The 114,423-nt window shown below is 63.4% G+C and carries 113 protein-coding genes, 5 tRNA genes and 1 riboswitch (1 of these 119 cut by a window edge); of the genes, 43 read left to right on the forward strand and 75 right to left on the reverse strand.

The window, feature by feature from the left end:
* Positions 1–20: 20 nt before the first annotated feature.
* Positions 21–161, reverse strand: coding sequence for a hypothetical protein (locus tag ACT01B_RS15760; protein ID WP_445144179.1), 141 nt, complete (start codon positions 159–161; stop codon positions 21–23).
* Positions 162–327: 166 nt separating this feature from the next.
* A riboswitch (Fluoride riboswitch) is annotated at positions 328–430 on the forward strand.
* Between the two features lie 337 nt (positions 431–767).
* Here ACT01B_RS15760 and crcB point away from each other — a divergent pair.
* From crcB to ACT01B_RS15810, 10 genes are all read left to right on the forward strand, one after another.
* Entirely contained in the window at positions 768–1,154 is a 387-nt protein-coding gene (crcB, locus tag ACT01B_RS15765; protein WP_445144180.1) for a fluoride efflux transporter CrcB, read from the forward strand.
* An 8-nt stretch (positions 1,155–1,162) separates the two neighbouring features.
* Positions 1,163–1,501 (forward strand): DUF190 domain-containing protein, encoded by a 339-nt coding sequence (locus tag ACT01B_RS15770; RefSeq protein ID WP_445144181.1) that lies wholly within the window; start codon positions 1,163–1,165, stop codon positions 1,499–1,501.
* Positions 1,502–1,576: 75 nt separating this feature from the next.
* A complete protein-coding gene (gene cfa, locus ACT01B_RS15775) occupies positions 1,577–2,710 on the forward strand; it encodes a cyclopropane fatty acyl phospholipid synthase (protein WP_445144182.1) in 1,134 nt (377 codons plus the stop codon).
* Positions 2,711–2,818: 108 nt separating this feature from the next.
* A complete protein-coding gene (locus tag ACT01B_RS15780; RefSeq protein WP_445144183.1) occupies positions 2,819–3,688 on the forward strand; it encodes a TraB/GumN family protein in 870 nt (289 codons plus the stop codon).
* A 100-nt stretch (positions 3,689–3,788) separates the two neighbouring features.
* Complete coding sequence (parC, locus tag ACT01B_RS15785; RefSeq protein WP_445144184.1) at positions 3,789–6,029, forward strand: DNA topoisomerase IV subunit A; 2,241 nt, start codon at positions 3,789–3,791, stop codon at positions 6,027–6,029.
* 100 nt (positions 6,030–6,129) lie between these two features.
* Positions 6,130–6,636: a hypothetical protein gene (locus tag ACT01B_RS15790; protein WP_445144185.1), complete on the forward strand. Its 507-nt coding sequence runs from the start codon at positions 6,130–6,132 to the stop codon at positions 6,634–6,636.
* 253 nt (positions 6,637–6,889) lie between these two features.
* Complete coding sequence (locus ACT01B_RS15795) at positions 6,890–7,729, forward strand: alpha/beta hydrolase (protein ID WP_445144186.1); 840 nt, start codon at positions 6,890–6,892, stop codon at positions 7,727–7,729.
* Positions 7,730–7,739: 10 nt separating this feature from the next.
* Entirely contained in the window at positions 7,740–8,102 is a 363-nt protein-coding gene (locus tag ACT01B_RS15800) for an EamA family transporter (RefSeq protein ID WP_445144187.1), read from the forward strand.
* Positions 8,103–8,106: 4 nt separating this feature from the next.
* Positions 8,107–8,538 carry a DMT family transporter gene (locus tag ACT01B_RS15805; RefSeq protein ID WP_445144188.1) on the forward strand — a complete coding sequence of 144 codons (432 nt, stop codon included), beginning with the start codon at positions 8,107–8,109 and terminating at the stop codon, positions 8,536–8,538.
* A gap of 1 nt (position 8,539) precedes the next feature.
* Entirely contained in the window at positions 8,540–9,745 is a 1,206-nt protein-coding gene (locus ACT01B_RS15810; RefSeq protein ID WP_445144189.1) for a DegT/DnrJ/EryC1/StrS family aminotransferase, read from the forward strand.
* A 4-nt stretch (positions 9,746–9,749) separates the two neighbouring features.
* Here the strand turns inward: ACT01B_RS15810 and ACT01B_RS15815 are convergent, their stop codons facing one another.
* From ACT01B_RS15815 to ACT01B_RS15825, 3 genes are all read right to left on the reverse strand, one after another.
* On the reverse strand, positions 9,750–10,577 hold the full coding sequence (locus ACT01B_RS15815) for a CPBP family intramembrane glutamic endopeptidase (protein ID WP_445144190.1): 828 nt from the start codon (positions 10,575–10,577) through the stop codon (positions 9,750–9,752).
* Between the two features lie 101 nt (positions 10,578–10,678).
* On the reverse strand, positions 10,679–11,554 hold the full coding sequence (locus ACT01B_RS15820; RefSeq protein WP_445144191.1) for an arginase family protein: 876 nt from the start codon (positions 11,552–11,554) through the stop codon (positions 10,679–10,681).
* Positions 11,541–12,599 (reverse strand): GNAT family N-acetyltransferase, encoded by a 1,059-nt coding sequence (locus tag ACT01B_RS15825; protein WP_445144192.1) that lies wholly within the window; start codon positions 12,597–12,599, stop codon positions 11,541–11,543. Before ACT01B_RS15825 ends, ACT01B_RS15820 begins: the two co-directional genes overlap by 14 nt.
* A gap of 223 nt (positions 12,600–12,822) precedes the next feature.
* Here ACT01B_RS15825 and ACT01B_RS15830 point away from each other — a divergent pair, with 223 nt between their 5' ends.
* Positions 12,823–13,077, forward strand: a complete 255-nt coding sequence (locus tag ACT01B_RS15830) for an acyl carrier protein (RefSeq protein WP_445144193.1) — start codon at positions 12,823–12,825, stop codon at positions 13,075–13,077.
* A gap of 3 nt (positions 13,078–13,080) precedes the next feature.
* Complete coding sequence (locus ACT01B_RS15835) at positions 13,081–14,295, forward strand: beta-ketoacyl-[acyl-carrier-protein] synthase family protein (protein WP_445144194.1); 1,215 nt, start codon at positions 13,081–13,083, stop codon at positions 14,293–14,295.
* A gap of 54 nt (positions 14,296–14,349) precedes the next feature.
* On the opposite strand, the gene ACT01B_RS15840 is transcribed toward ACT01B_RS15835, so the two are convergent.
* Positions 14,350–14,838, reverse strand: coding sequence for an NUDIX hydrolase (locus ACT01B_RS15840; protein ID WP_445144195.1), 489 nt, complete (start codon positions 14,836–14,838; stop codon positions 14,350–14,352).
* Positions 14,839–14,940: 102 nt separating this feature from the next.
* Between ACT01B_RS15840 and ACT01B_RS15845 the strand changes: the two genes are divergently transcribed.
* Together ACT01B_RS15845 and ACT01B_RS15850 are read left to right on the forward strand one after the other, a co-directional pair.
* Positions 14,941–15,759 carry a phosphodiester glycosidase family protein gene (locus ACT01B_RS15845; RefSeq protein ID WP_445144196.1) on the forward strand — a complete coding sequence of 273 codons (819 nt, stop codon included), beginning with the start codon at positions 14,941–14,943 and terminating at the stop codon, positions 15,757–15,759.
* Positions 15,760–15,823: 64 nt separating this feature from the next.
* On the forward strand, positions 15,824–18,244 hold the full coding sequence (locus tag ACT01B_RS15850; RefSeq protein WP_445144197.1) for a penicillin acylase family protein: 2,421 nt from the start codon (positions 15,824–15,826) through the stop codon (positions 18,242–18,244).
* Between the two features lie 163 nt (positions 18,245–18,407).
* Here ACT01B_RS15850 and dapE read toward each other — a convergent pair whose 3' ends face one another.
* The 7 genes from dapE to map form a co-directional block, all read right to left on the reverse strand.
* Positions 18,408–19,541, reverse strand: a complete 1,134-nt coding sequence (gene dapE, locus ACT01B_RS15855; RefSeq protein ID WP_445144198.1) for a succinyl-diaminopimelate desuccinylase — start codon at positions 19,539–19,541, stop codon at positions 18,408–18,410.
* 74 nt (positions 19,542–19,615) lie between these two features.
* The gene (locus ACT01B_RS15860; RefSeq protein WP_445144199.1) at positions 19,616–20,683 is read right to left on the reverse strand and encodes a VIT1/CCC1 transporter family protein; all 1,068 of its coding nucleotides are present in this window, start codon (positions 20,681–20,683) and stop codon (positions 19,616–19,618) included.
* A 1-nt stretch (position 20,684) separates the two neighbouring features.
* Positions 20,685–21,044 (reverse strand): arsenate reductase, encoded by a 360-nt coding sequence (locus ACT01B_RS15865; protein ID WP_445144200.1) that lies wholly within the window; start codon positions 21,042–21,044, stop codon positions 20,685–20,687.
* On the reverse strand, positions 21,041–21,814 hold the full coding sequence (locus ACT01B_RS15870; RefSeq protein ID WP_445144201.1) for a ceramidase domain-containing protein: 774 nt from the start codon (positions 21,812–21,814) through the stop codon (positions 21,041–21,043). The genes ACT01B_RS15865 and ACT01B_RS15870 overlap by 4 nt, the downstream gene beginning before the upstream one ends.
* Before the next feature lie 11 nt (positions 21,815–21,825).
* On the reverse strand, positions 21,826–22,653 hold the full coding sequence (gene dapD, locus ACT01B_RS15875; protein WP_445144202.1) for a 2,3,4,5-tetrahydropyridine-2,6-dicarboxylate N-succinyltransferase: 828 nt from the start codon (positions 22,651–22,653) through the stop codon (positions 21,826–21,828).
* 275 nt (positions 22,654–22,928) lie between these two features.
* The gene (gene glnD / locus ACT01B_RS15880; protein ID WP_445144203.1) at positions 22,929–25,577 is read right to left on the reverse strand and encodes a [protein-PII] uridylyltransferase; all 2,649 of its coding nucleotides are present in this window, start codon (positions 25,575–25,577) and stop codon (positions 22,929–22,931) included.
* Positions 25,578–25,743: 166 nt separating this feature from the next.
* Positions 25,744–26,511: a type I methionyl aminopeptidase gene (gene map / locus ACT01B_RS15885; protein WP_445144204.1), complete on the reverse strand. Its 768-nt coding sequence runs from the start codon at positions 26,509–26,511 to the stop codon at positions 25,744–25,746.
* 344 nt (positions 26,512–26,855) lie between these two features.
* On the opposite strand from map, the gene rpsB reads away from it, so the two are divergent.
* From rpsB to ACT01B_RS16005, 24 genes are all read left to right on the forward strand, one after another.
* Positions 26,856–27,740, forward strand: coding sequence for a 30S ribosomal protein S2 (gene rpsB, locus ACT01B_RS15890; RefSeq protein WP_445144205.1), 885 nt, complete (start codon positions 26,856–26,858; stop codon positions 27,738–27,740).
* Between the two features lie 58 nt (positions 27,741–27,798).
* The gene (gene tsf / locus ACT01B_RS15895; RefSeq protein ID WP_445144206.1) at positions 27,799–28,677 is read left to right on the forward strand and encodes a translation elongation factor Ts; all 879 of its coding nucleotides are present in this window, start codon (positions 27,799–27,801) and stop codon (positions 28,675–28,677) included.
* 240 nt (positions 28,678–28,917) lie between these two features.
* The gene (gene pyrH, locus ACT01B_RS15900; RefSeq protein ID WP_445144207.1) at positions 28,918–29,640 is read left to right on the forward strand and encodes a UMP kinase; all 723 of its coding nucleotides are present in this window, start codon (positions 28,918–28,920) and stop codon (positions 29,638–29,640) included.
* A 101-nt stretch (positions 29,641–29,741) separates the two neighbouring features.
* Positions 29,742–30,299, forward strand: coding sequence for a ribosome recycling factor (gene frr, locus ACT01B_RS15905; RefSeq protein WP_445144208.1), 558 nt, complete (start codon positions 29,742–29,744; stop codon positions 30,297–30,299).
* 19 nt (positions 30,300–30,318) lie between these two features.
* The gene (gene uppS / locus ACT01B_RS15910) at positions 30,319–31,056 is read left to right on the forward strand and encodes a polyprenyl diphosphate synthase (protein ID WP_445144209.1); all 738 of its coding nucleotides are present in this window, start codon (positions 30,319–30,321) and stop codon (positions 31,054–31,056) included.
* Between the two features lie 13 nt (positions 31,057–31,069).
* On the forward strand, positions 31,070–31,888 hold the full coding sequence (locus ACT01B_RS15915) for a phosphatidate cytidylyltransferase (RefSeq protein WP_445144210.1): 819 nt from the start codon (positions 31,070–31,072) through the stop codon (positions 31,886–31,888).
* A complete protein-coding gene (locus ACT01B_RS15920; protein WP_445144211.1) occupies positions 31,885–33,075 on the forward strand; it encodes a 1-deoxy-D-xylulose-5-phosphate reductoisomerase in 1,191 nt (396 codons plus the stop codon). Before ACT01B_RS15915 ends, ACT01B_RS15920 begins: the two co-directional genes overlap by 4 nt.
* A gap of 22 nt (positions 33,076–33,097) precedes the next feature.
* On the forward strand, positions 33,098–34,444 hold the full coding sequence (gene rseP / locus ACT01B_RS15925; RefSeq protein WP_445144212.1) for an RIP metalloprotease RseP: 1,347 nt from the start codon (positions 33,098–33,100) through the stop codon (positions 34,442–34,444).
* 220 nt (positions 34,445–34,664) lie between these two features.
* On the forward strand, positions 34,665–37,139 hold the full coding sequence (gene bamA / locus ACT01B_RS15930; RefSeq protein WP_445144213.1) for an outer membrane protein assembly factor BamA: 2,475 nt from the start codon (positions 34,665–34,667) through the stop codon (positions 37,137–37,139).
* A gap of 117 nt (positions 37,140–37,256) precedes the next feature.
* Positions 37,257–38,285: a UDP-3-O-(3-hydroxymyristoyl)glucosamine N-acyltransferase gene (gene lpxD / locus ACT01B_RS15935; protein WP_445144214.1), complete on the forward strand. Its 1,029-nt coding sequence runs from the start codon at positions 37,257–37,259 to the stop codon at positions 38,283–38,285.
* On the forward strand, positions 38,278–38,751 hold the full coding sequence (gene fabZ, locus ACT01B_RS15940) for a 3-hydroxyacyl-ACP dehydratase FabZ (protein WP_445144215.1): 474 nt from the start codon (positions 38,278–38,280) through the stop codon (positions 38,749–38,751). The genes lpxD and fabZ overlap by 8 nt, the downstream gene beginning before the upstream one ends.
* Positions 38,748–39,521 (forward strand): acyl-ACP--UDP-N-acetylglucosamine O-acyltransferase, encoded by a 774-nt coding sequence (lpxA, locus tag ACT01B_RS15945; RefSeq protein WP_445144216.1) that lies wholly within the window; start codon positions 38,748–38,750, stop codon positions 39,519–39,521. The genes fabZ and lpxA overlap by 4 nt, the downstream gene beginning before the upstream one ends.
* A gap of 64 nt (positions 39,522–39,585) precedes the next feature.
* Positions 39,586–40,800 carry a lipid-A-disaccharide synthase gene (lpxB, locus tag ACT01B_RS15950; protein ID WP_445144217.1) on the forward strand — a complete coding sequence of 405 codons (1,215 nt, stop codon included), beginning with the start codon at positions 39,586–39,588 and terminating at the stop codon, positions 40,798–40,800.
* Positions 40,790–41,404 (forward strand): ribonuclease HII, encoded by a 615-nt coding sequence (gene rnhB / locus ACT01B_RS15955; RefSeq protein ID WP_445144218.1) that lies wholly within the window; start codon positions 40,790–40,792, stop codon positions 41,402–41,404. The genes lpxB and rnhB overlap by 11 nt, the downstream gene beginning before the upstream one ends.
* A 547-nt stretch (positions 41,405–41,951) precedes the next feature.
* A complete protein-coding gene (locus tag ACT01B_RS15960) occupies positions 41,952–42,161 on the forward strand; it encodes a hypothetical protein (RefSeq protein ID WP_445144219.1) in 210 nt (69 codons plus the stop codon).
* Positions 42,162–42,314: 153 nt separating this feature from the next.
* Positions 42,315–42,872: a TlpA family protein disulfide reductase gene (locus tag ACT01B_RS15965; protein WP_445144220.1), complete on the forward strand. Its 558-nt coding sequence runs from the start codon at positions 42,315–42,317 to the stop codon at positions 42,870–42,872.
* A gap of 98 nt (positions 42,873–42,970) precedes the next feature.
* Complete coding sequence (gene dnaE, locus ACT01B_RS15970; protein ID WP_445144221.1) at positions 42,971–46,528, forward strand: DNA polymerase III subunit alpha; 3,558 nt, start codon at positions 42,971–42,973, stop codon at positions 46,526–46,528.
* A gap of 83 nt (positions 46,529–46,611) precedes the next feature.
* The gene (locus tag ACT01B_RS15975; protein WP_445144222.1) at positions 46,612–47,568 is read left to right on the forward strand and encodes an acetyl-CoA carboxylase carboxyltransferase subunit alpha; all 957 of its coding nucleotides are present in this window, start codon (positions 46,612–46,614) and stop codon (positions 47,566–47,568) included.
* Between the two features lie 6 nt (positions 47,569–47,574).
* Positions 47,575–47,970, forward strand: a complete 396-nt coding sequence (locus ACT01B_RS15980; protein ID WP_445144223.1) for a VOC family protein — start codon at positions 47,575–47,577, stop codon at positions 47,968–47,970.
* Positions 47,971–48,019: 49 nt separating this feature from the next.
* Positions 48,020–48,781, forward strand: coding sequence for an NYN domain-containing protein (locus ACT01B_RS15985; RefSeq protein WP_445144224.1), 762 nt, complete (start codon positions 48,020–48,022; stop codon positions 48,779–48,781).
* Positions 48,768–50,063 (forward strand): tRNA lysidine(34) synthetase TilS, encoded by a 1,296-nt coding sequence (gene tilS, locus ACT01B_RS15990; RefSeq protein ID WP_445144225.1) that lies wholly within the window; start codon positions 48,768–48,770, stop codon positions 50,061–50,063. Before ACT01B_RS15985 ends, tilS begins: the two co-directional genes overlap by 14 nt.
* 162 nt (positions 50,064–50,225) lie before the next feature.
* On the forward strand, positions 50,226–50,483 hold the full coding sequence (locus ACT01B_RS15995; protein WP_445144226.1) for an exodeoxyribonuclease VII small subunit: 258 nt from the start codon (positions 50,226–50,228) through the stop codon (positions 50,481–50,483).
* Complete coding sequence (locus ACT01B_RS16000) at positions 50,467–51,366, forward strand: polyprenyl synthetase family protein (protein WP_445144227.1); 900 nt, start codon at positions 50,467–50,469, stop codon at positions 51,364–51,366. The genes ACT01B_RS15995 and ACT01B_RS16000 overlap by 17 nt, the downstream gene beginning before the upstream one ends.
* 92 nt (positions 51,367–51,458) lie before the next feature.
* On the forward strand, positions 51,459–52,244 hold the full coding sequence (locus ACT01B_RS16005; protein ID WP_445144228.1) for a hypothetical protein: 786 nt from the start codon (positions 51,459–51,461) through the stop codon (positions 52,242–52,244).
* A gap of 50 nt (positions 52,245–52,294) precedes the next feature.
* Here the strand turns inward: ACT01B_RS16005 and ACT01B_RS16010 are convergent, their stop codons facing one another.
* Both ACT01B_RS16010 and pmbA read right to left on the reverse strand, forming a co-directional pair.
* Positions 52,295–52,735 carry a DUF4870 domain-containing protein gene (locus tag ACT01B_RS16010; RefSeq protein WP_445144229.1) on the reverse strand — a complete coding sequence of 147 codons (441 nt, stop codon included), beginning with the start codon at positions 52,733–52,735 and terminating at the stop codon, positions 52,295–52,297.
* 129 nt (positions 52,736–52,864) lie between these two features.
* Positions 52,865–54,232 (reverse strand): metalloprotease PmbA, encoded by a 1,368-nt coding sequence (gene pmbA, locus ACT01B_RS16015; protein WP_445144230.1) that lies wholly within the window; start codon positions 54,230–54,232, stop codon positions 52,865–52,867.
* Between the two features lie 115 nt (positions 54,233–54,347).
* Between pmbA and ACT01B_RS16020 the strand changes: the two genes are divergently transcribed.
* Both ACT01B_RS16020 and yjgA read left to right on the forward strand, forming a co-directional pair.
* Positions 54,348–54,596, forward strand: a complete 249-nt coding sequence (locus tag ACT01B_RS16020; protein ID WP_445144231.1) for a DUF1653 domain-containing protein — start codon at positions 54,348–54,350, stop codon at positions 54,594–54,596.
* A 37-nt stretch (positions 54,597–54,633) separates the two neighbouring features.
* Positions 54,634–55,212 (forward strand): ribosome biogenesis factor YjgA, encoded by a 579-nt coding sequence (yjgA, locus tag ACT01B_RS16025; RefSeq protein WP_445144232.1) that lies wholly within the window; start codon positions 54,634–54,636, stop codon positions 55,210–55,212.
* 390 nt (positions 55,213–55,602) lie between these two features.
* On the opposite strand, the gene ACT01B_RS16030 is transcribed toward yjgA, so the two are convergent.
* From ACT01B_RS16030 to rng, 4 genes are all read right to left on the reverse strand, one after another.
* The gene (locus ACT01B_RS16030) at positions 55,603–57,024 is read right to left on the reverse strand and encodes a YeiH family protein (RefSeq protein ID WP_445144233.1); all 1,422 of its coding nucleotides are present in this window, start codon (positions 57,022–57,024) and stop codon (positions 55,603–55,605) included.
* A 392-nt stretch (positions 57,025–57,416) separates the two neighbouring features.
* Positions 57,417–58,856 carry a metalloprotease TldD gene (tldD, locus tag ACT01B_RS16035; RefSeq protein ID WP_445144234.1) on the reverse strand — a complete coding sequence of 480 codons (1,440 nt, stop codon included), beginning with the start codon at positions 58,854–58,856 and terminating at the stop codon, positions 57,417–57,419.
* Positions 58,857–58,979: 123 nt separating this feature from the next.
* Complete coding sequence (locus ACT01B_RS16040) at positions 58,980–62,867, reverse strand: YhdP family protein (RefSeq protein ID WP_445144235.1); 3,888 nt, start codon at positions 62,865–62,867, stop codon at positions 58,980–58,982.
* A 47-nt stretch (positions 62,868–62,914) separates the two neighbouring features.
* Positions 62,915–64,402 carry a ribonuclease G gene (gene rng / locus ACT01B_RS16045; protein ID WP_445144236.1) on the reverse strand — a complete coding sequence of 496 codons (1,488 nt, stop codon included), beginning with the start codon at positions 64,400–64,402 and terminating at the stop codon, positions 62,915–62,917.
* Between the two features lie 193 nt (positions 64,403–64,595).
* On the opposite strand from rng, the gene ACT01B_RS16050 reads away from it, so the two are divergent.
* Positions 64,596–65,093 (forward strand): mismatch-specific DNA-glycosylase, encoded by a 498-nt coding sequence (locus ACT01B_RS16050; RefSeq protein ID WP_445147504.1) that lies wholly within the window; start codon positions 64,596–64,598, stop codon positions 65,091–65,093.
* A 7-nt stretch (positions 65,094–65,100) separates the two neighbouring features.
* On the opposite strand, the gene ACT01B_RS16055 is transcribed toward ACT01B_RS16050, so the two are convergent.
* Complete coding sequence (locus tag ACT01B_RS16055; RefSeq protein ID WP_445144237.1) at positions 65,101–65,994, reverse strand: LysR family transcriptional regulator; 894 nt, start codon at positions 65,992–65,994, stop codon at positions 65,101–65,103.
* Positions 65,995–66,085: 91 nt separating this feature from the next.
* Between ACT01B_RS16055 and ACT01B_RS16060 the strand changes: the two genes are divergently transcribed.
* Positions 66,086–67,078 carry an NAD-dependent epimerase/dehydratase family protein gene (locus ACT01B_RS16060; RefSeq protein ID WP_445144238.1) on the forward strand — a complete coding sequence of 331 codons (993 nt, stop codon included), beginning with the start codon at positions 66,086–66,088 and terminating at the stop codon, positions 67,076–67,078.
* Positions 67,079–67,088: 10 nt separating this feature from the next.
* On the opposite strand, the gene ACT01B_RS16065 is transcribed toward ACT01B_RS16060, so the two are convergent.
* The 51 genes from ACT01B_RS16065 to ACT01B_RS16315 all read right to left on the reverse strand — a co-directional run bounded on the left by ACT01B_RS16065 (position 67,089) and on the right by ACT01B_RS16315 (position 107,553).
* Positions 67,089–68,381, reverse strand: coding sequence for a c-type cytochrome (locus ACT01B_RS16065; RefSeq protein ID WP_445144239.1), 1,293 nt, complete (start codon positions 68,379–68,381; stop codon positions 67,089–67,091).
* The gene (locus ACT01B_RS16070; RefSeq protein WP_445147505.1) at positions 68,378–69,064 is read right to left on the reverse strand and encodes a c-type cytochrome; all 687 of its coding nucleotides are present in this window, start codon (positions 69,062–69,064) and stop codon (positions 68,378–68,380) included. Before ACT01B_RS16070 ends, ACT01B_RS16065 begins: the two co-directional genes overlap by 4 nt.
* Positions 69,065–69,386: 322 nt before the next feature.
* Positions 69,387–71,036: an MASE1 domain-containing protein gene (locus tag ACT01B_RS16075; protein ID WP_445144240.1), complete on the reverse strand. Its 1,650-nt coding sequence runs from the start codon at positions 71,034–71,036 to the stop codon at positions 69,387–69,389.
* Positions 71,037–71,341: 305 nt separating this feature from the next.
* Positions 71,342–72,712 (reverse strand): class II 3-deoxy-7-phosphoheptulonate synthase, encoded by a 1,371-nt coding sequence (locus tag ACT01B_RS16080; RefSeq protein WP_445144241.1) that lies wholly within the window; start codon positions 72,710–72,712, stop codon positions 71,342–71,344.
* A 26-nt stretch (positions 72,713–72,738) separates the two neighbouring features.
* Positions 72,739–73,236: a disulfide bond formation protein B gene (locus ACT01B_RS16085; protein ID WP_445144242.1), complete on the reverse strand. Its 498-nt coding sequence runs from the start codon at positions 73,234–73,236 to the stop codon at positions 72,739–72,741.
* A gap of 165 nt (positions 73,237–73,401) precedes the next feature.
* Positions 73,402–73,782: a 50S ribosomal protein L17 gene (gene rplQ, locus ACT01B_RS16090; protein WP_445144243.1), complete on the reverse strand. Its 381-nt coding sequence runs from the start codon at positions 73,780–73,782 to the stop codon at positions 73,402–73,404.
* 316 nt (positions 73,783–74,098) lie between these two features.
* Positions 74,099–75,097, reverse strand: coding sequence for a DNA-directed RNA polymerase subunit alpha (locus ACT01B_RS16095; RefSeq protein WP_266151942.1), 999 nt, complete (start codon positions 75,095–75,097; stop codon positions 74,099–74,101).
* Between the two features lie 16 nt (positions 75,098–75,113).
* Positions 75,114–75,740 (reverse strand): 30S ribosomal protein S4, encoded by a 627-nt coding sequence (rpsD, locus tag ACT01B_RS16100; RefSeq protein ID WP_445144244.1) that lies wholly within the window; start codon positions 75,738–75,740, stop codon positions 75,114–75,116.
* 11 nt (positions 75,741–75,751) lie between these two features.
* Positions 75,752–76,138, reverse strand: a complete 387-nt coding sequence (gene rpsK / locus ACT01B_RS16105; protein ID WP_007513384.1) for a 30S ribosomal protein S11 — start codon at positions 76,136–76,138, stop codon at positions 75,752–75,754.
* A gap of 12 nt (positions 76,139–76,150) precedes the next feature.
* Entirely contained in the window at positions 76,151–76,507 is a 357-nt protein-coding gene (gene rpsM, locus ACT01B_RS16110) for a 30S ribosomal protein S13 (RefSeq protein ID WP_445144245.1), read from the reverse strand.
* Between the two features lie 135 nt (positions 76,508–76,642).
* Positions 76,643–77,968, reverse strand: coding sequence for a preprotein translocase subunit SecY (gene secY, locus ACT01B_RS16115; RefSeq protein ID WP_445144246.1), 1,326 nt, complete (start codon positions 77,966–77,968; stop codon positions 76,643–76,645).
* A gap of 5 nt (positions 77,969–77,973) precedes the next feature.
* Positions 77,974–78,405, reverse strand: a complete 432-nt coding sequence (gene rplO / locus ACT01B_RS16120; protein ID WP_266151946.1) for a 50S ribosomal protein L15 — start codon at positions 78,403–78,405, stop codon at positions 77,974–77,976.
* Between the two features lie 5 nt (positions 78,406–78,410).
* Positions 78,411–78,608 (reverse strand): 50S ribosomal protein L30, encoded by a 198-nt coding sequence (gene rpmD / locus ACT01B_RS16125; protein ID WP_046972898.1) that lies wholly within the window; start codon positions 78,606–78,608, stop codon positions 78,411–78,413.
* Positions 78,601–79,110 carry a 30S ribosomal protein S5 gene (gene rpsE, locus ACT01B_RS16130; protein WP_445144247.1) on the reverse strand — a complete coding sequence of 170 codons (510 nt, stop codon included), beginning with the start codon at positions 79,108–79,110 and terminating at the stop codon, positions 78,601–78,603. Before rpsE ends, rpmD begins: the two co-directional genes overlap by 8 nt.
* A 117-nt stretch (positions 79,111–79,227) precedes the next feature.
* A complete protein-coding gene (rplR, locus tag ACT01B_RS16135; protein ID WP_445144248.1) occupies positions 79,228–79,587 on the reverse strand; it encodes a 50S ribosomal protein L18 in 360 nt (119 codons plus the stop codon).
* A 101-nt stretch (positions 79,588–79,688) separates the two neighbouring features.
* The gene (rplF, locus tag ACT01B_RS16140) at positions 79,689–80,216 is read right to left on the reverse strand and encodes a 50S ribosomal protein L6 (RefSeq protein ID WP_445144249.1); all 528 of its coding nucleotides are present in this window, start codon (positions 80,214–80,216) and stop codon (positions 79,689–79,691) included.
* Positions 80,217–80,226: 10 nt separating this feature from the next.
* Positions 80,227–80,622, reverse strand: coding sequence for a 30S ribosomal protein S8 (gene rpsH, locus ACT01B_RS16145; protein WP_445144250.1), 396 nt, complete (start codon positions 80,620–80,622; stop codon positions 80,227–80,229).
* A 220-nt stretch (positions 80,623–80,842) separates the two neighbouring features.
* Positions 80,843–81,148, reverse strand: a complete 306-nt coding sequence (gene rpsN, locus ACT01B_RS16150; RefSeq protein WP_445144251.1) for a 30S ribosomal protein S14 — start codon at positions 81,146–81,148, stop codon at positions 80,843–80,845.
* An 18-nt stretch (positions 81,149–81,166) separates the two neighbouring features.
* Entirely contained in the window at positions 81,167–81,709 is a 543-nt protein-coding gene (gene rplE, locus ACT01B_RS16155) for a 50S ribosomal protein L5 (protein ID WP_445147506.1), read from the reverse strand.
* A 7-nt stretch (positions 81,710–81,716) separates the two neighbouring features.
* Positions 81,717–82,031 carry a 50S ribosomal protein L24 gene (gene rplX / locus ACT01B_RS16160; protein ID WP_445144252.1) on the reverse strand — a complete coding sequence of 105 codons (315 nt, stop codon included), beginning with the start codon at positions 82,029–82,031 and terminating at the stop codon, positions 81,717–81,719.
* Between the two features lie 14 nt (positions 82,032–82,045).
* Complete coding sequence (rplN, locus tag ACT01B_RS16165; RefSeq protein ID WP_266183056.1) at positions 82,046–82,414, reverse strand: 50S ribosomal protein L14; 369 nt, start codon at positions 82,412–82,414, stop codon at positions 82,046–82,048.
* A gap of 14 nt (positions 82,415–82,428) precedes the next feature.
* On the reverse strand, positions 82,429–82,689 hold the full coding sequence (rpsQ, locus tag ACT01B_RS16170) for a 30S ribosomal protein S17 (RefSeq protein WP_445144253.1): 261 nt from the start codon (positions 82,687–82,689) through the stop codon (positions 82,429–82,431).
* Between the two features lie 12 nt (positions 82,690–82,701).
* Entirely contained in the window at positions 82,702–82,887 is a 186-nt protein-coding gene (gene rpmC / locus ACT01B_RS16175; protein ID WP_266151954.1) for a 50S ribosomal protein L29, read from the reverse strand.
* A gap of 1 nt (position 82,888) precedes the next feature.
* Positions 82,889–83,302 (reverse strand): 50S ribosomal protein L16, encoded by a 414-nt coding sequence (gene rplP / locus ACT01B_RS16180; RefSeq protein WP_266183059.1) that lies wholly within the window; start codon positions 83,300–83,302, stop codon positions 82,889–82,891.
* Between the two features lie 11 nt (positions 83,303–83,313).
* The gene (gene rpsC, locus ACT01B_RS16185) at positions 83,314–84,063 is read right to left on the reverse strand and encodes a 30S ribosomal protein S3 (RefSeq protein WP_445144254.1); all 750 of its coding nucleotides are present in this window, start codon (positions 84,061–84,063) and stop codon (positions 83,314–83,316) included.
* A 15-nt stretch (positions 84,064–84,078) separates the two neighbouring features.
* Positions 84,079–84,414, reverse strand: coding sequence for a 50S ribosomal protein L22 (gene rplV / locus ACT01B_RS16190; RefSeq protein WP_445144255.1), 336 nt, complete (start codon positions 84,412–84,414; stop codon positions 84,079–84,081).
* Positions 84,414–84,686, reverse strand: coding sequence for a 30S ribosomal protein S19 (gene rpsS / locus ACT01B_RS16195; RefSeq protein ID WP_017461870.1), 273 nt, complete (start codon positions 84,684–84,686; stop codon positions 84,414–84,416). The genes rplV and rpsS overlap by 1 nt, the downstream gene beginning before the upstream one ends.
* A 12-nt stretch (positions 84,687–84,698) precedes the next feature.
* Entirely contained in the window at positions 84,699–85,520 is an 822-nt protein-coding gene (gene rplB / locus ACT01B_RS16200; protein ID WP_445144256.1) for a 50S ribosomal protein L2, read from the reverse strand.
* A gap of 17 nt (positions 85,521–85,537) precedes the next feature.
* A complete protein-coding gene (gene rplW / locus ACT01B_RS16205) occupies positions 85,538–85,831 on the reverse strand; it encodes a 50S ribosomal protein L23 (protein WP_445144257.1) in 294 nt (97 codons plus the stop codon).
* Positions 85,828–86,430 carry a 50S ribosomal protein L4 gene (gene rplD / locus ACT01B_RS16210; RefSeq protein WP_090454229.1) on the reverse strand — a complete coding sequence of 201 codons (603 nt, stop codon included), beginning with the start codon at positions 86,428–86,430 and terminating at the stop codon, positions 85,828–85,830. The genes rplW and rplD overlap by 4 nt, the downstream gene beginning before the upstream one ends.
* Before the next feature lie 11 nt (positions 86,431–86,441).
* A complete protein-coding gene (gene rplC, locus ACT01B_RS16215; protein WP_445144258.1) occupies positions 86,442–87,083 on the reverse strand; it encodes a 50S ribosomal protein L3 in 642 nt (213 codons plus the stop codon).
* 20 nt (positions 87,084–87,103) lie between these two features.
* The gene (rpsJ, locus tag ACT01B_RS16220; protein ID WP_017461875.1) at positions 87,104–87,415 is read right to left on the reverse strand and encodes a 30S ribosomal protein S10; all 312 of its coding nucleotides are present in this window, start codon (positions 87,413–87,415) and stop codon (positions 87,104–87,106) included.
* 462 nt (positions 87,416–87,877) lie between these two features.
* The gene (gene tuf / locus ACT01B_RS16225) at positions 87,878–89,068 is read right to left on the reverse strand and encodes an elongation factor Tu (protein ID WP_445144259.1); all 1,191 of its coding nucleotides are present in this window, start codon (positions 89,066–89,068) and stop codon (positions 87,878–87,880) included.
* Between the two features lie 50 nt (positions 89,069–89,118).
* Entirely contained in the window at positions 89,119–91,236 is a 2,118-nt protein-coding gene (gene fusA / locus ACT01B_RS16230) for an elongation factor G (protein ID WP_445144260.1), read from the reverse strand.
* 43 nt (positions 91,237–91,279) lie between these two features.
* Positions 91,280–91,747 (reverse strand): 30S ribosomal protein S7, encoded by a 468-nt coding sequence (rpsG, locus tag ACT01B_RS16235; RefSeq protein WP_266184283.1) that lies wholly within the window; start codon positions 91,745–91,747, stop codon positions 91,280–91,282.
* A gap of 18 nt (positions 91,748–91,765) precedes the next feature.
* Complete coding sequence (gene rpsL, locus ACT01B_RS16240; protein ID WP_121881674.1) at positions 91,766–92,140, reverse strand: 30S ribosomal protein S12; 375 nt, start codon at positions 92,138–92,140, stop codon at positions 91,766–91,768.
* Between the two features lie 178 nt (positions 92,141–92,318).
* Positions 92,319–96,533, reverse strand: coding sequence for a DNA-directed RNA polymerase subunit beta' (gene rpoC / locus ACT01B_RS16245; RefSeq protein ID WP_445144261.1), 4,215 nt, complete (start codon positions 96,531–96,533; stop codon positions 92,319–92,321).
* Positions 96,534–96,558: 25 nt separating this feature from the next.
* The gene (gene rpoB / locus ACT01B_RS16250) at positions 96,559–100,716 is read right to left on the reverse strand and encodes a DNA-directed RNA polymerase subunit beta (RefSeq protein WP_445144262.1); all 4,158 of its coding nucleotides are present in this window, start codon (positions 100,714–100,716) and stop codon (positions 96,559–96,561) included.
* A 192-nt stretch (positions 100,717–100,908) separates the two neighbouring features.
* Complete coding sequence (gene rplL, locus ACT01B_RS16255; protein WP_445144263.1) at positions 100,909–101,280, reverse strand: 50S ribosomal protein L7/L12; 372 nt, start codon at positions 101,278–101,280, stop codon at positions 100,909–100,911.
* A 45-nt stretch (positions 101,281–101,325) separates the two neighbouring features.
* Positions 101,326–101,859, reverse strand: coding sequence for a 50S ribosomal protein L10 (rplJ, locus tag ACT01B_RS16260; RefSeq protein WP_445144264.1), 534 nt, complete (start codon positions 101,857–101,859; stop codon positions 101,326–101,328).
* A 344-nt stretch (positions 101,860–102,203) separates the two neighbouring features.
* Entirely contained in the window at positions 102,204–102,911 is a 708-nt protein-coding gene (gene rplA, locus ACT01B_RS16265; protein ID WP_445144265.1) for a 50S ribosomal protein L1, read from the reverse strand.
* A gap of 3 nt (positions 102,912–102,914) precedes the next feature.
* Positions 102,915–103,343, reverse strand: coding sequence for a 50S ribosomal protein L11 (gene rplK / locus ACT01B_RS16270; protein ID WP_445144266.1), 429 nt, complete (start codon positions 103,341–103,343; stop codon positions 102,915–102,917).
* A gap of 196 nt (positions 103,344–103,539) precedes the next feature.
* On the reverse strand, positions 103,540–104,100 hold the full coding sequence (gene nusG / locus ACT01B_RS16275; RefSeq protein ID WP_445144267.1) for a transcription termination/antitermination protein NusG: 561 nt from the start codon (positions 104,098–104,100) through the stop codon (positions 103,540–103,542).
* 10 nt (positions 104,101–104,110) lie between these two features.
* Positions 104,111–104,506: a preprotein translocase subunit SecE gene (gene secE / locus ACT01B_RS16280; protein WP_445144268.1), complete on the reverse strand. Its 396-nt coding sequence runs from the start codon at positions 104,504–104,506 to the stop codon at positions 104,111–104,113.
* A gap of 79 nt (positions 104,507–104,585) precedes the next feature.
* Positions 104,586–104,661 (reverse strand) — tRNA-Trp (locus tag ACT01B_RS16285).
* Positions 104,662–104,801: 140 nt separating this feature from the next.
* Positions 104,802–105,992 carry an elongation factor Tu gene (tuf, locus tag ACT01B_RS16290; RefSeq protein ID WP_445144259.1) on the reverse strand — a complete coding sequence of 397 codons (1,191 nt, stop codon included), beginning with the start codon at positions 105,990–105,992 and terminating at the stop codon, positions 104,802–104,804.
* Positions 105,993–106,057: 65 nt separating this feature from the next.
* Positions 106,058–106,133 (reverse strand) — tRNA-Thr (locus ACT01B_RS16295).
* A 24-nt stretch (positions 106,134–106,157) separates the two neighbouring features.
* A tRNA-Gly gene (locus ACT01B_RS16300) sits at positions 106,158–106,231 on the reverse strand.
* Between the two features lie 33 nt (positions 106,232–106,264).
* A tRNA-Tyr gene (locus ACT01B_RS16305) sits at positions 106,265–106,350 on the reverse strand.
* 130 nt (positions 106,351–106,480) lie between these two features.
* Positions 106,481–106,969, reverse strand: coding sequence for an acyl-CoA thioesterase (locus tag ACT01B_RS16310; RefSeq protein WP_445144269.1), 489 nt, complete (start codon positions 106,967–106,969; stop codon positions 106,481–106,483).
* Positions 106,970–107,052: 83 nt separating this feature from the next.
* Positions 107,053–107,553: a GNAT family N-acetyltransferase gene (locus tag ACT01B_RS16315; protein ID WP_445144270.1), complete on the reverse strand. Its 501-nt coding sequence runs from the start codon at positions 107,551–107,553 to the stop codon at positions 107,053–107,055.
* Positions 107,554–107,777: 224 nt separating this feature from the next.
* Between ACT01B_RS16315 and ACT01B_RS16320 the strand changes: the two genes are divergently transcribed.
* Positions 107,778–110,696 carry a TonB-dependent receptor plug domain-containing protein gene (locus tag ACT01B_RS16320; protein ID WP_445144271.1) on the forward strand — a complete coding sequence of 973 codons (2,919 nt, stop codon included), beginning with the start codon at positions 107,778–107,780 and terminating at the stop codon, positions 110,694–110,696.
* Positions 110,697–110,811: 115 nt separating this feature from the next.
* Here ACT01B_RS16320 and ychF read toward each other — a convergent pair whose 3' ends face one another.
* The 5 genes from ychF to ACT01B_RS16345 form a co-directional block, all read right to left on the reverse strand.
* Positions 110,812–111,903 (reverse strand): redox-regulated ATPase YchF, encoded by a 1,092-nt coding sequence (gene ychF, locus ACT01B_RS16325; RefSeq protein WP_445144272.1) that lies wholly within the window; start codon positions 111,901–111,903, stop codon positions 110,812–110,814.
* An 80-nt stretch (positions 111,904–111,983) separates the two neighbouring features.
* On the reverse strand, positions 111,984–112,592 hold the full coding sequence (gene pth, locus ACT01B_RS16330; RefSeq protein ID WP_445144273.1) for an aminoacyl-tRNA hydrolase: 609 nt from the start codon (positions 112,590–112,592) through the stop codon (positions 111,984–111,986).
* A gap of 56 nt (positions 112,593–112,648) precedes the next feature.
* Complete coding sequence (locus ACT01B_RS16335) at positions 112,649–113,302, reverse strand: 50S ribosomal protein L25/general stress protein Ctc (protein WP_445144274.1); 654 nt, start codon at positions 113,300–113,302, stop codon at positions 112,649–112,651.
* 111 nt (positions 113,303–113,413) lie between these two features.
* Positions 113,414–114,352: a ribose-phosphate diphosphokinase gene (locus ACT01B_RS16340; RefSeq protein ID WP_445147507.1), complete on the reverse strand. Its 939-nt coding sequence runs from the start codon at positions 114,350–114,352 to the stop codon at positions 113,414–113,416.
* A gap of 50 nt (positions 114,353–114,402) precedes the next feature.
* A tRNA-Gln gene (locus tag ACT01B_RS16345) sits at positions 114,403–114,423 on the reverse strand; it runs 56 nt beyond the window's last position.

The raw sequence follows: 114,423 nt of genomic DNA on the forward strand, positions 1-114,423 counted from the left end.
CAAACAGGACGATTGCCGCCTTATTTTTCGCGCTCTTGTTCGCGCACCTTGCTGCGAACGAAGAGGCCAACAGCAATGCCCGTCCCTACCATGATGATGCTGCCACCTATGGCCAACCAGCCGACCGGTTCCAACAAAATCGCATGCAGTATCGGGTGCATAAGCAGGCTTCCTCTGAAAGGGCCCGGAAAACCTATTACCGGCAGAAAGTGACGCCTTGACCTGCATCAGGCATCCACCGGCGGGTTTGAGCCGGCCCGCTGGCCTCGCGTGCGGATCGCCTATGGCCGTCACCATGACGATTGGGCGTGCATCGGCTAGCATGGCGCCCCACAGGGAGATGGCATGCCTCCCGCCCTCGCGCTGTTACCGGCTTCGGATGACACACGGAAGGGCAAACCACCTTCGGGTTGATGATGCCTGCACCGCCGGAGCTTCCGGGGCGCAGGCGCGTGCCTGTTTCCGGGAGTCCTTAGAGCCTGTTCACTATCTCTGCGTGGCCCGCGCCGGGAGCTGTTTGCACGCAGGCCAAGGAAGAACGAGGGCGTGTACGTCCGTACACAACCGAGTGATGACGCAGGGATGCGGGCAAACAGACCCGGCCCGTAGGGTTGCGCCCGTGTGCCCGCCAGGAACCGGCGCGCGGCTCGACCTGACGGCCAGTCAGGCGCTTCGCCACGCACCGCTCCCTGGCGGACACACGGGCTCAACGCGGGCCACGCAGAGATAGTGAACAGGCTCTTAGACTTGCTAAGGAGACGAATCAAGTGGGCTACACCGGATTTATCGCCGTAGGCGTGGGTGGCGCGTTGGGATGCTGGCTGCGCTGGACCCTGGGCATTCTGCTCAATCCGATCTTTCCCACGCTGCCCCTGGGCACGCTTTCCGCCAACCTACTCGGCGGAATGCTCATGGGTATCGTGCTGGGTATATTCGACCATTTCCAGACACTGCCACCAGAACTGAGACTGTTTCTGGCCACCGGCTTTCTCGGTGGCCTTACCACGTTCTCGACGTTTTCAGCCGAATCGACCACCTTGCTGCTGCGCCAGCAATACTTGTGGTTCGGAGGGCATGTGGTCGTTCACCTGGTTGGTTCCATCGCGATGACGGTGTCCGGAATTGCTCTCACCCGCATGCTTCTGCGCAGCTAGGAGGAGGTATGAACCAGGAAACCTTGCACCAAGGCGTACAGCTGTCCTTCTACTGCCATACGCGTGCGCGCCATGATGGCGTGCTGATGTACGAGTGGCTGCTCGAACGCGCCAAGAAGAGCGGCATCGGCGGCGGTTCCGCGTTTCGCGCCATGTGCGGCTTCGGACGGCACGGCGTACTCCGGGAAGAACAGTTCTTCGAACTGGCGGATGACCTGGCCGTCAAGGTGGAATTCCTGCTCACCGAGGCACAGGCGCAAACGCTGCTGGAGGCGGTCAGGGCCTGCGGCGTCGACGCGGTGTATGCAATCGCTCCCGCAAGCTTTGCGTCGCTAGGCAAGACCTGAGAAGCTGTTTTACGTCTCCATGAGACGGCGTTGAGCCTGTCCAGCATCGATCGTCGCCTATCAAGCGAGGTACGCATGAGCCAGGATTCCCTGAAGCAACGTGCAGCCAGCCTGCTCGAAAACGCCGGCATCCAAATTGACGGCCCCGCACCGACCGACATGCGCGTGCATGATGAGCGCCTGTATGCACGCGTCTTCGCGCACGGATCATTGGGCCTTGGCGAAAGCTATATGGATGGCTGGTGGGATGCCGACGATCTTCCCGGCATGTTCACGCACCTGCTCAACACGCAGTTGGACATGGAACTGAAGACGCTGGACACGTTGATCGCGCACCTCAAGGCACGCTTCATCAATATGCAGCGCGGCGACAACGCGTTCGAGGTCGCCAAGACCCATTACGACCTCGGCAACGATCTGTTCAGGGCCATGCTGGGCAAGCGTCTGGTGTATTCGTGCGGCTACTGGGCCGAAGCGACCAACCTCGACGACGCGCAGGTGGCCAAGCTCGACCTGATCTGCCGCAAGTTGAAGCTCAAGCCCGGCCAGCGCGTGCTGGATATCGGCTGCGGCTGGGGCGAAGCACTCAAGTACGCCGCCGAGCACTACGGCGTGCATGGCGTGGGCATCACCATTTCGCAGGAGCAGGCGGAATACGCGCGCCAGCTTTGCGCCGGACTACCGGTGGACATTCGCCTGCAAGACTACCGGGATATCGACGAACCGTTCGACGCCATCTTCTCGATCGGCATGTTCGAACACGTCGGTCCGCTCAACTACCGCACTTATTTCGAAGTGGCTCGCCGTTGCCTGCGTGCGGACGGTCCAGACGGCAGCGGACTCTGCCTGTTGCACAGCATCGGCAGCAACAGCACACCGGCTCGACCGGACCCGTGGATCGAAAAATACATCTTCCCCAATTCGGTGATCCCGGCTGCGGGACAGGTCGCCGAAGCGCTGCAAAACCTGTTCGTGGTGGAGGACTGGCACAACTTCGGCGCCGACTACGACCGCACCCTGACGGCGTGGCGTGCGAACTTCGATGCGGCGTGGCCGCAATTGTCGGCGCACTACGACGACCGCTTCCGCCGGATGTGGCGTTACTATCTTTCGGTTTCGACCGCCGTGTTCCGCAGTCGTCGCGATCAACTCTGGCAGATCACGCTGAGTCCTCATGGTGTCCGGGGCGGGTATCGCGTACCCCGATGACGCCGGCTTCGACGTGCTCGCCTGTTTTCTGCATCATAGCGGGGCAAAACGCGCCCATTCATCCGTTCAACCCCGCTGATTGTTCCCCTCCAGAGACCGGAGTTTGCATTGAAGCTGTTTCAGCATATCGGCGCAGCGCTGGTCCTCAGCCTGCTGCTTGTCACTACCGCGACGGCAACACCGGGCCTGTGGGTGGCGAAGAACGACCATGCCACGGTCTACCTGTTCGGCACCGTGCACCTGCTGCCATCGGACACGAACTGGTCCTCGCCCGAACTGGACAAGGCCTTGCGGGAAAGCCAGCGCCTCAGCATCGAAATCGTCGATGACGATGCCACGTCGATGCAGACGCTGGTGATGCAGTACGGCGTGGATCTCAGCCAGCCGCTATCGAGCAAGCTCGACGACAGCGACCAGCGCAGCCTCGAACACGCCGCCGAAACCGCCAAGCTTCCCGGCGGCGCCCAGACGCTGCAGCCAATGCGGCCATGGCTGGCCGCCCTTACGCTCACCATGGCGCCGCTGATCCAGGCGGGCCTGGATCCGAACCTGGGTGTCGACAAGCTGCTCAAGGCGCGCATGCAGAAGGACGGCAAGCCGGTGGACGGGCTGGAGACGGCCGAGCAGCAGATTCGCATGCTGGCCGACCTGCCCGAGGCGATGCAGCTCGACTTCCTGCGCCAGTCCTTCAAGGAAGTGGCCGAGGGTCCGGAAAAACTGCGTGGCCTGATCGACGCCTGGCGCGATGGCGATACCACTACGATCGCCCGCATCGAGGACGAGGACATCCGCAAGGAGAGTCCCATGCTCTACCAGCGCCTCATCGTCGAACGCAATCAGGCCTGGGCCAAGATGATCGCCGAGCGCATGCAACAGCCGGGCGTCAGCTTCATCGCGGTCGGTGCCGGTCATCTCGCCGGGCCGGACAGCGTCCAGGTGCAATTGAAGCGTCTGGGCATCGACGTGCGCCAGGAGTGAGCACGGCGCACCGCGTCCCTGCAAGCTGTCGCCGGCCGGCCCGTTCTGGCACCATCCCCCAGTCATGCGCGCCCCGCGCGCAACTCATCGACGTAACTGCATGAATCTGCAAGCCAATTACGAACAGATCCCGCTCAAGGAGTACGCCGAGCGGGCCTACCTCGATTATTCGATGTACGTGGTGCTGGACCGCGCCCTGCCCTTCGTGGGCGACGGGCTCAAGCCGGTGCAGCGGCGCATCATCTATGCCATGAGCGAGCTGAGCCTGGCCTCCACGGCCAAGCCCAAGAAATCCGCGCGCACCATCGGCGACGTCATTGGCAAGTTCCATCCGCATGGCGACACCTCGTGTTACGAGGCGATGGTGCTGATGGCCCAGCCGTTCTCGTACCGCTATCCGCTGGTCGACGGCCAGGGCAACTTCGGCTCGCCCGACGACCCGAAGAGCTTCGCCGCGATGCGTTATACCGAGTCGCGCCTGAGCCCGATCGCCGAAGCGCTGCTGGGCGAACTGGGCCACGGCACGGTGGACTGGGTGGCTAACTTCGACGGCACCATGGAAGAACCGAGCTGGCTGCCGGCACGCGTACCGCATGTACTGCTCAATGGCTCCATGGGGATCGCCGTGGGCATGGCCACCGATATTCCGCCGCATAACCTGCGCGAAGTGGTGAGCGCCTGCATTCGCCTGCTGGACGATCCCGACGCCACCGTGGCGGACCTGTTCGAGCACATCCAGGCCCCGGACTACCCCACCGAAGCCGAGATCATCACGCCGCGCAACGAATTGCTGGCGATGTACAAGAGCGGCATCGGCTCGTTGCGTGCCCGCGCCGTGTACCACATGGATGAAGGCAACATCGTCGTCACCGCGCTGCCGCACCAGGTGAGCCCGTCCAAGATCCTCGAGCAGATCGCCGCGCAGATGCGCGCGAAGAAACTGCCGATGATCGAAGACCTGCGCGACGAATCCGATCACGAGAACCCGATCCGCCTGGTGGTGGTGCCCCGCTCCAACCGCATCGATCCTGCCGAGGTGATGCAGCACCTGTTCGCCACCACGGACATGGAAAAGAGCTTCCGCATCAACCTCAACATGATCGGCCTCGACGGCCGACCGCAGGTGAAGGATCTCAAGCGCATCCTCAGCGAGTGGCTGAGCTTTCGCACCACCACGGTGACCCGCCGCCTCGAACACCGCCTGGCCAAGGTCGAGCGCCGCCTGCACATGTTGGAAGGTTTGCGCATTGCTTACCTCAACCTCGACGAAGTGATCCGCATCGTCCGCTCCGAGGACGAGCCCAAGCCGGTGCTGATGGAGCGCTTCAGGCTCAGTGACGAGCAGACCGACTACATCCTCGAAACCAAGCTGCGCCAGCTGGCCCGCCTGGAAGAGATGAAGATCAATGCAGAGCGCGACCAGTTGGAAGAGGAACGCGCGCGCATCAACGTGCTGCTGAAATCGCCGGCCAAGCTCAAGGGCTTGATCAAGGAAGAACTGCGCGCCGATGCCGCCAAGTACGGCGACGACCGCCGCTCGCCGCTGGTGCAGCGCGACGCAGCGCAGGCCCTGGACGAGAGCGCCCTGGTCGCCAGCGAACCGGTGACCGTGGTGATCAGCCAGAAGGGCTGGATCCGCTCCGCCAAGGGCCACGACATCGACGCCGAAGGCCTCAACTACCGTGAAGGCGACGGCCTGCTGGCGGCGGTGAAGGCACGTACCACGCAACAAGTGGCGGTGATCGACTCTACCGGCCGCAGCTATTCCACCGCCGCGCATACGCTGCCGTCGGCACGTGGCAATGGCGAGCCGCTTACCGGTCGCTTCAGCCCGCCGGCAGGCGCCAGCTTCGACGTGCTCGCCGCCGGCGACAACGACACGCGCCTGATCCTGGCCACCGACCACGGCTACGGCTTCGTCACCCGCTTCGAGGCGCTCACCGGCCGCAACAAGGCCGGCAAGCAGATCATCACACTAGGCGATGGCGCGAAGGTGCTGACGCCGCAGGTCAGCGCCGATCCGGCGCGCGATCGCGTCGTGGTGGTGACCACCGAAGGCCACCTGCTGATGTTTTCGGTGGCCGAGCTGCCTGAGCTGGACAAGGGCAAGGGCAACAAGCTGATCGACGTGCCCAAGGCCAAACTTGCCTCGGGCGAGGAGCGCGTGGCCGGTGTGGCCGTGGTCGTCGAGGGCAAGGGCGAAGTCACCCTGTACGCCGGCCAGCGCAAGCTCACCTTGAGGTGGTCCGACCTGGTCGAGTACGGCGGCAATCGCGCTACCCGCGGCGGCCTGTTGCCGCGTGGATTGCGCCGGGTGGAGCGGATCGAAACCACCGCATGATGAGACGGCGGGAACTTCCCGCCGTCATGTAGCATCGAAGGGGGCGTGTGCACACCGGCGACGGTTGCGCGTTATCAGCAACACGTCCCCGGAGTTTCCCATGAAGATCATCCGATATACCGGCCTCATGGCTGCCTGCCTGCTGACCACCGCGGCCTGGGCGCAGAGCGCCGGTCAGCCGCTGAATCTCAAGCTTCCGGCCGGTGTCCCCGCGGCCAGCGCTTCCGCCGCACCGCCCGCTACCGCCGAGACGAAATCGGCGTCCAACGCGACCGGCTCGACCCAGACCGGTTCGACCGCGCCAGCCAATCCAGCGCCAAGCGCGTATGGCAAGGACCCGCCGGGCACTTACTACGGCGACACCTCGGGCGCGATGAGCGATGTACCTTCAGGGTCGGGCCGTAACGTGGTTACCTGCGACGACGCCACCTACAACCAGCCGCAGATCCATGGTGCAGTCAGTACCGGCGTGGTTTCCTCCAACCATGGCAGTGGTAACTGGCAGTCGGGCGGCGTCACCATCAGCCAGGCCATGGGCAGCTGCGAGCATCCCACCGGCGGCATGAGTATCTCGGTGGGCGGCAGCACAGGCCACTTTGGCCATTGAGCCGAGCGCGCCTGGAACCGGGCGCCCCGCCACGGTCGAAGTCCTGTTCAAGCGGGGATGACACTCCGTCAACCGTGTTTCAGCAGGCCTACCTGGCAGCTAACGGCCCTTGTAGGCGTTTGTTAACACCAGCGGTGGGTCGAAAGTTCTTGGAAAGGGTCGGCCGGCACACTGCTGGCATGGTTTATTGCATTCATGGCTTGCGCGCATCGCGCCCTTTCCCGCATTTCGCCCGTCGCCCCGGAGCCCCCGAGTGATCCAGAACGTCGAGTTCCGCCTCGAGGGCGGTCGCAGCGGAGTGCTGCTTATTCACGGTCTTACCGGCACTCCCACCGAGATGCGCCTGCTCGGCAAAGGTCTTAACCGTGCCGGCTACAGTGTCTATGGCATGCAGTTGGCCGGGCATTGCGGTGATGTGGACGATTTGCTGAAAACCGGCTGGCAAGACTGGTACGCCAGTGTCGAGGCAGCGGCCGAGCAGTTCCGCCACGAAGTGGACCATCTGTTCGTCGCCGGTCTGTCCATGGGCGCCGTGCTGGCGCTGAAGCTGGCGGCCGAGCGTCCGGAATGGGTCAAGGGCGTCGGTGTCTTTGGCGCCACGTTCCGTTATGACGGTTGGGCGATTCCGTGGGTCGGCAAATTCTCCTTCCTGCTTCCGTTCCTGCACAAATTCGGCATTGGCAAGCACCGCATGGTGCACGAGGCGGAGCCGTATGGCATTCGCGACGAGCGCCTGCGCGCCCAGATCAGCTCGGCCATGCTGGGCGGTGACAGCGCCGCTGCTGGCCTGCCCGGCAACCCGTGGCCGTCGCTGGCGGAGATGTACAACATGGCCGCGGTAGTGAAGCGCGAACTGCCCAAGGTCACCACGCCCTGCCTGGTCGCCCATGCAACCGAGGACGATATCGCCAGCCTGGAGAATGCCTACTTGGTGCAGCGCTCGGTGTCGGGTCCGGTGGAAATGCTCTTGCTCGAAGACAGCTACCACATGATCACGGTCGACCGCGAACGTCGCCTGCTGACCGATCGCGCAGCGGAGTTCTTCCGCCAGATTGCAGCCTCCTACGAGCCAGCCGCGCGCGCAGCGGCTTGAGGACGCCACGGTGACTCCTCTGGTCGTCACGTTGTGGCTGCTCAATGTCACCTTGGATACGGTTGGCCAGCTCGCCTTCAAGGCGGCGGCCAGCGATCCGCGGGCGGGTGATGGTTTCGCGCGCTGGCGCTACATGCTCGCGCGCCCATGGATCTGGGTCGGCATCACGTCCTACGTGGCCGAGTTCCTGGTGTGGATCGCGTTCCTGTCGCTGGTCGACCTTTCCGAAGGCGTGCTGCTGGGTTCGATCAATATCGTCGTCATCATGATCGCCGGCCGCATCCTGTTCCGCGAAAAGCTCACCCCCATGCGCGTCACCGGCATTCTGTTGGTGACGGCAGGCGTGGCTATCGTCGGCTTGGCGGGAGGCTAATCGCATGAAGCGCTTTTACTTTTTTGGCTTCACCATCCTGGTGCTGTTCGACACCGTGGTGCAGTTGAGCTTCAAGTACGCCGGCAACCACGCGTTTCCGCCCGAGGCCAACTGGGCCTGGATCGTGCGCGTGTTTGGCCATCCGTGGATCTACTTCGCGGTGGTTGGCTACGTGGGCAACTTCTTCACCTGGATGACCCTGCTCAAGCACGCACCGATCGGGCCCGCGTTTGCGGTGACCCATCTGGAAGTGGTCAGCGTGATGATTTTCTCGGCGTGGCTGTTCCAGGAGCCGCTGACCTGGTCGCGCGTGCTCGGCGCAGCGGTGATCGTGGCCGGCATCCTCTGCCTCGCCTTTGCCGAAAGCGGCGCGCATCCGGAACACGATGCGCCCACCGAGGCCAAGGGTGCGCTCGGCGTCGCGGCCGGCGACTGAGATGCCACGCGAGCTGCCGCCCACCGCTGGACTGCCGCTGCACTTCACCGACCTGCTGCCCGGCCGCGCGCCGTTTGCCGAGCGCGTAGCGCACTGGCTGGGTGTCGAGCAACTTCAACTGGAATGCTCGGGCACGGCCGCGATGGTGGTGGCACTTCGCGCCATGCATCGCCTGCGCCCCCAGCGCGACGAAGTGGTGGTGCCGGCCTGGACCTGCCCCCTGGTGGCCCTGGCGATCCATCGCGCAGGACTCAAGCCGCGCCTGTGCGATCTGGCACCGAATCATTTCGACATGGATGGCGCTCAACTCGCTGCACTTACCAGCAAACAGACGCTGGCGATCGTGCCTACTCACCTGGCCGGCCGGGTCGCTGACGTCAATACGGCGCTCGATGTCGCTCATCAGACCGGCGCCTATGTACTGGAGGATGCCGCGCAGGCTTTGGGTGCCAGGCAAGATGGCCGCAGTGTCGGTCTATTGGGCGACGCCGGTTTCTTCAGCCTCGCCGTCGGCAAGGGGCTCACCTTGTTCGAAGGCGGCCTGCTGTTGGCGCGCGATACGGTCATGCGCGATGCCTTGGCCGCCAGCCACCGAACGACCATCCGGCCCGACGCGGGCATGGACTGGCAGCGGGCGCTGGAACTGATCGGCTACACACTCGCCTATCGCCCCTCGCTGCTGCCAATCGCCTATGGTCGGCCGCTGCGCAAAGCGCTTGCAGCCGGCGATCCAGTCGCCGCTGTGGGTGACGATTTCGGTCCCGAGATTCCACTGCACACCGTAAGCCGCTGGCGCCAGGCGGTAGGCACACGCGCGTTGCGGCGGCTGCCCGACTTTCTCGACACCACGCGGACTCAGGCGCTAAGGCGCGTTGCGCGCTTACGACAAATCCCCGGCATTACCGTTTTCGACGACGCGCCGGGGCAGCGTGGCGTGTGGCCATTCTTGCTGCTCACCCTGCCCAGCGAGGCCATCCGCGATGACGCGCTGCGCACGCTATGGACCGCCGGCCTCGGCGTGAGCCGCCTGTTTATCCATGCCCTGCCCGACTACGCCTATCTGCGCGCCATCGTTCCGGATACGCCACTACCCAGGGCCCGCGACTTCGCCGCCCGTTCGCTCACCATCAGCAACAGTCCGTGGCTGGACGACACCGCGTTCGACGCGATTTGCGCCGAGCTGGAACGCGCCGTGCGCCGCCGCTAGCATGCTATAGCGACGTTTCAACCCGAGTCGCGGCAGCGTGCTCCTGCTTGGGTCCGCCAGCAAGAAAGAGCAGCGCGCCCACGGCAAGCCCCAGGCACGGCCCCACCAGCGACATGCCATGCCCGTGCGGAATGGTGACGCCCAGCGCCATCATGGCGTTCCACGAGGCGTGGAAAAAGATACACAGAAGAATGCTGCGCGTGCGGCTGTACAACCAGCCAAGGATGAGCGCGTTACCCATGATGCCGAGCAGGAACAGGGCGAAGTTGCCGCCAAACTGGGCGACGCCGGGCAAAAAGAACAAGGGCAGATGCCAGATCGCCCACACCGGCCCGATCAGCAGCGCCGCCCTGCCCTGCCCCATGCTGCGTCCCCACTCTTCCTGGGCGACGCCACGCCAGCCAAATTCCTCCACGCCGCCGCCCACCATCATCATCGGGAATAGCGACAGGAATAGAGTCCAGGGCTTGATCGCCACAGCCGCTATTAGCGCAGGCCGTAAGGCTGCTGCGATACCGACAGCAGCCAGTGTCAGCACGATGGGCAGGCCAATCGCCACCGGATACCAGACGATCGGAACGCGCCAGCGCAGCAATCGCTGGTGAAATTCCCGCAGCGGCGCTTGCGCGGACGTCAAACAGACCGCCACATAGGCCGCGATGGTCGGCCCCAGGCCACCCAGCACGTAGATCGTCATATAGGGCCACTGGCCGTAGCTGGTCACCTGCATACGCGCCAACAGAATGAGCGAGCCCCAGGCCGCCCAGGTCAGCGCAAAGGCGGTGACGAGGAAGATGAGCACGCGGCGACTGATCGAGAAGGTTGCCTGCATGAGACACCCCATCCTTGCACGTCGCCGGAAAGAGCCGGCGCTCGGTGGTCTCGCCCCAAGGGATCCGCAGGCGCGACCGGCTCAGTCTTGTCGATGCAAGATTACGCGCCGCTTTCGGCAATGGCCGCCAACAGGCGCGAGTTGAGCGCGCGCTGCTGCGCCTGCCAGGCATCCAGTTCGCTCTGCGGAATCGGCGACTGCCCGTCCATGCCGCTGAGCAGCCGCTTCCACCACGTGGTGTATTGGTAGGCCGATACCTCGCCATTGATGTCGCTGGCGATGATGCGTCCACGCAGGGCCTCGATGATGGCCATGGCGTGCCGCTCTTCCAGCCGGCCCTGGTCCCAGTTGGTGCGTGCGGTGTCGACGCTGAAGGCGTCCTTGTCGATCGACAGATACGTCGCCTGCGGCGCCTGGCGCAGTTGCTCGAGAAAAGCGCCGGTGAGCGCGTCCGGATCGTCGAAGCGATGGAAGGCGTGCGTGAGCCCCCAACGACGGGCCCAGCCCACATCCACGTCCATGCACCAGTAGCTGAGCTTGCCGGCCTGCAGGGGGCGAAGATAGTTCTCCCAGGCGTGCTTGGCGCCAATATCGCCCGAGGTGATACCCACCACGTGCACATGCGTCACATACGGCAGCATGGCCACACGGCGTACCCAGGAGCCGCAATGGATACCCCACGGAAAACGCATGTTGTCCGGGTGGTTGTCGAACACCACCAGCTGGAACGGGCCACGCGACCGCTGACGCTGTACCAGCGGCCAGGTGAGGTGGTGATAGTCGCCCGAGCCCATCAACACGGTGCCATAGTCAGCAGGCATCCGGGTATCGAGATGCTCACGCAGGCGCTTGAACGTGCTCAGCGTGCAGCCGAAGCGGATCGCTTCCTGCCAGTCTGACAGCGCCAGCTCGGTAGCCCCAGGGATCGGCCCCACCGAATTGTCGAAGTCCAGAATCAGCGGATCACGCTTGTTCATTGGCGGCCCATTGGCTATCGCTCTCGAAGAACCGTCCCAGTCGCCGCGCCAGCAGGCGCAACAGCGGATTACGCAAGTAAACCGCGTGCCGGGTCAGGGTGAATTGTGCACCCAGATAAGCCTTGATTTGCGGGTCGGTCCAGCCAGCCACGTAATGGCTCAGACCCTGCTCGCGCGCCCAGGCCAGGTTGTGGAACCAGCTGGTGAAGTACAGGTTCTGTTCGCGCGCCTGCGGATAGGCAAAGCCCACGTACTTGTCGATCAGCTTGCCGTCCACGGCGAAACACAGGTTCCAGCCGATCATCTCGCCCTGATGCCGATAGACGAAGACGACCCCGGCGTTGCCGGCGTCACGCAGCACGGCGGCGAAGAAGGCTCGGCTGAGCTTGTCGAAATGGATCTCGCTCTGCGCATAGACGTTCTCATAGAGCGCGTAGTACGCGTCCACCACCGCGTTATCGGCGAACCGGGCGTCGCCACAGCGGACCTCCTCCACTGCGACGTCATCTCGCTTGCGCAGCTTGCGGCGGATGTCCTTGCGCCGTCCTGAGGACAACCGTGCGAGGTACTCATCCTCGCTGGCGAAATCGATCGGCACATAGGCCAAGGCCTGGCCTTCCAGCAGGACGAAGCCCGCCGCCTGGCAGGCCTCGGCGAAACGCCCGCACCATGCGCCGCTGGCCGCATCGAACAAGGGCGATGCCTGCGGAATGTCCTTGACGATGAGTAACCGCTGGCCACGCCCCAGCTGGTCTCGCAATGCGGCCGGCAGGCGCCCGGCATCGGCATCGCGAGGGAACAGCGCGTATTCCGATACCGTGGTACCCACGAAGGCCGTGCGCCAGCGCAGCAACCTTCCCCACCAGCGATAGCCGGGCGCGCGCACGATCTTCTGCCGTACATCGGCATCAGCCGTTGTCAGCAGATCGAACGGCGCGACGAAAGCCGGCGTGCCAGCCGCCTCCAGCACGCGAAAATCAATGGGGGGGTGCTCCGCAAACCGGGCAATCAGCGCATCCGGTTCGAGCTGGTTAAGGTACTGCACACGGCTTCCCGCTGGGTTTCAGCCCATAGCATACGATCCCCAGCCCTACACCGGCAGGCTGGGCTCACGATAAGGTTGCTGAAAGGGACCCCGTGCACGATGCCAGCTACCGCTTCGTACGCGCCGAGATTATGGACATTGCCCCGACTGTTCGTCAGTCTTGGAAGGCGGCGGCGAACCGATGCCGCCAAACCTCGGCGCCATGGAATCCAGGAGCGTACACATGAGCAAAGTTCAGCAGGAAACGTTCGACATCATCGCAAAGCAGGCGAAGATCGACATCGAATCGATTACCCCGCAGTCCACCCTGAAGGACCTGGGCATTGCCTCGCTGGACGCCATCGAGGTGATCTTCGATATCGAAGAACACTTCAATATCAATCTGCCCAACGAAGACACCGACCTCGAGAACGGTACGGTCGGTCACCTCGTCGAGGCCATCGAGCGCCAGCTCGCACAGAAGCCGGCCGGCGAATAAGCCATGCGCCGCATCGTTATCACCGGTATGGGCGCGATCTGCGCGCTCGGCCATGACGCGCCTTCCATATGGAAGGCGATGACCGAGGGCCGTTCAGGCATTGGCCCCATCCACCACATCAAGCCCGGTGAGCTGCGCAACGGCGGCATTGCCGCCGAGATCAGCGACTATGATCCGGCGAACTTTTTCGACGAATCACGCCGCTCGATGCTCGATCCCTTCAGCGAATATGCGCTGATCGCGGCGAATGAGGCGATCCGCCAGTCCGGCATCCGTTTCGACGGCGAAGCTGCCGCGCGAACGGCGGTGGTGATCGGTACCGGTGTCGGCGGCGAGACCACGCGCGACGAGATGTATGAGCGCCTTTACGGCGAGCACCAGGGCCGCTTCCACCCACTGAGCATCGTGCGCCTGATGACGAACGCGGCGGCCAGCCAGGTGAGCATGGTGCATGGCATCACCGGACCGTCCTTCGTGGTGGCCACGGCCTGCGCCTCGTCCAACCACGCCTTCGCCCAGGCCGCGATGATGATACGCGCCGGCCTGGTCGACGCTGCCGTCGTCGGTGGCACCGAAGCATGCATCACGCTCGGCACGCTGCGTGCGTGGGAAGCCATGCGCGTGCTGTCACCCGATACCTGCCGCCCCTTCAGCGCCGGCCGTCGTGGCCTCGTGCTGGGCGAAGGTGCCGGCATGTATGTGCTGGAAACACTGGAAGCGGCGCAGGCGCGCGGGGCGAACATCCTGTGCGAACTGGCCGGCACCGGCATGAGTTCCGATGCGGGCGATATCGCCGCCCCCTCTGAAATCGGCGCCGCCGCCGCAATGAGCTACGCACTGCGCGATGGCGGCCTGGTACCCGAAGACGTGGACTACATCAATGCGCACGGTACCGGTACCGTCGCCAACGACAGCACCGAGACGCGCGCGATCCATCGCGTCTTCGGTGCGCATGCGCGCGAGCTGGTGGTTTCCTCGACCAAGCCCATGCATGGCCATGCCCTTGGCGCGGCGGGCGCGTTGGAGCTGGTCGCCGCGATCGGCGCGATCCACGACGGCATCGTGCCGCCGACGCTCAATTACCTGGGCCCCGATCCGGCCTGCGACTTGGACTACGTGCCCAATGAGGCGCGTGCCATGAAGGTGAATGTGGCGATCAGCAACTCGTTTGCGTTTGGCGGCCTTAACGCCGTCGTGGCGATCCGCCGGGCGCCTTGACCTTAGCTTGCTCTCCCCTTCGGGCGACCCGAAGGGGAGAGGAAGCTGGGGCGCTCACAGTCGCGAGAACGTCCACGACTGCATACGCCCGTCCCGATACGGCATCACGCCGTGGAACGGGCGCGGATCGTCGTCGAACACCAGCGGCAGGAAATGGCGGTCGCCCTCCCACATCGGCAGCTCCATCAGCCGGTTGAGCGGCACCCACTCAAGCGTGCCTTCGGGGTTGCTGGTCAGCGGCGTGCCGCTGAAGCTGTCGATCACGAAGATGAAGCCCAGCCAGTCCTCGCCCTGCTTGCCGAAGCCTGGCCAGTTCAGCGTGCCGCGCATGGTCATCGACTCGCATACGATGCCGGCCTCTTCGAGGATCTCGCGGCGCATGCAGGCGGCGATGTCCTCAAGCGCTTCCATCTTGCCGCCCAAGCCGTTGTATTTGCCCAGATGCTGGTCGTCCTTGCGCGCGTTGCGGTGGATCATCAGCACCTGCCGTCGATCGGGCGACAGCACATAGCCAAGCGTGGCGACGATGGGCATGTAAGGCATGGGGCTGCCAAGTGTGGGGAGAGCATCAGTTTAGGACCTGTTCCCAGGTTTCGCTGGCGTGGGCCTTGCACGAATTGGGCCGGGCCGGCGACCATCAGGGTTATGTCAGCGTCCACCAACCGACGTCGCTTCCTTCGCCGCCTGCCCTGGCACCTGCTCGCACCCCTGGTGCTACTCGGCAGCGTGGCGGGTTGTGCGCGCCAGACGCAGGCCGTGGACGGCAGCGAGCGCGTGTTCGAAGGACAGAATTTCCGCGTGGTAAGCATCGACATCAAGCGCGAGTCGCTGAGCCTGCACTGGAAGGACCCCGAGAGCGGCGAGCCCTACGCCAACATCAACACGCTTCGCCAATGGGGCATGTCGCATGGCCGGCGCATGCTGTTTGCCGCCAATGCAGGCATCTATGACCGCCAGTTCGCGCCGCTAGGCCTGTATGTGGAAAACGGCAAGACGGCCGTGCCGCTGAATCTTGCCCATGGCAATCCGTCCTCGGGCAATTTTTCGCTGCTACCCAATGGCGTGTTCGCCATCTATCCCGACGGCCATGCCGCCGTGCGTACCAGCGCCGATTTCAAGGCCGACGGCAAACCTGTGCGATGGGCCAGCCAGTCCGGTCCGATGCTGGTCATCGATGGAAAACTCAACTATCAGTTCATCGACGACTCCTCCAGCCTGAAATGGCGTAGCGGCGTCTGCGCCAAGACGCCGCACAACGTCATCTTCGCGGTAAGCGAGGCACCGGTGAATTTCCACACCTTCGCACGGCTGTTCAAGGACGAGCTAGGCTGCCGGGATGCCTTGTATCTGGACGGCACAATCTCGCAGGTCTACGTGGATGGCGAAGGCTATGCCGGTGCGCCCACGTTTATGGTGAAGCCCTACGCCGGCATTTTCGCGGTGTTTGCCCAACCCACGCTTTGACGCCGACTCCCAATGAGGTCGGTCTTGATCTTCCTCCTTCACCAACGGACCGACCTACGCGCCCATGACCAAACCACGACGCTTCCGCTGGCTACGTTATTTGATCGGCACCTTGCTGATCCTGGTGATCGGCATCCTTGCCGCGGGCTGGTTCCTGCTTGCCGGTAGCCGCGCACGGCTCGACGGCGAGCTGCATCTGGCTGGGCTCAAGGATGCCGTGTCGATTACCCGCGATGCGCTGGGCACGGCCACCCTGCAAGGCCAGAACCGCGACGACCTCAGCTACGCGCTGGGCTACGTGCATGCGCAGGAACGTTTCTTTGCGATGGACCTGATGCGCCGCCTGCCGGCCGGCGAGCTTTCCGAACTGGTGGGCGGCAAGGCGTTGGATACCGATATCAACCACCGCCGCCATCGCCTGCGTAGCGTGGCCGAAGCCGCCTATGCGCAACTCGCGCCAGCGCAGAAACACACGCTCGATCTCTACGCCGCAGGCGTCAACGCCGGCCTGGCCGATCTGCATGTGAAGCCGTGGGAGTACTTGCTGCTCGACGCCAAGCCGCAGCCCTGGCGCCCGGAAGATTCGTTTCTGGTCATCGCCGCGATGTACCTGGACCTCAACGGCGATGGCCGCAATGAGCGCGAACTGCATATCGCCGAACTGCGCTCCGTGCTGCCCGCCCCGATGGCGGATTTCCTGCTGTCGCCCGATCCGGACTGGGAAGCGCCGCTGCAGGGCGATCTCTCACGCCCACCGGTAATCCCCGGCCCCGAGGTACTCGACCTGCGCCAGACGCAGCCTTCGACCAAGGGCGACAGCAGTGCACTTACCGCGGCACTGCTACCCGCGCTCGATCAAGCGCGCCCGGGCAGCAACAGCTTTGCCGTTGCCGGCAGCCTTACCGAGAACGGCTCGGCGATGCTCGCCAACGACATGCATCTGAGCCTGCGCGTGCCGAACATCTGGTTCCGCACGCGCCTGCGCTACCCCGACACCACCGCCCCCGGCGGCCAGCGCGACGCGAGCGGCCTCACCCTGCCCGGCACACCCGCGCTGGTGGTGGGCTCCAATGGCCAGGTCGCCTGGGGTTTCACCAATAGCTACGGCGACTGGCTGGACTGGGTGCGGGTGCAACGCGACCCGAGCGACGCGACTCGCTACAAGGTGCCCGAGGGTTGGGCCACCATGGAAGTGCACGACGAAGTCATTCGCATCAAGGACGCGCCCGGCCACACCTTGAAGGTGGAGGACACGCGCTGGGGCCCGATCATGGGCAAGGACACCGACGGCACTCCGTTGGCCTTGGCCTGGATCGGCGATCGTGCGCGTGGCTACAACATCAATATGATGCAGCTGGAGCATGCCGACAGCGCCCACGCCGCGCTCGACCTCGCGCCCACGCTTGGCATGCCGCCACAAAACCTGCTCGCGGCCGACAGCGCCGGCCATATCGGCTGGACCGTCACCGGCAACAGCATTCCGCTGCGCAAGGGTTTCGATCCGCAGTTGCCGGCGGACTGGTCGGCGCCCGACACCGGCTGGGTGGGCTGGGCCGAACCGTCGCAGTATCCACGCATCGAAGATCCCGCCGACGGCCGCCTGTGGACCGCCAACAACCGCACCGTGGATGGCGCCGAGCTCGGCTTGCTCGGCAATGGCGGCCATGACCTCGGTGCGCGCGCGCAACAGATCCGCGACGACCTGCGCGCGCGCAACAGCTTTACCCCAGGCAACCTGCTCGACGTGCAGCTCGACAACCGCGCCCTGCTGCTTACGCGCTGGCAACGCCTGCTGCAGGACAGCCTGGCCAGCACACACGATCCCGAGCTGGAGCAGCTGCGGCAGCTCACCGCCACCTGGACCGGGCGCGCCGCGCCGGAAAGCGTTGACTACCGCCTGGTACGTGCGTTCCGCGACAAGGTGAAGGAAAACGTGCTGGCGCCGTTCGTGGCCCAGGTCAGGCAGCGTCACGACGACTTCAGCTGGCCCGGCATGATCGACGCCGAGGCGGCCGTATGGGCATTGCTGCGCGATCGTCCGGCCCACCTGCTCGACCCCAAGTACGACAACTGGAATGCGCTGCTGCAGGCCGCCGCGCATCAGGTGATCGATGATCTCGGCAAGCAGCCGGGTGGCCTCGCGGCACGCAGCTGGGGCGAGATCAATCGCACGGCCATCCGTCATCCGCTGTCACGCGCGCTGCCCGCCTTCGTGGGACGCATGCTCGACATGCCCGATGAGCCGCTTCCCGGCGACAACAACATGCCAAGAGTCGCCACACCGGGCTTCGGTGCCTCCGAGCGCCTGGACGCCATGCCTGGCCACGAAGCACAAAGCATCCTGCACATGCCGGGCGGCCAGAGCGACAACCCGCTGTCGCCGTATCACGGTGCCGGTCAGGAAGACTGGGTCAACGGTCGCCCCACGCCGCTGCTGCCAGGACCTGATCAGCACACGCTCACGCTGACGCCGGTTGCACCGTAGCGTCGACAGGCGGAGCGCGTTTCGCTTACTCGCTTCCTTTTTACTCCTTCTTCTGCTCCTTCTCCCCTTCGGGGAGAAGGTTGGGATGAGGGGCGGGTGCTTGCGATCTCGCTACAACCGAGCGATATCGCCAGCTTGCCGCCTTAAGGCGAGCATCCACCCCTCAGACGAGCAATCGCTCGCACACCGCCCGATAAAGCGACGGCAACTTTTCCAGATCGGCCACCGCGACCGATTCGTCCACCTTATGGATGGTGGCGTTGACGGGACCGAGCTCGACCACTTCCGCCCCCAATGGCGCGATAAAGCGTCCATCGGAGGTACCACCGCCGGTGCTCTCTTCGGGCTCGATACCGCACAACTCACGGCAAACGGCGACCACGGCTTCGCGCACGGCGCCACCCGGCGGCGTGAGGAAGGGCTTCCCGGAGAGCGACCATTCGATCTGCCAGTCCAGACCATGTTTATCGAGCACGGCCTCGCTGCGAGCGCGCAAGTCCGCGGCGCTGCTGGCGGTGCTGTAGCGAAAATTGATCAATGCGGTAAGCATGCCGGGGATGACATTGTTCGCGCCCGTGCCGGCATTGAGATTGGAGACCTGGAACGAGGTGGGTGGAAAATCCTGGTTGCCTTCATCCCAGCGTTCGGCAGCAAGTTCAGCCAACGCTGGCGCAAATGCGTGAATCGGATTCTTCGCTTTCTCCGGATAAGCCACATGGCCTTGCACGCCACGCACCGTAAGCGTGCCCGATAGCGAGCCGCGACGTCCGACGCGGATCAGATCACCGAGCCGCGCCTTGGAAGAAGGCTCGCCTACCACGCACCAGTCAATGCGCTCGCCCGTGGCCCGAAAATGCTCGGCTATGCGGCGCACACCATCGAGATTGGTCGGACCCTCTTCGTCGCTGGTAAGCAGCAGACCAACGCGGCCACGATGGCCCGGATGAGCTTGGACAAACGCTTCCAGCGCCACGGCCATCGCGGCCACCGAACCTTTCATGTCAGCGGCACCGCGACCATACAGATAGCCGTCGCGCACGACGGGATCAAACGGATCGCTGGCCCACTGCTCGACTGGTCCTGTCGGCACCACATCGGTATGCCCGAGAAAAACCAGCAGCGGACCACCACGGCCATGCGTGGCCCACAAGTTGTCGACGTCGCCGAAGCGCAGATGTTCAACCTCGAAACCTGCTGCCGCCAACCGATCACCCAGCAGCTGCTGGCAACCGGCATCATCCGGCGTGACCGAGCGACGACGAATCAGCTCGCAGGTGAGATCGAAGACGGCGGACATGGTTTTCCCTCAAACAAATCGACGACGTGCAGGCATCGCTGCGGTGCTGCACGCCATCATAGGCTGTGCCATCGTCATCCGGTAAGCGCGACGCCCAGGGAGTGGCCAACAGCATAAGTGACGCCTGCCGCTGCGACCGTGATGCCCAGTTGTCGCGCAATCGAGAACAACATGCTACGGCCGGTGAACAAGGCCGTGCCCATGCCGATCAAGGCCAATCCGGCCATCGTGGAGGCGATGCACGCCAGCAAGGCCGCCTGGCCGCTCAGAAACAAATACGGTGCCACCGGAAACAGTGCGCCGAGCGCGAACAGGCAGAACGAGGAAATCGCCGCTCCGTAGGCCGAGCCGCCCAGTTCCTCGGGATCGATGCCAAGGTCCTCGCGTACCAGGGTATCCAGCGCGGTGCGCGGTCGCTCGGCGAGATGCTCGGCCAGGGCCTCGGCCGTCTTCGGCTCCAGTCCTTTCTCGCGATAGATGCCCGCGAGGCTGCGCGTACCGTCTTCCGGTGCTACGGCCAGGCGTTCGGCACGCGCCGAAATCTGCGCCTGATAAAACTCGCGCGAGCTGTTCACCGACAGCCACTCGCCCAGCGCCATGGAACAGGCACCCGCCACCAATCCGGCAAAACCAGCGAGCAGGATGGCATGGTCGCCGGATGCAGCACCGGCCATGCCCATTACCAGGCTGGCGTTGGAAACGAGCCCGTCGTTTGCACCCAGCACCGCCGCGCGCAAGGTGTTGCCGCTTTGCGTGCGATGGCGCCCACTGCGCGTCGTCGGCGTCTGCGGTTCCAAGAAGTGATCGCGATAGCCACTGCGATCCACCGGCGTGGGCAGATGATCGGCATGCTCGAGCCGAACCACCGTGGGCATCACGAACTCGGTACCGAAACGGCGCGCAAACCAGGTCAGCACACGGACACGCGCACCGATCCGTGGCGCCGGCACCTCGGCGCCCAGCTGCTTCAGCCGTTCTTCCCAGAACAGCGCGTTGGCGCGTTCGCCATCGGCAATTCGGCTATAGGCACGGCGCAAGCGTTCGTCGTTGGCCAGCTCGGCCAGCCGATCGTAGAGCGCGGCATTGTCGCGCTCGATACGAAGATTGCTACGGTAGTGGCGTGGCGAACGCGTCTTGCTCATCTCACTTACCAAACCGCTTCTTGAAGCCGTTGTCGGTAAAGCCCACGCTGACCGATCCATCGCCCTGCACCACCACCGGGCGGCGAATCAAGGCTGGATACTCCTTCAGTAGCAGCATCCATTCCGGATCACTGCCGGGGTTCTTGCGCTGCGGTAGCAGGTTGCGCCAAGTGGTGGAGGACTTGTTGACCAACTTCTCCCAACCGCCCAGCTGCTGCGACCACGCTTTCAACGTCGTCGCGGGCACCGGCTGGGCGCGATAGTCGACGAATACATGTTCGACTTCGAAACGATTGAGCCAGTTGCGCGCCTTCTTGCAGGTATCGCAGTTGGGCAGGCCATAAAGCGTGGGAACTGTCATGAATTGAAATCCGTTTTCAGGCGCTGCTGCTTCAACATGCGCCAGATGAAATAGAACGCCGCGGCCGCGCCCAGATGCTTGATGCTATGTCCGCTGATGGCGCCTCCGGTCAGCTGGAATATCTGTGCATCGAGTCTTTCGCAGACAAAGGCGAAGGCATAGCAGGCCAGGGCGGGAATCATCAGCCGACGCCCGGTCCACGGCGTCGGCAACCACGCCAGTGCAAGCAGGATCAACAGGATCGAGCCGGCCTGCGCCATCAGGTACGGCAGGAAGTTTCCGCTGAATTTCCAATACACCACGCTGCCGATGCCGAGCAGGGTCAGCACCAGCAAGGGCAGCAGCGAGCGCCAGTGCAGACGCTCGGCAAACGTCGCGGCGAGCAAGGGCATGAAGACCACCGTCATCGGCAACCGGTCCCATACCAGCCGTGCGTCCGATGGCGCCCAGTGGTAGTAGCTGGAACCGAAAGCCGTAAGCAGCAGACCCAGGAACATCAGGTCATAGCCATAGCGCGAAGCCAAGCCCATGGCACGCACCGCCGGCGTACGCATGACAGCCAGTCCTGCCAATCCGGCCAGCAGGAACGCGATATTGGAGGCGACATTGCCGAAGTTGGGAATGCCGAGCCAGGCGCGCTTGTCCGCGAAATCGTGATAGTCCTGCGGCTGCGCCACCGGCGGCAGCACGCAGGCAAGCACCAGCAACACCACGCCCAGCAACGCCAGTGCGTAAGCACGACGGCGCAGCATACTGGGCAGCGGGGTCACGGGTAACTCCATCATTCGCCGAAGCGCAGCAGTTCGTTGATACCGGTCTTGCTGCGCGTCTTCTCATCCACCTGCTTGACGATGATGGCGGCGTAGAGGCTGTGCGTGCCGTCCTTCGACGGCAGGCTGCCCGCCACCACCACGCTACCCGCCGGCACGCGGCCGTAACTGACTTCACCGGTGGCGCGGTTGTAGATGCGCGTGGACTGGCCGAGGAACACGCCCATGCCGATGACACTGCCCTTCTCCACGATCACGCCCTCGACCACCTCGGAGCGCGCGCCGATAAAGCAGTTGTCCTCGATGATGGTCGGATTGGCCTGCAATGGCTCCAGCACGCCACCGATACCGACGCCGCCAGAAAGATGCACGCCGGCGCCAATCTGCGCGCACGAACCCACCGTGGCCCAGGTGTCGACCATGGTGCCCGCGCCCACATAAGCACCAATGTTCACGTAGCTGGGCATCAGCACCGCGTCCTTGGCCACATGTGCGCCACGACGGACCAGCGCGCCGGGCACTACGCGTGCTCCCAGACCCTCAAGCTCAGCGTCGTTGCCATGGGCGAAACGCAGCGGCACCTTGTCGAACGCCAGCGCCGAGCCACCATCGACCACGCGATTGCCATTAAGGCGGAAGTACAGCAGCACCGCCTTCTTGATCCACTGATTGACCTTCCAGCCGCCCTCGCCATCGGGCTCGGCGACTCGGCGCTCGCCGCTTTCCAGCAGGTCGATCACCTGCTCCACGGCAGGACGCAGATGCGTATCGATCTCAGCCTGGGTCAGTTCGTTGCGGCGCTCGAAGGCGTCATTGATAAGCGTTTCGATGCTTTGCATGGGTGTTCGCTGGCAAGGGAATACCCCAGCATGTTACCCGCCCCGCGGCCTGCGAGAAACGAGTGCCGGCACAACGGTTCTCGCCGCACGCGCGTGGGTTGGCGTTCTTTTTGTAGAAGCGCACCCTGTGCGCGACCATCCGGCAGGACTGCCGGTTTGCACAGCGCCAGCTGCCCGCAGGGCGAGGGCCAAGGAAGGCCCGAGTGAACAACCGACGGAGCGGTAACGCCGTGATCGCGCACAGGGCGCGCTCCTACGGAGGGCGGGGCGGGCCCCTAGGGCCGTCTGACGGTACCCAGCCGTTCCAGTAGCGCGTGCAACAGTCGATCCTGCTGGGCGATGTCCAACGGCGCGTCGTGGCGGTCCGTGATCAGGAAGAAGTCTTCCACGCGCTCGCCAAAGGTGGCGATGCGTGCGTCATGCACGCGCACCCCAGCATCCGTCATCGCCTGGGCCACGGCCGCCAGCAGGCCGGGCCTGTCGCTGCACACCAGGGCCAGGCGCGTGCGTCCGCCAACCGTACTGAACGCGATCTTGGGCGCCGCCTGGAAGTGCTTGAGATGGCGCGACATGCTCCGCCGCGACGGCTGATGTACATGACCTGGCTGGGACAAGGCCCGATGCAGCCGCTGCTTGAGCTCCTCCGCACGTTCGGCCGTGGCCGGCTGTTGCGTGTCGGCCTCAAGCAACAGAAACGTGTCCAATGCCATGCCCGTGGGCGAGCTGAGAATGCGCGCCTCCAAGACCGACAAATGCAGGCGATCGAGCATGGCCGTTACCGCGGCGAACAAGCCATCGCGGTCGGGCACGTAGACAAACAGCTCCGTTGCGCCGCGTATCGACTGGGGGTGAACCGCCACCAGCGGGGTGGCGCCTTTTGCCTGCAGCACGGCCGCGGTCTGCCAGGCGATCTGCTCGGGCCGGTGACGCAGGAAACTCGACTCGGGGAAGCCGCGCCACACACGCCCGCACGCATCGGCCGTGAAACCCTCGCTTTCGAGCAGCGCCATGGCCTGCTCGCGGCAGGCCCGCACCCGTGCCGCGGCATCGGGCGGCAGCTCGTCCTCGCTGCGCATCGCATAACGTGTGGCCGTATAGAGGTCCGCCAGCAGGCGATCCTTCCACCCATTCCATAGCTTCGGGCTGGTCCCGATGATATCGGCGATGGTGAGCAGATAGAGCAGATCCAGCCGCTCGGTGTTATCCAACGCCTCGGCGAAGCGCTGCACCACGTCCGGATCGGTGATGTCCTGCCGCTGCGCGGTGATGCTCATCAGCAGGTGCCAGCGCACCAGCCAGGCGATCAATTGCGTGTCGTCCTCGGCCAGGCCAAGCCGCCGCCCGAAGGCAAGCGCCTCTTCCTCACCGAGCACCGAGTGATCACCGCCGCGCCCCTTGGCGATGTCGTGGAACAAAGCCGCCAGCAACAACAACTCTGGCTTGGCCAGCGTGGGCCATATTTCGCAGGCAATGGGAAACTCAGCCGAGGCGGCCGTATCGGCAAATCGGGCCACATTGCGCAGCACGCGCAGCGTGTGCTCATCCACGGTATAGACATGGAACAGGTCGTACTGCATGCGGCCGAATACCGTGCCGAACGCAGGCAGGATGGCGGCGAGCAGGCCGTGGCGATTCATGCGCCACAGCGCCTCCACCGCCGGGGCACCCAGCCGCAGCAAGCGCAGGAAGCCTGCGAGCACGTCCGCATCGTCGGCCAGCGAGCGCTCCAGCGCCGCGGTAGCCTGGTGAATGCGGCGCATCGTGTCCGCCGTAAAGCCGACAATGCCCGGCTCCCCCAGTCGCACGATAAACGCTTCCACCAGGGCGGCAGGCCGGCGCATGAAAAGATCCGGATCGCGCACCGCAAGGCGCTTGCCGTAACGGATGAAATCCTCACCGACCGCCTGCGCTGCACTTGGGGGCTCGAGCATCTCCTCGAAACGCTCGACAATCTGCACGCCCAGCCGTTCCACCTGGCTGGCCGCGCGGTAGTAGCCCTGCATGAATTGCTCGACGCCGAGATTCTTCTCGTGCTCATCCTCGAACCCGAGCCGTGTGGCGAGCGCTCGCTGGTAGTCGAACAGCAGGCGCTCCTCGGCGCGCCCCGCTTCCAGATGCAAGGCGAATCGGTATCGGCGCAGCGTCGCTTCGGCCTGTTCGAGCGTGTTCTTCTCGGCGGGATCGAGCAGCCCCTCGCCCACCATGTCATCGAAATCGTCCGCATGCGCGAGGCGACGTCCGAGCCAGCGCAGCGCATCGAGCGTACGCAAGCCGCCCGGGCCATCCTTGAGGTTGGGCTCGAGGTTGTAAGCCGTATCGTTGTAGCGCGCATGGCGTGCATCGCGCTCGGCCAGGCGCACGGCCAGGTAAGCGGGGGGAGGCCACAACGTCGGATCGCTGGCGATGGCCTCGATGCTCTCCTCCAACGCCGGGTCACCCACCAGTCGCCGCGCATCCAGCAGGCTGGTGAACACGCTGGCGTCGTGCGCCGCCAGCGCACGGCATTGCGGCAGGTCGCGCACCGCGTGCCCCACCTTCAAACCGATATCCCACAAGGTGGCGAAGCACTGCTCCAGCGCTCGCAGGCGCGCCGGATCGGACGGGCCGACCAGCGCCAGCAAATCCACATCCGAATGCGGAAACAGCAGGCCGCGGCCGAAACCACCCACGGCGAACAAGGCGGCGCCGGAGACGTCACCCAGGCATGCATTCCACACATGCACCACGACGCGTTGCACGGATTCGCTACGCCGCCGCGCCAGCGCGGTGGCGTCAGCGCCATCGCGAAAGGCCGTGGCGAGCGCGCGATCCACGTCGCCCAGCAACTGCCGCAGTGCGCGACGCGCATCGCTCGACACGCCCGAGCGCGGGACTACCGTCGGCAGACGCGGTAGCGGGGGCAGCACGACGGGGCTTTCGGGCATGGGGCGTGGGTTCCGCGGTGCGCAGCCAGGGTTGAGATGCAAGTCTGCCACGGCGGGGCCGCTGGATTCAGGATTGGCGCGCGACTCCTGCGGCTGCCCTCCGCTGTCACTGGCGATCATCCTGTAGGCGCACCCTGTGCGCCCCTACAAAAAAACCGAACTCAGTTCAGCCTGCGTCGGGCCAGGGCGTCAGGATCTCAAACCCATCGTCAGTCACCGCGATGGTGTGTTCCCACTGCGCCGACAGCGAGTGATCCTTGGTGACCACGGTCCAGCCATCCGGCAGTTGCTTGGTCTGCGGCTTGCCGGCGTTGATCATCGGCTCGACCGTGAAGGTCATGCCCTTCTTCAACTCCAGTCCCGTGCTTGGGCGGCCGTAGTGCAGCACCTGCGGTTCGTCGTGATAGACCTTGCCAATGCCATGGCCGCAATACTCACGTACCACCGAGAAACCCGCTGCTTCGGCGTGTTTCTGGATGGCGTGACCGATGTCGCCGAGCGTGGCGCCCGGACGCACGGCCTGGATGCCTTGCATCATCGCCTCGTAGGTCGTATCGACCAGGCGCCTGGCCAGCACCGACGGCGTGCCGACGAAGTACATGCGACTGGTATCGCCGTGCCAACCGTCTTTAATGACGGTGACGTCGAGATTGATGATGTCGCCGTCCTTCAGCAGCTTGCCCGGAGTGGGAATGCCGTGGCAGATCACGTGATTGACCGACGTGCACAACGTCTTCGGGAAGCCGTTGTAGCCGACGTTGGCGGGAGTCGCCTTTTGCACGTTCACAATGTGCTCGTAGGCAAGACGGTCCAGGTCTTCGGTGGTGACGCCAGGCTTGACGTGCTCCTTGAGCATGGCCAGCACTTCGGCGGCCAGCTGGCCGGCCACGCGCATGCCCTGGAGGTCTTCGGGGGTTTTCAATGTAACTGCCATAGTTCCGCTCACATGGCGTCAAACCGGCCGCATTCAAGCGATGCACCTGCCGGCGACTTGCCGCTACGCCGGCTTACCGGCTACAATTTCGAAGTTTTGCTGACCTCATGTGTCCGTTTCGTCGGATCCCACATGACGTCGCAATGCGAGGGAGATTGTAACCGCGATGCGGCACAAGCTCCCAAGTCCTTGAATGGACTATCAAACGCCACACACGCGTCGGCACCGCCTTCGGGGTGCCTCGGTTTGCCTTTACAGATAACAGGCTACCGCGGTCGAAGTCGGGGATGCGTGGAGGTCCCAACCCCCGGGCTCATAAAGCCCTATGAAATTGGAGTTACACCATGGCTCAAGTCACCATGCGTCAGATGCTCGAAGCTGGCGTGCATTTCGGTCACCAGACCCGTTACTGGAACCCGAAGATGGCCCCGTACATCTTTGGTGCGCGCGGCAAGATCCACATCATCAATCTCGAAAAGACCCTGCCGCTGTTCACCGACGCGATGAACTTCCTGTCGGCGATCGCGCAGAAGCGCGGCACCGTGCTGTTCGTCGGCACCAAGCGCTCCGCCCGTGAGCCGTTGGCCGAGGAAGCCGCACGCGCTGGCATGCCCTTCGTCACCGCTCGCTGGCTCGGCGGCATGCTGACCAACTTTCGCACGGTCAAGCAGTCGGTTGCTCGCCTGAAGGAGCTGGAAGCGGCTGAGACCGATGGCAGCTTCGAGAAGCTGGTCAAGCACGAAGTGCTGGCTCGTCGCCGTGAGCGCGACAAGCTCCAGAACTCGCTGGGCGGCATCAAGGACATGAACCGTCTGCCGGACGCGCTGTTCATCATCGATATCGGCCACGAAGACATCGCCGTGCAGGAAGCCAAGAAGCTCGGCATTCCGGTCATCGCCGTGGTCGACACCAACTACAACCCGGAACTGGTCGACTACGCCATCCCGGGCAACGACGACGCCATCCGCGCCATCCAGCTGTACGCCCGCGCCGCTGCCGACTCGATCCTGGAAGGCAAGGCCGCTGCGCCGTCTGCCGCCCAGGGCGACGCCAACGAGTTCGTCGAGCTGGACGAGGAAGGCAACCCGGTTGCCAAGGACGAGCGCAAGGCTGCTCCGCCGCGCCGCGACAACCGTGGTCCGGCCAAGAAGGGCGCTGGTGCGCCGCCGCGTCGTGACGGCGGTCGTGGCCGCGGTCGTGGCGACGAATCGGCACCCGACGCCGAGTAAGCCTGCCCTGCCCCGGTCCGCAAGGGCCGGGGCGCATCAAAGATTTTGAGGAACCCCGATGACTGCCATTACCGCAAAACTGGTTAGCGAACTGCGCGAGCGTTCGGGCGCCGGCATGATGGATTGCAAGAAGGCCCTGGTCGAGAACAGCGGCGACATCGAAGCCGCGGTCGAATACCTGCGCAAGACCGGCCTGGCCAAGGCCGACAAGAAGGCCAGCCGCGTCGCCGCTGAAGGCCTGATCGCCGCTGCTTCCGCCAACGGCCAGGCCGTACTGGTCGAAATCAACAGCGAAACCGACTTCGTCTCCAAGGCGCCGAACTTCAAGGAGTTCACCGACTCCGTCGCCAACGTCGCCCTGACGTCCGGCGCCGCTGACGTCGACGCGTTGAAGGCTACCGCCTACCCGGCTGGCGGCACGGTCGAAGAAGCCACCAAGACGCAGATCGCCACCATCGGCGAGAACATCCAGGTGCGCCGCATGGTTCGCATCGCTAACGATGGCCCGCTGGCCACGTACCTGCACGGCGGCCGCATCGGCGTGATCGTGGCGCTCAAGGGCGGCTCGGAAGAGCTGGCCAAGGGCATCGCCATGCACGTGGCGGCCATGAACCCGCCGCACATCAAGCCCGAGGACGTCCCGGCCGAGTTCATCGCCAAGGAAAAGGACATCGCGCTGAGCCAGATGACCGACAAGGACAAGGCCAAGCCGGCCGAGATCCTGGAAAAGATCATCTCCGGCAAGATCAACAAGATCGTCTCGGAAGTGACCCTGGTCGGCCAGCCGTACGTGCTGGACACCAATGTCACCGTGGGCGACGCCCTCAAGAAGGAAGGCGCCGACGTCGTTGCCGTGGCCCGTCTGGTCGTGGGCGAAGGCATCGAGAAGGTGCAGGAAGACTATCTGGCCGAAGTCGCGAAGGCGATGCAGGTCTAAGGACCTCACCACCTTCGGGTCAAGAAAAGCCGCGGGCAACCGCGGCTTTTCTTTTTTGGCGAAAGCCGTCTTACAGTCCGGCCCGCCGCCCTTCGAAGCTCGGCGCCATGCCGCGCCCTATGCCGACGCCCAGCCTGCCGCGGGGCGCCCCTCCCTCGACGCGGCGGCATAAAACTCTTACCCGTTCGCGTCGCTGTCGTTACAATACGCGCGTTTTGCCCCACACAATCCGGAGATCCCATGAGCGCCCAGCTTAACTATCGTCGTATCCTGCTCAAGCTCTCCGGTGAAGCCCTGATGGGCGAGGCCGATTACGGCATCGACCCGAAAGTCATCGGCCGCCTCGCCGACGAAATCATCGAAGTGCAGAGGGCCGGCATCCAGATCGGCGTAGTCATCGGCGGCGGTAATATCTTCCGCGGCGCCGGCCTCGCGGCGGCCGGCATGGATCGCGTCACCGGCGACCACATGGGCATGCTGGCCACGGTGATGAACGCGTTGGCCATGCAGGACGCCATCGAGCGGCGCGGCGGCTTTGCCCGCGTGATGAGTGCCATCCCGATCCACGACGTCGCCGAGGACTACATCCGCCGCCGCGCGATCCGCCATATCGAGAAGGGTCGCATCGTGCTGTTCGCCGCCGGCACCGGCAACCCGTTCTTCACCACCGACTCGGCTGCCGCGTTGCGCGCCGTGGAAGTGGGCGCGAACCTGCTGCTCAAAGCGACCAAGGTCGATGGCGTCTACACCGCCGACCCGGCACATCACGCCGACGCCACCCGCTACGACCATCTCACCTACGACCAGGTGATCGAGCGCAAGCTGGCAGTGATGGATACCGCCGCGATCGCCCTGTGCCGCGACCATGGCATGCCACTGCGCATCTACGACATGACGGTACCCGGCAGCCTCATGCACATCATGCGCGGCGAAGCGATCGGCACGCTCGTTTCCGAAGACTGATCCACGCGGCTCCGGCCCTGCCCGGAGCCGTTCCCCAGCGGCTTTCGGGCCAACCCTGCCTGCTATACTCGCGGGCTTGCACGCTATACCGGGTGACTTCCATGCTTAACGACATCAAGACCGATGCCCAGACCCGCATGGGCAAGAGCATCGACTCGCTCAAGCACGACCTGACTCGCCTGCGCACCGGCCGCGCCAGTACCGCGCTGGTGGAAGGCATCAAGGTGCCCTATTACGGTTCGGACATGCCGCTGAACCAGGTCGCCACGATTGCACTGGGCGACTCGCGCTCCATCATCATCACCCCGTTCGAAAAAAGCCTGATCGCGCCGATCGAAAAAGCCATCATGGCCTCGGACGTCGGCATCACGCCGACCACCGCCGGCGTGGTGATCCGCCTGAACATGCCGCCGCTGACGGAAGAGCGCCGCAAGGATCTCGCCAAGCACGTGGCGCACGAAGGCGAGAACGCCAAGGTCGCCATTCGCAATGTGCGTCGCGATGCCTTGCAGCAGGTCAAGGATCTGCTCAAGGAAAAGCTGATCACCGAAGACGACGAGCGCAAGGCCGAGGACGAGATCCAGAAGCTGACCGACCGCTTCGTCAAGGACGTCGACAGCGCGGTGAAGCACAAGGAAGAGGAGCTGATGGCGCTCTGAGCGCCATCACCCCTGCACCATGACGAATGCCGATCCCGCGCGGATACCGCGCCACATCGCCATCGTGATGGATGGCAACGGCCGCTGGGCGAAACTGCGCCACCGGCCGCGTACCTTTGGCCACAACGCCGGACGCAAGGCGGTCCGCAACGTGGTCGAGGGCTGCCTGCGCCAGGGCGTCAAGGTACTCACCCTGTTCGCGTTCTCCAGCGAGAACTGGCAGCGTCCGAAGGAAGAGGTCGGCGCGTTGATGGAACTGTTCCTGCGCGCCCTGGACAAGGAAGTGGACGAACTGCACAGCAACGAGGTGCGCCTGCGTTTCGTGGGTGACCTCAGTGCCTTCGACGACGGCATGCGCCAGCGCATGACCGCCGCCATGGCGCGTACGGCCGGCAACGATGCCCTGCATCTGAACGTGGCCATGAATTACGGCGGTCGCTGGGACATCGTGCAGGCCGCACGCAAGGCTGCCGAGGCGGTAGCGCGCGGCGAACTGCGTGCGGACGAGATCGACGAAGCCCTGCTCGGCCACTGGATGAGCCTGGCGGACCTGCCGCCACTCGATCTTTTCATCCGCACCGGCGGCGAATGCCGCGTCAGCAATTTCCTACTGTGGCAGCTGGCTTACGCTGAGCTACATTTCACCGATACCCTTTGGCCCGACTTTGATCAGGCTTGCCTGAGCAGTGCCATTGAGGACTATGCACGCCGCGAACGCCGCTTCGGCCGTACCGGCGAGCAAGTCGCCCAGCGCTAACCCAAGGACCCAAATGCTGCTCCAGCGCACCCTTACCGCACTGCTGCTCGCTCCGTTGGTGATCCTGCTGATCCTGCTGGCACCGAACTGGCTGTTTGCCCCCATCGTCGCCATCGCCTTTCTCGCTGCCATGTGGGAATGGACCAGTCTTTCCGGCGTGCAGAACACCGCGTTACGTGCCGTATTCGTAGCGTTTACCGCGGTGCTGCTGGCCTTGTGCTGGTGGCTGCGCGATACCGCCGCATGGCCGCTGCTGATTGGTATCGGCGTCGCCTGGTGGGTGCTCACGGGACAATGGTTGCGCCATTTCGCCTTCGCGGCCGCGCCGACGCGCGAAAACCGCCTGATCAAGCTGGGGGCAGGACTCTTGGTGATCGTGCCCGCATGGGTGGCGGTAGTGGCTATCCATGGTTCGGGGGATCACGGTCAATGGTGGACTCTGCTCGCCTTGTTCATCGTCTGGGCGGCGGATATCGGCGCTTATTTCAGTGGCCGCCAGTTCGGCCGCCGCAAGCTGGCGCCCACGATCAGCCCGGGCAAGACCTGGGCAGGCGTCTATGGTGCCTTCGTCGCCGGGGCGCTGGTCGCCCTGGGCGGCGGTTTGCTGCTGGGCGTGGGTGACGGCAAGCTGATCGGCTTGCTCACGCTGTCGGTGGTTGTGGTGGTTGCATCGATCGTCGGCGACTTGCTGGAAAGCCTGATGAAGCGACACGCCGCGGTGAAGGATTCCGGCAGCCTGTTTCCCGGCCACGGTGGCCTGCTCGACCGTCTCGACAGCGTCTTCGCGGCCATGCCCGTGTTCGCCGCCGGCATGCTCTTGCTTAGCCTATGAGCACCAGCGTTTTGCGAAACGTCGCGGTGCTTGGCGCCACCGGCTCGATCGGTGGCAGCACGCTCGACGTGATCGCCCGCCACCCGGATCGCTTCCGCGCCAGCGTGCTCACGGCGCATAGCAATGTCGCGGCGCTGGCGGAGCTGTGCGGCCGCCACCAGCCCGACCTGGCCGTCATCGCCGACCCTGCCCTGGAGGGCGAGCTGGCGCGTCGCCTGGCCGCTGCGAGGGTGCGCTGCGAGATTGCCAGCGGCCATGACGCCATCACAGCTGCCGTGGCAGGCGCGCTGTGCGACACCGTGGTCGCCGCCATCGTCGGCGCCGCCGGCCTGGACTCCACCCTGGCTGCCGCACGCACCGGCAAGCGCCTGCTGCTGGCCAACAAGGAATCCATCGTGATGGCCGGTCCGCTGCTGCTGGAGGCGCTTGCCGCCGGTGGCGGCGAGCTGATTCCGGTGGATTCCGAGCACAACGCGATCTTCCAGTGCCTGCCCGGCGGCCGTTCCGAGCTGGTTCGCAGCGGCGTACGTCGCCTGATCCTCACCGCTTCGGGCGGCCCGTTCCGCGGCCGCACGCGCGCCGAACTCGCCGGGATCACCCCCGAACAGGCCTGCAAACACCCCAATTGGGTCATGGGCCGCAAGATTTCGGTCGATTCGGCCACCTTGATGAACAAGGGTCTCGAGGTCATCGAGGCGCATCACCTGTTCGGCGCGCCGGCCGACGCCATCGAGGTGCTGGTGCACCCCCAGAGCCTGGTGCATTCGCTGGTCGATTACGTCGATGGCTCGGTGCTGGCGCAACTGGGCAACCCGGACATGCGCACCGCCATTGCCCACGCGCTGGCCTGGCCCGAGCGGATCGCCGCGGGCGTGCCGCCGCTCGACCTCGCCGCATGCGCACCGCTGGCGTTCGAGCAGCCCGACCTTGCCACCTTCCGCTGCCTCGCGCTGGCCTTCCAGGCGCTGCGCGCGGGCGGCGACGCACCGGCCATTCTCAACGCCGCGAACGAAGTGGCGGTCGAGGCCTTTCTGGCCGGTGGCCTGCCCTTCCTGGCCATTGCCGATCTGGTGGAGAGCGTACTTACGGAACTGCCGGCCGAACGCGTGGTCGATCTCCAGTCTCTGAATGAACGCGACCGGACGGCCCGTGATGCCGCCCGACGCATTCTCCGCAACGTCTGCTGACAAGCCTGATAAGCTCTTACTGATGAATCCTTTCTTTGGCTCGGTGTTCTGGTTACTCGTCACGCTCGGCGTGCTGGTCACCTTTCACGAATTTGGCCACTACTGGGTAGCACGGCGCTGCGGCGTCAAGGTGCTGCGTTTCTCCGTGGGCTTCGGCAAGGCGATCTGGAAACGCATCGGCCGCGACGGCACCGAGTACCAGGTAGCCATGATCCCGCTCGGCGGCTACGTGAAGATGCTCGACGCCCGCGAAGGCGACGTCGATCCCGCCCTGGCCGGGCAGGAATTCACCGGCAAGCCGGTGTGGCAACGCATTGCCATCGTCGCGGCGGGTCCGGGCTTCAATCTGATCTTCACCATCGTGGCGTTCTGGCTGATGTTCATGCTGGGCAAGCCGGACGTGGCGCCCGTAATCACCGCCGCGCCGCAGAGCCTTGCAGCCAAAGCGGGGATTCGCGCGGGCGATCGCATCCTCAGTGTCGACGGCAAGCCAGTGGCGACCTGGAGCGACTCCATGGACACCATCGCCAACGGCATGCTGGGGCGCGACCCGCTGCCTGTCCAGGTGCGCGGCACCGATGGCACGCAACGCCAGCTGGTGCTCCCGCTGAATCAACTGCCTGCGGGCGAGGATATCGGCCAATACCTGGACAAGCTGGGCCTGAACCTGGCGCCGTTGCCGCCCGTAGCCGCCACGGTTCTCCCCGGCAAGCCGGCTGAACAAGCGGGCATGAAGGGTGGCGACCGGATCCTCAGCATCAATGGCCAGACGGTCACCAGCTATCAGGATTTCCAGCGACTGATTCCGCAAGAAGCGGCGAAGTCGCCATCCTTGCAGGTGATCGTCGAGCGCGATGGCAAGTCCCTGCCGCTGTCAGTCACCGCGCGCATGGAGTCGCTGGAGGGCCAGCCGACCAACTGGGTGATCGGCGTGTCTCCGCTCGAGCGGGAGCAAGCGGTGCTCCGCTATGGGCCGCTCAAGGCCATGGGCGCATCGCTGCAGACCACCTGGGACAGCACCGCGGCCACTTTCAACATGATCGGCAAGATGCTGACCGGCCAGGCGTCGACCAAGAACCTGTCGGGAGTCATCGGCATCGCCCAGGTCGCGAACGCGTCGGCGAACATGGGAGCCGGTTGGTTCCTGAGCTTCCTGGCCATGGTTTCGCTAAGTCTTGCGATTCTCAACCTGTTGCCGATCCCCGTCTTGGACGGCGGTTACCTGCTGTATTACCTTATTGAGTTGGTCAAGGGCAGCCCTGTCAGTGAGCGTGTGATGATGGCCGGCCAGTATGTCGGCCTGGTCCTGCTATTCACGTTAATGGGGTTGGCCTTCTACAACGACATCCATCGCATCCTGCCCTCGTGACGCGCGCTGCTAGTTTGACAAGCCGTGCAGTGTCCGGGAGCGATGGCATGCTCATGACCCGCACTTTGACGTGCGCGGCCAAGCGGCATGGCGGTGGTTTACCCGACGCATCTGGGGAAGATGCAAGCACCCTTTCAAGGCTGGGCTTGTCCTGGCTTCACGGATTGATCGGGGCGGCCTCATCAGCTGCCTCATCGGAATAACACCAACGGAATCGACGATGAAGCGTATCGCCGCCCTGATCTTGCTTGCCTCACTGTCCGCCAATGCTCTTGCATTCGACCCGTTCGTCGTTTCCGACATCCGTATCGATGGCCTCAGCCGTATTTCCACCGGCACGGTGCTCAATTACCTGCCCATCAATAAGGGTGATCGCCTGACCAACGACGGTGCCCAGCGCGCCGTTCGCGCGTTGTACCAGACCAAGTTCTTCAGTGACGTGCAGGTCGACCGCGAGGGCGACATCATGGTCATCAAGGTGGTCGAGCGTCCCTCGATCGCCAAGCTGACGCTGCGCGGCAACAAGGACATCAAGGAAGACGATCTGCGCAAGGGCCTCAAGGAGATCGGCCTGTCCGAAGGCGAGACCTTCGATCGCCTGTCGCTGGACCGCGTGCAGCAGGAACTGATTCGCCAGTACTACAACCGCGGCAAGTACAACGTGTCGGTCGAACCGCACGTGACGAATCTTGACCGCAACCGCGTGTCCATCGATATCGAGATCCGCGAAGGCAAGGTTGCCAAGATCCAGGAAATCAACATCGTCGGCAACACGGCGTTCACCGACAAGGAAATCCGCAAGGGTTTCGAGTCGAGCACGCCCAACTTGCTGTCCTGGTATTCCAAGGACGACCAGTATTCGCGCGAGAAGCTTTCCGGTGACCTGGAGAAGCTGCAGTCCTACTACATGGACCGCGGCTACGCCGACTTCGGCGTCGACTCCACCCAGGTGACGATCGCGCCCGACAAGCGCTCCATGTACATCGCCGCCAGCGTCAAGGAAGGCGATATCTACACGATTTCCGAGGTGCACCTGCTTGGCGAGCTGATCCTCCCCGAGGATTCGCTGCGCCAGCTGGTGTATGTCCGCAAGGGCGACACCTTCAACCGCAAGGCGATTGAGGCAAGCACCAACGCGATCAAGAACATCCTTGCCGGCATCGGCTATGCGTTCGCCAAGGTGACGCCGGTCCCGAAGCTGGACAAGGACAAGCGCACCGTCGACCTCACGCTCTACATCGAGCCGGGCAAGCGCGTGTATGTCCGTCGCATCAACTTCCAGGGCAATACACGCACCGAAGACGATGTGATGCGTCGTGAAATGCGCCAGCTCGAGGGCAGCTGGTTCTCGCAGCCAGCCATTGACCGCTCCAAGATTCGTCTGCAGCGACTGGGCTATTTCAAGACGGTCACGATCGACAAGGCGCTGGTGCCGGGCACGGAAGACCAGGTCGACCTGACGGTGAAGGTGGAAGAACAGTCCGCCGGCAGCCTGATGTTCGGCGTGGGCTATTCGCAGTACTCGGGCATCATCCTGTCCGCGTCGGTCTCGCAGAACAACTTCCTGGGCACGGGTGACAGCTTCTCGGTGGGCGCGTCACGCAGCGATTATTCGACCAGCGTCAACGCGAACTACTTCAACCCGTACCTGACCGACAGCGGTGTCGGTATCGGCTACAACGTCGGCTACACCAAGTCGAACTACGGCGATACCAACTCCACCTTCGTCAACTACACCAGCAGTGTGAAGTCGGGATCCAGCTTCCTGAGCTTCCCGATCTCGGAAACGGACAACATCCGTACCGGCCTGGGCATCAGCAGCAACAAGATCAACCTCAGCTATCAGTACCTGTCCACGGACGCGAACGGCAACCCAATCACCCAGACGGTTAACTACTCGCCGCAGGTATTGATCGACTACCAGAACGCGATCGGTCACCAGACCATCCACACCTGGGACGCGACGGTAGGCTGGACTCACGACACCCGCAACGGTTACTGGGCGCCGACCCGTGGCGGCTTGATCTCGCTGTCCACGGACATCGCCCTGCCCGGTTCCACCGTGCAGTACTACAAGATTGCCGGCGAAGCGAACCACTACTGGCCCATCGGCAAGGGCTTCGTGCTCTATGTGGATGGCCAGCTGGGTTACGGCCAGACCTATGGCCAGACCTTCCCCTATGACGGTGGCACGACCTATACAGCGGGCGAAAAGGTCACCTATCCGTTCTGGGAGAACTACTACTCGGGCGGTGTGCGCGACGTGCGCGGCTTCCAGGACAACACCCTGGGTCCCCGCCTCTGCGTCGGCACCATGGCCGACCCGAAGAACCCGAGCCGGCAGATTCCGATCGAGCCGAACGCCGATGGCACCTGTTCGGGCAGCGTCTATAGCTACGCACAGCCGGTCGGCGGCGCGTTCAAGGTGTTGGGCACGGCCGAGCTGTACCTGCCGCTGCCGTTCCTCAAGGACATCAACACCGCCCGCGTGTCGTGGTTCGTCGACGTCGGCAACGTCTATCCGACCTACTCGAGCTTCACCGCCAGCACGCTACGCGTATCGACCGGCCTGTCGCTGCACTGGCAGGCGCCGATCGGCCCGCTGATCATCAACTTCGCGTTCCCCCTGCGTACCCAGGCGAGCGACGGCCACTACGAAGAGCGCATCCAGTTCACCTTCGGCAGTCAGTTCTAATGCACTGAATTGCCCAGGACTGAGACATAAAGAAGGCGCGGCGAAGCCGCGCCTTCTTTTTCTGGACCCCTCGAAGGGCCTGACGCCCTACAATGGTCCGATTGCAGGGAGCCATGCATGAGCATTTTCCATATCACCGTGGCCGAACTCGCCGAACGGTTCGGCCTCGAATTTCGCGGCGATGGTGCGCGCGTCATTGACGGCGTCGCCACGCTGGCCAGTGCCGGCCCCAGCCAGCTGAGCTTTCTCTCCAACAACAAGTACGCGGCACAACTCACCGGCACCAGCGCCGGTGTCGTGGTGATGCGCGAGGAAAACGTCGCCGACAGCCCCGTCCCCGCGCTGGTCGCGCGTGACCCCTATGTGGCCTACGCGAAGATCGCCGTGCTGTTCGAGCGCAAGCCTGCCGCGCCTCATGGCATCCATCCCAGCGCCGTGGTTGCCGCCAGTGCGCGCGTGTCGCCGACCGCCAGCGTTGGCCCCTGCTGCGTGATCGAAGACGATGCGGTGGTGGAAGACGGCGTGATCCTGGGTCCCCATTGCATCGTCGGTCCGGACTGCACGGTAGGTGCGCAGTCGCGCCTGGTAGCGAGGGTGACCCTGGTCGCCAGCGTCACCCTGGGCAAGCGCGTGCTGGTCCATCCCGGCGCGGTGATCGGTTCGGACGGTTTCGGCCTGGCCTTTGATCGCGACCACTGGATCAAGTTGCCCCAGCTGGGCGGTGTACGCATAGGTGACGACTGCGAGATCGGGGCCAATACCACCATCGATCGCGGTGCGCTGGACGATACGGTGCTGGAAGAGGATGTCCGCCTGGACAACCAGATCCAGATTGCCCACAACGTCTACATCGGTGCACATACAGCCATGGCAGGATGCGCAGCGGTGGCTGGCAGCGCCAAGATCGGGCGCTATTGCATGATCGGCGGCAACGCCGGCGTACTGGGCCATCTGGAGCTGGGCGACCGGGTTAACATCACCGCCAAGAGCTTGGTTACACATTCCATACGCGAGCCGGGTGAATATGCTTCGGGCATTCCGTTACAGGAGAGTCGCCTGTGGCGGCGCAATGCGGCCCGTTTCAAGCATCTGGACGAATACGTGCGCCGCCTCTCGGCGCTAGAGAAGGACAAAAACAATGAGTGACCTCACCGTCCCCTTCCACCTGCCGGTGACTGTGGAACAGATCCAGCAACTGCTGCCCCATCGCTACCCGTTCCTGCTGGTGGATCGCGTCATCGAGCTGGTGCCCGACGAAAGCATCGTGGCGATCAAGAACGTGACGATCAACGAGCCGTTCTTCGACGGGCATTTCCCGGGCCACCCGGTCATGCCGGGCGTGCTGGTGATCGAGTCCATGGCGCAGACCGCCGGCCTGCTCACCCAGATCTCGCGCCGCCTCAAGGGCAACACGGGTAGCGCGCTGTTCTACCTGGTCAAGGTGGACAATGCGCGCTTCAACGCACCGGTCGTGCCGGGCGACCAGCTTCGCCTCGAAGTGACGCTAAAGCGCCTTCTGCGCAGCATGGGCCTGTTTGAAGCGCGCACGTTGGTCGACGGCAAGGTCGTGGCCAGCTGCGAACTGATGTGTGCTGCGAGGTCCGAGAAATGATCCATCCCACCGCGCAGATCGATCCCTCCGCCGTCATCGGCGACAACGTCAGTATTGGTGCATACAGCGTCATTGGTGCCGACGTGCAGATCGGTGACGGCACGGTGATCGGCCCCCACGTGGTGATCGAAGGCCCCACGCGCATCGGTCGCGACAATCGCATCAGCCAGTTCGCGTCCTTGGGCGGCGCGCCGCAGGACAAGAAATTTGCCGGCGAGCACAGCGAACTGGTCATTGGCGACCGTAACCTGATCCGCGAATTCGTCACCATCAACCGGGGTACCGGCGATGGTGGCGGCGCCACCCGTCTCGGCAACGACAACTGGGTGCTGGCCTATGTGCACATCGCGCATGACTGCCACATCGGCAACAACACCGTGTTCTCCAACTACTCGGCGCTGGCCGGGCACGTGGAAATCGGTGACTGGGTCGTCATGGCCGGTTTCTCGGGTGCCCATCAGTTCTGCAAGGTCGGTGCGCATGCGTTCATCGGCATGGGTTGCCTGGTTGGGTCCGACGTGCCGCCGTTCGTGACGATGGCCAATGATCAACGCGGCCGTCCCCGCGGCATCAATAGCGAAGGCCTCAAGCGCCGCGGCTTCGACGCTCCGCGCATCTCCGCGATCAAGCGCGCCTATCGCACGCTCTACATGGCCGGCCTGACCTTGGCCGATGCGCGCGAACAACTAACGGAACAGGCCAATGGCAGCGAGGATGTGCGCGCCATGCTCGAGTTCCTTGATCGCAGCGAGCGGGCATTGGCACGCTGATATGAGCTCCGCTCATATCAGCCCTTCAGGCGCACGCTCCGGCTCTGGCGGCTAACGCAAAGCCATGCCCCCCGTCGAAGCAACCACTCAAGCCCCACTCATCGCCCTGATCGCCGGAGAAGATTCCGGCGACCAGCTCGGCGCCGACCTCATCACCGCGCTTCGCCGCCGCTACCCTGATGCGCGTTTCGTCGGCATTGGTGGCGCGCGCATGCAAGCGGTCGGTTTTGAGTCCTGGCACGACATCAAAGAGCTCTCGCTATTCGGTTTCGCCGAGGTCGTGTCGCACCTGCCGCGTCTGCTGCGGTTGCGCAAGGAACTGCTGGCACGACTGATCGCCGCCAAACCATCGGTCGTGGTCGGCATCGACGCGCCGGATTTCAATCTGGGTGTGGAAAAGCGACTGCGACAGGCCGGCCTGCGCACGGTGCACTATGTGAGCCCGTCGGTATGGGCCTGGCGCGAGAAACGCGCCGAGAAGATCGGGCTCAGTGCCGATCGCGTGCTTTGCCTCTTTCCCATGGAACCGGCCATCTATGCGCGGCACGGTATCGACGCCCGCTTTGTCGGCCATCCGCTGGCCGATCGTTTTGCGCTGGTGTCCGACCGGGTTGGAGCGCGTGCGTTCCTGCAGTTGTCGCAGAATGCACCGGTGCTTGCCGTGCTGCCCGGTAGTCGGGCCTCCGAAGTGGCGCAGCTGGGCCGCAGCTTCCTCGATGCCGCACGCCAGGTGGCTGCCAACCTACCCGGTCTTCGCATCGTGATCCCGGCTGCCAACGAGCGCGTCAAAGCCAGCATCAAGGCCCTGCTGGGCGATGCACAGGGCGACGATGCGCCGGTGCTGCTCGACGGCCACGCGCACGAGGCGATGCTGGCGGCCGACGTGGTCTTGCTTGCCTCAGGCACGGCGGCACTGGAAGCGATGCTGGCCAAGCGTCCGATGGTGGTGGGCTATCGCGTCTCGCCCGTGAGCTATCGCATTGCGCGCGCGCTCAACATGCTCAAGACCGATGTCTATGCCCTGCCCAATATTCTCGCCCGCGCCAATGGGATGGGCGAGAACATCGTGCTCGTCCCCGAACTGATGCAGGACGATTTCACCGCCGACAAGCTTGCCGCCGCGACGCTTGCGTTGTTCCACGACAGCGAACGCCGTGGCGCCATCGTGGCGGCTTTCGAGCAACTGCATCTGGCCTTGCGCGGCGATCTCGAGGGTCATGCCGGCGATCTGGCGGCAACGGCCGTCGCCGAGTTGATCGAGGCACCGCGTGGCCGCTAGAAAGATCATCGCCAGCGTCGAAGGCTTGCTCATCGCCGGCGTCGATGAGGCCGGTCGAGGGCCGCTCGCGGGACCCGTGGCAGTGGCCGCCGTCATTCTCCATCCGGCCCGCCCGATCGAAGGCCTCAATGACTCCAAGAAGCTGAGCGAAGCGAAGCGCGAGGCGCTCTATCCTCAAATCATCAGCCAGGCCGTGGCCTACTGCGTGGTCATGGTGATGCCCGAGGAGATCGATCGGCTCAACATTTTCCAGGCCACCATGACCGGCATGTGCCGCGCACTGGTCGGGCTCAGCCCCTCAGCGCAGGAAGCTTGGATCGATGGCAACGCGCTACCTCGCGACCTGCCCTGCGCAGGTCGGGCCATCGTTGGCGGTGACGCGCTTGAGCCTGCGATCAGCGCGGCGTCCATCCTCGCCAAGGTCAGCCGCGACCGTTGGATGGTGGAGCTCGATCGCGAGCATCCCGGCTACGGCTTCGCCGTGCACAAGGGCTATCCCACGCCGGCGCATCTGGCATCGCTGAAGCGACTCGGCCCGTGCCCGCATCACCGCCGCAGCTTCGCACCGGTGAAGCTGCTGGTGGACCAGGGCGTGTTGTTCTGATCGCAGCTAAAGCCGTGAACATTGCGGACTGACGCCACCGATTGAGCGCGCGAGCCCAGCCTGGCTGTTGCGCGCTCCCGCATCTGAATTGCGCTGCGCCGCATGCCGCCGTGACGCAAATAGCCGTCCATATAAGACGCGCCTTGGCAGTCGTCACAAGCATCAATGAGGCCAAGATTAACGCGGCCCCCCATGCCCAATGACCCACGCCGACGGCCATGAAGTGGCGTTAGAATGCAGTCGTCAAGCGGGCCTCCCGGCTCTCGACCAGGCTCTGGCAAAGTCGGGAACTAACGGAACAGCCCGTTCTCTTTTCGATAAGCACTCTTGAGGCAACCTTTTCCGCCATTGCTGCATCCCAACGGATACAGGAAGCGAAGCCACCGGGCCGAACACCCCAGAGCCCACGCCAACCCAACCGATACGCCCGATTCCGCGGCGCGGTGCACTTCCGACAAAGCATGGACGCGAGATCAACCCGCGTGATCCAGTCCCTCATGCGGCCCTGAGACACTCAACGCGCGCATTAGACCGCAGGAGTCGTGTCATGACGCTTCCCAACCGCCCGCAAAACGCCACATCGCCAGGCGAACGCGAGACCTCCAACGCCGCGAAACTCCTCACCCCGGAGGAGCTCACCGCCATCGTCGACGCGGAGTATCAACACGTCGACTATGACCGGCACCCGTTCGCCGTGCCGAGTCTCGACCACTACATCGAAAACCCCATGGGAGGCGAGCTTTTTCACATCTCATGAATGAACCGAGCTAGCGACCATCAACACGCGCGCGCAGCAGGCTGTGGCGGTTGCCTCCACCCGCAACCGCCATAAGCCTACTTTTCATCCCCGTTCCACCACGCATCTGCCTGCCCCCTTTGCGCTAACCTGCCCCTATCAAAGGGGGGACGCATGCAACGTTCAGTCAGATATACGCTCGCCATGATCATGCTGGTCGTGGCGTCGGTGGCCAGCGCAAGACCGGGCGAAGGAGACGTGGCGCCGGATTACCTTGGCCGCGACCGAAGCGGCAACGAAATCCACGTCAGCGCGCTGCGCGGCAAGGTGGTCATCGTCACCTTCTGGGCGTCTTGGTGTGGCTACTGCATGAAGGAGCTGCCGATCCTGGCCGCCATCCAGAAACTCGCCGGTCCGGCGCAGTTGCAGGTGGTGGCCGTCAGCCACGATGACTCGCTCGACATCTTTACCAAGATCCGCAACAAGCTGAAGGATCTGGATCTCATCCTTACCTACGATGCGGGCGACCAGCGCATTGCCAAACCCTACGGCGTCAAGGGCATCCCGCACATGGTGATGATCAGCCGCGACGGCCGCATCGCCCATACGCATGTCGGCTATGGCGAAGACATGCTTGACGACATTGCCAGCGAGATCAACGAACTGCTAGCCGCACCGGCGCCTCCAACCAACGCTGCGCCAGCATCCCCGGCGGCCGTGGCATCGCCGTAAGCCCTGCAGCGAGCGGAGGGGCGACACATCGATGGATGTCAATTCTTGCCCACCCCGGTCGGCACCGCTAGGCTGAGCATCCATTCTGCGTGCGCGCCATGTCCGTCCGCTTCGCTCACCTTCATTTGCACAGCGAATACTCGCTGGTCGATTCGACCATCCGCATCAAGGCGCTGGTCGAAGCCTGCGTGCGCGAGGGTGTGCCAGCGGTAGCGCTGACCGACGATAGCAACATGTTCGCGCTGGTGAAGTTCTACAAGGCGTGCAGCGCGGCCGGCATCAAGCCCATCGGCGGCTGCGACCTGTGGGTCAGCGCACCGGACGATCCGCGCCCCTGGCGTCTCACCTTGCTGTGCCAGAACCGCGACGGCTATCTCAACCTGTCGCGACTGGTCTCACGTGCCTGGCGCGAGGGCCAGCATAGTGGCCGCGCGCTGATCGACGCCGCCTGGCTGACGCCTGCGGCCACGCACGGCCTGATCGCCCTGCTGGGACGCGAGAGCGAGGCCGGCCGCATGGCGGTCAATCAGGGCGTGACGGCGGTGGCCGCACGCTTGCGCCCGTTTGCCGCGCAAATGGCCGACCGCCTCTACCTGGAGCTGACCCGCTGTGGCCGCGACGGCGAGGAAAACTGGAACGCCGCGGCGTTGGCGCTGGCCGCCGAGCTGGATCTGCCGGTGGTCGCCAGCAACGACGTGCGCTTTCTCAAGCAGGATGATTTCGAGGCCCACGAAGCGCGCGTGTGCATCAACCAGGGCCGCGTGCTGGCCGATCCCAAGCGCCCCCGCGACTACAGCGACCAGCAGTACGTCAAAACGCCCGGCGAGATGGAAGCGCTGTTCGCGGATATCCCCGAGGCGCTGGAAAACACCATCGAGCTGGCCAAGCGCTGCACGCTGGAACTGAGCTTCGGCACCTACTACCTGCCCGACTTCCCGGTACCGGAAGGCCACGACCTGGCCAGCTATATCCGCGAGATTTCGCGCGACGGCCTGAAGGAGCGTCTTGCGCTCGCGCCTCTCGCCGCCGGACGCACGCTGGCGGACTACGAAGCGCGACTGGAACGCGAGCTGGACGTCATCATCAAGATGGGCTTCCCCGGCTACTTCCTGATCGTGGCGGACTTCATCAACTGGGGTAAGCAGAACGGCATCCCGGTCGGTCCGGGCCGTGGTTCGGGCGCCGGCTCGCTGGTCGCCTGGGTGCTCAAGATCACCGACCTGGATCCGTTGCAGTTCGAGTTGCTGTTCGAGCGCTTCCTGAATCCCGAACGCGTGTCGATGCCCGACTTCGACATCGACTTCTGCATGGATCGCCGCGACGAGGTGATCGACTACGTCGCGCGCAAATACGGCCGCGACCACGTCAGCCAGATCATCACCTACGGCTCGATGGCGGCGAAGGCCGTGCTGCGCGACTCCGGCCGCGTGCTCGGCATGGGTTACAACCAGGTCGACCGCATCGCCAAGCTGATTCCGGCGCGGCCGCTCGATCTCACCCTGTCCTGCGTCCTGGGCCGCTCGGAGAAGGCGAAGAAAGAACCCGATCGCGTGGTCAAGGAATTCTGCGAGCTGTACGAGCAGGACGAGGAAGCGAAAACGCTGATCGACCTCGCGCTCAAGCTCGAGAGCCTCACCCGCAACGCCGGCAAGCATGCCGGTGGCGTGGTGATCGCGCCGACGCCGCTCACCGATTTCGCCCCGCTCTACTGCGAAGCGGGCGGCGGCGGCGTGGTGACCCAGTACGACAAGGACGACGTGGAAGCCGTCGGCCTGGTGAAGTTCGACTTCCTCGGCCTGCGCACGCTGACCATCATCGATTGGGCGGTGAAGGCGATCAATGCGCGGCGCGAGAAGACCGGCGAGGCACCGCTGAACATCTCGGCCTTGCCGCTGGACGACCCCGCGCCGTACGAGCTGCTGAAGAAAGCGCAGACAGTGGCGGTATTCCAGCTCGAATCCTCCGGCATGCAGCGCATGCTCAAGGACGCCAAGCCCGACCGCTTCGAGGACATCATCGCGCTGGTGGCGTTGTACCGCCCCGGCCCGATGGACCTGATCCCCAGCTTCGTGGCGCGTAAGCACGGCCGCGAGCCAGTGGAATACCCCGACCCGCGCGTCGAGCCGATCCTGAAAGAGACCTACGGCATCATGGTCTATCAGGAGCAGGTGATGCAGATGGCGCAGATCGTGGGCGGTTACTCGCTCGGCGGCGCCGACCTGCTGCGCCGTGCGATGGGCAAGAAGAAGCTCGAGGAAATGGCCAAGGAACGCGCCAAGTTCCGCGAGGGCGCCGCCAAGGACGGACTCACCGGCGACAAGGCCGATTCCATCTTCGACCTGATGGAAAAATTCGCCGGCTACGGCTTCAACAAATCGCACGCCGCCGCCTATGCGCTGGTGTCGTACCAGACGGCATGGTTGAAGGCGCACTACCCGGCCGAGTTCATGGCCGCGACGATCTCGTCGGACATGGACAACACCGACAAGGCGGTGACCTTCATCGAGGAGTCGAAGGCGATCGGCCTGACCGTGCTGCCGCCGGATGTGAATGCCTCGGCCTTCATGTTCGTCGCGGTCGAGCCCAAGGTGATGCGTTACGGCCTGGGCGCCATCAAGGGTGCCGGTCAAGGCGCCTGTGAAGCCATCGCGGAGGAACGCCAACGCGGCGGTGCCTACAAAGACCTGGCCGACTTCTGCCGCCGCGTCGATTCGACCAAGCTCAACCGGCGCGTGCTGGAAGCCCTGATCCTATCCGGCGCGCTTGATGCGCTGGCGCCCACGCGCGCCAGCCTGATGCTGCAGCTGCCGAACGCCATGAAGGTGGCGGAGCAGCACCTGCGCGACAAACAGTCCGGCCAGAACGACATGTTCGGCGCGATGATGGGGAGCGTGGCTCCTGTCGTACAGGTCGATCTGCCGACGGCGCCCGAATGGCCGCTGGAGCAGAAACTGCAGGGCGAACGCGACACCCTCGGCCACTACCTGTCCGGCCACCCCACCGACCCGTGGAAGGACGAGCTGGCCCAGCTGTCGACCTGCCCGCTCGGTGAGATCGCGGACCGCTACCAGCCGCCCAAACCTCGCAAAAACGACGACGGCGACAACAACCGCTTCCGTCGCGGCCCGGATACGCCGTGGACGGTGGCCGGCATGGTCACGGCGGTGCGCAAGCGCGGCGAGAGCGACGCCTTCGTACGCCTGGAAGACGGCACCGGCATCATCGAGGTGAGCTTCTTCGGCGAGCTGTACCAGCAGGTGGCGCCGCTACTCACCCGCGACCAGATGCTGGTGGTCGAAGGCGGCCTGCGCATCGACGATTTCTCCGGCGGCGGCTTTGCCTTGCGTGCGCGCAGCGCCCTGTCCCTGGGGGATGCCTGCCGCCGCTACGCACGCCTGCTGCGGCTGAAACTGAACGGGGTGGGACCCCACTTTATCGAAGACCTGCGCCGCGCCCTGTCGGGCTATCGTGGCGGACGCGCCAGCGTCGTGCTGTACGGCTACCACAACAACGCCGCCCAGGCGGATCTGGAGCTGGGCGAGGAGTGGCGTGTGGACGCCATCCCCGAACTGCTGCGCGCCATCCGCGCGGTACCGGGGGTCGAGGCAGCCAAGTTGCGGATTGTGAAGACGGATGATCGCCCGCGGGGCGATTGAGCTGCCCTACCCATACGCCTCCGTTCCCGCCTTTTTCCACGGACCGGTATACTGCTCCGCTTCCGTGTCACGAATAGCACCGAATGAACCCTAACTTCCTCGATTTCGAACAACCCATCGCCGAGCTGGATGCGAAGATTGAAGAGCTTCGCCATGCCAGCCATGGGCAGGCGTTCAATATCGATGAGGAAGTCGGTCGCCTGCGCGAGAAGCTCAAGCTCAAGACCAACGAGATCTTCCGCAACCTCACGCCATGGCAGACCACCCAGCTGTCGCGCCATCCGGGCCGCCCGTACACGCTGGACTACATCAGCGTGATCTGCGAGGAATTCCACGAGCTGGCCGGCGATCGCGCCTACGCCGACGACGCCGCCATCGTGGGTGGTCTGGGCCGTATTAATGGCCGCCCGGTGATGATCATCGGCCACCAGAAGGCTCGCGACACCAAGGGCAAGGTACGCCGCAATTTCGGCATGCCGCGCCCCGAGGGCTACCGCAAAGCCCTGCGACTGATGAAGATGGCCGAGCGCTTCGGCCTGCCCCTGCTGACCCTGATCGACACCCCCGGCGCCTACCCCGGCGTGGGTGCTGAAGAGCGCGGCCAGAGCGAAGCCATCGCCCGCAACCTGCTGGAAATGGCCGACCTGCGCACCCCCATCATCTGCACCGTGATCGGCGAAGGCGGCTCCGGCGGCGCGCTGGCCATCGGCGTGGGCGACCGCACCGTGATGTTGCAGTACTCCACCTATTCGGTGATCTCGCCGGAAGGTTGCGCCTCCATCCTGTGGAAGAGCGCCGACAAGGCCAAGGATGCCGCCGAGGCGCTGGGTCTGACGGCGCCGCGTCTGCTCGAGCTGGGCCTGATCGACAAGCTGGTGCGCGAACCGCTGGGCGGCGCCCATCGCAACCCGCATTCGATGGCTGTGCGCCTGAAGGCCGTGCTGCTCAACCAGCTGGACGAGCTGGAAGCGCTGCCCATCAAGGACCTGCTCGACCTGCGCTACAAGCGCCTGCGCGGCTACGGCGCTTACCAGGAGTAGGCCGCCATGGCCGGGGTACGTGGGCTCGACCATGTCAACCTGCGTGCACCGGCCGCGCTGATCGAGCGGCTGCGCCGTTTCTATATCGACATCGTGGGCCTGCAGGAAGGGCCACGGCCCTCGTTTCGGTCCGGTTCGCGCGGTCATTGGCTGTATGCCGGTGAGCAGCCGCTGATGCATCTGAGTGTTGCCACCGATGGCGACGGCGCAGCGCAGCGCACAGGCTGGCTTTCGCATGTCGCGTTTGCCTGTGACGATCTGGCCGCCGCCCGTGCCCGGCTCGACGTCGCCCAGATTGCCTACGAAGTCAATGTCGTCGACGCGCGGGGCCAGGTCCAGCTGTTTCTTACCGATCCTGCCGGCGTAGGGGTGGAGCTGAATTTCCGCGTCGACAAACGCTGATCACATTCGCAGCGTTACCATCGGGGCACTTTCGCCAGGAGTCGCGTTCATGGCCCACGAGCACGCCACCAAGCTCGCCGTCCTCATCGACGCCGACAATGCCCAGCCGACCATCGCCGAAGCGCTGCTGGCCGAGGTCGCCAAGTACGGCACCGCGCACGTCAAACGCGCCTACGGCGACTGGACCAGTAACCATCTGAAGGGTTGGAAGGAACAACTGCTGAAGCAGTCCATCCAGCCGATCCAGCAGTTCGGCTACACCAGCGGCAAGAACGCCACCGACTCGGCGATGATCATCGATGCGATGGACCTGCTGTATTCGGGGCGCTTCGACGGCTTCTGCATCGTTTCCAGCGACAGCGACTTCACCCGGCTGGCGGCGCGTATCCGCGAATCGGGCCTGATCGTCTACGGCTTTGGCGAGCGCAAGACGCCCGATCCATTCGTGGCCGCCTGCGACAAGTTCATCTACACCGACATCCTGGTCGCCAAGCCGGACGAGGAACAGCCGCTCAAGCCACGCAACGCCTCGCAACTCAAGCAGGACACCATCCTCGTCAACCTGCTGCGCAATGCCGTGGAAGCGGCATCCGACGACGATGGCTGGGCGGCGCTCGGCGGCGTGGGTTCGATCATCACCAAGCAACGCCCCGACTTCGACGCGCGCAGCTACGGCTACAACAAGCTCAGCGAATTGATCACCGCGACCACGCTGTTCGAGATCGATCGCCGCAGCCCCGGCGAGGGCCGACCCAAGGTGATCTACGTACGCAACAAGACCAAGAAACCGGCGACTCGTGAACAAGCTTAGCGAGGTCCTGCAGCAAGCCCTGCGCACGCGTCCGCAAGGCACGCTGTGCGTGGCGTATAGCGGCGGCCCCGACTCCACCGCGCTGCTTCACGCGCTCGCCCAGTTGCCCGAAGCGCATGCGCGCGGCTTGCGCGCCTTGCATGTCGATCACGGCCTGCATCCGGACAGCCGGCAGTGGTCGGAACACTGCCGGCAACTCGCCAAGGAATGGCGCGTACCGTGCCTGGTCCTGCGCGTGGAAGTCGATCACGCCCAGGGCTACGGGCTGGAAGCCGCCGCGCGCGACGCACGCTATCACGCCTTCGCCATGTCGCTGGCCAGCGGTGAATATCTGCTGCTTGGCCACCATCGCGACGATCAGGCCGAAACCGTATTGCTCAAGCTGCTCCGCGGCGCCGGGCCGGAAGGCCTGGGCGGCATGCGTGCATCGCGGGCGCTGGGACAAGGGACGCTGTGGCGCCCCTTGCTCGATGTGCCGCGCCACCTGCTGCGCCAGTACGTCGATACCCACGAACTTCCGTGTATCGACGACCCATCGAATGCCGATAGTCGTCTCTCGCGCAATTTCCTCCGCCACGAGATCCTGCCCCGGCTTAGCCAGCACTGGCCGCAGGCGGTGGAGTCGATCGTGCATAGCGCGAGCCTGAGCCGGTCCGCCACCGAGACGCTGGAGCGACAGTGGCGGACGGTCCAGGTTGAGATACTCGATGCCGCGACCGGCAGCCTGGATGCTGCCCGCTGGCTGGCGCTGGCGCCGGCCCTGCGCCATCCCCTGCTCGACGACTGGCTGCACGCGCGCGGCCTGCCCGCGCCGACCACGTCGCAACGCGAACAGATCGAACGGCAATGCCTTGCTCGCGACGGGCAGTTGCCTTGTGTCCGCTGGGCCGGTGCCGAGCTGCATATATGGAAAGGGCGGCTGTGGGCGCTGCCGCCGCAGCGGCACGTCGATCCGCTCTGGCGGGCGTCCTGGCTGGGCGAACCCTTGGCCCTGCCCGATGGGGGAAGCTTGCTGCTGGAAGCACCCGCACAACTCGACCAGCCGTTGACGGTTCGCCTGCGCCAAGGTGGCGAACACATCCGCCCTGCCGGTGACGCCCATACGCGTGAGCTGCGTGACCTGTTCCAGCAGAGCAGCATGCCTCCCTGGCGGCGTGCTGCCTGTCCCTTGCTGTATGCCGGTGAGGAACTGATCGGCGTGGGCGATCGCTGGCTGACCGAAAAGGGGACGGTCTTATTCGATGCCGCCGGCGCACGCCCCCGCTGGCACTCCGCGTTCTAAACGGGATGTGTAGGAGGGCACCCTGTGCGCGATCACGGCGTTATCGCTACGTAGGCTTTTGGCACACAGGGTGCGCTCCTACATCGATTTGACAGGCCATTTCGCACGACCGGCGCGACCACACATTGATTCCGCACGTCCCCTGCGTTAGCTTTGCGGGCCATGGCCAAGTCCGCTTCCGCTCCCGCCGCTCCGGCTCCCGCCGCTGACTTCGAACATTCGCTAGACGAACTCGAACAACTGGTTGCGCGCATGGAAGGCGGCGACCTCAGCCTGGACGAGTCCCTTTCCTCCTTCGAACGTGGCATCGGCCTCTATCGCCATTGCCAGCAGGCGCTGGAAAGTGCCGAGCTGCGCGTGCGCCTGCTGCTTGATCCCGATGCTCCCCATACCGCCGAACCGTTTGAACCCGAACTCTGAACTCGGCCGGGCTCTCAAGTCGCTGATTGCGCGCGCTGACGAGGCGCTGACTCGCTCGCTGCCTCCCGAAGACAGCCCCCCAGTCGAACTGCACCGCGCCATGCGTTATGCCGTACTTGGCGGCGGCAAGCGGCTGCGCCCCCTGCTGGTCTACGCCGCCGGTCGTGCGTTTGGGGAAGTCGGTTCGCGGCTGGATGCCCCCGCCTGTGCGGTGGAACTGATCCACGCCTATTCGCTGGTGCACGACGACCTGCCGGCCATGGACGACGACGCGCTGCGCCGTGGACGGCCCACCTGCCACATCGTATTTGGCGAGGCCATGGCGATTCTTGCCGGCGACGCGCTGCAGGCGCTGGCGTTCGAACTGCTGGCGCATGACGTGGACCAGGGCGTGTCGCCCACCCGCTGCGTCGAAATGCTGCGGGTGCTCGGCCGCGCCTGCGGGGCCGAAGGGATGGCAGGCGGCCAGGCCCTGGATCTGGCCGCGGTGGGGCGCCGGCTTTCGCTGGACGAGCTGGAAAACATGCACGCCTGCAAGACCGGTGCGCTGATCCGCGCCTCGGTCCGCCTGGGGGTGCTGGCCTCGGAGGCTTCCGATGATGCGCTGGAGGCGCTCGATCGCTATGCGCACGCCGTGGGTCTCGCCTTCCAGGTGCGCGACGACATTCTCGACGTGGAAGGCGAGTCGTCGGTGATCGGCAAGACCGCCGGCAAGGATGCCGCCGCCGACAAACCGACCTTTCCCTCGATCATTGGCATGGATGCATCGCGCGAACACCTGGCGCGACTGACCGCCGACGCGCTGGACGCCATTGCGCCCCTGGGCAAACGCGGCGCGCTGCTGGAAGAGCTCGCCCGCTACGCCGCGGCACGTCACCGCTAAGCCTTGCGCCACGGCGGTGTTGCGCGCCTTCGTCAACCTGACGGCGGCTGAAGCGTCTACTGACGGATACCCCCGTTACCTGCCCTCTCCCCATGCCTTGCTTCCCTGCTGTTTCGCCGCGCCGCGGCGGCTTCCTGCGGCTGTCCGCCTTCGTCGGCCTGCTGATGGCCAGCATATCCAGCGCGGCAACCCCACCCGCGCCGGATTTCAGTGGCGCCTGGCGGCTGGACGACCGCAACAGCGATACGCCTGACACGCTCACCGCCTCGCTGCGCACCGAGGCACGCAAGGAGCAGGAAGCCAAGGAGCAGCAGGCTCCGGCAGCCGCCTCGTCGTCCCCGACCCCAGCGGGCGGCAACGGTGGCGGCCGCCACGGCGGAGGCATGGGTCATGGCGGCATGGGTGGCGGCGGCATGGGCACTGGTGGTGCTGGTGGCGCTGGAGGCGCGGGTGGTGGCATGGGTGGCGGCCATGGCCGGCACGGCGGTGGCGATCAGGCCGGCAACAAGGCCCCCACCTCGGACAAGGACCCCATCGCGACAGCCACGTACCCGATGCCGCCCTTGCTGAAGGTCGATTCGGTGCTGCTGGTGCAACAGGACCCGAAATCCTTCCAGATCCATTTGAATGACGGCAGCCAGCTGACTGGCAAGCTCGACAGCCAGTCGCGCCAATCGCTCAACGGCAACGCCATGGTGCGAGGCCATGTCGATGCAGGCCGTCTCATGCTGTCGGTCGAGTACGCCGACGGCAGCCGCCTCGACCAGACCTGGCAGCTATCGGCCGACGGCCAGCAAATGACCGTCACCGGTGACTGGAAAGTACCCACGTTGCAGCAGCCGGTGACGTTCAAGCGCACCTATGTCGGGCTGCACTGAAACGAGGGAGGCAGCCCGTTGGGCTGCCTCTCCGTCAAACCCTGGTGGGACTACTTGATCAGGCGTAGCGTGAACGGATAGCGGTAACGCACGCCTTCGTTGGCACGGATTGCCGCGATGATGGTGAATACCAGCCACGCCACCCCGACCACCACGCCAACGGGTATCGCCAGCAGCACGCCCAGTCCGAGCGTCATCAGGGTCAGCAGCAGCAAGGCGAGGCCGATGATGGCAATGGTGATGTTGAAGTTCAGCGCTTCCTTGCCCTGATCGTCGACAAACGGCATGGAGTCCTTCTTCACCAGCCAGATGATCAGCGGGCCCAGGAAGCAGCCCCAGCCGAACCAGTGGCCAGTCACGATGCAACCCAGCAAGGCCGACAAGTGGGCGAACATCGCCCAAGTCCGCTCTTCGGTAGAGGGCGTGTCGGACGGCGGCGCTTGGGCTCCGTTCGACGGCGGCGGTACGACAGACTCGGGTGGAACGCTCATGCGCACATCTCCTGGTCGTAAAAGCCTGATTTTTTTGAAACCGGCTCTAAGGACCGGTAATACCGATCCTAGCAAGTACGCAGGATTTTGCCGACTGGGAACTACCCCATCGCCCTACAGCGGGAAGAATTATTCGCCCGCGATGGTCATTTGCTCCAGCAGGATGGACCCGGTGAGCAGGTGCGATCGCGGATCGACGTCCGCGCCCACCGCCACGATGCCTGCGTACATGTCACGCAGATTGGCGGCGATGGTGATTTCTTCCACGGGGTAGGCGATCTGCCCGTTCTCGACCCAGAATCCGGCCGCACCGCGCGAGTAATCGCCGGTAATCGTCGATACGCCCTGCCCCATCACCTCGGTCACCAGCAAGCCCGTACCCAGACGCTTGAGCATGCCGGCGAAGTCCAGCTGTGTGCCGCCGTCCTGGCCCGGCTCGACGATAAGGTTGTGGATACCGCCGGCGTTACCGGTGGATTCCAGCCCCAGCTTGCGCGCCGAGTAGCTGCCCAGTACATAGCGCGCCAGCACACCGTTCTCAATCAGCGAACTGTCGCGGGTGGCAACGCCTTCGGCATCGAATACGCCCGAACCCTGGCCACGCATCAGGAACGGCCGCTCCACGATATTCAGCCATGACGGCATCACCTGCTTGCCGACGTGATCGAGCAGGAAGCTGGCACGCCGATACAGCGCACCGCCACTGACCGCGCCCACCAGATGTCCGATCAGCCCGCGGGCAACCTCCGGCGCAAACAGCACCGGGCTCTGGCGGGTCGAAAGGCGCTGTGCACCCAAGCGCGAAAGCGTGCGTTGGGCCGCCTTGTCGCCGAGGGTTTGCGCGCTGATGAAGTCGTTCGCCGAACGCACGCTGTCGTACCAGTAGTCCCGCTGCATGCCCTCTTCGTCACCCGCAATCAGCGACAGCGACAACGAATGCCGCGTCCCGCGTTCACGGCCAAGGAATCCATGCGAGTTCGCATAAACAGCCAGGCTCTCGCCCATCTGCACGCCGGCACCGTCGGAATTGGTGATGCCCGCATGCGCGCGACCGGCTTCCTCGATGTCCTTGCCCAGGGCGATGGCCCCGGCGGTATCGATGCGCCAGGGGTGCCACAGGTCCAGGTCGGGAAATACCGTGGCCATGCGCGCGGCGTCGGCCAGGCCGGCCGCCGGGTCTTCCTCGGTGAAGCGGGCGATGGCGCAGGCCTGGTCCAGGGTGGCCTGGATCGAGTCCGGATTGAGGTCGGCGGTGCTGGCCGAGCCCTTGCGCTGGCCGAAATAGACGGTCAGCCCGAAACCCCGGTCCCGCGTATGCTCGACCGTCTCCACCTCACCCAGGCGCACATTCACGCTCAGCCCCGTATCGATGCTGGCGGCCACCTCGGCCTGGCTGGCGCCGGCGGCCCGGGCGCGACGGATCACGTCCTCGGCCAGCTGGGCCAGTCGATCCAGTTCTTCGAGGCTGCGGTCCTGGGTGGGGCTGAGCTGGGTCACGCGTGGAATTCCTGCAGGCTGGCTGGTAACGGGTAGAATACGCGGTCCGACCCGCGCAGCTTCCCAACATGGGGGTATCGCGGCCGAATGCAAAGAGCGTCCTGCGGAGAACGCCATGTCACCGACAGCCGGCATCTACCGTCACTACAAGGGCCAGCGTTACCGCGTACTGGGCACGGCCCGGCACAGCGAGACGATGGAAGAGGTGGTGGTCTACCAAGCACTCTATGGCGATTTCGGCCTGTGGGTTCGCCCAGCCGCCATGTTCTGCGAAACCGTGGACATGGATGGCGAGCCGATTGCGCGCTTCGCGCTGGAACAGGCCGAACCCGATCCGCTCGACCGCCGTGACGCCACGCACTGAAAGCCAAGGCCCCTGGGCCGACCAGCTGGAACTACCTGTGAACCGTAACTACACCGACGATCCCGAACACGACTACGGCCCCACTCGCACGCAGCAGCGCCGCGATGCGCTGGCCGTGCTCGCGCTGGCCAACCAGCTGGTCGAACTGCCGCCAAGCAAGCTGGCCAAGCTGGACCTGCCGGAAGACGTGCAGCGCGAGATCGCGCAAACGCGCCGCATCACCGCGCACATCGCACACAAACGGCAGCTCGCGTTCCTGGCCAAGGTCATGCGCCGCCATGACCCGGAAGTCTTCGACGGCGTGCGTGCCGCGCTCGGCGTGAACCGCGAGCGCCAACGCCAGGAAACGGCGGCGATGCATCGCCTGGAAGCCATGCGCGACCGCCTGATCGCCGATGCCGACGCTGCGATCAGCGAGCTGATCACGCAACACCCGGACGTCGATCGCCAGCACCTGCGCTCACTGGCGCGCCAGGCGAAAGCCGAGCAGGAAGGCAACAAGCCGCCGCGCGCCTACCGCGAGATCTTCCAGCTGCTCAAGCAACTGGCTGATGAAGCGGCGGATGAGTCGGAAGAGGCGGATGACGCAGGTGGTGCTGGAGAGGAAGCTCTCTAAGCTTCCGGCGCGCATCGCCTGCATGGCGTACCGAAAAACTTCGCCGTCATCCCAGCGGACGCTGGGATCCAGTGCCTTTTTGCATGGTGCGCGAACCCCACCGAAAAGTCGCTGGATCCCAGCGTTCGCTGGGATGACGGTGAGGTGGGATGACGGTGAGGTTGGCTCAGCCCTTCGCGCTGAAACGCGCACAGCCGTCTTCCGGCGACACCCAGCAATCGTGCAGCACGCATAGTCGGCTGGTTGCGATACTCGCACCATAGGCCGAACCAAACGACGTCAGCCCGGGCATGCTTTGCTCTATCGCACGCTGGTCATCCAGCCGGTGAACGCAGCGCTCGCACGATGCAGCCAGCTTGCCGACGGACGAGGCATCGACACCGGCCACGCTCACCCGCCCAGCCCGTTCCAGTACGACGCGAACACGTGCACCGACAGCACGTAGCCAATAATCACATTGACCACTACGCCGGCCGTGAAGGCGAGCAGCGGCCGCCATCCCGTTGCGCTGAGCGAACGCAGGCGCGTGGTAAGACCGATGCTGAGAAAGCAAAACGTGAAGGCCCAGGTACGCAAGGTGCTGATCGGCGCCACCAGGTCCGGCGTAACGATCTTGCGGTAATCGACCAACGAGTAATGACTGGCGATCCAGGTCACCAACGCTGAAGCCAGCACGAAACCAAACACAAACTTCGGAAAGCGCGCCCAGATCTCGCGTATATCGGCTTTCGCCCTGACCCCATCGTCGCCACTATTCCAGCGCGTGGCCGCAACCCAGGCCAGCGTAAATGCCCAGATGCCAATCCAGATATCGCGCCCCACCACCTTCATCAGCGTGAACGCCTGTACGGCAGCATCAGGTGCACCAGCAATCGCGCCACCCGCGTTGCGCGCCGCGTCGCCATAGGCCTGTGCCGCCGCAACGCCCGCGGCATCCGCAAACTCGGATGTGCCAATCCACGCACCGGCCACGGCGGTCGATAACCCCAATGCCCGCGACGCAAACGGCAGTACGAAAATCATCACGATCGCCCACACCACCACCAGCGTGATGGCCATGGACGTGTCTTCCCGGCGCGCACGTACCGCGCCACCACTGGCAATCGCCGCTGACACACCGCACACCGCGCCACCGACGCCGAGGACCGCCGCGAAGCGCTTGTCGAGACCCAGCGCCTTGCCAGCGAGAAAGATGGTGAAGAACGTGGCGAGCGAGACGATGGTCGCCTGTGCCACCGCTACCGGGCCCGCCCACACCAGCAAGGTCAGCGGCAAGGTCGCACCCAGCAATACGATGCCGACCTTGATATAGAACTCCACGCGCAGCCCCGACTGGAACCAGTCAGGCAGCTTGACCGTATTGGATACCAGCAGACCCAGCGCCAGCGCGAGCAGCGGCGCCTCGAGGTTGTAGCGCGATGCCTCGACCCATGCGGATGCAATGAAGATCAACAGCGAGACCGCGAACAGAGTCAGGAAGGCCGGTAGAAAACGAGCCAGGGAATGCCCCAGGACCGCGAGCCCGGTACCGAACAACAAGGCCAACGCGGCGAACAGCGCCAGATAGTTGGGCCAGTGCGAAGCGACACCCTGCCACGCCTCCGCCAGCGTCTTCCACTTCGCTGGTGCAACCGCCAGCCATTTGAGACTGCTGCCATGGGCGAACAACGCCCAGGCCACCACGATCACCAGCAGGCCGATCCACACCGACCACCAGTCTTCGTTGGAAAAGATACCCCACCGCACAGGGCGCGCAGCGGCAATGCCTTGGGCAGGGACCTGACCCGGCAAAACACGTGTCGCTTCGCTCATCGCAACGCCCTCACCGAAAGTAGTGACCGGACGTCCAGACGTCCGGGCGGCCAACGGGAAGAGCCGCAGCGAACACTGTCCGTCCGCCACGATTCAAAGCGAAATGAGGTTTTGTTCTATCGATATGCCCGGCTCGAGGCTGGCCCGGGCGGCAGCAGGCTGTTTCTTGGTGGGAGCGACTTCAGTCGCGACCGCGGCTATCGATGCAAGCGTTCGTCGCGACTGAAGTCGCACCCACCACCCATCGCGATCGCGCCATCGTTACAACCCAGTCCAGAGTTCTCTCGAGATGTCCCATAGGCCACGGCGTGCGGACCATCATCAGGACGTACCAACAAAAACGGCGGCCTCCCGGGGAAAGCCGCCGTCACGATGTACCGGGCAAGCGAAGATCAGGACGCCGTGCCACCCACCGTCATCGCGTCCACCTTCAACGTCGGTTGTCCGACGCCGACCGGCACGCTCTGGCCGTCCTTGCCGCAGACGCCGACGCCTTCGTCCAGCGCCAGGTCGTTGCCAATCATCGACACGCGGGTGAGCACCTCAGGACCGGAGCCAATCAGGGTGGCGCCCTTCACCGGGCGGGTCACCTTGCCGTCTTCGATCAGATAGGCCTCGCTGGCGGAGAACACGAACTTGCCGTTGGTGATATCCACCTGGCCGCCACCGAAGTTCACCGCATAGATGCCTCGCTTGACCGAGCGGATGATCTCCTGCGGATCGTGCTGACCGGCGAGCATGTAGGTATTGGTCATGCGTGGCATCGGCAGTTGGGCGAACGATTCGCGACGGCCATTGCCGGTGGGTGCCACGCCCATCAGGCGGGCATTGAGCTTGTCCTGCATATAGCCCTTGAGGATGCCGTCCTCGATCAGCGTGGTGCATTCGGTGGGGGTGCCTTCGTCGTCCACGCTGAGCGAGCCTCGGCGGCCCACGAGGGTGCCGTCGTCGACGACGGTAACGCCCGGGGCGGCGACGCGCTGGCCGATGCGACCGGCGAAAGCCGAGCTGCCCTTGCGATTGAAGTCGCCTTCCAGACCGTGGCCGATGGCCTCGTGCAGCAACACACCCGGCCAACCGGGGCCGAGCACCACCGGCATGCTGCCGGCCGGCGCATCGACCGCGTCCAGGTTCACCAGGGCCTGGCGCACGGCTTCATCGGCAAAAGCCAGAGCGCGGCCGTTGTCGATCAGCTCGCGATAGCCATAGCGGCCACCACCACCGGCACTGCCCTGCTCGCGCCGGCTGCCCTGCTCGGCGATCACCTGCACGTTCAGGCGCACCAGCGGGCGCACGTCGGCCGCCAAGGTGCCGTCGGAAGCGGCCACCAGCACGGTGTCCATGGTGGCGGCCAGGCTCACGATCACCTGCTTCACGCGCGGATCGCGCGAGCGGGCATAAGCGTCCACTTCACGAAGCAGCGCGATCTTGTCCGGATTGGGCAGGCTTTCGATCGGATCGATAGCCGGATAGAGCTGCCGCCCCCCGTTCAGCGCCAGTGGCTTGCCCACGCCATTACCACCCTGGGCAATCGCGCGGGCCGCCTTGGAGGCGTCCAGCAGCTGGGGCAACACGATCTCATCGGAGTATGCGAAACCGGTCTTCTCACCGCTGATGGCACGCACGCCTACGCCCTGCTCGATCGAATGGCTACCGTCCTTGACGATGCCCTCCTCCAGCAGCCAGGATTCGCTGCGCGAATGCTGGAAATACAGGTCGGCAGCATCGATGGATGGCCCCATCAACTGGGAGAACACGCGGTCCAGGTCGCTGGCGGCCAGGCCACCGGGAGCCAGCAAACGACGTTCAGCCTGCGCGATCAGGGAATCCATGAAATCTCAACCGTGTGTGAAGGACCAGACTCTAGCAAGTGGGGGCCGACCGTCGCTGTTTAAAGCCTGTTTTCCCTCGCTAAGGAAGCACCAAGCCGCGCGATCCCGCGGCCTGAGCATCGGTCAATGCGCGCTGCTGGTGGCCGGCGCCGGTGATACGCCCGGCAGCAGCGGCGGCGTCACCGGTGTCAGCGGCGGCGTCGTGGCATCGTGTTTTTCGAGTACCGCGATCGCAGGTTTATCCCAGCTGCCGGTGATCTTGTAACGCGCACTGGCCGCATGATTGATTCCCTTGCCCAACAGACCTTGGGCGAGAAAGCCAGCGGCCGCGCCGATGGGTCCGCCGACCACCACGCCGACGAGAGGCAGGCTGTTGCCCGCATGCGGGGTGGCTAGCACCTGCAGGTCATAGTCCTTGGCACGCAGGCCAGTGCGTCCGTTGATGGCGATTTCAGCGGCAGGACTGCGAATCTGCAGGTTCTCGGTATGGGCATTGCCATCGCTCAGCTTGAAGTCGCCGGCAATCGCATCGAACGCCAGGCCTTTGCCAAACACGTCGCCAAAATTGAACGCGAGTCGGCGCGGCAAATCGAGCACCGACAGCAGGCCGAACAGGCGTGCCACGCCAGGCGTCACTTCAGGCATGCGTCCATCGGTAATACTTATGCTCAGCTTGCCATCCATATTGGCCAGGTCCATGGCCGTGGGTGCGCCGGGCCAGCCCGCATCCAGCTTTGCACGCACCTTGCCGCCGGCAAGCAGCCCCTCGAAGCCGAAGGCGCCCAACATGTCGCCCAGGTTGTCCGCGGCAAAATCGATAACCAGCTGGGAATGACTGTCGCCTGCCGTGCCATTCCAGTCGCCCGTGCCGTTGATCTGCACCCCGTGCGAAAGCGTACGCAACTGGTCGATGTGCAGGCCGCGATCGGTTGGCCAGGTCTCCAGGCGTGCTTCGCCCAGCTTGGAGTCACCGAAACGCAGATCGCTCACCCACAAGTGAAACGGCGGCAAGGCCGAAGGCGTGATGCCGGTTTCGGCAGGATTTGTCGCCTGTGCCGCCACCGCCGGTGCCGTCGGCACGGGTTCCGCGCCGTTCTTCTTGGCCGCGGGCGTGACGTCCTTCGGCCAGTACAGCCGCTGCAGTCGCGCCGTGATGCCACGCTTGTTGAGGTCGACCAGCGGAATGCCAAAACGCCCCGCCAGTCCGGCGTTCTCGACGTCGACGCTGAGGCCATCCGATTGCGCGCTCGCCAGCAAATGCATGTCGCTAAATGGATGGCCAAACACGATCGCCTGGTCGGCGTTCACGTCGATGCTTTCCAGGCCCGGACCGGGGCCCGCGCTTGCGGCGGCGTACTGGACCCAACCAGTCACATCGAGTTTCGCGGCACGACCACGGACACGTATGCCTTGGTCGGGCATCGCGTCAGGCACGCGCGTTCCGAACGCGAACGTCGCGGCCAACGACTTGCCGCTATTTTCCGGCAGTCGCAGGCGCGCACGCACTACTTGCCCCAGGCTCAGTTGCACTTCGCTGCCCGCGGTGGGTAGATTCATGTCGACATGCAGGGGTAACGCAACGTCGACGGGCTTCTTCAACGGCGCCGGAAATTTCAAGGCGATGCCGGTGAGTGGCGAGTCGACGCTCAATTGCTGCGTGGTAGCAGCCGTGCCGTTGGTATGTGCGATGCCGAAACCAATGGTGAAATCGCTGCGACCTTCCGCCACCTGGCTCAACCAGTCCAACTGGCTATAACCCTGGGTCAGCTCACTCATGCTGAAGCGGCCAGTCAACTTGGCGGCAAGTACGGTGTCCGGCCTTCCGGTAGCACCGGCGATGGCGAGGTCCAGTTTGGACGGCTGTCCATGAAAACTCGTATCCAACGGTCCGGCGTGGAAACCTGCCTTATCGAACGTCGCAGGCCCGGTGAGCTTGTCCAGCTTGAGGTTCCACTCGGGCGCATTGAAGTCGACGCCCTTCAGCTGGGCGTGACCGTCAAGCACAAAGTCCTTTGAGTCCGCCACCGGCAACGACAAGTGAAAATCGAATGCCCCCGTGCCACCCAGGCTGAGCTTGGACAAGGTATCGGCCTGATGGATGCCGATCGGGCTTTTGCTCACGAACTCGATCATGCTGGCGCCGGTGCCGTTACCGCTCACGTTGAGATCGAGCACGGTGTGGCCCAGCTCGGGAATCAGCGCAACGGCCCGATCGACCTTGTTGCCCAGTGAGGTGGCTGCACTCGCCTCCACCAGTAAACCGCCGTTGACGAAGTTGGCGATCGCGTCCACGCCCTCGGCGCGCGGCCAGTCCTTGCCGTAGTCGAAAACCAGATCGTTCAACACGGCGCGTGCTTCGAAACGCCCTTCGTTGTGATGGAACGGCCAGTCAGCGAGATCGCCCCGCACCAGGATATCGCCGCGATCGATCTGGCCGCTGACCAGCGACCGATCGAGCCATTCAATCGCAGCCGGCGACATCGAGTCGATCGGCCAGAACTGCTTGGCGGCCACGACGTCGGCGTGACTGAGCGACGCGTACAGCTCGAGGAAAGGTCGCCCGCCGGCATCCGGGAAGGCCATTTCGCCACGGGCCTCGCCTGCGAAACCCGTGCCTTCGAACTGGAAGGGATCGGTGCCGATGTGCCAAGCGTCGTCCTCATGCCAGAACGCCACGTCACCGGCGAGGCGCGACATCACCAGCGGCTCGCGGAACGTGTGCGGAAAACGCAATACCGTCGCTTGCTGCGGCAGCGACAACGATAGCGCCTCGGCGTCACCGCGCAGATCGCCTCGCAGACCATCCACGCCGGGAAGCTTGCCGGCCGCGTCGATCGCCAACCCCTTGAACGCGACATCGAGTGTCTGCAAGCCCTCGGCCTTGCTCCAGTGCATCACCGCTTGCGTCACTTCACCTCGCGGCTTTCCGACACCCACCCATTGCGCGAGGCCGGGTGACAACTGCGGCTTGAGCGCCAGCCACGGCACCAGCGGCGCCAGCTGTAGATTTCTCGCCGTCACGTCGACACGCGCCTGGTCGGTACTCATGGATTGAAAGCTCGCAGCCAACGTTCCCTGGTCATCGCCGGCCCAACGCAGCTCGTAACCATCCTGGCCCATTTTCAGTTCGGCCAGACCGTCCAGCGCGGGCACGATGACCCGGGCGCCGTCGGGATTTCCCACGGACAACTGCATCAGATGGAAGCGCGTCAGGTTGCGCACCACCTTCGCATCGCGCCAATCGAGCCAGCTCTCGAAGGAACCATGGCCGCTTTCAGCGGTATAGCCGCCCAAATCGATGCCCATGGAAATCGCATGAAGATCGACATCCGTACCGCTGATCCATACCTTGCCATCGGCGCCGTCTTGACTGAAGCTGCCGGCGCCGCGCAACTGACCCGGCGCACCCTCCCGCCGCAGCAGGGCACCGACGCGGACGCGCCCCCCCTGCCGACTCAGTCGCAGCTGATCGGCAATCAGCGTGTAGTGCTTGTTGATCTGGTTATCGGTGATTTCCAACCGCGTATCGCGCAGCCACAAACCCATCGACAACTTCCCGAAGGCCGGATTCTGGCGCTCCTGCCTACCCGCCAGGCCGATGCCGTTGATATGCCAGGTGCCGTCCGCATCGCGGCTCATGTCCAGTTGCATGCCCCGCGCGCGCAGATTCACCAGGTGCCGTGTCGGCAACAACCAGCCGCCGAGGTCGAGCTTGAGTTCGATTTCCGGAATGCGCAGCGGCGTGCCGCCGTCGCCTGCCCCTATCGTGATATCGCGCATCACGAACAAAGGGCCGGAGGGCTGCGAATACCCCTTCACGGACTGAAAGCTCACCGGCCGCTGCAGCCTCGCGCTGAGCTGAGCCGCCACCCACTCCGGGTTGCGCGCAAGCGTAGGCAGCAACAGCTGGGTGAGCGCCATCATCACGGCGAGCGAAATCGCGGCTACGCCGACGACCCAGCCCAATAGCCGGGCGCCCTGGTGCAGACGCTTTTTCCAGATTGCGTTCACGCTCGACTCACCACACGACATGCCCCACGGCGCGCGGCATCAAATGTTCAGAGGAGGACCACATCGAACTGTTCCTGCGAATAATGCTCTTCGGCCTGAAAGCGTATGCTTTTGGAGATGAACTCTTCCAACTCGGCGACCGCGATGGACTCCTCCTCGAGAATGCGGCCGACCACCTTGGGGCTGGCCATGACCAGCAGTTTCTCGGTATTGAACTGGCGTACCGCCCGGGTGATTTCGCGGAAAATCTCGTAAGTCACGGTTTCGGCCGTCTTGACCGTACCGCGCCCACTGCAGGCCGGACAAGGTTCGCATAGCTGGCGCTCGAGACTATCGGTGGTGCGCTTGCGCGTCATCTCCACCAGCCCAAGCGCCGACATCGGATAGACGGTGGTCTTGGCGTGGTCCCGCGCCAGGCCCTTTTCGAGCATGCGCAACACCTGCCGTTTGTGCTCTTCGTCCGTCATGTCGATGAAGTCGATGATGATGATGCCCCCGAGGTTGCGCAGCCGCAGCTGGCGCGCCGCCGCCTGAGCGGCCTCCAGGTTCGTGCGATAAACGGTTTCCTCGAGATTTCGTGTACCGAGATAGCCACCGGTGTTCACATCGATGGTGGTCATCGCCTCAGTCTGGTCGACGATGAGGTAGCCGCCCGACTTCAGCGGTACTTCCTTCTTCAATGCGCGCTGGATTTCGTCTTCCACGCCGTACAGGTCGAAGATGGGACGCTCGCCAGCGTAGTGCTCAATCCGATCGTCGAGGTGGGGCATGAACTTGTGCACGAACTTGACCACCTTCTCGAAGGTTTCGCGCGAGTCCACGCGCACCTTCTCGATGTCGTCGTTGAGCATGTCGCGCAGGCTGCGCAGCGGCAACGAGAGTTCCTCGTAGACGCGCTCGCCGACCTTGGCCTTGACGATGTTTTCCTGCACCACGCGCCACACCTTGCCCAGGTAGGTGACGTCGAAGGCCAGCGATTCGGCGGTCTGCTCCTCGGCATTCGTGCGCACGATATAGCCGAGTGGGTTCTCGCCGATCAACGGCGTCAGCACGTCCTTCAGGCGCTGACGCTCGGCTTCATTCTCGATGCGTGCCGAAATGCCCAGGGTGCGGGCGTGCGGCAGCAGCACCAGGTAGCGTGAGGGAATAGACAGGTGAGTGGAAAGGCGGGCGCCCTTGGTGCCAATCGGGTCCTTCACCACCTGCACCACGATTTCCTGCCCCTCGTGGACCAGCTCGCTGATCGACGGCACCTGGCCGTTGCCCGCCACCTGCAATTCGACGCCATCGGCAGCGATGGGCAGCGCCGGCCGCAGGATGTCGGACGCATGCAGGAACGCCGCGCGCTCCAAGCCGATATCGACGAAGACCGCCTGCATGCCCGGCATGACCCGCTGCACCCGACCCTTGTAGACATTGCCCACGTAGCCGCGACGGGAGGCCCGCTCCACGTGCACCTCCTGCAACATGCCGTTCTCTACCACGCCGACGCGCGTCTCGCGTGGGGTCACGTTGATCAGGATTTCTTCGCTCACCGGGCACTCCCGTGGATGGACGATCTTTATAGCGGCAGTACGCGCACACTGTCGATGCATGTCGCGTGTCGCCGACGGCAGTTTCGGCATCATCCCTAGCTGGCTGCTCAAATACGCTAAAAATGGGGAGATTGGTGTACCGGACAGTGTTCCATTAGGTCGCAGTCAGCAGCCGCCGTTATGCTTGCCGACGATGTGCGATCCGATCCTTCCCGACCTGTTGCAGCCCGGTTTGGGGCTGGTGTTTTGCGGCACGGCCGCCAGCCGCCGTTCGGCCACCGAGGGCGCTTATTACGCTCATCCCGGCAACCTGTTCTGGCGCGCCCTGCATGCCGTAAGGCTGACACCACGCCAGTTTGCGCCCACCGAGTTTCCACTGCTGCCGACGCTGGGGATCGGATTGACCGACCTGGCCAAGCACCATAGGGGCAACGACGACGAGCTGCCGCGCGACGCCTTCGATGTGCTTGCGCTACGCAGCAAGATCGAACGCCATGCACCGAGCCTGCTCGCCTTCACCAGCAAGGCGGCGGCCCGTGCCGTGCTCGGCCCATCGATCGGCTACGGCTGGCAGCGCGAGCACATCAACGCCACCCGGCTTTATGTCCTGCCCTCGCCTTCCGGACAGGCGCGCGGGCATTGGGATATCACTCTCTGGCAGGAACTGGCGGACGGTTTTCGTGCCCTGTGAAGCACGCTCAGGAATGCGCGTACTCGCCCAGCGCTTCGGCCAGATGCTCAAACAACCTCCGCACCCGCAGGCTCTGCCGCAAGTCCTCGTGCATCACCACCCAGCTATCCATGAATAGCGACAGCTGATCCGGCAACAGGCGTACCAGCTGTGAGTCACGTCGGGCCAAGTTGACCTGGGCCACCGCGATACCGAATCCCGCCCGCAGGGCAGCCAACGCCGCCAGGTCACTGTCGGTGCGCCAGGCAAAATTCTCGCGGGCATAGGACAAGCCCTGCGGTCTCATGCGGCGGATGTAGGGCGTTTCCGTGTCGAAACCGATCAATGCATGCCCGGCGAGGTCGGCGAGCGAGCCGGGGCGCCCATAGGCGTCCAGATAGTGCTGATGGGCGAACAGCCCCAGCTCGAGCTTGCCGATGTGACGCGCCACCAGCGCTTCCTGGGTCGGCTGCACCATGCGTATGGCGATATCGGCATCGCGCCGCAGGATGTCCGCCGGCTGATTCGACAGGGACAGCTCGATCACGATACCTGGATGCCGCTGGCGAAATGCCGCAAGCATGGCTGGCAGCACCTCGGCACCGATGACCTCGCTGGCGCTGATGCGCACGGCACCGCTGAGCTCCTCCCGCCCGGCCGAGGCGGTACGTCGCATCGCCGCCGAGGCCGCCGCCATGGCCTGGGCATGCGGCACCAGTTCGTGCGCCAGCTCCGTAGGCGTCAGCCCTTGCGGCGAGCGTGCGAACAAAACCGCCCCGAGGGTCGACTCCAGCTCGCGCATATGCCGCCCGAGGCTGGGTTGGGTCATGCCCAAGGCCCGCGCCGCAGCCGACAGGCTGCCTTCGCGCATGACCGCGAGGAAGGATCGGTACAACTCCCAGCCGGGGTCCAGATTATCCATACATATTTGTATAGCAGATCTTCGCCATTAGGCAATTTTCTTTCATGCCACGGCCGCGCATGCTGGTCCTAACTTCCCTGAGGACACAGCCATGAACACACAGCGGACAGCCTTGGTCATCGGCGCCAACGGCGGCATCGGCAGCGAAGCCTGCGTGGCGCTGCTGCGGCATGGCTGGAAACTGCGCGCCCTGGTGCGCACGGCGCCGATGGACGCCAGCAAGGATGACATCGAGTGGATCGCCGGCGATGCCATGCATGCCGACGATGTGCTGCGCGCGGCCAACGGCGTGGACGTGATCGTCCACGCGGTGAACCCGCCGGGTTATCGCGGCTGGGACACCCTGGTACTGCCGATGCTGGACAACACCATCGCCGCAGCCCGTGCCGCCGGCGCACGTATTGTGTTGCCGGGCACGATCTATAACTACGGGCCGGACGCTTTCCCGCGCCTCACCGAAGACGCTCCGCAGCATCCGCACACGCGCAAGGGGGAGATCCGCGCCGAGATGGAGCGCCGGCTGCAAGCCGCCACGGACCACGGCGTGCGCGTACTGATTCTCCGCTGCGGCGATTTCTTCGGGCCTCGCCCAGGCAACAACTGGCTTGCACAAGGACTGGTCCGCGCGGGCGCTGCCGTCAAACGAGTCAGCTACCCCGGCGACTACGCCATCGGTCACAGCTGGGCCTATCTGCCCGACGTCGGCGACGTGCTGGCGCGACTGTTGGATCGCGAAGCCGACCTGGGTGCCTTCGAAAGCTTCCACTTCGGCGGCTATTGGCTGGATGGTCACGCCATGCTGGACGCAATCCGCCGCACCGCCGGCGATCCGCGCATCAAGGCGGGCCGCTTTCCCTGGTGGCTGGCACGGGTGGCATCGCCGTTCAACGAAACCATGCGCGAGCTGTGCAAGATGCGCTACCTGTGGCGCGAACCGGTCCGGCTCGATGATGCGAAACTGAAAACGTTCCTCGGCGGCAACCTGTACACGCCGCTCGACCAGGCCCTGGCCCGGGCGCTGATGGGTGCCGGCTGCATGGCGGCGACACCAGCCACACCGGCGCTGCAACGCACTACAGGATGAGGCGCTGCGCTTAATCGACCGGCGTATGCCGATACTTGATCACATCACGTTCGAGTATCGGCGATGCCTTGTTCGACCATGATTGGCGGATATAGGTAACCACCGCGGCCACCTCGCGGTCGTTGAGCTGTTGGGCAAACGGCGGCATCGAGTAGGGCCGCGGGTTGCCGGCCGTAAGCGGCGAAAATCCACCGAGCAGCACCGCCCGCATCGCGTTGATGCCGGTCGGCTCGTTGACCGATGAATTGCCATTGAGCGGCGGATAGATACCCGCCACACCCTCGCCGTTATCGCCATGGCAGTCGGCGCAACGCGCGGCATATACCTTCGCCCCCTGGGCAAGAATCGGCGTGGTATCGAGTGGTGACTTGTCTTCCGCCAGCAACGGACGCGGTGGCAGCGATTGCAGATAGGTGGCGATCGCGCGCAGATCGTCTTCGTGCATATGCTGCGTGCTGTTCGCCACCACTTCGGCCATCGGTCCAAACGCGGTGCCACGCACCGACTGACCGTTCTTGAGCAGATCGACAATGTCCTGTTCGCTCCAGCCGGCCAGACCACCGTTGGCCTTGGTGCTGAGGTCGGGGGCATACCAGTCCTGCGCGGGGATCTGCCCGCCAGCCAGCGAGGGGCTGTTCTGCATGCCACCGAACGAATCACGTGGCGCATGGCATTCGTTGCAGTGCCCCAGACCCTGCACGAGGTAAGCGCCTCGATTCCATCTCTCCGACTGGGAAGGATCGGGCTGATACACCCCTTCCTGGAAATACAGCGCGCGCCATGCCTTCAGACTGTTGCGCACGTTGTAGGGAAAACCGAGACCCAGCGGTTTGGCGGGCTGCTGCACCGGCGCCAGCGATTGCAGGTAGGCGAAGATCGCCAAGGCATCGTCGTGGCTGACCTTGGTGAACGAGGTGTACGAGAACGCCGGATACAGCAGCTCGCCGTGACGCCCCTTGCCGCTATGCAGCGCCTGCCAGAAATCCTCGAAACTCCAGTTGCCCAGGCCGGTCGCTGGATCGGGGGTGATATTGGGCGCCGGAATATTGCCGAACGGCGTTGCCAGCACACGGCCACCGGCGTAGCGCGCACCGCCCTGTTCGGTATGGCATGACGCGCAATCGCCGACAGCGGCGAGATACTCGCCCCTGGCAATGAGCGCGGGATCGCTCAGCGTGGCGGCATCCACCTTGCTGGCTGCCTGCGATACCGGTGGCGTCTTGCCACCACGCAGCCACCAGCCGCCGACAAGCACCAAGGCCAGCAGCACGACGACCATGACGATCGAACGCATGCGCTTCATGCGCCGTCCCCCTTATCGCCCAGCACGCCGCAATGCAGCGGCGGCATCACCGAACCCGCGGGCTGGGCGTGCATATCCGCCGGCAGCTCGCGTCCTGCCAGCCAGGCGGATACGGCGCTGATATCGGACGCGCTCAAACGGTTGGCAATCTCCGACATGCAGTCCGGCGCCACCGTGGAGCGTGTCTTCGTGCGCCACGAACCCAGCTGGGAACTGATGTAGTCATAAGGCAGCCCCACCAGGCCCGGAATATCCGGTTTTACGCCAGTCAACTGACTGCCGTGGCAAGCGGCGCATGGCGGAATCTGGCGCGAGGGGTCGCCATGGGTCACCAGCTGCTCGCCGCGCGCGAGCGCTTCGGCGGAAAGACGCGGCATGGGCGAGCGTGTGTAGGGGACTTCTTGCGCGGAGAAGTACTCGGCGATCTCCTGCATGTATTCGGGGCTGAGCTGGCGCACCGTGTATTCCATCGGGCCGTACTTGCGCAGGCCGTCCTGGAAATCCTTCAACTGACGCGCCAGGTAGCCAGCCGGCTTGCCGGCCAAGCGAGGAAAGAAGCCGCTTTCGGGCGTGCCTTCGCCATGTACGCCATGGCAGGCCGTGCATGCGGCGATGCGCTGCTGGATGGTGTCGGGGATACGCGGGGGCGACGTCTCGTCCGCGTGCACTGTGGCCGTACCCATGAGGAAAAACAGGATGCATGCACTGACGACACGCCTGGCCTGGCACAGCTTCGCTGAGAGCCGCTTCATGATGATTCCGTATCCGCGTCGCCAACCGGGGCATCATCCCGGCGATGACGCCAGGCCTAATGAGTCAGCCAGCACCATGGGAGGGCTGTTCGGGGCCGGCCCGGTCGATTATAGGTCGCCGCTGCTATCGAACGAGGCCGAATCCGGCCAAAGTAGATGTTCGCGACATCGTGCCGCAGCGGCTTGAGCATGACGCGCCGCATGTCGTCGTCCCCTCATTCCACCGCGGAGGACGGAGGCTATGGCTGCCGAATCAGGCGGATGCTGCCTGATGAAAGGAGATCACGGGCGACACCAAGGGCGCAGCGCGCAAGGCATCGTGCAACAGCAGCGAAACGCCAAGCTGATCATGCGTATCACGCTCATGAACTATGCCGCCATAGATCTGTGCGCGGTCATGAACGCTGGGCATGCCCTGACCGTTCGTGCCGAGCAGCGAAACCACCTGCTTCCATTCCGGCGCAGGCCTGTCCCGATGAGCTTGCGCCGCGCGAGCACAAGTCATCCGCATGACCACCCAACGCCGCCCGTGCGTCTGACCACCGCGGATCTGCAGATGGATTCGCCTGACTGGCTCGCGGGCGAGCACATAGACCATCACTTCGCACGCCAGGCGATACAGCATCATGTGGACGTCCGGCGCCAGCTGCTCCAGCTCACGGCCCGCCAGATCGCATTCGTAGGTGGCGCCCACCAGGGCAGCGGCGCGCAGCAAGGGACCATCCTGAAACGTCGCCGGGACGCCACGCTCCCGCCACGTGCGCGGATAGAGTGCGTCGGCGAGCCGGTGCATCTCATGTTGCGTAATCGCGACATGCCGGGCATACATGTGTTCCAAGTTGTCCGGCAGCACGGGACGCAAGCGGTCGAGCAAGCGCTTCTGGCTGTCGCGCATGGACAGACCGATGCGTTCGAGCGCCTCGGCCGTCTGGCGCAGCCGCAGTTCTTCCTGGTACAGCCCCTGCTGCGCCAGCTCGAAGCCACGCAGTGCGTCACCCCCGTCATGCGTATCGCGCTGGCCCGCCGCGTGGGGAGCAAGGCGCGAGCCGAGCAGGAGCAAGGTCGAAATGGCAAAGGCAATCAGCGTCTGCGCCTGGATCACCGAGGGATCGCGCACCACGGTCTCGGTCAGCTGGACCGCCACGCTCGCCAGGGTGCCGGCCGCCGCCGCGCCCGGCCATCCATGCCGCAGGGTCATCCAGGCCACCGGCAGGAACATGGCGATACGACAGACTTGCATGGTTTCCGCGTTGCCCACGGACGCCAGCCAGGTCAGCAGCAACAACGGCGGTACCACGCCCAGTGCCACATCGCTGAAGAAACGTCCGCGCAGCGCGGCAAGCCATGCCACCGGTGTCCTGAGGCGAGCAAGCCAGGGCCGCAACGCGAGTGCGGCGGGCGCCAGCGTGAGCGCGCCCATGAAGCCGCCGAGAAAGTAACCGAGCACGATGCGGGCGGTGACCGCCGGCGCCTGTTGGCCATGTGGCATCTGCATCGTGGCCAGGGTCGCGGTGCTGGCCAGGGCCGTGACCAACGCGCCCACCAGAATCGTCGACAACACCATCGCCATGTTGACGCGGCCATCGGCGTGAAAAAGCGGCATGCGGCGACGGCACCAGGCAAAGGCTGGCGCACTGAACAGAATCGGCGGTATGGACATCAGGCTGGCCCAGACCCAGCCGAAGTCCTGTTGATTGCTCCAGCCCAGGTAGGTGACCGGCAGCGCTTCGCCAACGATCAGCGCAGGCCAGTAGCGGTACGGCACAAGCAGCAGACAGGCCACGCGCAGACCGGCGGGCAGGTTCCAATGCGAAACCGACATGCTGCGCAAAAGCATGTAGGACGCTGCATAGGCCAGGGCCACCGCCACATGCCCCATCCAGCCATCCGAGCGCAAGCGCACGCGTGATGCGCCTCCCCCATGTGTCGCCAATACGTTCAAGCGCTGTCCTGGCCCTGTCGGCTAATGCGTCCGGCAGTCACGGCCGGCGGTCGGTTGGATCATGTCTGGTAGCTCGCCGCGACGCCTGTCGAAGGCTTGATCCAAATCACGCGGCTTGACGCGAATTTGACCACATATTCATCGGTTATTCATCCCTTGCGCACGGCCACTCCATCGACGCTTCCGCGTGATGCAAAAGAAAAGCCCGGCATCTGCCAGGCATTTCAGAAACCAGGTGCGTGGACTGATGCCTCGCCGCGAGCGCCTCAGCCGCGCACACCCACCGACTTGCGCACGATCAGCATCGCCAGCTCCAGCGATTGTTCGTAGTTGAGACGCGGATCGACCATGGATTTGTAGGCGCGATCCAGATCCGCCTCATTGAGGTCGCGCGCACCACCCATGCATTCGGTCACGTCCTCTCCGGTCAGCTCCAGGTGCACACCGCCCAGCCGCGTGCCAGCCGCCGCATGGATATCGAACGCCTGGTCCAGCTCGCCGCGAATATTGTCAAAACGGCGCGTCTTGTAGCCGTTCGAGGTGGCTTCCGTATTGCCATGCATGGGATCGGCCACCCACAACACGCGCCGGCCCTCACGCTTGACCGCGTCGAGCAACGGCGGCAGCGCACGGCCAATCTGCGCATTGCCCATGCGATGGATCAGGGTCAGCCTGCCCGGCTCTTCGTCGGGATTGAGCGCTTCGATCAGCGGCAACAACTGTGCTGGCGTGACCGTCGGGCCGACCTTCACGGCGATCGGGTTGCGAATGCCGCGGAAGTACTCCACGTGAGCCCCGTCCAGCGCGGCGGTGCGCATGCCTATCCAAGGGAAATGGGTGGACAGGTTGAACCAGCCGCGATGCCTCGGTACCTGGCGCGTAAGCGCCTCTTCGTAATGCAGCAGCAGCGCTTCGTGCGAGGTGAAGAAGTCGACCCGCGAGAACCCCGCAATCGGACCGGCCAGGGTTTCCATGAAGCGCAGCGAGTCGCCGATCGCGGTCACCATGCGCCGGTATTCGACCGCCAACGGCGAATGCTCGACCCAGGCCAGATCCCAATATTCGGGATGATGGAGGTCGGCGAAACCGCCGTCGATCAGGGCGCGTACGAAATTCATGGTCAGCGCGGAATGCGCATGCGCCTGAATCAGTCGCTGCGGATCCGCTCGCCGCGCCTCGGGCGTGAATTCCGGGCTGTTGACCAGATCGCCGCGAAAGCTGGGAAGCGTCACGCCGTCGCGGGTTTCGGTATCCGTGGAACGCGGTTTCGCGTACTGGCCCGCAAATCGCCCGACCCGCAGCACCGGCTTTTTCAAGCCATGCACCAGCACCAGGCTCATCTGCAGCAGCACCTTGAGCCGATTGGAGATGATCGGGCTGGTGCAATCGGCAAAGCTTTCGGCGCAGTCACCGCCCTGCAGCAAAAAGCGCTGACCTTCCTGCGCTTCGCCCAAGGCCTGCCTGAGCGCCAGCACCTCCCAGGACGTCACCAGCGGCGGTAGCGAGGCAAGCTGACCGGTGGCGCGAGCCAGCTCGGCCGCATCCTCGTACAACGGCTGCTGCAGCGCTTGCCGCTGCTGCCAGCTGCCTGGGGTCCAGCCGGCTGGAACTTGCATCGAGGCGGGGCCAATAGACATGACGTGTGACATCGGAGGGCAGCCCATCAGGCGCGCTTGCGCGCGACCGCATAGATAGCGACAAAAGCCAACAACACGTACCAGACCAGGGTCCAGGCCGGCATCGGCAAACCGAATACGGGCTCGATCTTGGCGCACTCGCCCGAGCCGGTGAACACCATCTTAAGCACCTTGGCGAACGGGAACGTATCCACCATGTAGCCCAGATTGGGGCCGCAGGATGGAATCTGGTCGGCCGGCAACGTCTGCAACCACAGGTGCCTGGCTGCCGTGGCGATGCCACCGAGAGCGCCCACCAGTACGCCCACGGTATACACCCAACGACCGCCGCCGCGCGGCGCATGCAGGCCGCCGATGAGGAAAAACACCGCCATCACCAGGAAGGCAATGCGCTGAAAGATGCACAAAGGGCATGGAACCATGCCCAGCACGTGCTCCGCATAGAGGGCGTAGCCGAGCAGCGCAGCGCAGATAAAGAAGCCAGCGAGACAGGTAGTGCGGAACGACCAGCGAAATGGGTTCATGGCAGCCATGTTGCGTTGCGAAAGATCGACATTAACTGCTCAGTGCGACGCTGTCAGCCCATCGAATGACGCAGCCGCAAGACCCTGGTGATTACCGTATGCCCATAAAACAAAACCCCGGCAGGTGAACTGGCCGGGGTTTCGTAGAACACTTACTGGCGCTGCTTACTCGGCAGCCGTCTCGACGCGCGGACGATCGACCAGTTCGACGTACGCCATCGGCGCGTTGTCGCCCGGGCGGAAGCCGGCCTTGAGGATACGCAGGTAACCGCCGGGACGCTCGCGGTAACGGGGGCCCAGCTCGATGAACAGCTTGCCCACGGCTTCCTTATCGCGCAGACGCGCGAAAGCAAGGCGGCGATTGGCAACGCCATCGGTCTTGGCGAGCGTGATGAGCGGCTCGGCAACGCGACGGAGTTCCTTCGCCTTGGGAAGGGTGGTGCGAATAAGCTCGTGCTTGAACAGCGACGACGCCATGTTCTTGAACATGGCCTCGCGATGGCTGCTCGTGCGGTTGAGCTTGCGACCGGATTTCTGGTGGCGCATGGCAATACTCTCTTTGTCTGTTGTTATGAAAAGTCGGCGGTTAGGTCCGACTTCCCGCGGTTACCCGCTGATGAAGCCCTTCTTACTACGGGCTCTTATTGAGCAAGACGGCCAAAGCTGGCCGTTTCAGGTGTCTGCAAAATCCGAGGTAATCACACTCGCCAGACCACCAATACAGGCGACCAAAGGGGGCCGCCTAAAAAATCGCGCGGTTCTGAGACCGCTGTTGGCAGCTGGCGAGCGCACCGAAGCACGCTCGCCAGTTTGCCGGTACTACATACTGATAACAGGGCGATCGCGAACGATCGCCGATGCATCAGCCCAGCTGCATACCGTGGGACAAGCCCGGCGGCGGCCAGTTTTCGAGCTTCATGCCGAGTGCGAGACCACGCCCGCCCAGGACATCCTTGATTTCAGTCAGGGACTTCTTGCCAAGGTTCGGCGTCTTAAGCAGCTCGACTTCGGTCTTCTGAACCAGATCGCCGATGTAGTAGATGCTCTCGGCCTTCAGGCAGTTAGCCGAACGCACGGTGAGCTCCAGATCGTCGATCGGCCGCAGCAGCAACGGGTCGAAACCGCCCTTCTCCGCCTTGTCCGTAGCACTCTCGCGACGCGAGAAGTCACCGAACACCGACAGCTGGTCGTTGAGGATTTCGGCGGCCTTGCGAACCGCGTCTTCCGCACCGATGGTGCCATTGGTCTCGATATCCAGCACCAGTTTATCGAGGTTGGTGCGCTGCTCAACACGAGCCGCGTCAACTTCGTAGGCCACGCGAAGCACCGGCGCGAACGACGCGTCGAGCTGCAGGCGACCAATCGGACGAGCTTCATCGTCCGGGTGCTGGCGCGCGCTGGCCGGCTGATAGCCGACGCCGCGACGCACCTTCAAACGCATGTTGAGTGCGATGTCCTTGGTCAGATGGCAGATCACATGCTCGGGGTTGATGATTTCCACCGAGTGGTCGACGGCGATATCGCCGGCGGTGACCACGCCCTTGCCCTTCTTGGCCAAGGTCAGGGTGACTTCGTCACCCGAATGCTGGCGAATCGCCACATCCTTGAGGTTCAGCAGGACTTCGATCACGTCCTCCTGCAGACCCTCAAGCGTGGTGTACTCGTGCAGCACGCCATCAATTTCCACCTCGACGATGGCACTGCCAGGGATCGAGGAGAGCAGCACGCGGCGCAGCGCGTTGCCCAGGGTGTGGCCGAAACCACGCTCGAGCGGCTCGACCACCACCTTGGCGCGGTTGGCTCCGAGTTGCTCGACGCTGAGGCCGCGAGGCCGCAGCACGCTAGTAGACGAAACTGCCATGCAGGGCTCCGGTTGATTACTTCGAGTAAAGCTCAACGATCAAGCTCTCATTGATATCGGACGGCAGATCACCGCGGTCCGGCATCGCCTTGAACGTGCCCTCGAACTTCTTGGCATCGACTTCCACCCACTGGGGGCGCAAGTCCATGGTGTCAAACACGGTCGCCGCTTCCTGCACGCGCAGCTGGGTACGAGCACGCTCGGTGAGCGCCACTGCATCACCCGGACGCACCTGGTAGGAAGGAATGTTCACCTTCTTGCCATTGACCAGCACAGCCTTGTGGCTGACCAGCTGACGGGCCTGGGCACGCGTCACCGCGAAACCCATGCGGTAGACAACGTTGTCCAGACGGCTCTCGAGCAGGCGCAGCAGGTTCTCACCCGTGTTGCCCTTGAGAGTCGACGCCTTGCTGTAGTAATTGCTGAACTGACGCTCGAGCACACCGTAGATGCGCTTGACCTTCTGCTTTTCACGCAGCTGGTTGGCATAGTCGGACATGCGCATGCGCTTGTTGGCGCCATGCTGACCGGGCTTGTTTTCCAGCTTGCACTTGGAGTCGAGGGCGCGAGCCGGACTCTTCAGGCTGAGATCTGCACCCTCGCGGCGGGCGAGTTTGCAGGTAGCTCCACGATAACGGGCCATGGGTATGCTCCTTAGACTCGACGCTTCTTGGGGGGACGGCAGCCGTTATGCGGAATCGGCGTGACATCGATGATGTTGAGCACCTTGTAGCCCAAGGCATTCAGCGAACGCACGGCCGACTCACGGCCCGGGCCAGGGCCCTTGATGCGCACTTCCACGGTCTTCACACCGTAATCGCCTGCGGCGCGGCCAGCCTTTTCGGCGGCCACCTGGGCAGCGAACGGCGTGGACTTGCGCGAGCCGCGGAAACCCGCGCCGCCAGCAGTAGCCCACGACAGAGCGTTGCCCTGGCGATCGGTGATGGTGACGATGGTGTTGTTGAAGGAGGCTTGCACGTGGGCCACGGCATCCGTGACAACGCGCTTGATCTTCTTCTTGGTCTTGACCGGCTTAGCCATATTTAGGATCCGTTACTTCTTGATCGCGCGACGAGGACCCTTGCGGGTACGTGCGTTGGTACGCGTGCGCTGGCCGCGCACCGGCAGACCGCGGCGATGACGCAGGCCACGGTAGCAACCCAGATCCATCAGACGCTTGATAGCGATACCGACTTCACGGCGCAGGTCGCCTTCGACAACATACTTGCCGATCTCGTGGCGGAGCTTCTCCACCTCGCCCTCGCTGAGGGACTTGATTTGCGTGGTGGGAACCACGCCAGCGTCCACACAGACCTTCTTGGCCCGGCTGCGGCCGATGCCGAAAATGCTTTGCAGGCCAACCCAGACATGTTTCTGGACTGGCAAATTGACACCCGCGATGCGCGCCATGATGTACTTTCTCCGATGCGTTTCGTGCGCGGTAAACGCGCAATTCTAACCTTAATTAACCCAACAGGAAAGCCCTGCGGCACCCAGGTGCCGCCACTCTCCGATCCGGACCAAGCTCTACCACCCCAGCAGCCATCAGTTGCGGCGGAGATTGGCCTTCTTGAGCAGACTTTCGTACTGGTGACTGACCAAGTGCGCCTGCACCTGAGCAGTGAAATCCATCACCACAACCACCACGATCAGCAGAGAGGTGCCGCCGAAGTAGAACGGGACGTGCCAAGCTTTTTGCATGAACGATGGAACCAGACAGACCATCACCAGGTACAGCGCGCCGACACCGGTGAGACGGGTCATGACGTTGTCGATGTAGTCCGCCGTAGAGCGGCCCGGACGGATGCCCGGAATCAGAGCGCCAGAGCGCTTGAGATTGTCCGCCGTCTCCTGGGAGTTGAACACGATCGCCGTATAGAAGAAGGCAAACGTGATCACCAGCACCGCGAAGACGATGTCGTACAGGGGCTCGCCGGGGGTCAACGCCTGGGTCAGTTCCTGCACCCAGCGTGATTGATGCCCTGCGCCGAACCAGCTCGCCGCGGTTGCCGGGAACAGCAGCAAGCTCGAGGCGAAAATCGGCGGAATCACACCCGCCATATTGATCTTGAGCGGCAAATGCGAGGTCTGGTTCATATAGGCCCGCTGCCCGCCGGAGCGCCGTGCGTAGTTCACGGTAATCCGCCGCTGGGCGCGCTCCATGAAGACCACGAACGCCGTGACCGCGAGAATCAGACCCGCCACCATGATCATCTTGATCACGGACAGCTCGCCATTGCTTGCCATGGTCAGCGTATGCGCCACCGCACCCGGCAGGCCGGAGACGATACCGGCGAAGATCAGCAGCGAAATGCCGTTGCCGATACCGCGCTCGGTGATCTGCTCACCCAGCCACATCAGGAACATCGTGCCGGCCGTCAGGCCAACCACCGACGACATGACGAAACCCATGCCAGGCGTATACACCACCGGTGCGCCACCCAGAGCCGTTTGCTTCTGCAACGCCATGGCGATGCTGAAAGCCTGGAACGCCGCCAGACCCACCGTACCAAAGCGGGTGTAGGTGGTCATCTTGCGACGACCGGCCTCACCTTCCTTGCGTAGAGCCTGCAGGCTCGGGATCACCGAACCCATCATCTGCACCACGATGGATGCCGAGATGTAAGGCACCACGCCGAGTGCGAACACCGAGAAGCGTGCCAGCGAGCCACCCGAGAACATGTTGAACATGTTCATCAAGCCGCCGCCCTGCTCGATGAGGTTCGTCATGGCTTCCGGGTTGACACCGGGAACCGGGATGAAGGAACCGAGACGAAAAACGATCAGCGCACCAATCACAAAGAAGATGCGCTGACGCAGTTCCGTCAGCTTGCCAAGCGATCCGAGCGATGTGCCCTGGGCTGACGCCACTTCGATTACTCCACGCTGCCGCCGGCAGCTTCGATAGCTGCCTTGGCACCGGCCGTGGCGAGCACGCCAGAGAGCTTCACTGCGCGGCCGATCTCGCCCTTGGCGACGACCTTGACCTTCTTGGCGCGACTGTCGATGAGACCGGCCTGGTGCAGGACGATCGCGTCGATCACGTCAGCCTTGAGGGAGGCGAGCTGATACAGGAAAACTTCCTGGCTCTCGGCCTTCTTCAGCGAACGGAAACCGACCTTCGGCAGGCGGCGCTGCAGCGGCATCTGACCGCCTTCGAAACCGTACTTGTGGGTGCCGCCCGCGCGAGCGTGCTGACCCTTGTGACCGCGACCAGCGGTCTTGCCCAGGCCCGAACCGATACCGCGACCCACGCGAAGGCGGGTCTTGCGGGAACCGGCGGCCGGCTTGATGTCATTAAGACGCATGATGCTTACTCCTCAACCCGCACGAGGTAATAGACCGTATTGATCAAGCCACGCACCTGCGGGCTGTCCTTCAATTCACGGACATCGTTGAGCTTGCTCAGGCCGAGCGCCTTCACGCTCAGGCGATGGCGGCTCTGCACACCGCGCAGGCCTTTGACCAGGCGCACGCGCACGGTGGCGGCGGTTTCGTTGTTCTTAGCCATTGCCCAGCACCTCTTCCAGGGTCTTGCCGCGCTTGGCAGCGATCTGCTTCGGCGAGGCAACGGCCTGCAGGCCCTTGATGGTGGCGCGCACCAGGTTGATCGGGTTGCGCGAACCGACGGCCTTGGCCAGCACGTTCTTCACACCGACCACTTCCAGCACAGCGCGCATGGCGCCACCGGCGATCACGCCAGTACCTTCGGAAGCCGGCTGCATGAAGACGCGGGCTGCACCGTGGTTGGCCTTGATGGCGTACCACAGGGTGCCGTTGTTGAGATCGATGCTCACCATGTTGCGGCGGGCGCGTTCCATGGCCTTGGAGATGGCGACCGGCACTTCACGCGCCTTGCCATAACCAAAACCCACACGACCTTCGCCATCACCGACAACAGTCAGCGCGGTGAAGCTCATCTGGCGGCCACCCTTAACGGTCTTGGCCACGCGGTTGACGGCGATCAGCTTTTCGAGCAGGCCGTCTGAATTTTCGCGATCGGTAGAAGACATGTTCTTTTCCGTGTGCCCGGCGAACCGGGACTTTGCTTGCGGCTGAGCCGCTTGGAGTTGTAGGTACTTCAGGTGGAATCAAGTGCCGGCGGTTGCCGGCACCCAACCCCGACCGGCTTAGAACTTCAAGCCGGCTTCGCGAGCCGCATCGGCCAAAGCCTTGATGCGACCGTGGTAACGGAAGCCCGAGCGATCGAACGCCACAGCTTCAATACCAGCAGCCAGCGCGCGCTCAGCCACCGCCTTGCCGACGGCCACAGCCGCCTCAAGATTCTTGGTGCCCTTCAGGCCTTCTGCCAGCGACTTCTGCACCGTGGAGGCCGCAGCCACCACGTTCTTGCCGGTAGCGTCGAACACCTGCGCATACAGGTGCTGACCGGTGCGATGCACCGACAGACGCGCAACGCCGAGCGTGCGGATGTGCGAGCGGGTCGACTTGGCGCGACGCAGACGGGATTCGTTCTTGTTCATAGTCATAATTCCTGGAAGCGGATCGGCAAGTAGCTGGTAGAGGCTCTTTGTGAAGAGTGCGGCCATGGATGGCCGCTCCCACACGCAGGGACAGCGTACTAACTCACTTACGCCTTCTTGGCTTCCTTCAGCGTGATCTTCTCGCCCGAGTAACGGACGCCCTTGCCCTTATAAGGCTCCGGCGGACGGAACGAGCGGATCTTGGCAGCCACCTCACCCACGCGCTGCTTGTCGAAACCCTTGATCAGGATTTCGGTCTGCGTCGGGGTTTCGATGCTGATGCCTTCCGGCGCTTCGAACACTACCGGGTGGGAGAAGCCCAGGGCGATATTCAGCGACTTGCCAGCCATTGAGGCGCGGTAACCCACGCCGACCAGCTCGAGCTTGCGCTCGTAACCGTCGGACACGCCCTTGACCATATTGGCGAGCAGCGCACGCAAGGTTCCGCCGAACTTGTCGTCGGCGCCTTCGGCGACCTGGATGTTCGCCACGCCGTCGGTGACGCTAACGGAAGCACCGGGGAGCGCGTGCATCGACAGGGTGCCCTTGGCGCCCTTCACGGTGACGCCATTGGCATCGACCTTCAGCTCGACGCCCTTCGGCAGAGAAATCGGTTTCTTGGCAACACGGGACATCGTCGGCTCCTTATGCGACCAGACCGATGACTTCGCCGCCCAGACCCTTGGCACGGGCCTGCGCGTCGGTCAGCAGACCGGCAGAAGTCGAGATGATCGAAATACCGAGACCGCCAAGCACCTTCGGCAACTCGTCCTTGCCGCGATAAACGCGCAGGCCGGAGCGGCTGATACGGCTAATGGTCTCGATGGCCGGACGGCCTTCGAAATACTTGAGCTTGATCTCGAGCACCGGCTTGCCCTCCTCGGAGGAGGTCTTGGCGTCGAGGATATAGCCCTCATTCTTGAGAAGGTTGGCGATCGCCACCTTCACCTTCGACGATGGCATGTTTACGGCCGGCTTGCCCGTGAGCTGGGCATTGCGAATGCGCGTAAACAGATCGGCGATGGGATCAGTCATGCTCATGAAAACATCCTTCAGAGTGCACCGATATCCGAAAAACCGGAAATCAATTCAATTGTGTGCCGGCATAACGCCGGTCTGCTTGATGCAGACCGTCGACTATAGCAGCTTTTTCCGGTTTTGCGAACATCGGTGCGTCAGTCGCACCAACAACGGCAGGCACGGGCCCGCCGCTGCATCGAGTGACGACGGACCGTAGCCCGTCATCCCTCAGTTTGAGGTCTTACCAGCTGGCCTTGCGCAGGCCAGGAACGTCGCCACGCATGGTGGCTTCGCGCAGCTTGTTACGGCCAAGGCCGAACTTCTGGTACACGGCGCGCGGACGACCCGTCAGAGCGCAGCGGGTGCGCTGGCGAGACGGGCTCGCGTCGCGCGGCAGCTTCTGCAGCTTGGTCTGGGCGTCCATCTTCTCCTCATAGGAGGCGGTGGGGCTCAGCACAATCGCCTTGAATTCGGCGCGCTTGGCGGCGTACTTCTTGACGAGCTTGGTCCGCTTGATATCGCGGTTGACCATCGAGGTCTTTGCCATAGGTATCTCTCGCGTGTATCAGTTGCGGAACGGGAAGCTGAAAGCTTCCAGCAGCGCCTTGGCTTCTTCGTCGCTCTTGGCGGTGGTGGTGATGGAGATATCCATGCCACGCAGCGCGTCGATCGCGTCGAAATCGATTTCGGGGAAGATGATCTGTTCCTTCACACCGAAGTTGTAGTTGCCACGGCCGTCGAAGGCGCGACCGGACACACCGCGGAAGTCGCGCGTACGCGGCAACGAGATGTTGATCAGGCGGTCGAGGAACTCCCACATCTGGGCGCGGCGCAAGGTGACCTTGCAACCGATCGGCCAGCCGTCGCGGATCTTGAACGAGGCGACGGAAACGCGCGCCTTGGTCGTGATCGGCTTCTGACCGGCGATCTTGGCCATATCGGCCACGGCGTTCTCGAGCACTTTCTTGTTGCCCGCCGCTTCGCCCACGCCCATGTTCAGCGTGATCTTGGTGATGCGGGGAACCTGCATCACGTTCTCGTAGCCGAAGCGCTCAGTGAGCTTCTGCACTACCTGGTCTTTATAAAAAGTTTCAAGGCGCGTCATGATTGATTCCTTACGCGTCCACGACCTCGCCAGACGAACGGAACACGCGGACCTTGCGCCCATCAGAGAGCGTCTTGGCACCTACGCGTTCACCCTTGTTCGTGGCGGGGTTGAACAGCTGCACGTTGGAGAGATGGATCGAAGCCTCACGCTCGACGATGCCGCCGGCCTGGTTGGCCTGCGGATTCGGCTTGGTGTGACGCTTGATCAGATTCACGTTGGAGACGAACACGCGATCGCCATCAACGCGCAGCACGTCGCCGCGCTGACCCTTGTTTTTGCCAGTGATCACGAGGACCTGATCACCCTTGCGGATACGGTTCATGGTCTGATCTCCGCTCAGAGCACTTCGGGTGCGAGAGAGACGATCTTCATGAACTTCTCGCTGCGCAGCTCGCGAGTGACCGGCCCGAAAATACGGGTTCCGATCGGCTCGAGCTTGTTGTTGAGGAGGACCGCTGCATTGCCGTCGAAACGGATCAGCGAGCCATCGGGACGGCGCACACCCTTGGCGGTACGAACCACCACGGCGTTGTACACCTCGCCCTTCTTCACCTTGCCACGGGGGATGGCATCTTTCACGGTGACTTTGATCACGTCACCGATTCCGGCGTAACGACGCTTGGAGCCGCCGAGCACCTTGATGCACATCAGTTCACGTGCGCCGCTGTTGTCCGCTGCGGAAAGCGTGCTTTGCATCTGGATCATGTTTGCAGCCTCCCTTAGACGGCAGCGCGTGTGATGATTTCAACCACGCGGTGATGTTTGGTCTTGGACAAGGGACGGCACTCTGCGATGCGGACGAGGTCACCCTCGTTCGCGCCCAGGTCGTCCTGCGCATGAAGCTTGGTCGAACGTCGAATGATCTTGCCGATCAGCGGATGCTGTTCCTGGCGCTCGATCAGGACGGTGACCGTCTTGTCCATCTTGTTGCTGATGACGCGGCCCTCAAGGGTGCGCGTCTGTTTTTTGGTGTCGCTCATATCGGCCGTCCCTTACTTCTTGCCGCCGAGCACGAACTTCGTGCGGGCGATGTCGCGCCGAACGCGGCGCAGCTGGTGCGGCTGGTTGAGCTGGCCGGTGCCTTTCTGCATACGCAGGTTGAACTGCTCTTTACGCAGATCCAGCAGATGCTTGTTCAGCTCTTCGGCCGTCTTGGTGGTTAGTTCTTTGATGGCCATATCACATCACCGCCCGGGTCACGAATTGGGTCTGGATCGAGAGCTTGGCCGCGGCCAGGCGGAACGCCTCGCGTGCGGTGGCCTCGTCGATACCCTCGATTTCATAAAGCATGCGGCCCGGCTGGATCGGAGCTACCCAGTACTCGACGCCACCCTTACCTGCACCCATTCGAACTTCAATGGGCTTCTTGGTGATCGGCTTGTCGGGGTATACACGGATCCAGAGCTTGCCACCACGCTTGACGAAGCGGGTGATGCAACGACGGGCGGCCTCGATCTGGCGTGCGGTGAGCATGCCGTGCGTGGTTGCCTTCAGGCCATACTCGCCAAAGCTGACGAGATTGGAGCAGAAAGCCAGACCGTCGTTACGGCCCTTGAACTGCTTACGGTATTTGGTTCGCTTAGGTTGCAGCATGGCAACTCTCCTTACTTCGCCGTCCGCTCGCGACGGCCTTCACCGCCCTCGCGACGCGCATCACGACGACCCTCACCACCCTCACGGCGCGGCTGGGACTGCTCTTCCTTCGACTCTTGGCTGGCCTGAGCAAGATCAAAGATCTCGCCCTTATAGACCCACACCTTGATGCCAATGATGCCGTAGGTGGTCTTCGCCTCGGCGAAGCCGTAGTCGATGTCGGCGCGCAGCGTATGCAGCGGCACGCGACCTTCGCGGCTCCATTCGGAACGGGCAATCTCAGCGCCGTTCAGACGACCAGAGACATTGATCTTGATACCCAGGGCGCCGAGGCGCATCGCGTTGCCGACCGCACGCTTCATGGCGCGGCGGAACATGATGCGACGCTCCAGCTGCTGCGCGATCGATTCGGCAACCAGCTGTGCGTCCAGCTCAGGCTTGCGCACTTCGCTGACATTGATGTGCGCCGGAACGCCCAACATGTCGCTCACTTCCTTGCGCAGCTTCTCGATATCCTCGCCCTTCTTGCCGATCACCACGCCCGGACGGGCGGTGTGAATCGTCACGCGTGCGGTCTTGGCCGGACGCTCGATGAGGATTTTCGAAATGCCGGCCTGAGCCAGCTTCTTGCGCAGCATCTCGCGGACCTTAAGGTCGGCCACGAGGTACTGGGCGTATTCGCCCTTATTGGCGTACCACTTCGAGTTCCAGTCCTTGGCAATGCCGAGGCGGATACCGGTGGGATGAACTTTATGACCCATCGTCTACGTCCTCAGTCAGTTGCCAACGACCACAGTGATGTGGCTCGTGCGCTTCAGGATGCGGGAACCGCGGCCTTTGGCGCGGGCGTGCATACGCTTCATCGCCGGACCTTCGTCCACGAAGATGCGCGAGACCTTCAAGTCGTCCACGTCAGCGCCGAGGTTGTTCTCAGCGTTGGCGACGGCCGACAGCAGCACCTTGCGAACAAGGGTTGCGGCTTTCTTGTTGGTGAATTGCAGCACATCGCTGGCCCGGCCCACGGGCATACCGCGGACCAGATCGGCAACCAGGCGTGCCTTCTGCGCCGAAATGCGGGCGCTGCGCAGGATCGCTTTGGCTTCAGTGCTCATCACTTGCCCTTCTTGTCGCCGCCATGGCCCTTGAAGGTACGGGTCACCGCGAACTCGCCGAGCTTGTGCCCGACCATGTTCTCGTTGACCAGCACGGGGACATGCTGGCGGCCATTGTGGATGGCGATGGTCAGACCAACCATCTCCGGCAGGATCATCGAGCGACGCGACCAGGTCTTGATCGGACGCTTGTTATTGGCGGAAACGGCGGCTTCCACCTTCTTTACGAGGTGCAGGTCGACAAACGGACCTTTCTTTAGAGAGCGCGGCATAATCGTTTCCTATTACTTGCGACGACGCACGATGAACTGCTGGGTGCGCTTGTTATTGCGCGTCTTGTAACCCTTGGTCGGCGTGCCCCACGGGCTGACCGGATGACGGCCGCCAGAGGTTTTGCCTTCACCACCGCCATGCGGATGGTCGACCGGGTTCATCACCACACCGCGAACGGTCGGACGAATACCCAACCAACGCTTGGCGCCAGCCTTGCCCAGCTTCTTCAAGCTGTGCTCGCTGTTGCCGACTTCGCCGATGGTGGCGCGGCAGTCGACCGGCACGCGGCGCATTTCGCCCGAGCGCAGACGCAGCGTGGCGTAACCCGACTCGCGAGCGACCAGCTGGACCGAAGCACCGGCGGAACGTGCAATCTGCGCGCCCTTGCCCGGCTTCATCTCGATGCAGTGAATGGTGCTACCGACCGGGATGCTACGCAGCGGCAGGCTGTTGCCAGCCTTGATCGGCGCGTCGCTGCCCGACACCAGGCGGTCACCCGCCTGCACGCCCTTCGGCGCGATGATGTAGCGGCGCTCGCCGTCGGCGTAGCACAGCAACGCGATGTGCGCGGTGCGGTTCGGATCGTATTCAATGCGCTCGACGCGGGCGGCAATGCCTTCCTTGTCGCGCTTGAAGTCGATGATGCGGTAACGCTGCTTGTGACCACCACCCTGGTGACGAACGGTGATGCGACCGTAGTGGTTGCGACCGCCGTTCTTGGTCTTTGCCTCGGTCAACGCCGCGTACGGCGCGCCCTTGTGCAGACCCTCGGTGCGGACGCTGACTGCGTCGCGGCGTCCTGGGGAGGTCGGCTTATGAGTAATTAATGCCATCTCACAAAACTCCTGGCTCAGGCCTTAGACGACACGTCGATGGTCTGACCATCGGCGAGGCGAACATAGGCCTTGCGCTTGCCCTGGCGATTGCCAGTGCGAAAACGGAAGGACTTAACCTTGCCCTTGGCATTGACGAGGTTCACCTGCTCGACCTTGACGTCGAACATCTGTTCCACCGCAGCGCGGACATCGGCCTTGGTTGCCTCGGGGGCAACCACGAATACGTACTGGCTCTTCTCGGCAAGGCGAGCCGCCTTTTCCGAAATGTGCGGCGCACGCAGCGTATCCAAAATGCGTTCGTTGCTCATGCCAGCCACTCCTCGATCTTCTTCACCGCATCGACGGTCATGACGATGTGGTCCGAACCGACCAGGCTGACCGGGTTCAGAGCCAGCACGTCCACCACGTGGATGTACGGGATGTTGCGCGCGGCCAGGAAGGTAGCTTCGTTGGCGTCTTCCGACACCAGCAGCACACGACCCGAGACCTGCAGCTCAGCCAACTTGGCAACCATCGCCTTGGTCTTCGGGCTGTCGATGCCGAAGCTCTCGACGACCTTCAGACGGTCCTGGCGGATCAGCTCCGACAGGATCGAGCGAATGGCAACGCGATACGACTTGCGGTTGACCTTCTGCTCGTAGCTGCGCGGCTTGGCAGCGAACGTGCGGCCACCACCGACAAAGATCGGTGCACGGTAATCACCGTGACGGGCGCCGCCGCCCTTCTGCTTCTTGAACTTCTTGGTGGTACCGGACATCTCGCCGCGAGAAAGCTGCGACTGGGTACCTGCACGACCGCCCGCCTGATAGGCGACAACGACCTGGTGGATTAGGGCCTGCTTGAGCTCACCGCCGAACACTTCGTCCGACACGTTGAGCGGCTTGGCGCCAATAACATTGAGTTCCATGGCGTCTCTCCTCAACCCTTGGTCGTCGGACGGATGATGACGTCGCTGCCGGTAGCACCCGGCACCGCGCCCTTCACCGCGATCAGATGACGCTCGGCGTCGACCTTGACCACTTCCAGACCCTGCTGCGTACGGTTCACCGCACCCATGTGGCCTGCCATCTTCTTACCCGGGAACACGCGACCCGGGGTCTGACGCTGACCGATGGAACCCGGCGCACGATGCGACAGCGAGTTACCGTGGGTAGCGTCACCCATGGTGAAGTGGTGGCGCTTGATGGCGCCCTGGAAGCCCTTGCCCTTCGACACGCCGGCCACGTCAACGATCTGACCGACCTGGAACACGTCATCGGCCTTGATCTCGGTGCCCACAGCGTACTTGCCGAGATCATCGGCAGACACGCGGAACTCCCACAGACCACGACCCGGCTCGACCTTCGCCTTGGCGTAGTGACCCTTCAGCGGCTGCGTCAGCAGGCTGGCGCGCTTGACGCCCGCCGCGACCTGGACAGCGCTGTAGCCATCGTTATCTTCCGTCTTCAGCTGGGTGACGCGATTCGGGGTGGCTTCAATCAGCGTCACCGGAATCGACCGTCCATCTTCAGTGAAGAGTCGGCTCATGCCGCACTTGCGGCCAACTAGTCCGATACTCATCTTCGTATCCTATCTATCGCTCAGCCGAGCTTGATCTGAACATCTACGCCAGCGGCGAGATCAAGCTTCATGAGCGCGTCCACGGTCTTGTCGTTGGGGTCGACGATGTCCAAAACGCGCTTGTGCGTACGGGTCTCGTACTGATCGCGGGCATCTTTGTCGACGTGCGGCGACACCAGAATGGTGTAACGCTCGATCTTGGTCGGGAGCGGAATCGGACCGAGAACCGTAGCCCCAGTGCGCTTAGCCGTCTCGACGATTTCGCTGGCCGAACGGTCGATCAGACGATGATCGTACGCCTTCAGCCGAATGCGAATCTTTTGGTTCGCCATAAACCGTGTCCTGTTTATCGAAAGAACAAAAACTGTGAACCGGGAAGGCTTCTCGCCGCCCCGCACAACCCATTGTCGCTACAACACTACAAGCCGACCGCGGCGAGCGACTTCATGCCGCACGGTTGACTTTAAAAGACTAGGCAGGCCCTAAAAGGGCCCGCCCAGACGGAAAAGTATAAAACGCGCGAAATGCCCAGGTCAACAAAGCACACGCTTCGTAACCCGAGCTCTTCTTGCGAGTTGGCCATCCGGGCCAGCGAACTCGAAGCACGATCCTGTGCCTCATTTCGCAGTGGTGTCGACCAGCTTCTGGGGCTGTCGACGAGCAAGCCATTAACTATAGCTGCAAATTCAACCGGAAGGAAGCCCTAAGCCGTCTTCCGGCTGAATCTGCCACGCAAGCCCGCCGTTGGCGAGCTTGCGGGCTGCCTCCACCATGCCGGTGGAGGCGACTCGAACTTACTTGATGACCTTGGCCACCACGCCGGCGCCGACGGTGCGGCCACCTTCGCGAATAGCAAAGCGCAGGCCTTCGTCCATCGCGATCGGGTGGATCAGGGACACCACCATCTTCACGTTGTCGCCCGGCATCACCATTTCCACGCCATCCGGCAACTGGCAAGCGCCCGTCACGTCGGTGGTGCGGAAGTAGAACTGCGGACGGTAGCCCTTGAAGAACGGCGTATGACGGCCACCCTCGTCCTTCGACAGCACGTACACCTCAGCCTCGAAGTCCGTGTGCGGGGTGATCGAGCCTGGCTTGGCCAGCACCTGACCACGCTCCACGTCGTCGCGCTTCAGACCACGCAGCAGCAGACCGGCGTTGTCGCCTGCCTGGCCCTGGTCCAGCAACTTGCGGAACATTTCCACGCCCGTGACGGTGGTCTTCTGGGTCGGACGGATGCCGACCACTTCGATTTCGTCACCGACCTTGATGATGCCGCGCTCGATACGACCGGTCACCACGGTGCCGCGGCCCGAGATCGAGAACACGTCTTCCACCGGCATCAGGAACGGCTTGTCGATCACGCGCACCGGCTCGGGGATGTAGCTGTCCAGCGCATCCACCAGCTTGATGATCGCCGGTATGCCGATTTCGCTCTGATCACCTTCCAGCGCCTTCAGCGCCGAACCGTGGATGATCGGCGTGTCGTCGCCCGGGAAGTCGTACTTGCTCAGCAGCTCGCGTACTTCCATCTCGACCAGCTCGAGCAGCTCGGCGTCGTCCACCATGTCGGCCTTGTTCAGGAACACGATGATGTACGGCACGCCCACCTGGCGCGACAGCAGGATGTGTTCGCGGGTCTGCGGCATCGGGCCGTCAGCGGCCGAGCACACCAGGATCGCGCCGTCCATCTGCGCGGCACCCGTGATCATGTTCTTCACGTAGTCAGCATGGCCCGGGCAATCCACGTGCGCGTAATGGCGCATCGGCGACTCGTATTCCACGTGGGCGGTCGAGATCGTGATACCACGAGCCTTCTCTTCCGGCGCCGCGTCGATCGCGTCGTATGCCTTGAACTCGCCACCAAAACGCTCGGCGCCAACCTTCGTCAGCGCGGCCGTCAGCGTCGTCTTGCCGTGGTCCACGTGACCAATCGTGCCGACGTTGACGTGCGGCTTGGTGCGTTCGAATTTACCCTTTGCCATGACTCTAAACCTCTAGAAAAGAACGGTATGTTGTGGGGAGGAAGGCCTTATCAGGCCTTCTTCATGACCTGCTCAGCGATGTTGTTCGGCGCTTCAGCGTAATGGTCGAATTCCATCGTGAAGGTGGCGCGACCCTGGGTCAGCGAGCGAATCGTCGTCGCATAACCGAACATCTCACCCAGCGGGACCATCGCGTCGATGGTCTTGCCCGACGGCGTGTCATCCTGACCCTGAAGCAGGCCACGACGACGGCTCAGATCGCCCATGACGTCACCGACGTAGTCTTCGGGCGTCACCACCTCGACCTTCATGATCGGCTCGAGCAGAACCGGCGACGCCTTGGCGAAGCCCTGCTTGAACGCCATCGATGCGGCGAGCTTAAACGCCATTTCCGACGAGTCGACGTCGTGGTACGAACCGAAGACCAGCTTGACCTTCACGTTCACCACCGGGAATCCAGCCAGCGGGCCGCTGGTGATGGTTTCGCGCAGACCCTTTTCAACCGACGGGATGAACTCCTTCGGAATCACGCCGCCGGTGATGTCGTTGATGAACAGGAAGTCGTTCTTGACGTCCGTGCTCTTGCGGTCTTCTTCGGTCATCGGCGACAGCTCGATCACCACGTGACCGTACTGACCCTTACCGCCCGACTGTTTGGCGTGCTTGTAGTCCGACTTGACGTCCGACGAGCGAATCGTTTCGCGATAAGCCACCTGCGGCTTGCCGACGTTGGCCTCGACGTTGAACTCGCGACGCATGCGGTCCACCAGGATGTCCAGGTGAAGCTCGCCCATGCCCGAGATGATCGTCTGGCCCGACTCTTCGTCCGTACGCACGCGGAACGACGGATCTTCCGCAGCCAGACGGCCGAGGGCGACACCCATCTTTTCCTGGTCGGACTTGGTCTTCGGCTCGACGGCCATCGAGATCACCGGCTCCGGGAACGTCATGCGCTCCAGAGTGATGATGTGATCCTGCGCGCACAGCGTGTCGCCGGTAGTCACGTCCTTCAGGCCAACCGCCGCGGCGATATCGCCGGCGCGGACTTCCTTCAGTTCCTGACGCTCGTTCGCGTGCATCTGCAGGATACGGCCGATGCGCTCTTTCTTCGACTTGACCGGGTTGTACACCTGGTCACCAGCGTTGAGCGTGCCCGAGTAGACGCGGAAGAAGGTCAACGAGCCGACGAACGGATCGGTCATGATCTTGAACGCGAGCGCGGAGAACGGCGCGGCGTCGTCGGCCTTGCGCGATGCTTCGTTGTCGTCTTCGTCGAGACCAGCCACCGGCGGACGGTCGGCGGGCGACGGCAGCAGGTTCACCACTGCGTCGAGCATCGCCTGGACGCCCTTGTTCTTGAACGCCGTACCGCAGAAGACCGGGATGATCTCGCTGGCCAGCGTGCGCTGACGCAAACCGGCAATGATCTCTTCCTCGGTGAGGTCACCCTCTTCCAGGTACTTGTTCATCAGCTCTTCGGTCGCTTCCGCGGCCGACTCGACCATGGTGCCACGAGCCTCGACAGCCTTCTCGGCGAGATTCGCCGGGATGTCCTGGTACTCGAACTTCATGCCCTGGGATTCCATGTCCCAGATGATCGCCTTCATCTTGAGCAGGTCGATCACGCCTTCGAAGTTCTCTTCGGCACCGATCGGAACCTGCATCGTGACCGGGTTTGCACCCAGGCGAGCCTTCAGCTGTTCAACCACCTTGTAGAAGTTGGCGCCCGTGCGGTCCATCTTGTTGACGAACGCGAGACGCGGCACCTTGTACTTGTTGGCCTGACGCCAAACGGTCTCGGACTGCGGCTGCACACCACCCACGGCACAGAGCACGAACACCGCACCGTCGAGCACGCGCAGCGAACGCTCCACTTCGATGGTGAAGTCCACGTGTCCTGGGGTGTCGATGATGTTGAAGCGGTGCTCGGGCAAAGAACGATCCATGCCCTTCCAGAACGCCGTCGTTGCCGCCGACGTAATGGTGATGCCGCGCTCCTGCTCCTGCTCCATCCAGTCCATCGTTGCTGCACCGTCGTGCACCTCGCCAATCTTGTGACTGACGCCGGTGTAGAACAGGATGCGCTCCGTGGTGGTGGTCTTGCCGGCATCGATGTGAGCCATGATGCCGAAGTTGCGGTAGCGCTCGATAGGAGTGGTGCGTGCCACGGTCTTAACCTCTAAAAAGTGCTTGCTTAAAGCGAGTTACTGCTTACCAGCGGTAATGCGAGAAGGCCTTGTTGGCTTCTGCCATACGGTGCGTCTCTTCGCGCTTCTTGATCGCGCCACCGCGATTCTCAGAAGCCTCGAGCAGCTCGGCGGCCAGCTTGCGCGGCATCGAGGTCTCGCCACGCTTGCGCGCGGATTCGATGGCCCAGCGCATGGCAAGCGCCATACGACGACCCGGACGCACTTCGACCGGAACCTGGTACGTAGCACCACCGACGCGGCGGGACTTGACCTCAACCGCCGGAGCGATGTTGTTCAGGGCCTTCTCGACGAGCTGAACCGGCTCGGCGTTCTTTTCACCCAGATGGCTGAGCGCACCGTAGACGATGCTTTCAGCGACCGACTTCTTGCCGCTCTTCATCACCATGTTGATGAAGCGGGCGATCAGCTGGCTGCCATGCTTGGGGTCCGGCAGGACCAGACGGGCGGGATGTGAACCTTTACGCGACATGTTTCTTGTCCTTAGCTCTTATTTCTTCGGGCGCTTGGCGCCGTACTTGGAGCGCGACTGGCGGCGCTTAGTGACGCCGGCGCAGTCGAGACTGCCGCGTACCGTGTGGTAACGAACACCGGGGAGGTCCTTGACGCGACCACCGCGGATCAGGACCACCGAGTGCTCCTGAAGATTATGACCTTCGCCACCGATGTAGCTGATGACTTCGTAGCCGTTCGTCAGGCGCACCTTGGCAACCTTACGCAGCGCCGAGTTCGGCTTTTTCGGGGTGGTCGTGTATACGCGCGTGCAAACGCCGCGGCGCTGCGGGCTGTTCTGCAAAGCCGGAGAAGCACTCTTATAGGTCTTCGGGCTACGGGATTTGCGAACCAACTGGTTGACTGTCGTCATCTGAAGCTGTTCCTGAGAAACATAAAGGCAGACCGAACCGGCTCGGTCTGCCAAGAAGCGGGAATTTAACATGGGCAGCTTGTCACAGACAAGCTGACGCCTGCCCTCCATAGCCCGAACTCGAGGCGCGTTCCTTGCGCCTCATTTCGTATGTCAGCGAGTAAAGCCCGCGAAGGACTTACTCCACACCTATGTCGCTACCGGTGGTGGCTTCCGCGAAGGAGGCCGATGAAGCGGAGCCGGAGAGCGTTGCGAGCTCCGAAGCGGTCAGACCGCCCTGGCGATGACGCTGTGCGTGATACGCCAGACCCGTACCCGCCGGAATTAGACGGCCGACAATAACATTTTCCTTCAGGCCCCGCAAGGTGTCACGCGTGCCACGCACCGCCGCTTCCGTCAAGACTCGGGTCGTTTCCTGGAAGGAAGCGGCCGAAATGAAGGATTCCGTGGCCAGCGAGGCCTTGGTGATACCCAGCAGCACCGACTGGTACTCCGTCGGACGCTCACCGCGGGCGATGGCACGATCGTTTTCGCCGTTGATGCGAACACGCTCGACCTGCTCACCACGCAGATAGTGGCTCTCGCCCGCGTCGGTGATCTCAACCTTGCGCAGCATCTGGCGAATGATTGCTTCGATGTGCTTGTCGTTGATCTTCACGCCCTGCAGACGGTAGACGTCCTGGATTTCCTTGACCAGGTACGAGGCCAGCGGCTCGACACCCAGCAAACGCAGGATGTCGTGCGGGCTGGGCTCGCCGTCCACCACGGTTTCGCCCTTCTCGACGTGCTCGCCTTCGAACACGATGACCTGACGCCACTTGGGAATCAGCTCTTCGTGCTCGTTGCCGTCCACGTCCTTGATGATCAGGCGCTGCTTGCCCTTGGTGTCCTTGCCGAAGCTGATCACGCCCGAACGCTCGGCGAGGATGGCCGGTTCCTTCGGCTTGCGAGCTTCGAACAGATCGGCCACGCGCGGCAGACCACCCGTGATATCGCGGGTCTTGGAGGTTTCCTGCGGGATACGTGCGACCACGTCGCCCACGCCCACCTGCACACCGTTCTGGATCGACACGATGGCACCGGCCGGGAGCATGTACTGCGCCGGCACGTCGGTGCCCGGCAGCTTCAGCTCACGACCCTTGGCATCTTCCAGACGCACGATCGGGCGCAGGTCCTTGGCGGCCGTACCACGGCGCTTCGGATCCGTCACCACCGCCGACTCCAGGCCGGTCAGTTCGTCGGTCTGGCTCTGCACGGTGATGCCATCGATGAAGTCGATGAAGCGCACGGTACCGGCCACTTCCGACACGATCGGATGGGTATGCGGATCCCAGTTGGCCACCGTCTGGCCAGCCTTGACCGGATCGCCATCCTTGATCGCGATGGTGGCGCCATAAGGCACCTTGTAGCGCTCGCGCTCGCGGCCGTTGGCGTCGATGACGCTGACTTCACCCGAACGCGACACCGCCACCAGGTGACCCTGGTTGTGATGCACGGTCTTGAGGTTGTTGAACTGCAGCGTGCCGGTGGTCTTCACCGTCACGTTGTCCACCGCCGCCGCACGCGAAGCCGCACCACCGATGTGGAACGTACGCATGGTCAGCTGGGTACCCGGCTCACCGATCGACTGCGCGGCGACCACACCCACGGCCTCGCCCATGTTGACCAGATGGCCACGGGCCAGATCGCGGCCGTAGCACAGCGCGCAAATACCGTGCGTCGCCGCACAGGTAATCGGCGAACGCACCTTGATCGACTGCACGCCGGCCTTGTCGAGCTTCTCGACCAGGGCTTCGTCCAGCAAGGTGTCGCGGACCACGATCGGCTCATCGTCGTCGCCAGGGGCATAGACGTCCTCGACCGCCACGCGGCCCAGCACGCGCTCGCGCAACGGCTCGACCACGTCGCCGCCTTCCACGATCGGCTGCATGATGACGCCGTCTTCGGTACCGCAGTCATGCGAAGTGATGACCACGTCCTGCGCCACGTCGACGAGTCGACGGGTGAGGTAACCGGAGTTGGCCGTCTTCAACGCCGTATCCGCGAGACCCTTACGGGCACCGTGGGTGGAGTTGAAGTACTGCAGCACGTTCAGGCCTTCACGGAAGTTCGCCTTGATCGGCGTCTCGATGATCGAGCCATCCGGACGCGCCATCAGGCCACGCATGCCGGCCAGCTGACGAATCTGAGCGACCGAACCACGGGCGCCGGAGTCGGCCATGATGTACAGCGAGTTCATCGACTTCTGGTTGACCGTCTTGCCTTCGGCATCGGTCACCTTCTCGGTACCGATACCGTCGATCATCGCCTTGGCCACGAGTTCGTTCGTGCGCGACCAGATGTCGACCACCTTGTTGTAACGCTCGCCGGCGGTGACCAGACCCGACTGATACTGCTCCTGGATCTCGACCACTTCCTTCTCGGCCTCTTCCAGGATCGGCTTCTTCTCGGCCGGAATGATCATGTCATCGATGCCGATCGAGATACCCGCACGCGTCGCGAAGCGGAAGCCGGTGTACATCAGCTGATCGCCGAACACCACGGTCTCCTTGAGACCCAGGCGGCGGTAGCACTGGTTGATCAGACGAGAGATGTTCTTCTTGGTCAGCTCGGTGTTGGCCAGCGCGAACGGCAGACCTTCCGGCATGATCTCGAGCAGCAGCGCGCGGCCCACGGTGGTGTCCACGATCGAGGTCTCGGACGTGCGACCGCCCTGCTCGTCGATGTGCACCTGGGTCGTGCGCACCTTGATCTTGGCGTGCAGCTCGACGGCGCGGTTGTCGTAGGCGCGACGAACTTCGCCGATGCCCGAGAACACCATGCCCGAACCCTTCGCATTCACCAGCTCGCGGGTCATGTAGTACAGACCCAGCACCACGTCCTGGGTCGGCACGATGATCGGCTCGCCGTTGGCGGGCGACAGGATGTTGTTGGTCGCCATCATCAGGGCGCGCGCTTCGAGCTGCGCCTCGATCGACAGCGGCACGTGGACAGCCATCTGGTCACCGTCGAAGTCGGCGTTGAACGCCGTACAGACGAGCGGATGCAGCTGGATGGCCTTGCCTTCGATCAGCTTCGGCTCGAACGCCTGGATGCCCAGACGATGCAGCGTCGGCGCACGATTGAGCAGCACGGGATGCTCGCGGATCACCTCTTCGAGGATGTCCCACACCTGAGCCTCTTCGCGCTCGACCAGCTTCTTGGCCGCCTTGATGGTGGTGGCTTCGCCACGCGCCTGCAGCTTGGCGAAGATGAAGGGCTTGAACAGCTCAAGCGCCATCTTCTTCGGCAGACCGCACTGGTGCAGGCGCAGGGTCGGACCGACCACGATCACCGAACGACCGGAGTAGTCCACGCGCTTGCCAAGCAGGTTCTGGCGGAAGCGGCCCTGCTTGCCCTTGATCATGTCGGCCAGCGACTTCAGCGCGCGCTTGTTGGTGCCGGTGATGGCACGACCGCGACGGCCGTTGTCGAGCAGCGCATCGACCGATTCCTGCAGCATGCGCTTCTCGTTGCGCACGATGATGTCGGGCGCATTGAGTTCGAGCAGACGACGCAGACGGTTGTTGCGGTTGATGACGCGACGGTACAGATCATTCAAATCGGACGTAGCGAAACGACCACCATCCAGCGGCACCAGCGGACGCAGGTCCGGCGGCAGCACGGGCAGCACGGTCAGCACCATCCACTCCGGCTTGTTGCCGGATTCGAGGAAGGCTTCGATCAGCTTGACGCGCTTGGTGAGGCGCTTGAGCTTGGTCTCGGAGTTGGTCGAGCCAATCTCTTCCTTGAGGCGAATCACTTCGCCCGGCAGGTCGAGCGACTTGAGCAGCTCGTAGACGGCCTCGGCACCCATGCGGGCGTCGAACTCGTCGCCGTGCTCTTCCACCGCTTCGAGGTACTGGTCTTCGCTGAGCAACTGGCCGCGCTCAAGCGCGGTCAGACCTGGATCGATCACCACGAAGGCTTCGAAGTACAGGATGCGCTCGATGTCACGCAGCGTCATATCCAGCATCAAGCCGATGCGCGACGGCAGCGACTTGAGGAACCAGATATGCGCGGTCGGCGAAGCGAGCTCGATATGACCCATGCGCTCGCGACGCACCTTGGCCAGCGTCACTTCCGTGCCGCACTTTTCGCAGACCACACCGCGGTGCTTCATGCGCTTGTACTTGCCGCACAGGCACTCGTAGTCCTTCACCGGACCAAAGATGGCGGCGCAGAACAGGCCGTCACGCTCCGGCTTGAAGGTGCGGTAGTTGATCGTTTCCGGCTTCTTCACCTCGCCATACGACCACGACCGGATCAGCTCCGGCGAGGCCAGGGCGATCTTGATCGCGTCGAAGTCAGGCGCGGTGCGCTGCTGATTGAACAGATTGAGCAAGTCTTTCATGCGTAATCTCCCGTGACCGCGACGATCACTTGACCTCTTCGAGGTCGATGTCGATACCGAGCGAGCGGATTTCCTTCACTAGCACGTTGAAGGATTCCGGCATGCCCGCCGCCATTTCGTGGTTACCGTCGACGATGTTCTTGTACATCTGGTTACGACCCTGCACGTCATCGGACTTCACCGTCAGCATTTCCTGCAGGGTGTAGGCCGCGCCGTAGGCTTCGAGTGCCCAGACTTCCATTTCGCCGAAGCGCTGACCACCGAACTGCGCCTTGCCGCCCAGCGGCTGCTGGGTAACGAGCGAGTACGGACCGGTCGAACGCGCGTGCATCTTGTCGTCAACCAAGTGGTTCAACTTCAGGTAATGCATGTAGCCAATCGTTACCGGGCGATCAAACGCCTCGCCGGTACGACCATCGAACAGCGTGGTCTGACCCGACTCCGGCAGATCAGCCAGCCTCAGCATGGCCTTGATCTCTTGCTCCTCGGCACCGTCGAACACCGGCGTTGCCATCGGCACGCCTTCCTGCAGGTTGGTCGCCAGAGTGAAGATTTCATCGTCCGTCAGCGAATCCAGGTCGACGTGCTGCACGGCACCGGCTACATGGTGGTTGTAGATCTGATCGAGGAACTCGCGGATCTGCGCCACCTTGGCCTGCGCCTCGAGCATGTTCTGGATCTTCTTGCCCAGGCCCTTGGCGGCCCAGCCCAGATGCACTTCCAGAATCTGGCCGATGTTCATACGCGAAGGCACGCCCAACGGGTTCAGCACGATGTCGACCGGCATACCGTCAGCAGAGAACGGCATGTCCTCCACCGGCACCACGTTCGACACCACACCCTTGTTACCGTGGCGACCAGCCATCTTGTCGCCCGGCTGGATGCGGCGCTTCACGGCCAGGAACACCTTGACCATCTTGAGCACGCCCGGAGCGAGATCGTCACCCTGGGTGATCTTGCCCTGCTTCTCCTTGAAGCGCTTGTCGAACTCTTCCTTGTGGCGCTTGACCTGGTCAGCCGCGCGCTCGAGGAACTCGGTGACGTCCTCGTCCTTGACGTTGACCTTGAACCAGTCGTCCTTCTTCAGGCCGTCGAGGTAGGCGTCGGTGATTTCCACGCCGCGCTTCAGGCCGCCCGGACCGCTCATCGCGGACTTGCCGACGAGCTGGATGCGCATACGGTTGTAGATCGCGCTTTCCAGGATGCGGAACTGGTCGTCAAGATCCTTGCGGATACGCTTGACTTCCATTTCCTCGATCTGCTTGGCGCGCTTGTCCTTCTCGATACCGTCGCGGGTGAAGACCTGCACGTCGATGACGGTGCCGTCCATGCCCGGGGGCACGCGCAGCGAGCTGTCCTTAACGTCAGACGCCTTCTCGCCGAAGATCGCACGCAGCAGCTTTTCTTCCGGGGTCAGCTGGCTCTCGCCCTTCGGCGTGACCTTGCCGACCATGATGTCACCGGCCTTCACTTCAGCGCCGATGTATACAATGCCGGACTCGTCCAGACGTGCCAGCGCCTGCTCACCCACGTTCGGGATGTCGGCGGTGATTTCTTCGGCACCCAGCTTGGTGTCACGCGCGATGCAGGACAGCTCCTCGATGTGGATCGAGGTGTAACGGTCTTCCTGCACAACTCGCTCGGACAGCAGGATCGAGTCTTCGAAGTTGTAGCCGTTCCACGGCATGAAGGCGATCAGCATGTTCTGGCCGAGCGCGAGCTCGCCCAGATCGGTCGACGAACCGTCGGCCAGCGTGTCGCCCACCGCCACGATGTCACCCACGTTCACCAGCGGACGCTGGTTGAGGTTGGTGTTCTGGTTCGAACGGGTGTACTTGGTCAGCGTGTAGATATCGACGCCGGCGTCGTTGTCGCCGACCTCTGCCTCGTTCACGCGCACCACGATACGAGCCGCATCGACCTGGTCGATCACGCCGCCGCGCTTGGCGGTGGTGATGACGCCCGAGTCACGCGCCACGGCGCGCTCGATACCGGTACCCACCAGCGGGGTCTGCGAACGCAGGGTCGGCACAGCCTGACGCTGCATGTTCGCGCCCATCAGTGCGCGGTTCGCGTCATCGTGCTCCAGAAACGGCACGAGTGCGGCAGCGACCGACACGGTCTGCATGGGCGAGACGTCCATGTAGTCGACTTCGGACGCCGGACGCAGCTCGGACTCGCCGCGGAAACGGCAGGACACGAAGTCTTCGACGAAGGCACCGTCCTTGAGCGGCGAGTTCGCCTGCGCAATGACGTGGTCGCCTTCTTCGATCGCCGAGAGGTAGTCCACCGTATTGGTGACCTTGCCGCCCACGACCTTGCGGTACGGCGTCTCGAGGAAGCCATACGTGTTGGTGCGGGCGTACACGGCCAGCGAGTTGATCAGGCCGATGTTCGGGCCTTCCGGCGTTTCGATGGTGCAGACGCGGCCGTAATGGGTCGGATGCACGTCGCGCACTTCGAAGCCGGCGCGCTCGCGGGTCAGACCACCCGGTCCCAAGGCCGAAACGCGACGCTTGTGCGTCACTTCCGACAGCGGGTTGTTCTGATCCATGAACTGGCTGAGCTGCGAGGAGCCGAAGAACTCCTTCACCGCCGCCGCCACCGGCTTGGCGTTGATCAGTTCCTGCGGGGTCAGACCCTCGGACTCGGCCAGGCTCAGACGCTCGCGCACGGCGCGCTCGACACGCACCAGACCGATGCGGAAGGTGTTCTCGGCCATTTCACCGACCGAACGCACGCGACGGTTACCCAGGTGATCGATATCGTCGACGGTGCCATGACCGTTCTTGATGTCGATCAGCACCTTGAGCACGTCAAGGATGTCGGAGCTCACGCCCAGCGACTTGACCAGGTTGTGCGAGTCTTCTTCTTTGCGCTCGGCGAAGTACTTGTGGTCGTACAGCACGCCCGGACCGACGATGTCCTGACGGCCGACGCGGCGGTTGAACTTCATGCGACCCACGCCCGACAGGTCGTAGCGGTCGAAGGTGAAGAACAGGTTGAAGAACAGGTTCTGCGCAGCGTCCTTGGTCGGCGGCTCGCCCGGACGCATCATGCGATAGATTTCAACAAGCGCTTCGAGCTGCGTCTTGGAGTTATCGATGCGCAGCGTGTGCGAGATGTACGCACCGCGATCCAGGTCGTTCACGTACAGCGTGGGAACGACTTCGATGCCAGCCTTGCGGAAATTCTCCAGCTGCTCGCCGGTGATTTCGTCATTGGCCGAGGCCAGCAGCTCGCCGGTCTTGCTGTCGACGATGTCGGTGGCAAGGATGCGGCCGATCGGATAGTCGTCCGGCACTTCCAGCGCAGTGATGTTCTCAGCGGCCAGCTGACGCACGTGGCGCGCGGTGATGCGCTTGCCGGCTTCCACCAGCACCTTGTCGCCAATGGTCAGGTCGAAGGTCAGCGTTTCACCACGCAGACGCTCTGCCACCAGCTCCAAGGTGGTGCCACCCTTCTTGCCCAGGTGGAACACGTTGTGCTCGAAGAAGATGTCCAGCATCTCGACGTTGTTGTAGCCGAGCGCGCGCAGCAGCACGGTCACCGGCAACTTGCGGCGACGGTCGATACGGGTGAACAGCGCGTCCTTCGGGTCGAACTCGAAGTCCAACCACGAACCGCGGTAAGGAATCACGCGGGCGGAGAACAGCAGCTTGCCCGAGCTGTGCGTCTTGCCGCGGTCGTGGTCGAAGAACACGCCAGGCGAGCGATGCAGCTGCGAGACGATGACGCGCTCGGTGCCGTTGATGATGAAGGTGCCGGTGTCGGTCATGAGCGGAATTTCGCCCATGTAGACCTCTTGCTCCTTCACATACTTCACAGCCTTCTTGGAGGCCGGGCTGTCCTTGTCGTAGATGACCAGACGCACGGTCACGCGCAGCGGCGCGCCGTAGGTCATGCCACGGTTGCGGCATTCGCGCTCGTCGAAGGCAGGCTCGCCCAGGCGATAGTCGACGTACTCAAGCGCGGCATTGCCGGAATAGCTGACAATCGGAAAAACCGATTTCAGCGCGGCGTGGAGACCCTTTTCGTCGCGCTGCTTGGGAGCGACATGCTCCTGCAGAAACTCGCGATAGGAATCGGTCTGGATGGTCAGCAGGTTCGGCACGCCCAATACAGGGGGACGCTTGCCGAAATCCTTGCGGATGCGCTTCTTCTCGGTAAACGAGTAGGTCATGGTGGGTACCGCCTCGGTTGTGTATTCGGTGAATCGGGAATCGCGAATAAGGAATGATCGGTAACGGGTCCGATGTAGCCGGACCATTCCCTATTCCCCATTCCCGAAGGTCGGGAACAGGCAAAGCCCGGGGGATTACGCCCCCAGGCTTGCTTGACGCTAGATCGGACTGACGGCGCGCAAGAGCGCCGATTACTTCAGTTCGACCGTGGCGCCGGCAGCTTCGAGGTCCTTCTTGAACTTCGCAGCGTCATCCTTCGAAGCGGCTTCCTTCACGACGCCACCGGCTTCGGTCAGGTCCTTCGCTTCCTTCAGGCCCAGGCCCGTGATGGCGCGGACGGCCTTGATCACGTCGACCTTCTTCTCGCCGGCGCTCTTCAGGATCACGTCGAACTCGGTCTGCTCTTCAGCAACCGGGCCAGCAGCGGCCGGGCCGGCGGCAACCATCACCGGAGCGGCGGCGGTCACGCCAAACTTCTCTTCGATGGCCTTCACCAGGTCCATCACTTCCATCAGCGACTTGGCGGCGACGGCGTCGACGATCTGTTCGTTGGTCAGGGACATTTCATTTACCTCTGGAATTTGATTCGATTTGAATAGTCAGCGAACTTAGGCGGGCTCGGCTTCAGCCGGGGCTTCGGCGGCAACTTCGCCACCACCCTGCTGATCGGCCACAGCCTTGACGACGCGGGCAAACATGGCGGCCGGCTCGGCCAACACGCGGGCGAGCATGGCGAGAGCCTGTTCGCGGGTCGGCAGCGAGGCCAACACGTCGACGTGCGCGGCCGGCAGCAACTTGCCTTCCACCGAGACGAGGATCGGCTTCAGCTTGTCGTTGCCCTTGGCGAATTCCTTGATCAGGCGCCCGGCTGCACCGGGTTCCTCGGTCGAGAATGCATACAGCAGCGGACCGACCAGGGCGTCTTTGACGACCTCGAAGTCGGTGCCAACCACGGCGCGCGAAGCGAGCGTGTTCTTGACAACTTTCAAGAACACACCAGATTCACGAGCCTTTTTGCGCATCGCGGTCATCTGAGCGACCGTGGTGCCTGCATACTCGGCGGCGATCAAGGAGTGAGCCTTCGCGGCGACTTCTGCCAGCTCGGCGACTACTTCTTGCTTCTGCGAGAGATTCAGAGCCATATCACACCTCTTAATGCATATCCGCTTACGGCTCCTGCCGCTTGCGGTCCTGAGCGATGCCATCCCTGACGTCGGGGACACTTTGGTCCCGGGTGGTGGCCTTTCCAGATCAAATCAAACGATCTCAGAAGGGGCAGCACCATCTGCGCAGGCCAGATTCGCTTCCGAATCCGATTAAGCGACCTCGCTAGCGACCACGGCGTTTCCCTGCCATTGCGAGCTCCCTGCTCGTCGTCGTCGCGCGCTGATCGCGCCTGCGGTCTTTGACGGCGGCACCGGTCTCACAACCGGGGCTGCCTTCAAAAACTGCCCGTGCCAGTTCTCACCGGCACGGGACTTGATTCTTACTTGGTCGTCAGCGTCAGCGACGAGGTATCGACCGGAACGCCCACGCCCATGGTGCTGGACAGCGCGATCTTCTGCAGGTATTGACCCTTGGCGGTCGACGGCTTGGCCTTCAGCAGGTCGTTGACCAGCGTGTTCAGGTTGTCCGCGAGCTGGGCAGCGTCAAAGCTGGCCTTGCCGATGGTGGCGTGGATGATGCCCGCCTTGTCGTTGCGGAACTTCACCTGGCCGGCCTTGGCGTTCTTGACGGCCGTGGCAACGTCGGCGGTGACCGAGCCGTCCTTCGGGTTCGGCATCAGGCCACGGGGGCCGAGCAGCTGGCCGAGCTTACCGACGACGCGCATGGCGTCCGGCGTAGCGATGACGCGACCGAAGTCGAGATCGCCAGCCTGCATGCGCTCTGCCAGGTCTTCCATGCCGACGGCGTCGGCACCAGCGGCCTTGGCGGCCTCGGCCTTCTCACCGGCCGGCACGAACACGGCGACCTTGACGGTCTTGCCGGTGCCGTGCGGCAGCAGCGAGGAGCCGCGCACGCCCTGGTCGGACTTCTTGGCGTCAATGCCGAGGCGGACGGCGACGTCCACGGACTCGGCGAACTTCGCCTTGGCGTTGTCCTTGACGATGTTCAGGGCTTCTTCCAGGCCATAGAACTTGCCCGGCAGCACTGCGGCCTGAGCCGCCTTCAAACGCTTCGTGAGCTTTGCCATGTCTTAACCCTCCACCACCAAGCCCATGCTGCGCGCGCTACCAGCAATGGTGCGCACCGCGGCGTCCAGATCAGCAGCCGTGAGATCCGGCTCCTTCTGCTTTGCAACGTCTTCCAGCTGCTTGCGGGTGATCTTGCCGACCTTGTCGGTATTGGGCTTGGGCGAACCCTTGGCGACGCCCGTGACCTTCTTGATCAGGACGGTGGCCGGCGGGGTCTTGGTGATAAAGGTGAAGCTACGGTCGGAATAGGCCGTGATGATGACCGGAATCGGCAGACCCGGCTCCAGCTTCTGCGTGGCGGCATTGAACGCCTTGCAGAATTCCATGATGTTCAGGCCGCGCTGACCGAGGGCGGGACCCACCGGCGGCGACGGGTTGGCCTGACCGGCCTTGACCTGCAGCTTGATATAACCTGTGACTTTCTTTGCCATTGCTTTTTTCCTCGCGAGTTCAAGCGCCTTGCGGCTCCTCGCAGTACGTTCGGTCCCTGATGGAGGAGGCCCGCGACCCTGCGGACCCTGGAAACACGGACACGCCGAGCCAAAAGACCCCGGCGTGAACCGCGTAGTTTAGAGACTGATCAAGTTTTAAGCAAGCCCCATGCCGGGACCGGCTTGCGGGATCCGATCAGGCCTTCTCGACCTGACCAAACTCCAGCTCGACCGGGGTCGAGCGACCGAAAATGAGCACCGCGACACGCAGGCGGCTCTTCTCGTAATTGACCTCTTCGACCACGCCGTTGAAGTCGTTGAACGGACCCTCGGTGACGCGAACCATCTCGCCCGGCTCGAACAGCACCTTCGGGCGGGGCTTCTCGACACCTTCACGGACGCGACTGAGGATGGCATCGGCTTCGCTGTCGCGAATCGGCAGCGGACGATCCGCGGTGCCACCGATGAAACCCATCACTTTCGGGGTTTCCTTGACCAGATGCCAGCATTCGTCGTCGATGCGCGGCGCCTTGCCGTCGGTATTCGTCTCGATCTGCACGAGAACGTAACCGGGAAAGAACTTGCGCTCGCTGCGGCGCTTCTGGCCGCTGCGCATCTCAATGACTTCTTCGGTCGGCACCAGCACTTCACCGAAGCGCTCTTCCATACCTTCGCGGCGAATCCGCTCATCAAGCGAGCGCTTCACCTGGTTTTCGAAGCCCGAATAGGCGTGTACCACATACCAACGCTTGCTCATGCCATCACCTCTACGAACCCAGCTTGAGCAGCCAGTCGAGTACGACCGACTTCAGGATCAGATCGATCAGGCCCAACAGCAGCGACAAGACGATAACCACGACCATGATAATGCCAGTGGTCTTGAGCGTCTCATCACGGGTGGGCCAGACCACTTTGCGCAGTTCGAACTGCGATTCACCAAGAAAGCTGCGCACGCGGCGGCCGGGTGCCGTAAAGGCCCCGATGGCCAGCGCTGCGACCAGCGCCGCCAGCACGCCAAGCATCAATACCGACTGCGGGATCGAGCTATCAGTGCCGAACCACGAGTAGGCAAAAACGCCAGCAGCCAGCACTAGCCCTGCCAGTACCAGCTTGCCGATATCAATGGCGTTGACGCCTTTGGTCTGTTCTGCCTTCGTATTCATGCGCAGTGATCGGATGAGAGGGCATCGACCGAACTACGGCCAGTTGCCACCCACCATCCATCGTCGATCCTCAGGAAGATGGCACGCCAGGAGGGACTCGAACCCCCAACCTGCGGTTTTGGAGACCGCTGCTCTGCCAATTGAGCTACTGGCGTATCGAAAATGTATGAAAGCCGCTCGCCTTGCCGCTGCTTCGGATGCGCCTCTCAGCGCCGCCGCCGGATGAGGAGGCCTAGACCGCCCCACCCTTCGACTCCTTGCAGCCCGCAGAGCGGGCGACTTCCCAGTCTACAGCTTACTTGATGACCTTGGCCACCACGCCGGCGCCGACGGTGCGGCCACCTTCGCGAATGGCAAAGCGCAGGCCTTCGTCCATCGCGATCGGGTGGATCAGGGACACCACCATCTTCACGTTGTCGCCCGGCATCACCATTTCCACGCCATCCGGCAACTGGCAAGCGCCCGTCACGTCGGTGGTGCGGAAGTAGAACTGCGGACGGTAGCCCTTGAAGAACGGCGTATGACGGCCACCCTCGTCCTTCGACAGCACGTACACCTCAGCCTCGAAGTCCGTGTGCGGGGTGATCGAGCCTGGCTTGGCCAGCACCTGACCACGCTCCACGTCGTCGCGCTTCAGACCGCGCAGCAGCAGACCGGCGTTGTCGCCTGCCTGGCCCTGGTCCAGCAGCTTGCGGAACATCTCCACGCCCGTGACGGTGGTCTTCTGGGTCGGACGGATGCCGACCACTTCGATTTCGTCACCGACCTTGATGATGCCACGCTCGATACGACCGGTCACCACGGTGCCGCGGCCCGAGATCGAGAACACGTCTTCCACCGGCATCAGGAACGGCTTGTCGATCACGCGCACCGGCTCGGGGATGTAGCTGTCCAGCGCATCCACCAGCTTGATGATCGCCGGTATGCCGATTTCGCTCTGATCACCTTCCAGCGCCTTCAGCGCCGAACCGTGGATGATCGGCGTGTCGTCGCCCGGGAAGTCGTACTTGCTCAGCAGCTCGCGCACTTCCATCTCGACCAGCTCGAGCAGCTCGGCGTCGTCCACCATGTCGGCCTTGTTCAGGAACACGATGATGTACGGCACGCCCACCTGGCGCGACAGCAGGATGTGTTCGCGGGTCTGCGGCATCGGGCCGTCAGCGGCCGAGCACACCAGGATCGCGCCGTCCATCTGCGCGGCACCCGTGATCATGTTCTTCACGTAGTCAGCATGGCCCGGGCAATCCACGTGCGCGTAATGGCGCATCGGCGACTCGTATTCCACGTGGGCGGTCGAGATCGTGATACCACGAGCCTTCTCTTCCGGCGCCGCGTCAATCGCGTCGTATGCCTTGAACTCGCCACCGAAACGCTCGGCGCCAACCTTCGTCAGCGCGGCCGTCAGCGTCGTCTTGCCGTGGTCCACGTGACCAATCGTGCCGACGTTGACGTGCGGCTTGGTGCGTTCGAATTTACCCTTTGCCATACGCCTAAAACCCCGATGGAGTCAAATGATGAGAAGTGGAATGCTACCCGCGGACCGCGGTGAGATGGTGCTCATGACTGGAATCGAACCAGCGACCTCTTCCTTACCAAGGAAGTGCTCTACCGACTGAGCTACATGAGCACGAAACACCTAAGACGACTTCAATGGAGCGGGAGACGGGGATCGAACCCGCACCATCAGCTTGGAAGGCTGAGGTTCTACCATTGAACTACTCCCGCCTGGTGGTACTACAGCCTTACGCGGAAATCGTCTGGTGGAGGGAGGTGGATTCGAACCACCGAAGGCGTAAGCCAGCAGATTTACAGTCTGCCCCCGTTGGCCGCTTGGGTATCCCTCCAACAAAGAACGGCTATTGTGTGGATCAGCCCCTTGGCTGTCAACACCCGCCGCAGGATTTTTGGCGTTTTCCCGCGATTATTTTGCCTGCGTTGCGACGTCGCGCTGAGGGCGGCGGCCCCACCCAAATGCTAGATGCTCTCAGCCCCGTGCGTATCCACCAGCTGCTCCATCTCCTTGGACAGCTCCATCAGCTTCATGGCCTGCTGCTGCAGGCGCTGCTCGTTGTTGTCGCGCGGCAGCCAGCTCGGTACCGGCGTCGGCTTGCCTTCAGGCGCATCCAACGCCACGAACACCATCACACAACTGGTCGCCAGATGGTGCTCGTCCTTGCGCAGGTCACGCGCCAGGACGTCCACCGCCATGTGCATGCTCGAGCGCCCGGTATGGATCAGGCGGGCCCGCACGGTGACCAGGTCCCCGATCAGGATGGGCGCCACGAACTGGATGCCGCTGACCGAGGCCGTGACGCAATAAGCCCCGCTCCAGGCCACCGCGCAGGCATAGCCGGCCTGATCGATCCACTTCATCACCATGCCGCCATGGACCTTGCCGCCAAAATTGACATCGCTGGGCTGGGCTAGGAAACGGAAACTGACTTCGTGCTGCTTTCCGGGCATGGGCCGCCTACTCCAAAGAACGCTGGTCAATAGTGTTCAATTATGCGCCCGCGACGGAATGACGCGATAGAACACTCAAGCACTCAACCCCGATGCCGGGCAGGCCGCGCCATGCCGACCCGATAAATCATAGGCACGCTGACAATCTTGCTCGCCGGCCGCTTTGCCGAGGCATTGGGTTCGAAGCCCAGGCTCAGATAGACCGGCACGGCCCCGATGGCGGCGTTCAAGGTAAAAAAGCGAGTGCCCGCGCGTCGAATGCTGTCGCGCATGAGGCGTTGCCAAAGCTTTCTGGAAATGCCTTGGCCCTGATAGCGCGTACCTACAAAGAGCTGAAAGAGGTGGCTGTCGTCACGAATGGCCGCAACACCGGCCAAGCTGCCGTCCACATAAGCGACGTAGAAACGCTGGCCAGCATCGAACTTCTGCCGGATCGATTTCGCCGTCATGCCTGCAAGCAAGTCCGCAGCGACTTCGGCGGGTTGGTCGGGAAGAATCCAGCGCCGCGTAACGCGCCGGGCCAGCACGCCAATGACGCGAGCGTCAGCCGGTCGCGCGAGGCGAAGCTGCAGGTTCGTCGTCATCGCACGATCTCAAGAAACCTCATCAATCACCCCGCCACCGGCCATTTGAAACACGTTGAAGCGTCGATGCCCGAGTGTCTCGGTTGAAGTTGGAGTGTGCCCGGGCAACGAGAGCTTGTCGAAATTAGCCGATGCATCTTTCAGCCATATCTGACATCGCGAAGAACGATTCATGCGTACTGTCTGGGCCTCTTAACTAGAACCTAACTTAGGAAGAGTGTCGTATGAGGCTTGGAGAAAACAAACTGTGCACGTCGGTGCGCTTGGCTCTGTCGCTGGGTGTGCTCGCAGCAAGCACCTACGGCACGGCCGCTTTCGCGCAGGACGCGTCCTCGGATCAGACCAAGAGCAAGACACTCGAGACTGTCACCGTCACCGGTTCACTGATCCGCCGCGTCGACGTCGAGACGGCCAGCCCCGTCGTCACCATCGATCGCGCGCAGATCCAGGCCACCGGCAAGCAGACGCTGGGCGACCTGGTGCAGCAGCTACCGGCGATGACTGGCGGCAATGTCAATCCGCAGGTCAACAATTCTGGCGGCACCGGTAATTCGAGCATCAACCTGCGCGGCCTGGGGTCGAAGCGCACCTTGATCCTGGTAAATGGCCAGCGTCTGCTCAGCAAGGATCCGAACGCGATCCCGGCCGACGCGATCGAGCGCATCGAAGTGCTGCCGACCGGCGCCTCGGCGACCTACGGTTCGGACGCCATCGGCGGCGTGGTCAACTTCATCCTGCGTAAGAATTATCAGGGCGCCACATTTACAGCCAATGTTGGCCAGTCTGATCGCAACGATGGCGACCAGAGCGGCTACACCTTCACTTTCGGCCAGACGTCCGACAAGGGAAGCATCATGGCTGGCCTGAACTACAACAAGCAGGATGGCGTGCTGGCGGCTAACCGCGACTTCTCTAAGAACGCGCTTAGCCTCTCCGGCACCCAGGTCAACGTTGGTGGTTCGACCAACGCCCCGTATGGCCATATCCAGCTTCCGGCTGGCCTCACGGGGCTCTTCCCGGGCGACTGCAGCTCCTCCAAAGGCTTCGTAGCGCTGAATCCGGGCGGTAACAGTCAGGTCGTTTCACCAGCCAACTACCATTGCTTCGGTAATGCCGACAAGTACAACTACGCGGCGGTCAACCTGATCATGACCCCGCAAGAGCGCACCGGCGGCTTCATCAGCGGTGACTACCATCTCGGCGACCACGTTACCGCTTACGTGGATGCCGTTTACCAAAAGACCTCGTCCAACTTTCAGCTGGCTCCGGCTGTCTATGGCACCGCCTCGGGCGCCGTGGTTGCTGCTGACAACGCGTTCAACCCATTCGACACCACCTATCAGACCGCCGTTGTGAATACCGATCGGGCGTTTGGCTCCCGTCTGGTCACGGGTGGTTTACGCTCGGCCTTCAGCGGAAGGACCGACGCCCAGATCAACACCGGCTTCAAGGGTGATTTCACGGTTTGGGACAAGAACTGGAACTGGGACGTTGGCCTTAACTACGGCCACCAGAGCCAAACCATCACGACTACCGGTCTGGCTGACCAGACCAAGTTGTATACGGGCTCCTCCACGATTGGCCCGGATGGCCTTGCGACCAGCCCCAATTGCCCCAGCGTGGCGGCCTGTCAGTTCAATCCGTTCGACATCCACGCGCCAGGCAGCGTCGCGGCGATCCAGGCTGCCAGCACCGCAGCTCCGTCGAATCTCTACACCATCCAGAAGATCTTGCATGCCGGCCTATCTGGCGAACTGTTCAGCCTGCCGGCGGGCGCTGTGCAGCTGGCCGGTGGTTTCGAATATCGCACGGACTACCTGCACTCGGTTCCGTCGCCGCAGTTGGTGGTTGATCCCACCACCGGTAGCTGCGTTCTGGGCAGCCAATGCCTTAGTGCCGTGCAAGGCGGCTACAGCACCAAAGATCTGTACGCCGAAACGTTCATTCCGTTGCTCACAGGTCTGCCGGGCGTACAGTCGCTGAACCTCACCATTGGTGATCGCTATTCGCGCATCAACGGTTTCGGCACCACGAACAATTTCAAATTCGCGCTGGAATACAAGCCGTTCGACGACTTGCTGCTGCGCGGCACGATGGAAGACGTATTCCGCGCGCCTTCGCTGACAGAGCTGTACGACTCGAGCTCTGATGCGCCGTCGATCCATGCCGACCCGTGTACGGGTTTCCGGGGTGCGCCGGCCGGCTCGCCGCTGGCCTTGGCCTGCGTGAACGTACCGACCGATGGCTCGTTCATTAACTCGACTGTCCCTGGCCAGACTACGACGATCACGCAGGGTGCACGAGTGGCGGGCGTTCCGATCAAACCAGAGCACGGCAAGTCGTATGATTTCGGCCTCGTGTACAGCCCATCGTACATTCCTGGCCTGTCCACCACCGTCGACCTCTGGCGCGTGAACCTCCAGGACACCATCACCACGGTGGGTCTGCAGAGCCTACTCAATGTTTGCGCCGCGGGTGCGACGCAGTATTGCCAGTTCATCGTTCGCGATGCCACGGGCCAGATCTCGCCATCCACGATTGAGCCGGTAGCAAACCTCGGCTCCATCAATACCAGCGGTATTGACTGGTCGGCGAACTACAAACTGCCGCAGTTCTCCTTCGGCCAGATTAACGTTGGCGCCAGTGCGACCTATCTGAAGTACTACAATCAAGATACGGCACCCGGCGTTGCGGGTGCGGACATCTACAAGAACGCGGGGCACTTCCTGTCGAATGGCTCGGGGGCGTCAGCGGCCTGCCCGGATAATTCAGGCGTCTGCTTGTTCCCGCGCTGGCGTGGACAGGGTTTCGTGAACTGGCAGCAAGGTGGCTGGAGTGCCGAGTGGCGCATGCGCTACATCGGTCGCTTCCAAAACGGCGGTCCAACTGGCTCGTCGCAGGACAGCTCCCCGGACGGCAATTCCGGCACGATCCTCAAGTACGGCTCGACGATCTACAACGATGTTTCACTCGGTTACAACATTGCACTGATCAACACGCGCTTGGACTTTGGCGTGAACAACCTGTTCGACAAGCAGCCGCCCATGCTGTACGCGAACAACACGCTCAACGCCAACACCGACCCAAGCACCTTCGACTTGATGGGCCGCTACTGGTGGGCTCGCGTGACGGTCAAGTTCTAACGCGCAAGCACTAGCGTCAAACGGAAAGGGCCGCGTGAATGATTCACGCGGCCCTCTCTTTTGAACTTGCGGCTAGCGCTATGCACGAGGGGCCATGGCCCCGTGCGATGGCGCGTCAGACGTTGAACAGGAAGTGCAGCACGTCGCCGTCCTTGACGATGTAATCCTTGCCTTCCTTGCGCAAGCGGCCTGCGGCGGCGGCGCCTGCCTCACCCTTGTACTGGATGAAGTCGTCGTAGGAGACGGTTTCGGAGCGGATAAAGCCGCGCTCGAAATCGGTGTGGATGACGCCGGCTGCCTGCGGTGCGGTGAAGCCGCGCTTGATGGTCCAGGCGCGCACTTCCTTCACGCCAGCGGTGAAGTAGGTCTGCAGATTCAGCAGCTTGTAGCCGGCACGAATTACGCGATTGAGGCCCGGCTCGTCGAGACCCAGGTCCTTGAGGAATTCGTCGCGGTCGGCGGCGTCGAGCTGCGCCATCTCTTCTTCGATGGCGGCGCATACCGGCACCACTTCGGCGCCTTCGGCGATCGCGCGTTCGCGCACAGCATCGAGATGGTGGTTGTTCTCGAAACCGTCTTCGCGCACGTTGGCGATGTACATCAGCGGCTTGAGCGTGAGCAGGAACAGGTCGCGCACCAGCGCCTTCTCTTCCTCGTCCAGACCCAGGCTGCGCGCCGACTTGCCTTCATTGAGGCCGGCAGCGAGCTTCTGCAGCACCGGCTTCTTGGCTTGCGCTTCCTTGTCGTTGGCCTTGGCCGCGCGCTCGGCACGGTTCAGAGCCTTTTCGACGGAATCCAGATCGGCCAGCGCCAGTTCGGTATCGATGGTTTCGATATCGGCGATCGGGTCGATCTTGCCGGCCACGTGCACGATGTCACCATGCTCGAAGCAACGCACGACGTGGGCGATCGCATCCACTTCGCGGATATGCGCGAGGAACTTGTTGCCCAGGCCCTCACCCTTCGACGCTCCTGCCACCAGGCCGGCGATATCGACGAATTCCACCGCGGTCGGCACCACCTTCTGCGGATTGACGATGTCCGACAGCGCCTGCAGGCGCGGGTCCGGCACAGGCACCACGCCCACGTTTGGCTCGATCGTGCAGAACGGGAAATTCGCCGCAGCGATACCCGCGTTGGTCAGCGCGTTGAACAGGGTGGACTTGCCGACGTTAGGCAGGCCGACGATGCCGCATTTGATGCCCATGGTGACTCCGAAAAACTGAAAGCTGGGGGAAGCGTGTGGCTAGCGCGACAAGGATCAGGCAACGGCATTCAACCGGGCGCCTAGTTCCCGTTGCCACGTTCGCCGTTCACCCCTCCCGGGGTATGTAGGTGTTGCATGGCCTTGTCGAACTGGCCGTCGACCGCAAGCGGCAGCACATCGAGTGCGCGCGCGATGCCATCGACGATCGCATCCTCGTCCTTCATGGACGGGCGGCCGAGCACCCAAGGCGTTACTTTGTCTTTGTGGCCGGGATGGCCAATGCCAACCCGCAGACGATGAAATTTCGCGTGACCGAGATGCGCCACGATGTCGCGCAGGCCGTTCTGGCCACCATGCCCGCCATCGAACTTCAGGCGCACGGTGCCGGGATCGAGGTCCAGCTCATCATGAGCGACCAGGCATTCTTCCGGCTCGATCTTGTAGTAGCGCAACGCCGAGACCACGGCGATGCCGCTCTTGTTCATGAAGGTGGAGGGCTTGAGCAGCCACACCGACGTGCCGCCGATACGAACCTTGCAGGTCTCGCCATGCAGCTTGCCGTCGAAACCGAAGCGCTCGCCCTGCCCTGACGCCAGGGCGTCAACAAACCAGAACCCGGCGTTGTGCCGGGTTCGGAGATAGTCGGCACCGGGGTTACCCAGTCCGACGATGAGGCGCAGTCCCGCCATACAAGGAGCAAGCTCGCGTGCGGTCCGCACCCGTGCTGGGTGCGGACCGCTGCGACTTACTTCTTGGGAGCCGGGGCGGCCGGTGCGGCGGCAGCAGCCTCACCTTCAGCCGGAGCGGCCTCAACCTCTTCCTTCACCGTGTTCGCGGTGACGACGGCGGTGTCGTGGTCGGCACCCAGGTGCAGTGCGACGATCTCCACGCCCTGCGGCAGCTTGAGCTCCGACAGGTGGATGATGTCGCCCGGCTTGACGTCGGCCAGGTCGAGTTCGATGAACTCCGGCAGGTCCTTCGGCAGGCAGGAGATTTCCACTTCGGTCAGGTTGTGCGAGATCACCACGCCCGAGGTCTTGGCGGCAGCCGACTTTTCCTGGTTCAGGAAGTGCAGCGGCACGCTGATGCGGATAGCGGCATTCTCGTCGACGCGCAGGAAGTCCATGTGCAGCATCTGCATCTTGAACGGATGCTTCTGCCAGTCACGCACCAACACCTTCTGCACCTTGCCGTCGACGTTCAGGTCGAGCACGGAGGAGAAGAACCACTCGTGCTTGGAGGAGAGCAGGATGGTGTTGTGCTCGATCTGGATGCTCTCCGGAGCCGAACCGGCGCCGTAGACAACAGCAGGCACGAAGCCGGAGTGACGCAGGCGGCGGCTCGCACCTTTCCCCTCGTCCTTACGGCTTGCTGCCTTGATTTCATGAGTCGTGGCCATTTCAGTATTGCCTTCAGTTTAAAGAAGCCGCCTCGCGACAGCCCAGGTGACTCCCCCGCGACCAGAGGAGTCATAAAACGGTGACGGACGAGGACGCCCGCCACCAGAAACTCAATCGACGTACAGCGAACTCACCGACTCGCCAAAAGCGATGCGGCGGATCGTTTCGGCCAGCAGCTCGGCGACCGAGAGCTGACGGATCTTGGCGCAGGCCTGCACTTCCGGACGCAGCGGCAAGGTATTGGTAACCACCAGCTGGTCGAGCTGGGAGCCTTCGATATTGCTGATGGCAGCGCCCGACAGCACCGGGTGCACGCAGTACGCCACCACCTTGCGGGCGCCGCGCTCCTTCAGAGCTGCAGCTGCCGCGCAAAGCGTACCGGCGGTGTCGACGATGTCGTCCACCAGCACGCAGGTCTTGCCGTCCACGTCGCCGATAATGTTCATCACCGTGGCCACGTTGGCCTTCGGACGACGCTTGTCGATGATGGCGAGGTCGGCATCGTCGAGGCGCTTGGCCATCGCACGGGCACGCACCACGCCACCCACGTCCGGACTGACCACGATCAGGTCGTCCATGCTGTGGTTGCGCCAGATGTCCGCCAGCAGCACCGGCGAGGCATAGACGTTGTCCACCGGGATGTCGAAGAAGCCCTGGATCTGGTCGGCATGCAGGTCCACCGTCAGCACGCGATCCACACCGGCGGTGCCGATCATGCGTGCCGCCAGCTTCGCCGTGATCGGCACACGCGCCGAGCGCGGGCGACGATCCTGACGGGCATATCCGAAGTACGGCATCACCGCCGTAACGCTGGAGGCCGAGGCGCGCTTTAGCGCATCCACCAGCACCAACAGCTCAAACAGGTTCTCGGCACTCGGCGCGCCGGTGGGCTGCAGCACGAACACTTCCTGGCGGCGGACGTTCTCTTCGATCTCCACCTGAGACTCGCCGTCGCTGAAGCGACCGACCTGCGCCTTGCCCAGGGGCACGCCAAGACGCTGGGCTACATCCTCAGCGAGCGCACGATGCGCATTGCCGGTGAAGAGCATCGGGCCGGACGTATCGACAGTCATATTTGAACCTGAGCCATTGTGAGGAATGGCTGGGGCGGCAGGATTCG

The organism is Dyella sp. Tek66A03, assembly GCF_052567735.1.

Coding starts and splice junctions, on each gene's coding strand:
- rpsQ (WP_445144253.1), bottom strand. CDS start 82,689: ATGAGCGACACCAAAAAACAGACGCGCACCCTTGAGGGCCGCGTCATC.
- rpoC (WP_445144261.1), bottom strand. CDS start 96,533: ATGAAAGACTTGCTCAATCTGTTCAATCAGCAGCGCACCGCGCCTGAC.
- pth (WP_445144273.1), bottom strand. CDS start 112,592: ATGGCGGGACTGCGCCTCATCGTCGGACTGGGTAACCCCGGTGCCGAC.
- ACT01B_RS16020 (WP_445144231.1), top strand. CDS start 54,348: ATGTCACCGACAGCCGGCATCTACCGTCACTACAAGGGCCAGCGTTAC.
- rplK (WP_445144266.1), bottom strand. CDS start 103,343: ATGGCAAAGAAAGTCACAGGTTATATCAAGCTGCAGGTCAAGGCCGGT.
- secE (WP_445144268.1), bottom strand. CDS start 104,506: ATGAATACGAAGGCAGAACAGACCAAAGGCGTCAACGCCATTGATATC.
- ACT01B_RS16080 (WP_445144241.1), bottom strand. CDS start 72,712: ATGTCTATTGGCCCCGCCTCGATGCAAGTTCCAGCCGGCTGGACCCCA.
- ACT01B_RS15860 (WP_445144199.1), bottom strand. CDS start 20,683: ATGAGCAAGACGCGTTCGCCACGCCACTACCGTAGCAATCTTCGTATC.
- ACT01B_RS15820 (WP_445144191.1), bottom strand. CDS start 11,554: ATGAACAAGCGTGATCCGCTGATTCTGGACTTCGACAATTCGGTGGGG.
- rplD (WP_090454229.1), bottom strand. CDS start 86,430: ATGGAACTCAATGTTATTGGCGCCAAGCCGCTCAACGTGTCGGACGAA.
- ACT01B_RS16060 (WP_445144238.1), top strand. CDS start 66,086: ATGAACACACAGCGGACAGCCTTGGTCATCGGCGCCAACGGCGGCATC.
- rplR (WP_445144248.1), bottom strand. CDS start 79,587: ATGACTATGAACAAGAACGAATCCCGTCTGCGTCGCGCCAAGTCGACC.
- ACT01B_RS15980 (WP_445144223.1), top strand. CDS start 47,575: ATGGCCGGGGTACGTGGGCTCGACCATGTCAACCTGCGTGCACCGGCC.
- ACT01B_RS16055 (WP_445144237.1), bottom strand. CDS start 65,994: ATGGATAATCTGGACCCCGGCTGGGAGTTGTACCGATCCTTCCTCGCG.
- rpsN (WP_445144251.1), bottom strand. CDS start 81,148: ATGGCAAAGACCTCGATGGTCAACCGCGATATCAAGCGGACCAAGCTC.
- rplV (WP_445144255.1), bottom strand. CDS start 84,414: ATGAGCACTGAAGCCAAAGCGATCCTGCGCAGCGCCCGCATTTCGGCG.
- rplC (WP_445144258.1), bottom strand. CDS start 87,083: ATGAGTATCGGACTAGTTGGCCGCAAGTGCGGCATGAGCCGACTCTTC.
- ACT01B_RS15805 (WP_445144188.1), top strand. CDS start 8,107: ATGAAGCGCTTTTACTTTTTTGGCTTCACCATCCTGGTGCTGTTCGAC.
- ACT01B_RS15810 (WP_445144189.1), top strand. CDS start 8,540: ATGCCACGCGAGCTGCCGCCCACCGCTGGACTGCCGCTGCACTTCACC.
- ACT01B_RS15975 (WP_445144222.1), top strand. CDS start 46,612: ATGAACCCTAACTTCCTCGATTTCGAACAACCCATCGCCGAGCTGGAT.
- rplP (WP_266183059.1), bottom strand. CDS start 83,302: ATGCTGCAACCTAAGCGAACCAAATACCGTAAGCAGTTCAAGGGCCGT.
- ACT01B_RS16030 (WP_445144233.1), bottom strand. CDS start 57,024: ATGAGCGAAGCGACACGTGTTTTGCCGGGTCAGGTCCCTGCCCAAGGC.
- ACT01B_RS15965 (WP_445144220.1), top strand. CDS start 42,315: ATGCAACGTTCAGTCAGATATACGCTCGCCATGATCATGCTGGTCGTG.
- nusG (WP_445144267.1), bottom strand. CDS start 104,100: ATGAGCAAGCGTTGGTATGTGGTACACGCCTATTCGGGCTTCGAAAAC.
- rseP (WP_445144212.1), top strand. CDS start 33,098: ATGAATCCTTTCTTTGGCTCGGTGTTCTGGTTACTCGTCACGCTCGGC.
- ACT01B_RS16320 (WP_445144271.1), top strand. CDS start 107,778: ATGAGGCTTGGAGAAAACAAACTGTGCACGTCGGTGCGCTTGGCTCTG.
- ACT01B_RS15815 (WP_445144190.1), bottom strand. CDS start 10,577: ATGCAGGCAACCTTCTCGATCAGTCGCCGCGTGCTCATCTTCCTCGTC.
- ACT01B_RS15760 (WP_445144179.1), bottom strand. CDS start 161: ATGCACCCGATACTGCATGCGATTTTGTTGGAACCGGTCGGCTGGTTG.
- ACT01B_RS15830 (WP_445144193.1), top strand. CDS start 12,823: ATGAGCAAAGTTCAGCAGGAAACGTTCGACATCATCGCAAAGCAGGCG.
- rplJ (WP_445144264.1), bottom strand. CDS start 101,859: ATGGCTCTGAATCTCTCGCAGAAGCAAGAAGTAGTCGCCGAGCTGGCA.
- rpsC (WP_445144254.1), bottom strand. CDS start 84,063: ATGGGTCATAAAGTTCATCCCACCGGTATCCGCCTCGGCATTGCCAAG.
- rpsE (WP_445144247.1), bottom strand. CDS start 79,110: ATGTCTTCTACCGATCGCGAAAATTCAGACGGCCTGCTCGAAAAGCTG.
- rpsD (WP_445144244.1), bottom strand. CDS start 75,740: ATGGCCCGTTATCGTGGAGCTACCTGCAAACTCGCCCGCCGCGAGGGT.
- tldD (WP_445144234.1), bottom strand. CDS start 58,856: ATGGATTCCCTGATCGCGCAGGCTGAACGTCGTTTGCTGGCTCCCGGT.
- rpsJ (WP_017461875.1), bottom strand. CDS start 87,415: ATGGCGAACCAAAAGATTCGCATTCGGCTGAAGGCGTACGATCATCGT.
- tsf (WP_445144206.1), top strand. CDS start 27,799: ATGACTGCCATTACCGCAAAACTGGTTAGCGAACTGCGCGAGCGTTCG.
- ACT01B_RS16005 (WP_445144228.1), top strand. CDS start 51,459: ATGCCTTGCTTCCCTGCTGTTTCGCCGCGCCGCGGCGGCTTCCTGCGG.
- rpmC (WP_266151954.1), bottom strand. CDS start 82,887: ATGGCCATCAAAGAACTAACCACCAAGACGGCCGAAGAGCTGAACAAG.
- ACT01B_RS16065 (WP_445144239.1), bottom strand. CDS start 68,381: ATGAAGCGCATGCGTTCGATCGTCATGGTCGTCGTGCTGCTGGCCTTG.
- map (WP_445144204.1), bottom strand. CDS start 26,511: ATGGCAGTTACATTGAAAACCCCCGAAGACCTCCAGGGCATGCGCGTG.
- rplX (WP_445144252.1), bottom strand. CDS start 82,031: ATGAACCGTATCCGCAAGGGTGATCAGGTCCTCGTGATCACTGGCAAA.
- ACT01B_RS16310 (WP_445144269.1), bottom strand. CDS start 106,969: ATGCCCGGAAAGCAGCACGAAGTCAGTTTCCGTTTCCTAGCCCAGCCC.
- dnaE (WP_445144221.1), top strand. CDS start 42,971: ATGTCCGTCCGCTTCGCTCACCTTCATTTGCACAGCGAATACTCGCTG.
- ACT01B_RS16340 (WP_445147507.1), bottom strand. CDS start 114,352: ATGCTCTTCACCGGCAATGCGCATCGTGCGCTCGCTGAGGATGTAGCC.
- rpsL (WP_121881674.1), bottom strand. CDS start 92,140: ATGACGACAGTCAACCAGTTGGTTCGCAAATCCCGTAGCCCGAAGACC.
- ACT01B_RS15770 (WP_445144181.1), top strand. CDS start 1,163: ATGAACCAGGAAACCTTGCACCAAGGCGTACAGCTGTCCTTCTACTGC.
- rplW (WP_445144257.1), bottom strand. CDS start 85,831: ATGAGCAACGAACGCATTTTGGATACGCTGCGTGCGCCGCACATTTCG.
- rplF (WP_445144249.1), bottom strand. CDS start 80,216: ATGTCCCGTGTTGCCAAGAAACCGATTTCTCTGCCGAAGGGCGTCGAG.
- rplQ (WP_445144243.1), bottom strand. CDS start 73,782: ATGCGCCACCAGAAATCCGGTCGCAAGCTCAACCGCACGAGCAGCCAT.
- fabZ (WP_445144215.1), top strand. CDS start 38,278: ATGAGTGACCTCACCGTCCCCTTCCACCTGCCGGTGACTGTGGAACAG.
- ACT01B_RS15960 (WP_445144219.1), top strand. CDS start 41,952: ATGACGCTTCCCAACCGCCCGCAAAACGCCACATCGCCAGGCGAACGC.
- frr (WP_445144208.1), top strand. CDS start 29,742: ATGCTTAACGACATCAAGACCGATGCCCAGACCCGCATGGGCAAGAGC.
- rplO (WP_266151946.1), bottom strand. CDS start 78,405: ATGCGTCTTAATGACATCAAGCCGGCCGCCGGTTCCCGCAAGACCCGC.
- rplA (WP_445144265.1), bottom strand. CDS start 102,911: ATGGCAAAGCTCACGAAGCGTTTGAAGGCGGCTCAGGCCGCAGTGCTG.
- ACT01B_RS15995 (WP_445144226.1), top strand. CDS start 50,226: ATGGCCAAGTCCGCTTCCGCTCCCGCCGCTCCGGCTCCCGCCGCTGAC.
- ACT01B_RS15850 (WP_445144197.1), top strand. CDS start 15,824: ATGACCAAACCACGACGCTTCCGCTGGCTACGTTATTTGATCGGCACC.
- ACT01B_RS15865 (WP_445144200.1), bottom strand. CDS start 21,044: ATGACAGTTCCCACGCTTTATGGCCTGCCCAACTGCGATACCTGCAAG.
- ACT01B_RS15840 (WP_445144195.1), bottom strand. CDS start 14,838: ATGCCTTACATGCCCATCGTCGCCACGCTTGGCTATGTGCTGTCGCCC.
- rpoB (WP_445144262.1), bottom strand. CDS start 100,716: ATGACCTACTCGTTTACCGAGAAGAAGCGCATCCGCAAGGATTTCGGC.
- rpmD (WP_046972898.1), bottom strand. CDS start 78,608: ATGGCTAAGAACAACGAAACCGCCGCCACCGTGCGCGTGCGCCTGGTC.
- rpsH (WP_445144250.1), bottom strand. CDS start 80,622: ATGAGCATGACTGATCCCATCGCCGATCTGTTTACGCGCATTCGCAAT.
- ACT01B_RS15845 (WP_445144196.1), top strand. CDS start 14,941: ATGTCAGCGTCCACCAACCGACGTCGCTTCCTTCGCCGCCTGCCCTGG.
- tuf (WP_445144259.1), bottom strand. CDS start 105,992: ATGGCAAAGGGTAAATTCGAACGCACCAAGCCGCACGTCAACGTCGGC.
- rpsS (WP_017461870.1), bottom strand. CDS start 84,686: ATGCCGCGCTCTCTAAAGAAAGGTCCGTTTGTCGACCTGCACCTCGTA.
- ACT01B_RS15790 (WP_445144185.1), top strand. CDS start 6,130: ATGAAGATCATCCGATATACCGGCCTCATGGCTGCCTGCCTGCTGACC.
- rplB (WP_445144256.1), bottom strand. CDS start 85,520: ATGGCATTAATTACTCATAAGCCGACCTCCCCAGGACGCCGCGACGCA.
- rpsB (WP_445144205.1), top strand. CDS start 26,856: ATGGCTCAAGTCACCATGCGTCAGATGCTCGAAGCTGGCGTGCATTTC.
- lpxB (WP_445144217.1), top strand. CDS start 39,586: ATGCCCCCCGTCGAAGCAACCACTCAAGCCCCACTCATCGCCCTGATC.
- ACT01B_RS16315 (WP_445144270.1), bottom strand. CDS start 107,553: ATGACGACGAACCTGCAGCTTCGCCTCGCGCGACCGGCTGACGCTCGC.
- ACT01B_RS16085 (WP_445144242.1), bottom strand. CDS start 73,236: ATGAACCCATTTCGCTGGTCGTTCCGCACTACCTGTCTCGCTGGCTTC.
- lpxA (WP_445144216.1), top strand. CDS start 38,748: ATGATCCATCCCACCGCGCAGATCGATCCCTCCGCCGTCATCGGCGAC.
- uppS (WP_445144209.1), top strand. CDS start 30,319: ATGACGAATGCCGATCCCGCGCGGATACCGCGCCACATCGCCATCGTG.
- parC (WP_445144184.1), top strand. CDS start 3,789: ATGAATCTGCAAGCCAATTACGAACAGATCCCGCTCAAGGAGTACGCC.
- lpxD (WP_445144214.1), top strand. CDS start 37,257: ATGAGCATTTTCCATATCACCGTGGCCGAACTCGCCGAACGGTTCGGC.
- ACT01B_RS16070 (WP_445147505.1), bottom strand. CDS start 69,064: ATGGGTACGGCCACAGTGCACGCGGACGAGACGTCGCCCCCGCGTATC.
- ACT01B_RS16050 (WP_445147504.1), top strand. CDS start 64,596: ATGTGCGATCCGATCCTTCCCGACCTGTTGCAGCCCGGTTTGGGGCTG.
- ACT01B_RS16095 (WP_266151942.1), bottom strand. CDS start 75,097: ATGGCAGTTTCGTCTACTAGCGTGCTGCGGCCTCGCGGCCTCAGCGTC.
- bamA (WP_445144213.1), top strand. CDS start 34,665: ATGAAGCGTATCGCCGCCCTGATCTTGCTTGCCTCACTGTCCGCCAAT.
- rpsK (WP_007513384.1), bottom strand. CDS start 76,138: ATGGCTAAGCCGGTCAAGACCAAGAAGAAGATCAAGCGCGTTGTCACG.
- ACT01B_RS16010 (WP_445144229.1), bottom strand. CDS start 52,735: ATGAGCGTTCCACCCGAGTCTGTCGTACCGCCGCCGTCGAACGGAGCC.
- rplN (WP_266183056.1), bottom strand. CDS start 82,414: ATGATCCAGATGCAAAGCACGCTTTCCGCAGCGGACAACAGCGGCGCA.
- rpsG (WP_266184283.1), bottom strand. CDS start 91,747: ATGTCGCGTAAAGGTTCACATCCCGCCCGTCTGGTCCTGCCGGACCCC.
- glnD (WP_445144203.1), bottom strand. CDS start 25,577: ATGCCCGAAAGCCCCGTCGTGCTGCCCCCGCTACCGCGTCTGCCGACG.
- tuf (WP_445144259.1), bottom strand. CDS start 89,068: ATGGCAAAGGGTAAATTCGAACGCACCAAGCCGCACGTCAACGTCGGC.
- ACT01B_RS15985 (WP_445144224.1), top strand. CDS start 48,020: ATGGCCCACGAGCACGCCACCAAGCTCGCCGTCCTCATCGACGCCGAC.
- pyrH (WP_445144207.1), top strand. CDS start 28,918: ATGAGCGCCCAGCTTAACTATCGTCGTATCCTGCTCAAGCTCTCCGGT.
- ychF (WP_445144272.1), bottom strand. CDS start 111,903: ATGGGCATCAAATGCGGCATCGTCGGCCTGCCTAACGTCGGCAAGTCC.
- ACT01B_RS15920 (WP_445144211.1), top strand. CDS start 31,885: ATGAGCACCAGCGTTTTGCGAAACGTCGCGGTGCTTGGCGCCACCGGC.
- ACT01B_RS15835 (WP_445144194.1), top strand. CDS start 13,081: ATGCGCCGCATCGTTATCACCGGTATGGGCGCGATCTGCGCGCTCGGC.
- dapD (WP_445144202.1), bottom strand. CDS start 22,653: ATGCAAAGCATCGAAACGCTTATCAATGACGCCTTCGAGCGCCGCAAC.
- rpsM (WP_445144245.1), bottom strand. CDS start 76,507: ATGGCGCGCATCGCGGGTGTCAATTTGCCAGTCCAGAAACATGTCTGG.
- rplL (WP_445144263.1), bottom strand. CDS start 101,280: ATGTCCCTGACCAACGAACAGATCGTCGACGCCGTCGCCGCCAAGTCG.
- ACT01B_RS15915 (WP_445144210.1), top strand. CDS start 31,070: ATGCTGCTCCAGCGCACCCTTACCGCACTGCTGCTCGCTCCGTTGGTG.
- dapE (WP_445144198.1), bottom strand. CDS start 19,541: ATGTCCGCCGTCTTCGATCTCACCTGCGAGCTGATTCGTCGTCGCTCG.
- cfa (WP_445144182.1), top strand. CDS start 1,577: ATGAGCCAGGATTCCCTGAAGCAACGTGCAGCCAGCCTGCTCGAAAAC.
- ACT01B_RS16335 (WP_445144274.1), bottom strand. CDS start 113,302: ATGGCCACGACTCATGAAATCAAGGCAGCAAGCCGTAAGGACGAGGGG.